This window comes from Chelativorans alearensis (assembly GCF_010993735.1).
GTDB classification, from domain to species: Bacteria; Pseudomonadota; Alphaproteobacteria; order Rhizobiales; family Rhizobiaceae; genus Chelativorans; species Chelativorans alearense.
This window is the reverse complement of the sequence record NZ_WQNI01000003.1, coordinates 284,823-396,218: the sequence shown is the minus strand read 5'-3', so window position 1 is coordinate 396,218 and position 111,396 is coordinate 284,823. Positions and strand designations below refer to the sequence as shown.

The 111,396-nt window shown below is 64.3% G+C and carries 116 protein-coding genes, 1 tRNA gene, 6 pseudogenes and 1 CRISPR repeat array (2 of these 124 running past the window's edge); of the genes and pseudogenes, 84 read left to right on the top strand and 39 right to left on the bottom strand.

The annotated features are described in order from the left end of the window. The 9 genes from GPJ75_RS07235 to GPJ75_RS07200 all read right to left on the bottom strand — a co-directional run. Positions 1-996, bottom strand: the 5' portion of a protein-coding gene (locus GPJ75_RS07235) for a TRAP transporter large permease (protein WP_163266565.1). Its footprint begins 564 nt before the window's first position; only the first 996 of its 1,560 coding nucleotides appear in the window; its start codon is at positions 994-996; its stop codon lies beyond the left edge, outside the window. Continuing rightward, positions 986-1,486, bottom strand: a complete 501-nt coding sequence (locus tag GPJ75_RS07230; protein ID WP_163266563.1) for a TRAP transporter small permease subunit — start codon at positions 1,484-1,486, stop codon at positions 986-988. The genes GPJ75_RS07235 and GPJ75_RS07230 overlap by 11 nt, the downstream gene beginning before the upstream one ends. 99 nt (positions 1,487-1,585) lie before the next feature. Then, positions 1,586-3,094 (bottom strand): gamma-glutamyltransferase family protein, encoded by a 1,509-nt coding sequence (locus GPJ75_RS07225; RefSeq protein WP_205602481.1) that lies wholly within the window; start codon positions 3,092-3,094, stop codon positions 1,586-1,588. Positions 3,095-3,175: 81 nt separating this feature from the next. After that, positions 3,176-3,994, bottom strand: coding sequence for a GntR family transcriptional regulator (locus GPJ75_RS07220; RefSeq protein ID WP_163266559.1), 819 nt, complete (start codon positions 3,992-3,994; stop codon positions 3,176-3,178). Between the two features lie 197 nt (positions 3,995-4,191). Beyond that, positions 4,192-4,359: a hypothetical protein gene (locus tag GPJ75_RS27165; protein ID WP_205602480.1), complete on the bottom strand. Its 168-nt coding sequence runs from the start codon at positions 4,357-4,359 to the stop codon at positions 4,192-4,194. Positions 4,360-4,615: 256 nt separating this feature from the next. Beyond that, on the bottom strand, positions 4,616-5,965 hold the full coding sequence (locus tag GPJ75_RS07215) for an aminotransferase class III-fold pyridoxal phosphate-dependent enzyme (RefSeq protein ID WP_163266557.1): 1,350 nt from the start codon (positions 5,963-5,965) through the stop codon (positions 4,616-4,618). Positions 5,966-5,980: 15 nt separating this feature from the next. Beyond that, on the bottom strand, positions 5,981-6,643 hold the full coding sequence (locus GPJ75_RS07210; protein ID WP_163266555.1) for an HAD family hydrolase: 663 nt from the start codon (positions 6,641-6,643) through the stop codon (positions 5,981-5,983). Further along, positions 6,640-7,896: a Tm-1-like ATP-binding domain-containing protein gene (locus GPJ75_RS07205; protein WP_246248948.1), complete on the bottom strand. Its 1,257-nt coding sequence runs from the start codon at positions 7,894-7,896 to the stop codon at positions 6,640-6,642. The genes GPJ75_RS07210 and GPJ75_RS07205 overlap by 4 nt, the downstream gene beginning before the upstream one ends. 17 nt (positions 7,897-7,913) lie before the next feature. After that, positions 7,914-8,690, bottom strand: coding sequence for an IclR family transcriptional regulator (locus GPJ75_RS07200; protein WP_163266551.1), 777 nt, complete (start codon positions 8,688-8,690; stop codon positions 7,914-7,916). 154 nt (positions 8,691-8,844) lie between these two features. Here GPJ75_RS07200 and GPJ75_RS07195 point away from each other — a divergent pair, with 154 nt between their 5' ends. From GPJ75_RS07195 to GPJ75_RS07160, 8 genes and pseudogenes are all read left to right on the top strand, one after another. After that, complete coding sequence (locus GPJ75_RS07195; protein WP_163266549.1) at positions 8,845-9,789, top strand: tripartite tricarboxylate transporter substrate binding protein; 945 nt, start codon at positions 8,845-8,847, stop codon at positions 9,787-9,789. A gap of 63 nt (positions 9,790-9,852) precedes the next feature. Continuing rightward, a complete protein-coding gene (locus GPJ75_RS07190; protein ID WP_163266547.1) occupies positions 9,853-10,410 on the top strand; it encodes a tripartite tricarboxylate transporter TctB family protein in 558 nt (185 codons plus the stop codon). A 12-nt stretch (positions 10,411-10,422) separates the two neighbouring features. Then, the gene (locus tag GPJ75_RS07185) at positions 10,423-11,922 is read left to right on the top strand and encodes a tripartite tricarboxylate transporter permease (protein WP_163266545.1); all 1,500 of its coding nucleotides are present in this window, start codon (positions 10,423-10,425) and stop codon (positions 11,920-11,922) included. After that, positions 11,915-13,405 (top strand): aldehyde dehydrogenase, encoded by a 1,491-nt coding sequence (locus tag GPJ75_RS07180; RefSeq protein WP_163266543.1) that lies wholly within the window; start codon positions 11,915-11,917, stop codon positions 13,403-13,405. Before GPJ75_RS07185 ends, GPJ75_RS07180 begins: the two co-directional genes overlap by 8 nt. Next, positions 13,402-14,790, top strand: a complete 1,389-nt coding sequence (locus GPJ75_RS07175; protein WP_163266541.1) for a transaminase — start codon at positions 13,402-13,404, stop codon at positions 14,788-14,790. The genes GPJ75_RS07180 and GPJ75_RS07175 overlap by 4 nt, the downstream gene beginning before the upstream one ends. 4 nt (positions 14,791-14,794) lie before the next feature. Further along, positions 14,795-15,586: an SDR family oxidoreductase gene (locus GPJ75_RS07170; protein ID WP_163266539.1), complete on the top strand. Its 792-nt coding sequence runs from the start codon at positions 14,795-14,797 to the stop codon at positions 15,584-15,586. Next, complete coding sequence (locus GPJ75_RS07165; protein WP_163266537.1) at positions 15,583-16,356, top strand: SDR family NAD(P)-dependent oxidoreductase; 774 nt, start codon at positions 15,583-15,585, stop codon at positions 16,354-16,356. The genes GPJ75_RS07170 and GPJ75_RS07165 overlap by 4 nt, the downstream gene beginning before the upstream one ends. 20 nt (positions 16,357-16,376) lie before the next feature. Next, positions 16,377-16,515, top strand: a pseudogene (locus tag GPJ75_RS07160) (DUF736 family protein); the annotation flags it as partial. Here the strand turns inward: GPJ75_RS07160 and GPJ75_RS07155 are convergent. Further along, a pseudogene (locus GPJ75_RS07155) lies at positions 16,508-16,930 on the bottom strand (tyrosine-type recombinase/integrase); the annotation flags it as partial. The pseudogenes GPJ75_RS07160 and GPJ75_RS07155 sit on opposite strands and share 8 nt — an antisense overlap. Here GPJ75_RS07155 and GPJ75_RS07150 point away from each other — a divergent pair. From GPJ75_RS07150 to GPJ75_RS07125, 7 genes and pseudogenes are all read left to right on the top strand, one after another. Next, positions 16,926-17,315 (top strand): annotated as a pseudogene (locus GPJ75_RS07150) (transposase); the annotation flags it as partial. The pseudogenes GPJ75_RS07155 and GPJ75_RS07150 overlap by 5 nt on opposite strands. Before the next feature lie 272 nt (positions 17,316-17,587). Next, positions 17,588-17,830: a type II toxin-antitoxin system Phd/YefM family antitoxin gene (locus GPJ75_RS07145; protein ID WP_163266535.1), complete on the top strand. Its 243-nt coding sequence runs from the start codon at positions 17,588-17,590 to the stop codon at positions 17,828-17,830. Further along, entirely contained in the window at positions 17,830-18,255 is a 426-nt protein-coding gene (locus tag GPJ75_RS07140; protein ID WP_163266533.1) for a type II toxin-antitoxin system VapC family toxin, read from the top strand. Before GPJ75_RS07145 ends, GPJ75_RS07140 begins: the two co-directional genes overlap by 1 nt. Positions 18,256-18,297: 42 nt before the next feature. Further along, positions 18,298-18,708, top strand: a complete 411-nt coding sequence (locus GPJ75_RS27320) for a hypothetical protein (protein ID WP_246248947.1) — start codon at positions 18,298-18,300, stop codon at positions 18,706-18,708. Further along, on the top strand, positions 18,705-19,133 hold the full coding sequence (locus GPJ75_RS27315; RefSeq protein ID WP_246248946.1) for a protein NO VEIN domain-containing protein: 429 nt from the start codon (positions 18,705-18,707) through the stop codon (positions 19,131-19,133). The genes GPJ75_RS27320 and GPJ75_RS27315 overlap by 4 nt, the downstream gene beginning before the upstream one ends. Before the next feature lie 338 nt (positions 19,134-19,471). Next, positions 19,472-20,866: a selenium-binding family protein gene (locus GPJ75_RS07130; protein ID WP_163266531.1), complete on the top strand. Its 1,395-nt coding sequence runs from the start codon at positions 19,472-19,474 to the stop codon at positions 20,864-20,866. 42 nt (positions 20,867-20,908) lie between these two features. Next, entirely contained in the window at positions 20,909-21,526 is a 618-nt protein-coding gene (locus GPJ75_RS07125) for a hypothetical protein (RefSeq protein ID WP_163266529.1), read from the top strand. 197 nt (positions 21,527-21,723) lie between these two features. On the opposite strand, the gene GPJ75_RS07120 is transcribed toward GPJ75_RS07125, so the two are convergent. The 5 genes and pseudogenes from GPJ75_RS07120 to GPJ75_RS07100 all read right to left on the bottom strand — a co-directional run bounded on the left by GPJ75_RS07120 (position 21,724) and on the right by GPJ75_RS07100 (position 29,053). Further along, positions 21,724-21,882, bottom strand: coding sequence for a hypothetical protein (locus GPJ75_RS07120; RefSeq protein ID WP_163266527.1), 159 nt, complete (start codon positions 21,880-21,882; stop codon positions 21,724-21,726). Between the two features lie 123 nt (positions 21,883-22,005). Next, positions 22,006-22,230 (bottom strand): annotated as a pseudogene (locus tag GPJ75_RS07115) (transposase); the annotation flags it as partial. A gap of 447 nt (positions 22,231-22,677) precedes the next feature. Next, positions 22,678-24,252, bottom strand: a complete 1,575-nt coding sequence (guaA, locus tag GPJ75_RS07110; RefSeq protein WP_163266525.1) for a glutamine-hydrolyzing GMP synthase — start codon at positions 24,250-24,252, stop codon at positions 22,678-22,680. 1,113 nt (positions 24,253-25,365) lie between these two features. Further along, positions 25,366-27,942, bottom strand: a complete 2,577-nt coding sequence (locus GPJ75_RS07105; protein ID WP_163266523.1) for a P-loop NTPase — start codon at positions 27,940-27,942, stop codon at positions 25,366-25,368. Between the two features lie 481 nt (positions 27,943-28,423). Next, entirely contained in the window at positions 28,424-29,053 is a 630-nt protein-coding gene (locus tag GPJ75_RS07100) for a helix-turn-helix domain-containing protein (protein WP_163266521.1), read from the bottom strand. Between the two features lie 128 nt (positions 29,054-29,181). Between GPJ75_RS07100 and GPJ75_RS07095 the strand changes: the two genes are divergently transcribed. The 13 genes from GPJ75_RS07095 (at position 29,182) to GPJ75_RS07035 (ending at position 37,396) form a co-directional block, all read left to right on the top strand. After that, complete coding sequence (locus GPJ75_RS07095) at positions 29,182-29,487, top strand: helix-turn-helix domain-containing protein (protein ID WP_163266519.1); 306 nt, start codon at positions 29,182-29,184, stop codon at positions 29,485-29,487. Then, on the top strand, positions 29,484-29,789 hold the full coding sequence (locus GPJ75_RS07090; protein WP_163266517.1) for a hypothetical protein: 306 nt from the start codon (positions 29,484-29,486) through the stop codon (positions 29,787-29,789). Before GPJ75_RS07095 ends, GPJ75_RS07090 begins: the two co-directional genes overlap by 4 nt. Positions 29,790-29,904: 115 nt before the next feature. Next, a complete protein-coding gene (locus GPJ75_RS07085) occupies positions 29,905-30,144 on the top strand; it encodes a hypothetical protein (RefSeq protein WP_163266515.1) in 240 nt (79 codons plus the stop codon). Then, positions 30,141-30,992 (top strand): ParB/RepB/Spo0J family partition protein, encoded by an 852-nt coding sequence (locus GPJ75_RS07080; RefSeq protein ID WP_163266513.1) that lies wholly within the window; start codon positions 30,141-30,143, stop codon positions 30,990-30,992. Before GPJ75_RS07085 ends, GPJ75_RS07080 begins: the two co-directional genes overlap by 4 nt. After that, positions 30,989-31,444 carry a hypothetical protein gene (locus tag GPJ75_RS07075; RefSeq protein WP_163266511.1) on the top strand — a complete coding sequence of 152 codons (456 nt, stop codon included), beginning with the start codon at positions 30,989-30,991 and terminating at the stop codon, positions 31,442-31,444. The genes GPJ75_RS07080 and GPJ75_RS07075 overlap by 4 nt, the downstream gene beginning before the upstream one ends. Positions 31,445-31,463: 19 nt before the next feature. Further along, entirely contained in the window at positions 31,464-33,620 is a 2,157-nt protein-coding gene (locus GPJ75_RS07070; protein WP_205602479.1) for a DDE-type integrase/transposase/recombinase, read from the top strand. 49 nt (positions 33,621-33,669) lie between these two features. After that, on the top strand, positions 33,670-34,422 hold the full coding sequence (locus tag GPJ75_RS07065; RefSeq protein ID WP_163266509.1) for an AAA family ATPase: 753 nt from the start codon (positions 33,670-33,672) through the stop codon (positions 34,420-34,422). Beyond that, entirely contained in the window at positions 34,419-35,060 is a 642-nt protein-coding gene (locus GPJ75_RS07060; protein WP_163266507.1) for a hypothetical protein, read from the top strand. The genes GPJ75_RS07065 and GPJ75_RS07060 overlap by 4 nt, the downstream gene beginning before the upstream one ends. Continuing rightward, the gene (locus GPJ75_RS07055; RefSeq protein WP_246248945.1) at positions 35,057-35,479 is read left to right on the top strand and encodes a transcriptional regulator; all 423 of its coding nucleotides are present in this window, start codon (positions 35,057-35,059) and stop codon (positions 35,477-35,479) included. Before GPJ75_RS07060 ends, GPJ75_RS07055 begins: the two co-directional genes overlap by 4 nt. After that, entirely contained in the window at positions 35,476-35,817 is a 342-nt protein-coding gene (locus GPJ75_RS07050) for a hypothetical protein (protein WP_163266505.1), read from the top strand. The genes GPJ75_RS07055 and GPJ75_RS07050 overlap by 4 nt, the downstream gene beginning before the upstream one ends. Continuing rightward, positions 35,798-36,457 carry a DUF3164 family protein gene (locus GPJ75_RS07045; protein WP_163266503.1) on the top strand — a complete coding sequence of 220 codons (660 nt, stop codon included), beginning with the start codon at positions 35,798-35,800 and terminating at the stop codon, positions 36,455-36,457. Before GPJ75_RS07050 ends, GPJ75_RS07045 begins: the two co-directional genes overlap by 20 nt. Before the next feature lie 4 nt (positions 36,458-36,461). Next, on the top strand, positions 36,462-36,740 hold the full coding sequence (locus tag GPJ75_RS07040; protein ID WP_163266501.1) for a hypothetical protein: 279 nt from the start codon (positions 36,462-36,464) through the stop codon (positions 36,738-36,740). Next, a complete protein-coding gene (locus tag GPJ75_RS07035) occupies positions 36,737-37,396 on the top strand; it encodes a gp16 family protein (RefSeq protein WP_163266499.1) in 660 nt (219 codons plus the stop codon). Before GPJ75_RS07040 ends, GPJ75_RS07035 begins: the two co-directional genes overlap by 4 nt. A gap of 236 nt (positions 37,397-37,632) precedes the next feature. Here GPJ75_RS07035 and GPJ75_RS07030 read toward each other — a convergent pair whose 3' ends face one another. Beyond that, the gene (locus GPJ75_RS07030; protein WP_163266497.1) at positions 37,633-37,968 is read right to left on the bottom strand and encodes a hypothetical protein; all 336 of its coding nucleotides are present in this window, start codon (positions 37,966-37,968) and stop codon (positions 37,633-37,635) included. A gap of 32 nt (positions 37,969-38,000) precedes the next feature. Between GPJ75_RS07030 and GPJ75_RS07025 the strand changes: the two genes are divergently transcribed. The 34 genes from GPJ75_RS07025 (at position 38,001) to GPJ75_RS06860 (ending at position 68,123) form a co-directional block, all read left to right on the top strand. Next, entirely contained in the window at positions 38,001-38,219 is a 219-nt protein-coding gene (locus GPJ75_RS07025; RefSeq protein WP_163266495.1) for a hypothetical protein, read from the top strand. Then, positions 38,216-38,605 (top strand): hypothetical protein, encoded by a 390-nt coding sequence (locus tag GPJ75_RS07020; protein ID WP_163266493.1) that lies wholly within the window; start codon positions 38,216-38,218, stop codon positions 38,603-38,605. The genes GPJ75_RS07025 and GPJ75_RS07020 overlap by 4 nt, the downstream gene beginning before the upstream one ends. A 165-nt stretch (positions 38,606-38,770) precedes the next feature. Continuing rightward, positions 38,771-39,847, top strand: a complete 1,077-nt coding sequence (locus GPJ75_RS27310) for an N-acetylmuramidase domain-containing protein (protein ID WP_163266491.1) — start codon at positions 38,771-38,773, stop codon at positions 39,845-39,847. After that, positions 39,844-40,122 (top strand): hypothetical protein, encoded by a 279-nt coding sequence (locus GPJ75_RS07010; RefSeq protein WP_163266489.1) that lies wholly within the window; start codon positions 39,844-39,846, stop codon positions 40,120-40,122. The genes GPJ75_RS27310 and GPJ75_RS07010 overlap by 4 nt, the downstream gene beginning before the upstream one ends. A 1-nt stretch (position 40,123) precedes the next feature. Beyond that, a complete protein-coding gene (locus GPJ75_RS07005; protein ID WP_205602478.1) occupies positions 40,124-40,309 on the top strand; it encodes a hypothetical protein in 186 nt (61 codons plus the stop codon). Further along, the gene (locus tag GPJ75_RS07000) at positions 40,306-40,533 is read left to right on the top strand and encodes a TraR/DksA C4-type zinc finger protein (protein WP_163266485.1); all 228 of its coding nucleotides are present in this window, start codon (positions 40,306-40,308) and stop codon (positions 40,531-40,533) included. The genes GPJ75_RS07005 and GPJ75_RS07000 overlap by 4 nt, the downstream gene beginning before the upstream one ends. Beyond that, positions 40,533-40,892, top strand: a complete 360-nt coding sequence (locus GPJ75_RS06995) for a DUF2730 family protein (RefSeq protein ID WP_163266483.1) — start codon at positions 40,533-40,535, stop codon at positions 40,890-40,892. The genes GPJ75_RS07000 and GPJ75_RS06995 overlap by 1 nt, the downstream gene beginning before the upstream one ends. Beyond that, a complete protein-coding gene (locus tag GPJ75_RS06990; protein WP_163266481.1) occupies positions 40,889-41,191 on the top strand; it encodes a VpaChn25_0724 family phage protein in 303 nt (100 codons plus the stop codon). The genes GPJ75_RS06995 and GPJ75_RS06990 overlap by 4 nt, the downstream gene beginning before the upstream one ends. 118 nt (positions 41,192-41,309) lie before the next feature. After that, positions 41,310-41,906: a DUF3486 family protein gene (locus GPJ75_RS06985; RefSeq protein WP_163266479.1), complete on the top strand. Its 597-nt coding sequence runs from the start codon at positions 41,310-41,312 to the stop codon at positions 41,904-41,906. After that, positions 41,903-43,609 (top strand): hypothetical protein, encoded by a 1,707-nt coding sequence (locus tag GPJ75_RS06980; RefSeq protein WP_163266477.1) that lies wholly within the window; start codon positions 41,903-41,905, stop codon positions 43,607-43,609. Before GPJ75_RS06985 ends, GPJ75_RS06980 begins: the two co-directional genes overlap by 4 nt. Next, a complete protein-coding gene (locus GPJ75_RS06975) occupies positions 43,609-45,195 on the top strand; it encodes a DUF935 domain-containing protein (RefSeq protein ID WP_163266475.1) in 1,587 nt (528 codons plus the stop codon). Before GPJ75_RS06980 ends, GPJ75_RS06975 begins: the two co-directional genes overlap by 1 nt. Next, entirely contained in the window at positions 45,188-45,895 is a 708-nt protein-coding gene (locus GPJ75_RS06970) for a phage head morphogenesis protein (RefSeq protein ID WP_163266473.1), read from the top strand. Before GPJ75_RS06975 ends, GPJ75_RS06970 begins: the two co-directional genes overlap by 8 nt. Before the next feature lie 176 nt (positions 45,896-46,071). Beyond that, positions 46,072-46,626, top strand: coding sequence for a hypothetical protein (locus GPJ75_RS06965; RefSeq protein ID WP_163266471.1), 555 nt, complete (start codon positions 46,072-46,074; stop codon positions 46,624-46,626). A gap of 18 nt (positions 46,627-46,644) precedes the next feature. Then, entirely contained in the window at positions 46,645-47,085 is a 441-nt protein-coding gene (locus GPJ75_RS06960) for a hypothetical protein (RefSeq protein ID WP_163266469.1), read from the top strand. Positions 47,086-47,244: 159 nt separating this feature from the next. Beyond that, entirely contained in the window at positions 47,245-50,922 is a 3,678-nt protein-coding gene (gene cas13a, locus GPJ75_RS06955; RefSeq protein WP_163266467.1) for a type VI-A CRISPR-associated RNA-guided ribonuclease Cas13a, read from the top strand. 36 nt (positions 50,923-50,958) lie between these two features. Next, positions 50,959-51,323: direct repeats of the CRISPR family, unit length 36 nt; unit sequence GTTGGAGATCACCCCTGGATGACGGGGGACTGCACC. Between the two features lie 213 nt (positions 51,324-51,536). Further along, positions 51,537-52,718, top strand: coding sequence for a phage protease (locus tag GPJ75_RS06950; RefSeq protein ID WP_246248944.1), 1,182 nt, complete (start codon positions 51,537-51,539; stop codon positions 52,716-52,718). After that, positions 52,718-53,149 (top strand): hypothetical protein, encoded by a 432-nt coding sequence (locus GPJ75_RS06945; RefSeq protein ID WP_163266465.1) that lies wholly within the window; start codon positions 52,718-52,720, stop codon positions 53,147-53,149. The genes GPJ75_RS06950 and GPJ75_RS06945 overlap by 1 nt, the downstream gene beginning before the upstream one ends. 42 nt (positions 53,150-53,191) lie before the next feature. Continuing rightward, positions 53,192-54,085, top strand: coding sequence for a Mu-like prophage major head subunit gpT family protein (locus tag GPJ75_RS06940; RefSeq protein WP_163266463.1), 894 nt, complete (start codon positions 53,192-53,194; stop codon positions 54,083-54,085). Between the two features lie 126 nt (positions 54,086-54,211). Then, the gene (locus GPJ75_RS06935) at positions 54,212-54,745 is read left to right on the top strand and encodes an HI1506-related protein (protein ID WP_163266461.1); all 534 of its coding nucleotides are present in this window, start codon (positions 54,212-54,214) and stop codon (positions 54,743-54,745) included. A 7-nt stretch (positions 54,746-54,752) separates the two neighbouring features. After that, positions 54,753-55,181: a gp436 family protein gene (locus tag GPJ75_RS06930; protein WP_163266459.1), complete on the top strand. Its 429-nt coding sequence runs from the start codon at positions 54,753-54,755 to the stop codon at positions 55,179-55,181. After that, the gene (locus GPJ75_RS06925) at positions 55,136-55,726 is read left to right on the top strand and encodes a phage virion morphogenesis protein (protein ID WP_163266457.1); all 591 of its coding nucleotides are present in this window, start codon (positions 55,136-55,138) and stop codon (positions 55,724-55,726) included. The genes GPJ75_RS06930 and GPJ75_RS06925 overlap by 46 nt, the downstream gene beginning before the upstream one ends. Further along, on the top strand, positions 55,713-56,168 hold the full coding sequence (locus tag GPJ75_RS06920; protein WP_163266455.1) for a phage tail terminator protein: 456 nt from the start codon (positions 55,713-55,715) through the stop codon (positions 56,166-56,168). Before GPJ75_RS06925 ends, GPJ75_RS06920 begins: the two co-directional genes overlap by 14 nt. After that, complete coding sequence (locus GPJ75_RS06915; RefSeq protein WP_163266453.1) at positions 56,165-56,350, top strand: hypothetical protein; 186 nt, start codon at positions 56,165-56,167, stop codon at positions 56,348-56,350. The genes GPJ75_RS06920 and GPJ75_RS06915 overlap by 4 nt, the downstream gene beginning before the upstream one ends. A 1-nt stretch (position 56,351) precedes the next feature. Beyond that, positions 56,352-57,284 carry a phage tail tube protein gene (locus GPJ75_RS06910; RefSeq protein ID WP_163266451.1) on the top strand — a complete coding sequence of 311 codons (933 nt, stop codon included), beginning with the start codon at positions 56,352-56,354 and terminating at the stop codon, positions 57,282-57,284. A gap of 105 nt (positions 57,285-57,389) precedes the next feature. Further along, entirely contained in the window at positions 57,390-57,716 is a 327-nt protein-coding gene (locus GPJ75_RS06905; protein WP_163266449.1) for a hypothetical protein, read from the top strand. 107 nt (positions 57,717-57,823) lie between these two features. Continuing rightward, positions 57,824-58,159: a DUF1799 domain-containing protein gene (locus GPJ75_RS06900; protein WP_163266447.1), complete on the top strand. Its 336-nt coding sequence runs from the start codon at positions 57,824-57,826 to the stop codon at positions 58,157-58,159. Next, positions 58,160-59,968 carry a hypothetical protein gene (locus GPJ75_RS06895; RefSeq protein WP_163265888.1) on the top strand — a complete coding sequence of 603 codons (1,809 nt, stop codon included), beginning with the start codon at positions 58,160-58,162 and terminating at the stop codon, positions 59,966-59,968. Next, on the top strand, positions 59,968-60,597 hold the full coding sequence (locus tag GPJ75_RS06890) for a DUF2460 domain-containing protein (RefSeq protein ID WP_163266445.1): 630 nt from the start codon (positions 59,968-59,970) through the stop codon (positions 60,595-60,597). The genes GPJ75_RS06895 and GPJ75_RS06890 overlap by 1 nt, the downstream gene beginning before the upstream one ends. Further along, complete coding sequence (locus tag GPJ75_RS06885; protein ID WP_163266443.1) at positions 60,594-61,487, top strand: DUF2163 domain-containing protein; 894 nt, start codon at positions 60,594-60,596, stop codon at positions 61,485-61,487. The genes GPJ75_RS06890 and GPJ75_RS06885 overlap by 4 nt, the downstream gene beginning before the upstream one ends. Positions 61,488-61,598: 111 nt before the next feature. Further along, positions 61,599-62,249 carry an NlpC/P60 family protein gene (locus tag GPJ75_RS06880; RefSeq protein WP_163266441.1) on the top strand — a complete coding sequence of 217 codons (651 nt, stop codon included), beginning with the start codon at positions 61,599-61,601 and terminating at the stop codon, positions 62,247-62,249. Then, positions 62,249-66,145 (top strand): baseplate multidomain protein megatron, encoded by a 3,897-nt coding sequence (locus tag GPJ75_RS06875; RefSeq protein ID WP_163266439.1) that lies wholly within the window; start codon positions 62,249-62,251, stop codon positions 66,143-66,145. The genes GPJ75_RS06880 and GPJ75_RS06875 overlap by 1 nt, the downstream gene beginning before the upstream one ends. Next, positions 66,138-66,881 (top strand): DUF2793 domain-containing protein, encoded by a 744-nt coding sequence (locus GPJ75_RS06870; RefSeq protein ID WP_163266437.1) that lies wholly within the window; start codon positions 66,138-66,140, stop codon positions 66,879-66,881. The genes GPJ75_RS06875 and GPJ75_RS06870 overlap by 8 nt, the downstream gene beginning before the upstream one ends. A gap of 170 nt (positions 66,882-67,051) precedes the next feature. Continuing rightward, the gene (locus GPJ75_RS27725) at positions 67,052-67,243 is read left to right on the top strand and encodes a Com family DNA-binding transcriptional regulator (RefSeq protein WP_163266435.1); all 192 of its coding nucleotides are present in this window, start codon (positions 67,052-67,054) and stop codon (positions 67,241-67,243) included. After that, a complete protein-coding gene (locus GPJ75_RS06860; protein WP_163266433.1) occupies positions 67,215-68,123 on the top strand; it encodes a DNA cytosine methyltransferase in 909 nt (302 codons plus the stop codon). The genes GPJ75_RS27725 and GPJ75_RS06860 overlap by 29 nt, the downstream gene beginning before the upstream one ends. Positions 68,124-68,179: 56 nt before the next feature. Here the strand turns inward: GPJ75_RS06860 and GPJ75_RS06855 are convergent, their stop codons facing one another. From GPJ75_RS06855 to GPJ75_RS06845, 3 genes are all read right to left on the bottom strand, one after another. Further along, positions 68,180-69,775 carry a hypothetical protein gene (locus GPJ75_RS06855; protein ID WP_163266431.1) on the bottom strand — a complete coding sequence of 532 codons (1,596 nt, stop codon included), beginning with the start codon at positions 69,773-69,775 and terminating at the stop codon, positions 68,180-68,182. Beyond that, positions 69,775-70,512: an AbiU2 domain-containing protein gene (locus GPJ75_RS06850; RefSeq protein WP_163266429.1), complete on the bottom strand. Its 738-nt coding sequence runs from the start codon at positions 70,510-70,512 to the stop codon at positions 69,775-69,777. Before GPJ75_RS06850 ends, GPJ75_RS06855 begins: the two co-directional genes overlap by 1 nt. Positions 70,513-71,147: 635 nt before the next feature. Further along, the gene (locus GPJ75_RS06845) at positions 71,148-71,621 is read right to left on the bottom strand and encodes a MarR family winged helix-turn-helix transcriptional regulator (protein ID WP_163266427.1); all 474 of its coding nucleotides are present in this window, start codon (positions 71,619-71,621) and stop codon (positions 71,148-71,150) included. Positions 71,622-71,704: 83 nt separating this feature from the next. On the opposite strand from GPJ75_RS06845, the gene GPJ75_RS06840 reads away from it, so the two are divergent. After that, on the top strand, positions 71,705-72,025 hold the full coding sequence (locus GPJ75_RS06840) for a hypothetical protein (RefSeq protein WP_163266425.1): 321 nt from the start codon (positions 71,705-71,707) through the stop codon (positions 72,023-72,025). A gap of 40 nt (positions 72,026-72,065) precedes the next feature. Here GPJ75_RS06840 and GPJ75_RS06835 read toward each other — a convergent pair whose 3' ends face one another. After that, positions 72,066-72,617 carry a MarR family winged helix-turn-helix transcriptional regulator gene (locus tag GPJ75_RS06835; RefSeq protein ID WP_163266423.1) on the bottom strand — a complete coding sequence of 184 codons (552 nt, stop codon included), beginning with the start codon at positions 72,615-72,617 and terminating at the stop codon, positions 72,066-72,068. Positions 72,618-72,883: 266 nt separating this feature from the next. Here GPJ75_RS06835 and GPJ75_RS06830 point away from each other — a divergent pair, with 266 nt between their 5' ends. After that, positions 72,884-73,219 (top strand): cupin domain-containing protein, encoded by a 336-nt coding sequence (locus GPJ75_RS06830; RefSeq protein WP_163266421.1) that lies wholly within the window; start codon positions 72,884-72,886, stop codon positions 73,217-73,219. 395 nt (positions 73,220-73,614) lie between these two features. Here the strand turns inward: GPJ75_RS06830 and GPJ75_RS06825 are convergent, their stop codons facing one another. Both GPJ75_RS06825 and GPJ75_RS06820 read right to left on the bottom strand, forming a co-directional pair. Then, positions 73,615-74,067 (bottom strand): PaaI family thioesterase, encoded by a 453-nt coding sequence (locus tag GPJ75_RS06825; protein ID WP_163266419.1) that lies wholly within the window; start codon positions 74,065-74,067, stop codon positions 73,615-73,617. A gap of 243 nt (positions 74,068-74,310) precedes the next feature. Next, entirely contained in the window at positions 74,311-75,597 is a 1,287-nt protein-coding gene (locus GPJ75_RS06820) for an RsmB/NOP family class I SAM-dependent RNA methyltransferase (RefSeq protein ID WP_163266652.1), read from the bottom strand. A gap of 146 nt (positions 75,598-75,743) precedes the next feature. On the opposite strand from GPJ75_RS06820, the gene GPJ75_RS06815 reads away from it, so the two are divergent. The 3 genes from GPJ75_RS06815 to GPJ75_RS06805 all read left to right on the top strand — a co-directional run bounded on the left by GPJ75_RS06815 (position 75,744) and on the right by GPJ75_RS06805 (position 78,761). Beyond that, entirely contained in the window at positions 75,744-76,640 is an 897-nt protein-coding gene (locus tag GPJ75_RS06815; protein WP_163266417.1) for a hydrogen peroxide-inducible genes activator, read from the top strand. Positions 76,641-76,739: 99 nt separating this feature from the next. Continuing rightward, positions 76,740-78,377 (top strand): hypothetical protein, encoded by a 1,638-nt coding sequence (locus GPJ75_RS06810; RefSeq protein WP_163266415.1) that lies wholly within the window; start codon positions 76,740-76,742, stop codon positions 78,375-78,377. Between the two features lie 9 nt (positions 78,378-78,386). Then, positions 78,387-78,761, top strand: a complete 375-nt coding sequence (locus GPJ75_RS06805; protein WP_163266413.1) for a hypothetical protein — start codon at positions 78,387-78,389, stop codon at positions 78,759-78,761. Positions 78,762-78,818: 57 nt separating this feature from the next. Here the strand turns inward: GPJ75_RS06805 and GPJ75_RS06800 are convergent, their stop codons facing one another. Continuing rightward, on the bottom strand, positions 78,819-79,214 hold the full coding sequence (locus GPJ75_RS06800) for a DUF2314 domain-containing protein (protein ID WP_163266411.1): 396 nt from the start codon (positions 79,212-79,214) through the stop codon (positions 78,819-78,821). 169 nt (positions 79,215-79,383) lie between these two features. On the opposite strand from GPJ75_RS06800, the gene GPJ75_RS06795 reads away from it, so the two are divergent. Next, positions 79,384-80,091: an MIP family channel protein gene (locus tag GPJ75_RS06795; RefSeq protein ID WP_163266409.1), complete on the top strand. Its 708-nt coding sequence runs from the start codon at positions 79,384-79,386 to the stop codon at positions 80,089-80,091. Between the two features lie 113 nt (positions 80,092-80,204). Here the strand turns inward: GPJ75_RS06795 and guaB are convergent, their stop codons facing one another. Beyond that, positions 80,205-81,707 (bottom strand): IMP dehydrogenase, encoded by a 1,503-nt coding sequence (guaB, locus tag GPJ75_RS06790; RefSeq protein WP_163266407.1) that lies wholly within the window; start codon positions 81,705-81,707, stop codon positions 80,205-80,207. 207 nt (positions 81,708-81,914) lie between these two features. On the opposite strand from guaB, the gene GPJ75_RS06785 reads away from it, so the two are divergent. Then, positions 81,915-83,021, top strand: a complete 1,107-nt coding sequence (locus GPJ75_RS06785; protein WP_163266405.1) for a YjgN family protein — start codon at positions 81,915-81,917, stop codon at positions 83,019-83,021. Further along, a complete protein-coding gene (locus tag GPJ75_RS06780; protein WP_163266403.1) occupies positions 83,011-84,069 on the top strand; it encodes a M48 family metallopeptidase in 1,059 nt (352 codons plus the stop codon). Before GPJ75_RS06785 ends, GPJ75_RS06780 begins: the two co-directional genes overlap by 11 nt. A 15-nt stretch (positions 84,070-84,084) precedes the next feature. On the opposite strand, the gene GPJ75_RS06775 is transcribed toward GPJ75_RS06780, so the two are convergent. Continuing rightward, the gene (locus GPJ75_RS06775) at positions 84,085-84,594 is read right to left on the bottom strand and encodes a GNAT family N-acetyltransferase (RefSeq protein WP_163266401.1); all 510 of its coding nucleotides are present in this window, start codon (positions 84,592-84,594) and stop codon (positions 84,085-84,087) included. 77 nt (positions 84,595-84,671) lie between these two features. On the opposite strand from GPJ75_RS06775, the gene GPJ75_RS06770 reads away from it, so the two are divergent. Together GPJ75_RS06770 and GPJ75_RS06765 are read left to right on the top strand one after the other, a co-directional pair. Continuing rightward, positions 84,672-85,034 (top strand): hypothetical protein, encoded by a 363-nt coding sequence (locus GPJ75_RS06770; RefSeq protein ID WP_163266398.1) that lies wholly within the window; start codon positions 84,672-84,674, stop codon positions 85,032-85,034. Positions 85,035-85,200: 166 nt separating this feature from the next. Continuing rightward, positions 85,201-86,616 (top strand): MFS transporter, encoded by a 1,416-nt coding sequence (locus tag GPJ75_RS06765; RefSeq protein ID WP_163266396.1) that lies wholly within the window; start codon positions 85,201-85,203, stop codon positions 86,614-86,616. A gap of 6 nt (positions 86,617-86,622) precedes the next feature. On the opposite strand, the gene GPJ75_RS06760 is transcribed toward GPJ75_RS06765, so the two are convergent. Both GPJ75_RS06760 and GPJ75_RS06755 read right to left on the bottom strand, forming a co-directional pair. Beyond that, positions 86,623-87,333, bottom strand: coding sequence for an RlmE family RNA methyltransferase (locus GPJ75_RS06760; RefSeq protein WP_163266394.1), 711 nt, complete (start codon positions 87,331-87,333; stop codon positions 86,623-86,625). After that, positions 87,321-88,658, bottom strand: coding sequence for a Ppx/GppA phosphatase family protein (locus GPJ75_RS06755; protein ID WP_163266392.1), 1,338 nt, complete (start codon positions 88,656-88,658; stop codon positions 87,321-87,323). Before GPJ75_RS06755 ends, GPJ75_RS06760 begins: the two co-directional genes overlap by 13 nt. A 266-nt stretch (positions 88,659-88,924) precedes the next feature. Between GPJ75_RS06755 and GPJ75_RS06750 the strand changes: the two genes are divergently transcribed. Continuing rightward, a tRNA-Gln gene (locus GPJ75_RS06750) sits at positions 88,925-88,998 on the top strand. Between the two features lie 282 nt (positions 88,999-89,280). Next, positions 89,281-89,829 (top strand): SH3 domain-containing protein, encoded by a 549-nt coding sequence (locus GPJ75_RS06745; protein WP_163266390.1) that lies wholly within the window; start codon positions 89,281-89,283, stop codon positions 89,827-89,829. Positions 89,830-90,695: 866 nt separating this feature from the next. Here the strand turns inward: GPJ75_RS06745 and GPJ75_RS06740 are convergent. Further along, a complete protein-coding gene (locus tag GPJ75_RS06740; protein ID WP_163266650.1) occupies positions 90,696-91,595 on the bottom strand; it encodes a LysR family transcriptional regulator in 900 nt (299 codons plus the stop codon). Between the two features lie 105 nt (positions 91,596-91,700). On the opposite strand from GPJ75_RS06740, the gene GPJ75_RS06735 reads away from it, so the two are divergent. Continuing rightward, positions 91,701-92,690, top strand: a complete 990-nt coding sequence (locus tag GPJ75_RS06735; protein ID WP_163266388.1) for a zinc-dependent alcohol dehydrogenase family protein — start codon at positions 91,701-91,703, stop codon at positions 92,688-92,690. Positions 92,691-93,022: 332 nt separating this feature from the next. Here the strand turns inward: GPJ75_RS06735 and GPJ75_RS06730 are convergent, their stop codons facing one another. The 6 genes from GPJ75_RS06730 to GPJ75_RS06705 all read right to left on the bottom strand — a co-directional run bounded on the left by GPJ75_RS06730 (position 93,023) and on the right by GPJ75_RS06705 (position 98,842). Continuing rightward, positions 93,023-93,160, bottom strand: coding sequence for a hypothetical protein (locus GPJ75_RS06730; RefSeq protein WP_163266386.1), 138 nt, complete (start codon positions 93,158-93,160; stop codon positions 93,023-93,025). Positions 93,161-93,702: 542 nt separating this feature from the next. Continuing rightward, positions 93,703-95,151: a sulfatase family protein gene (locus GPJ75_RS06725; protein WP_163266384.1), complete on the bottom strand. Its 1,449-nt coding sequence runs from the start codon at positions 95,149-95,151 to the stop codon at positions 93,703-93,705. 46 nt (positions 95,152-95,197) lie between these two features. After that, on the bottom strand, positions 95,198-95,902 hold the full coding sequence (locus GPJ75_RS06720) for a FadR/GntR family transcriptional regulator (RefSeq protein WP_163266382.1): 705 nt from the start codon (positions 95,900-95,902) through the stop codon (positions 95,198-95,200). After that, entirely contained in the window at positions 95,889-97,379 is a 1,491-nt protein-coding gene (locus GPJ75_RS06715) for a tripartite tricarboxylate transporter permease (RefSeq protein WP_163266648.1), read from the bottom strand. The genes GPJ75_RS06720 and GPJ75_RS06715 overlap by 14 nt, the downstream gene beginning before the upstream one ends. A gap of 1 nt (position 97,380) precedes the next feature. Further along, a complete protein-coding gene (locus tag GPJ75_RS06710; protein ID WP_163266380.1) occupies positions 97,381-97,884 on the bottom strand; it encodes a tripartite tricarboxylate transporter TctB family protein in 504 nt (167 codons plus the stop codon). A 64-nt stretch (positions 97,885-97,948) separates the two neighbouring features. Next, a complete protein-coding gene (locus GPJ75_RS06705; RefSeq protein WP_163266379.1) occupies positions 97,949-98,842 on the bottom strand; it encodes a tripartite tricarboxylate transporter substrate binding protein in 894 nt (297 codons plus the stop codon). Here GPJ75_RS06705 and GPJ75_RS06700 point away from each other — a divergent pair. Beyond that, positions 98,822-100,519 (top strand): sulfatase-like hydrolase/transferase, encoded by a 1,698-nt coding sequence (locus GPJ75_RS06700; RefSeq protein ID WP_163266377.1) that lies wholly within the window; start codon positions 98,822-98,824, stop codon positions 100,517-100,519. The genes GPJ75_RS06705 and GPJ75_RS06700 overlap by 21 nt on opposite strands. Next, complete coding sequence (locus GPJ75_RS06695) at positions 100,512-101,459, top strand: formylglycine-generating enzyme family protein (protein WP_163266375.1); 948 nt, start codon at positions 100,512-100,514, stop codon at positions 101,457-101,459. The genes GPJ75_RS06700 and GPJ75_RS06695 overlap by 8 nt, the downstream gene beginning before the upstream one ends. A gap of 816 nt (positions 101,460-102,275) precedes the next feature. On the opposite strand, the gene GPJ75_RS06690 is transcribed toward GPJ75_RS06695, so the two are convergent. Both GPJ75_RS06690 and GPJ75_RS06685 read right to left on the bottom strand, forming a co-directional pair. Further along, positions 102,276-102,644, bottom strand: a complete 369-nt coding sequence (locus GPJ75_RS06690) for a hypothetical protein (protein ID WP_163266373.1) — start codon at positions 102,642-102,644, stop codon at positions 102,276-102,278. A 5-nt stretch (positions 102,645-102,649) separates the two neighbouring features. After that, on the bottom strand, positions 102,650-103,399 hold the full coding sequence (locus GPJ75_RS06685; protein WP_163266371.1) for a hypothetical protein: 750 nt from the start codon (positions 103,397-103,399) through the stop codon (positions 102,650-102,652). A 163-nt stretch (positions 103,400-103,562) separates the two neighbouring features. Between GPJ75_RS06685 and GPJ75_RS06680 the strand changes: the two genes are divergently transcribed. Next, positions 103,563-103,778 carry a helix-turn-helix domain-containing protein gene (locus GPJ75_RS06680; protein ID WP_246248943.1) on the top strand — a complete coding sequence of 72 codons (216 nt, stop codon included), beginning with the start codon at positions 103,563-103,565 and terminating at the stop codon, positions 103,776-103,778. 137 nt (positions 103,779-103,915) lie between these two features. On the opposite strand, the gene GPJ75_RS06675 is transcribed toward GPJ75_RS06680, so the two are convergent. Beyond that, positions 103,916-104,815 carry a LysR family transcriptional regulator gene (locus GPJ75_RS06675; RefSeq protein ID WP_163266367.1) on the bottom strand — a complete coding sequence of 300 codons (900 nt, stop codon included), beginning with the start codon at positions 104,813-104,815 and terminating at the stop codon, positions 103,916-103,918. A gap of 91 nt (positions 104,816-104,906) precedes the next feature. On the opposite strand from GPJ75_RS06675, the gene GPJ75_RS06670 reads away from it, so the two are divergent. The 6 genes and pseudogenes from GPJ75_RS06670 to GPJ75_RS06645 form a co-directional block, all read left to right on the top strand. Then, a complete protein-coding gene (locus GPJ75_RS06670; protein WP_163266365.1) occupies positions 104,907-105,884 on the top strand; it encodes an NAD-dependent epimerase/dehydratase family protein in 978 nt (325 codons plus the stop codon). 555 nt (positions 105,885-106,439) lie between these two features. Beyond that, a complete protein-coding gene (locus GPJ75_RS06665; RefSeq protein ID WP_246248942.1) occupies positions 106,440-107,228 on the top strand; it encodes an ABC transporter permease in 789 nt (262 codons plus the stop codon). Continuing rightward, on the top strand, positions 107,228-107,965 hold the full coding sequence (locus GPJ75_RS06660) for an ABC transporter ATP-binding protein (protein ID WP_163266363.1): 738 nt from the start codon (positions 107,228-107,230) through the stop codon (positions 107,963-107,965). Before GPJ75_RS06665 ends, GPJ75_RS06660 begins: the two co-directional genes overlap by 1 nt. Beyond that, positions 107,962-108,876: an NAD-dependent epimerase/dehydratase family protein gene (locus GPJ75_RS06655; RefSeq protein WP_163266361.1), complete on the top strand. Its 915-nt coding sequence runs from the start codon at positions 107,962-107,964 to the stop codon at positions 108,874-108,876. Before GPJ75_RS06660 ends, GPJ75_RS06655 begins: the two co-directional genes overlap by 4 nt. 195 nt (positions 108,877-109,071) lie before the next feature. Further along, positions 109,072-109,956 carry a hypothetical protein gene (locus tag GPJ75_RS06650; protein ID WP_163266359.1) on the top strand — a complete coding sequence of 295 codons (885 nt, stop codon included), beginning with the start codon at positions 109,072-109,074 and terminating at the stop codon, positions 109,954-109,956. 313 nt (positions 109,957-110,269) lie between these two features. Further along, a pseudogene (locus tag GPJ75_RS06645) lies at positions 110,270-110,371 on the top strand (IS5/IS1182 family transposase); the annotation flags it as partial. 23 nt (positions 110,372-110,394) lie between these two features. Here GPJ75_RS06645 and GPJ75_RS06640 read toward each other — a convergent pair. Both GPJ75_RS06640 and GPJ75_RS06635 read right to left on the bottom strand, forming a co-directional pair. Further along, positions 110,395-111,120, bottom strand: a pseudogene (locus GPJ75_RS06640) (IS110 family RNA-guided transposase); the annotation flags it as partial. A 115-nt stretch (positions 111,121-111,235) separates the two neighbouring features. Next, positions 111,236-111,396 carry the 3' portion of a glycosyltransferase family 2 protein gene (locus GPJ75_RS06635; protein WP_246248954.1) on the bottom strand. It continues 859 nt past the right edge of the window, so 161 of the gene's 1,020 nt are visible here — the last part of the coding sequence; the start codon falls outside the window, past its right edge — the gene reads right to left on this strand; it ends in the stop codon at positions 111,236-111,238.

Below are 111,396 nucleotides of genomic sequence, written 5' to 3'. Positions count from 1 at the left end.
CAGCCCAACCGACATCAGGAGTGGCGACGTGTTTGCGCCCCCGAATACCTTCACCACCACCAGCAGGAAGGCGGCTGGTAGCACCGCCAGAATGATGCGCCGGCGCCAGGTCGGAACCGGCTCGCGCTCCATCGCCACCAGAACCAGCGCGCCGGCAGCGCCGAGCGCAGCACTTTCCGTCGGCGTGGCAACACCGCCGAGGATCGAGCCGAGGACGAGGAGTATCAGCGCAAGCGGCAGCACCAATGCCTTAACGACCCCTTCGGGGCCAGGCTTACGCTGCTCGCCCGTCGATGAGAACTGGCGGATCGGAGGGCAGGTCTCGGGACGAAGACGGGAAAGGATGAATGTGTAGAGGAGGTAGAGACCGACGAGCACCAAGCCCGGCAGCAGCGCCGCAGCAAACAGGTCGCCGACGGAAACTGGTTCAGGAGCGAAATCGCCGGCGGAACGCCGCCCGCTCTGATAGGCGGCCGATATCTGATCCGATAAGAGGATCAGCAGGATCGATGGCGGGATGATCTGGCCCAGAGAACCTGATGCGCAGATCACGCCCGAAGCCAGGCGCGGCGAGTAGTTGGCGCTCAGCATGGCCGGAAGCGCGATCAGCCCGAGCATGAAGATCGTCGCGCCGATCACCCCGGTCGAAGCCGCAAGCAACGCTCCCACGATGATGACGGCATAGGAAAGTCCGCCCCTTTGCTCGCCGAAGAGCGCACCGGCCGTGAGCATCATTCGCTTGGCGATGTCAGCCTTCTCGAGAAGGCTCCCCATAAGCACGAAAAGCGGCACGGCAACGAAGACGGGGTTTGTCAGCAGGCCGAAGGCGCGCGACGGGAACGCGTTGATGAAGGCGAGATCGAACGTTCCCGTCAAGGTGCCCAGGACGGCGACCAGGAACGGTACGCCGAGCAGAACGAAGCTGACCGGCACACCGCTGAGTATCCCCCCGAACAGAAGCAGGCCCAGAAGAATGAGCAGGAGTTCATGACTCATCGTGCCGCCCCATCGAATAGGGAGCGCGACGCAGCGCCATGAAGAAGGCCACAGCCGCGAGCACGAAGAACACCAGGGTAAGCAGCGTTTTCAGGATGAAATAGCCTGGCAATCCGCCGTAGGTCGGAGAGGATTCGAGTACCGCCCAGGATCTGACGGTGGTGGCCAAAGATGCCCATCCGGCATAGGCCATCGACGGGAACAGGATGACCAGAAGCGCAAGCCGGTTGATGCGATGCCGATTCTCATCCGCCCACTGGCTGTAAAACACATCGACCCTCACGCTGACGTCTCGTATCAAGACGAACAGTGCCGGCAGCAGAGCCGAGACGAAGAAGCAGTAGACCAGGAAATCGAGCGCCCAGGGCCATCCGAGCGAAAAGACGTAGCGCAGGGCAACAACGATGATCTGTGCGAACATAAGCAGCAGAACCACGAAGCCTGCAGCCCTTCTCGTCGCCGCAGCGGATCTGGAGAGCAGCTCGATCACGGCGCACCACCCTGAGTGAGGGTTCCCGACCATAAACCCGACCTTGCATCCCTGAAGGGGACAGTTGCTGAAAAGGCTGCCGCTCCTTCGAACACAGGTCTAGAACCCCAGCGCGATGCCGTCCTTGCGGGGGTCGCTCCCTCCCTCCAGAACGTTTCTCATCAGGTCGATCCGGATTGCCTGCGCGCCGCCCATTCCGATGGGCGCGCGGGCTACCTCATGCCCCATCTCAGCGAGCTTGGCGGTGACACCGTCGGAGAATCCCCGTTCCAGCGACAGTATTCCCGTCATTGGATCGAGGAAGCTGCGCGGGCTGTCGATCGCCTGCTGAATATCCATCCCGAAATCGACGAGGTTCGACAGGAGGTGGGCGTGTCCGGTCGCCTGAAACGGTCCGCCCATCACGCCAAACGGCATGGTGTAGGCCCCCGCCTTCTCGGCAAATCCGGGAATAAGCGTGTGGAGCGGCCGCCGACCGCCCTTCAATTCGTTCACATGGCCGGATGCCAAGGAAAATCCAGCGCCGCGGTTTTGAAAGCTTATCCCGAAGCGCTGCGAGGCCATTCCCGAGCCGAACGGCCAGAAGGTTGAATATATGAGTGAGGCCGCGAGGCGGTTTTCGTCCACCACACAGATGTAGACGGTATCGCGATGGAGCGCCTCCGCCCGTTGATCGACATTGTGCCCAGCACGCCGCAAGTCGATCAGGTCCGCCAGCGCATCTGCGGTTTCATCGCTCAGCATGTGGCGCACACGATCCTTGGACCCGGCGGAGTCGCCAATGAACCGGTCGCGCAAGCCATAGGCCAATCGCGTCGCCTCGGCCTCGATGTGCACCCGTTCGGCACCGTTGGGATCGAGTCCGGAGATGTCGAAACGCTTCAGGATATTCGCCAGTAGCAGTGCGGTTGCCCCCTGCCCGTTCGGCGGCAATTCGACCAGATCATGGCCACGATAGTTGACACGCAGTGGCTCCACCTCGGTTGCGGCTGTATTCGCAAAGTCGTCGACCGTGTGACAGCCTCCTGCGGCGAGCAGGGTGTCCACCATGTCCTGCATGATTTCGCCGGTGTAAAAAGCGTCACGGCCATTTCGGGCGATCAGGCGCAGAGCCTCGGCCTGGGCCGGCGAAGCGAAGATGCTGCCGGCGGTATAGGGTTCGCCCCCGCGGAGGTAATGCTCGCGCCCCGCTCCATGGAGACGCGACCCAAATTCCGCCCAGTCGATCGCTGACCGATGACATACCGGCACACCGGCCTCGGCATGGTGAATGGCCGGCTGGAGGACCGCACCAAGATCCAGAAGGCCAAACTGGCGTATGAGCGTGTCGAACGCGTCGATGGCACCTGGCACGGTAACCGAATGGACGGAATCGAGCGGGATGGCGGTCAGCCCCTGTTCGCGCAGCATCGCGGCTTCGAGGGCCATCGGCGCGCGTCCGGAACCGTTCAGACCTGAAATCACACCCGTATCGGGATCGCGAACCATCGCGAAGACGTCACCGCCAAGCCCGCACATCATGGGCTCGCAGAAGCCCAGCACTACCGCCCCGGCGACTGCCGCGTCGACAGCGTTTCCGCCCTGCTTCAGCATGTCGAGGGCGGTCATCGCAGCCAGCGGGTGGGAGGTTGCGCACATAGCTCCGGCAGCAAATGCAATCGACCTTCCGGGACCGCTGTAGTGGTGCATTCAAGCGCTCCCTTGCCCTGAACTGCCCGCGGCCGGGCCTGACGGGTCGAACGGTCGGGCAATTGTCTGGCCGGTCAAGCCGGACCGTGCCTTCGCCGCCGTGTCACCAAAAAAACGGCCGACATAACCATAGGAATGCCGCTCCACCGGCTCGTCACCGCCAGCCGTGGCCAGCGCGCTGCCTTGCTCGAGAATGCCCTTCACGACCAGAAAGCTCCCGCCAATATGGTCGATCATGAGACGGTGCGCCGCTTCCGGATCCCTGTTTAGAACGGCTTCCACGATCTGTTCGTGCTGGCTGTGCGGGACGTGCAGCTGGGTATCGAAGTTCGGCAGCGTGTAGGGCGCCGAGCTGTACAGTTCGACGCGCATCCGCATTTCATTGGCGATGGAACACAGAGCTTCGTTGTGCGCGCCGGTGTGCAGAAGCGCGTGAATCCTCGCGTCCAGGTCGCGACTGGTAACGCGGTCTCCCTGCTCACTCGCTATGCGGGACTGATCGATAAGCAGCTTGAGGGAAATGCGCTCGGCCTGGGTCATTCGTTCAGCCGCATAGCGAGCGCAAATTGCCTCTATTTCGCCCATTGCCTCGAAGGAGCTTTCGAGTTCCGGCATGCTCAGCGCCCTGACGCGGGCCGAGCGCCTCGGCCGCATCTCGACCAGACCAGCGGCGCCCAACTGTTGAAGCGCTTCGCGAACGGGGGTCCGCGAGACCCCGAAGCGCGACGCAAGCGACTGTTCGTCGAGCCGCTCGCCCGGCCACATGCGGCCCGACAGAATCAGGTCCGCGATCTCGTTTTTCAGCCGGTTTCCAAGCATACTCTTTCCCCTGTCCGCATACCTTCTCACACCTTTGTACACGGAACAAGTATTTTGCATGCAGGATCTATTTTACTAATATATATCAATATCTAAAATTCTGGCGTTAGAGGGGTTTATAGGGTGCGTGGCGGAGATCTGGCCAGCCGCTACGGGTCGAGAGAGGTTGTCGCGCTATGCGGTTGTCACGGGGCCAATCAATCCCAATGGATCGCACCGAATTCCGATGTTTTCGTCTTGACGACGACGCCGCCGCGTACGTCCAGCTTTGCACCAACGTCCGAGCGCTGCGGAATGCAATCGACCAAACCCTTCGTGCCCATGATCATGCGGCCACCGGCAACCTCCGTCCGCTCCGACATCATCGGTGGAGGCGGCCTCGACACTTCCGCCGGGGAAATTTCCTCTTCTTCAGAAGGTCTGACGACCTCATGTGCCTCGCATGCGCAAATCTCCGGTCCGATAAAATCTGGCTGAAGCATTCTATGATCTCAAATTAGCTCCGGCTGACCTGTGGCGGCTTATCTATCGGGCAGCACCGGAGCCGTTGGATACCGGATCCTGCCGCCGTGAGCGGAGTCAACGCAGTTTCCCGGGTGGATTATGTCCCGCGCGGTTCGCTCAAGCTGCGGCAAGCCCTCCGTCAAGCGCCGCACCGATCGTCTGCACTTCATCGGCGGTCAGGATCAGTGGCGGGGAGAGAATGACGTTCGATCCGGAAACCCGCAGCATGACACCCGCCTCGTATGCGGCATCCGACACGCGCTTCATCACGCCTTTGTCGGCCGGCTTTTTGGTATCCCGGTCCGAGACCAGCTCGATGGCGGCCATCAGCCCCTTGTAGCGCACGTCGCCGACCAGCGCGTGTTTGGCCTTGAGATCTTCGAGCACCGCAGCAAGTTCCAGCCCGCGCACCGCTGCATTCTCATTGACCTTCAGCCGCCGTGTTTCGGCAAGCGCGACGATGCCCGCCGCGCAGCCGACAGGGTGTCCAGAATAAGTGTAGCCGTGGCCGATCGAGCCGAAGCTCGTCTTGTCTGCCTCGAACACCTCGGCCACCGCACCGCTGATCAAGGTAGCGCCAAGCGGGAAATAGCCCGACGTGATGGCCTTCGCGATGGTCATCATGTCCGGCCTGACGTTGCTCAGCCGCGAGCCCGACCAGGCGCCAGTACGCCCGAAGCCGGTCACTACCTCGTCGGCAATCAGAAGGATCTCGTGACGGTCGCAGATTTTGCGCACCAGCGGCATGAAGCTTTCATGCGGCACGATCACGCCTCCCGCACCCAGCACGGGCTCCATGATGAAGGCGGCGATGGTGTCGGCACCCTGAAAGGCGATCTCCTCTTCAAGCGCCCGCGCGCACAGCCGCGCCAGCTTCACCGGATCGTTCTCATCGAACGGGTTGCGGTAGGTGTACGGCGCCGGAATGTGAAAGACGCCCGGCAGCAATGGCTCGTAGTTGCGGCGGAAATTGGCGTTGCCGTTGACCGAGGCGCCGCCGAAATGCGTGCCGTGATAGCCGTTCTTCAGCGCCAGGAACTTGGTGCGGTCCCCCTGCCCTCGGATTTTCCAGTACTGCCGCGCAAGGCGCAGCGCCGACTCCACCGAATCGGAGCCGCCTGAGGTGAAGAAGGCGCGCGCCATGCCTTCCGGCTCGAACCATTGGGTGAGTTCCCACGCGAGTTCGATGGAAGGCCCCGTCGATGTGCCGCGAAAGCCGGAATAGTAGGGCAGCGCATCGAGCTGCGCGGCAATCGCTTCTTTCACCGGGGCGCAACTATAACCGAGATTGACGTTCCAAAGGCCGCCTACCGCATCGAGCACAGTGCGGCCTTCAAGATCGGTCACGTGTGCGCCCTGCCCCTTCATGACCACGCGTGGCGGGTTGGCCCGCATGTCGGCTGGGTGCGCCATGGGATGCCATATCTGCTTGGCATTGTTCTCGGCGAGGAAATTGGCGTCGCGCATGTTCGCTCCTGTATGTTATGGCTCGAAGGCAAGGTCGAAATGGCCGAGCGCTTCGGAATATGATTCTCGCGGATCGCCGACATCGAAATGGACCGTGCGCATCCCGGCGGCCGTCGCTCCCTCGATGTTGCGTTGCTGGTCGTCGACGAAGACGCAGGCGGCGGCCGGCAGACCGAGGGTCGTGATCACGGAGGCGTAGGCGCGCGGGTCCGGCTTCAGGATGCCGGTGTAGGTGGCGTCGACAATGGTATCGAACAGCGAGAGCAGCGGGAGCCGACGGCGGAATTCCGCGCCGTAGAAGAGGTCCAGTTCATTCGACAGAATGGCCAGACGCACGCCCGCCTCATGGGCAACACGGATAGTGCGCTCGGCCTCCGGCCGTATCACGGCCTCCGGGTCGGCACCCCGTGCACGCTGGACGAAGGTCTCCATCCGCTCCCAGTCTTCCCCAACGAGATCTCCAACCTCGCGCGTGCGCGCCAGCCAATAATCGCGTTCGCTGATCTCATCCGCCTGCATGGCCCGCCAGAGCGAATCCGTCTCGGGCGCGAAGGGCCCGCGCCACGCCAGCGTGCCGGCGGGCAGCTCGAGCGCTTCCTCCGTCAGGTCATGCGTCTCGAACAGGGTCCGCGTGATCACACCGCCGAAATCCAGGACAAGGGCCTGCGGATGGGTCATGTCGTTGCGTCCTCTGCAACCACGCCGGGCGGGACGACGCCTTCCGCCACCCAAGCATCGAAGATCGAAAGCGCCTTGTCGACGAAGGCCCGACTATTGATGTGTTCCGGGATCTCGTGCAGTTTGACATTCTCGGGCACGCTACGGCGCATCTCGTCAGCAAAAGCAGCCAGCGCCTCCGGCTCATGGAGCGGCTCACCCTCCTGATCCCATTCCTGGATACCGCCCGCCGGCAGGATAAAGGCCGCCGCCCCCTTGGCGGAGGCCAGCTTTGCGCCGATCTCCCGTGCGATGCCGCGCCGTGCTTCTCCGTCGCTGGTAGCGGAGGCGAGCAGGCGATTGTGCGCGTGATACGGCCGGTTGGCAAAGCGCTCCGGCACGGGCTGCCATGTGGGAAAATCGACCATATCGATGGCGCCCGGGGCAACGATCATTGGGATTCCGGTACGACCGGCATTTTCCAGCCGGTCTGCTCCCGAGGTGACGACTGAATCGGCCAGATGGTTCGCCAGCTCCTGCAGGCTGAAATCCATGACGGCGGCAAAGTCGCGCTGCGCGGCAATCGCCTCCAGCGCCCGGCCGCCCATGCCCGTCGTGTGAAAGATGACGACCTCGTAGCCGCGTTTTTCCAGCTCGGGCTTCAGGGTCGTCATATAGCTCAAGCAACTCTTACCCAGCGAACTGATGGCGACGACCGGCCGTTCCCGACTCGGCTGCTCGCCCACGCGCGCGGCGCCCACCACCGCGCCGCAGGCCTGCGACAGCACAGCCTTGCAAGTAGAGTTCAGCCCGTAAAGCCCGCCGGCCCACAGGATCATCATTAGGTCCGCGGCGATACGCTCTGGCGGAATGAGGTGCGAATAGGCGATGGTGGAGACCACGAATTTGGGCACGCCGAGCGGCAGCGCCAGGGCGACATCCAGTGCCAGGTCGGTGCCCATACTGCCGCCGAGCGCAATGACACCGTCGATCTCGCCGTGGCGATGGATTTCTTTCGCCAGGCGCGAAGCACCGGCCGCCATCAGTGTCATGGCGCTGTTTTCGTCGCCCGAATCGATGATTGCCTGGATTGTGGTATCGGCAGCGGCAGCGACCGCATGTTTGTCGTATTCCGGCGCATAGGGCGGGTCGCCAAGTACGCTGACGTCCAGCATCACGGGCACACCGCCCGCCTCACGCACCTTCGCCCGCATGAAATCCAGCTCATCAGCCTTGGTGTCACCGGTCCCGACGATCAGGATCCGTGGCTGCATGTCTGCCACCTCCCTCTTCATGCAAAAGCCCTGCTCTTGAGAACATTGAAGCCTTCGCCGTTGAGCCGTTCGCTGATTTCGCGGGCGACAGCGGCAACGGCCTTGCCGCGTTCGGCGGCCGCGGCCCTGGAAGTGCGAACAACGGGCGCCGCGATCGCCAATGTGCCGATCGCATAGCCGTCGGCCCCCAGAATCGCTCCTGCGACGCTATGGACGCCCTCCTCATAGCCTTGGTCCATGATGGAGTATCCGCGCTTGCGGGCGGCCTCTATCGCGTCCAGGACTGCGGTCGGATCGGTAACCGTGTGCGCGGTAAAGGGAGCCAGCGGCCCAGCTAGCGCGGCCTTCAGCACCGCTTCGCGCACATGCGCCAGATAGGCGATGCCCGAAGCCGTGGAGTGCAGCGGCAGATATTCCCCGACATTGACATTGACGCGGTTGGCACGCGCCGGATGCTCCACATGCACGGTCAGCAGCGAACCGTTGCTGGCTTCCGACAGATGCAAGGTTTCAGCCGTCACGGCCGCCAGTTCGCGGATGAAGGGCAACGCGGTCTGGAGGATCGGAAACCGTGCCTCGCGTATGCGCGCCAGACGAGTCAAGCCCGCGCCCAGCCGGTAGAGGCGGGTCTCGGCGTCCTGCTCCACGAAGCCGTGCCGCGCCAGCGACACCAGAAGCCGCCGCGTGGTTGCCTTATCGAACCCCGACCGGCGCGCGATCTCCGTGAGGCCCAGTTCCGGCTCGTCGATGGTGAAGAGTTCCAGCAGCGAAATCGCCTTGCCGACGGTGCTCAAGCACCCCTCCTCGTCACATTTAAAGCTGCGATGATAGATTAAAGTTGACAGGAAGCCAGCTCGTTTGCAAGTCTATATTTGAAATAAGAGTTCAAATAATGAACCATTAGAATGGGGAAGGCGGGCTCCTCGCCTGCACAACAGGAGATACATTATGCGAAAACTGATAGGCGCTTTTCTGACGAGCGCAGCATTAGCTCTCGCAGTCCTCGGCGTAGCAAAGGCCGATTATCCGGAGAAGCCGGTAAGCTTTGTCGTGCCGTTCCCGCCCGGGGACTTGGAAGATGTCCTGACACGCATGATCGCCGAGGACTTTCAGGTCAAGTACGGCCAACCGGCAGCCGTCGTGAACAAACCAGGCGGCGGGGGCGGTCCCTTCCCCGGTGCGGTGGAGGTCGCAACCGCGCCCGCCGACGGTTACACGGTTGGGTCCTTTGTCGTCGGCGTGCCGGTGGTCGGTCCCGATCTTGGCATTCCCGAGTTGAATCCAAATCCCTTCGAGCCAGTCGGCATCTTTCTGACCTACCCCTTCGTCATCGTAACCTCGAAGGATGCTCCTTATCAGTCGATGGAAGAACTCGCTGATTACGCCAAGTCGAACGACGTGGTGCTGGGCCATTTCGGCGGACCGCTGCTGCCGACCCAAGCGACATTGGCGCTGGCCAAGACGATGGGCTTCTCCTACGCCTCGGACGCTGCCTTCGATGCGCTCGACTGCAACACGCTCGCCTCCGGCGATGTCGACGTCATGAACACGACGATGCAGCTCGTCTTACCGTGCCTCGATGAGGTCACCGTACTCGCCTCGGTGACGGAGGAGCGCATCGCGACTGCGCCCGACGCGCCAACCGTCAGCGAGCTCGAACCTTCGCTCGATATCTCTTTGTGGAATGGCTTATTCGTGCACAAGGACACGCCTACCGAAGCGCGCGAGAAGATCGCTGCAGTGGCGAAGGAGACGATTGCCAGCGAGCGGGCGCAGAAATTCGCCGAGGAGACCGGCGCCCAGATCTATTGGAAGGACGCCGAGGAATCCGCCGCGCAGATCGGATCAGACCTCGAAACCGTGCAGACAATCAACTCGATCCTGGAGAACTGACGGCGTGCGGCGGCCCGATTAATGGGCCAATTCGACCGCTTCGACGTCTCAAGGGGATTCACGATGACGGGCGAGCCTGAACATCATCACATCTCCGCGTTGGCCGCACCGCATCACCATCGCGCGGAAATCGTCTTCGGCCTTGCCGCTTTCATCTTGGCCCTGTTCCTTGCGACCAATATCCCGGCTCAGACCGAATGGGCGAAGGGGGTACCCTTCGTCAAGCAACCGGCCTTCTGGCCGGTCGTAGCCATCACCACCATGACCATTTTCGGCGCGCTGGAACTGTGGTTCTCCTGGCGGCGCAACCGTCAGGCAAGCAGCGACGGTACATTTGCCGAGATTGCAGTTTGGCTGCGCGCTATGGAATATGTCGTGTGGTTCATGGCCTATGTCTGGCTCGTGCCCCTGACGGGCTATCTTCCTACCACGCTCGTATTCACCGCAGCGCTGACGTTGCGGCTGGGCTACCGCTCGGCGAAGATTTTCCTCGCCGCGCTGTTGACCGGGGCGGTCACCGTTATCGTCTTCAAGTCACTTCTTGGCGTGCGCATACCGGGCGGGGCTGTCTACGAGTACCTGCCGCCGGCGCTGCGTAATTTCATGATCCTTTATCTGTGAGAGACACGGAAAATGGACGTGCTTCTCGCCAGCGTTGATATCCTCCTGCGTCTCGACGTCATCGCCGCGCTTGTCATCGGTTCGCTGGGCGGTGTCCTCATCGGGGCGATTCCAGGTGTTGGTCCGGCCATAGCGATTGCCATCTTGTTGCCCGTAACCTTCGCGCTGGAGCCGATCGTCGGACTGACGCTGCTTCTCGGCATCTATGGCTCGGCCATGTTCGGCGGTGCAATTCCCGCCGTGCTGATCAACACGCCCGGCACGCCAGTCAACGCGCTGACGACATATGACGGCTATCCGCTGACATGCAAGGGCGAGGGAGCGCGCGCGCTTTCGCTAGCCTACGGAGCCTCCTTTTGTGGCGGCGTCTTCTCAGTCATTTGCCTCATGGCTCTGGCGCCGTTTCTTGCCAAGGTCGCGCCGCTCTTCGGCTCGCGCGAGATTTTCCTTGCTTGCCTGCTCGGCATGATCCTCGTCGTTATCGCGCACCGGGGGCAGAACATGGCCGCCGGCGCGCTGTTGTCCTTCGGCATCTTCCTGCAAACGATAGGTCTGGAACCGGTGCGCTATTCGTCGCGCTTCACCTTCGGCCAGACCTGGCTCACCTCCGGCATCGACCTAATCGTGGTAGTGCTCGGCCTGTTCGCCATCTCGCAGGCGTTTGTGTTGTTGTCGGGCCGCGATTCCGACGGTGCCACGCCAAAGATCAGCGGCGGACTGTTTCGCGGCCTGCGTGAGGTCTTCCGCTTTCCGCGTGTGGTACTATCCGCGGCGGGCTTCGGCACAATCATGGGCATCATTCCGGGTGTCGGCGAGTTCACCGCCCAGTTCCTCTCCTACACGCTCGCACAGAAGATTTCCCCCACTCCCGAACGCTTCGGCCATGGTGCTCCCGAGGGTGTGATCGCCTCGGAGGGGGCCAACAACGCCGTGCCGGCGGCTGCCATGATCCCGCTTCTGGCGCTTGGCATTCCGGGCGAGGCGCTGACGGCGATGATGCTGTCGGTCTTCTACGTCCACAACGTCATTCCCGGGCCGACGCTGTTCCGCGATTCGATGGATTTCGTGCTCGCGCTCTATCTGTGCCTGCTGATCCTAAACTTCCTTGCGCTCGCCTTCCTCATGATCGCGACGAAGCCTCTGCTGAAGGTGATCGCCATCCCGAACCGTTTTCTGGGCATGGCGATCCTGACGCTGTCCTTCGTCGGGGTCTATTCGCTGCGCAATTCAGCGACAGACTGCGTCGTCGCCGCTGTCTTCGGTATGCTGGGCCTGGTGTTGAAACGTCTCAATCTGCCCATCGTGCCGATCATTCTTGGCATGGTGCTGGGCCGCATCATGGAGGAGCGCTTCCGTACGTCGCTGCCGCGTATTCAATCACCGTTCGACTGGATCGATCGGCCGATCGCGGGCGCCATATTCGCCGTGATCGTGTTCGTTCTCCTAATCCATGTCTGGACACTTCTTCGAGAGCGCGGAGCAATGAAACGAACGGAGACCGCATATGACTGACCAAGCAACAATTGACCGGCTTCGCACGGAGGAAATTGCATCGCAGGGCCTCTTCATCGGTGGCAAGCAGCAAGCAGCGGAAGCCGGTGGAACATTCGACGTCATCTCTCCTATCGACGGCAGCCGACTCACCACCGTCGCAGATGCCGGCGCTTCAGATGTGGATCGTGCCGTCCGCTCGGCGCGGAAGGCCTTCGACAAGGGCGCCTGGTCGCGTGCGGCACCCACCGAGCGCAAGAAGGTGATGCACCGCATCGCCAATCTGATCGAGAAGCATGCGCTCGAACTCGCTGTTCTAGGCGTGCGCGACAACGGCACCGAGATCGCCATGGCGCTGAAGGCGGAGCCGGGAAGTTGCGCCGACACCTTCCGCTACTACGCGGAGGCGATCGACAAGGTCTGTGGCGAGATCGCGCCGACGGTGGAGAATGTGCTCGGCCTCGTCCACCGCGAGCCTGTTGGCGTCGTGGGCGCCATCGTACCGTGGAACTTCCCGCTGATGATCGGCGCCTGGAAGGTCGCTCCGGCGCTCGCCGCCGGGAACTCGGTCGTTCTGAAGCCGGCGGAAACCGCCTCCCTCACGCTTCTGCGTCTCGCTGAGCTTTGCGCCGAGGCAGGACTACCGGAAGGAGTCTTCAACGTCGTCACCGGCCGCGGCGCGGTCGCCGGCGAAGCGCTGGGGCTGCATATGGATGTCGACGTGCTGGCCTTTACCGGCTCGGGTGGCGTCGGGCGCCGGCTGCTTGAGTATTCCGCCCGTTCGAACCTGAAGCGCGTCTATCTGGAGCTTGGCGGAAAATCGCCCAATATCGTCTTTGCGGACGCGCCGGATTTGGATCGGGCGGCAAGGGTTGCCGCCTTCGGCATCTTCCGAAATTCCGGCCAGGTCTGCGTGGCAGGTTCGCGGCTGCTGGTCGAACACTCGATTCATGAGGCATTCGCCGAACGGGTCGCCGCGATCGCCACCAAGATAAAGGTCGGCGATCCACTCGACATGGCCACCGAGGCGGGAGCGATCAACAGCGCCGAACAGTTGACCAAGACCTTGTCTCATGTGGACAGGGCCGTTTCGGAAGGCGCCAGGCTGAAAACCGGCGGCGAGCGCATCCTTGAAGAGACCGGCGGCTTCTATATGACACCGACCGTCTTCGATGCCGTGAGCCCTGACATGACGCTGGCGTGCGAGGAGGTGTTCGGGCCGGTGCTTGCGGTCATGCCTTTCAACGACGAGGCGGAGGCGATCCGCATCGCCAATGCGACGACCTACGGGCTCGCCTCCGCCGTCTGGACCGCGAACCTTTCCCGCGCTCACCGCATGGTCCGGGAAATCCGGGCGGGCGTGGTGCACGTCAACACCTATGGCGGCGCCGACGTCACCGTGCCGCTCGGCGGTGTTAAGCAATCCGGCAACGGTCACGACAAGTCGCTGCATGCCCTCGACAAGTACACCGACCTCAAGACCGCATGGATTTCGCTCTCATGAACGCGACCGACGGCACCGTTTCGCAGACTATCGACAAGTTGATCGACGTGGAGCAGGCGCGATTTGCCGAAACGCATCCGCGCTCGGCCAAGGCCTGGGCGCGCGGGCGCAAGCATTTCCTCTATGGCGGGCCGTCGCACTGGATGCGGCGCTGGGCCGGCGGCTTCCCGATCTATGTCGAGGAGGCGCGGGGCTGCCATGCGCGCGACATCGACGGGAACGACTATGTCGATTTCTGCCTTGGCGACACCGGCGGCATGTGCGGCCATGCACCGGAAGCCATAACCCGCGCCGCCACACGACAGCTGCAACGCGGCACCACCCACATGATGCCGACGCAGGACAGCCTCTGGGTCGGCGAGGAACTTGCGCGGCGCTTCGGCCTGCCCTACTGGACGCTGACCACCTCCGCCACCGACGCCAATCGCGGCGCCATCCGCATCGCGCGCATGATCACCGGGCGCGACAAGGTGCTGGTGTTTTCCGGCTGCTATCACGGCGGCGTCGACGAGGCGCATGTCGAACTGCGCAACGGCCGGATGCAGATGCGCAACATGATCCATCCCAATGGCGTCGACCACGAGCGCGTGTCGAAGGTCGTCGAGTTCAACGATGTGGACGCGCTGGAAGAGGCGCTGGCGGCAGAGGACGTGGCCTGCGTCCTGATGGAACCGCTGATGACCAATTTCGGCATGATCCCGGTCGCCGAGGGTTTCCACGATGCCGTGCGCGAGGCGACGCGGCGCACCGGCACTGTGCTCATCATCGACGAAACGCACACGCTTTCCTGCGGGCCGGGCGGCTATACGAGGCTGTATGGGTTGGAGCCCGACATCTTCGTCGCCGGCAAGGCTATCGCGGGCGGTATTCCAGCCGGTATCTTCGGCGTCAGCGAGAAGACCGCCGGTCGGCTCTGGAAAGAGGTGCCGCACGTCAATCCGCGCCAACGGCAGTCGGCCCATTTCGGCATCGGCGGTACGCTGGCGGGCAACGCCCTGACCGTCGCCACCATGCGCGCGGTGATGGAGGAAATTCTGACGCCGGAGAACTATGCGAAAATGATCGGGCGCGCCGATCGGCTGGCGAAAGCGGCCCGCTTGGTCATCTCACATCACGCCCTGGCCTGGCATGTCACGCAGATCGGCGCCCGGGTGGAGATCATGTTCTCCCCTCGCCCACCGCTGAACGGCGCGGAGGTGATCGCCACGCGGCGCGGCGATCTGGAGACGCTTCTTCACGCGTTCTACATGAACGAAGGCATTCTCGTTACACCCTTCCACACCATGTTCCTGATGTGCCCGGCCACCGAGGATGCCGACGTGGACAAGCACCGAGCCGTCTTCGAGCGCTTCGCCGAGACGGTGATCGAAGCGGGAGTGAACTGAGGCGATGGCCTTCGACCTTGCAGGCAAAATTGCCCTCATCACGGGCGGCGGCCGGGGTATCGGCGCTGCCATCGCCACGCGTTTCGCCGAGACCGGCGCTCGGGTTGTCATCGCCAACCGCACGCCGGAACCAGCAGAGGAATTGGCGGCTGCGTTGAGTGGTCGCGGTCTGGCCGCAGACACCACCGCCTGGCCCGGCACGGGACGTACCGAGATCCGCGAGATGGTCGACCGCGTTGCCGGCGAAAAAGGACGGCTCGATATCCTCGTCCACAATGCTGGCCGCTGCCCCTGGGCGGGCATCGAGGAACTCGACGAAACGAAGCTCACCGAGGCGCTGGACATCAATCTCCAGGCCTTCGTCTGGCTGACGCAGGCGGCGATACCGCACATGAAGCGCAACGGTTTCGGACGGCTGCTCGTCACCTCCTCCGTCTCGTCGCGGGTGGCGATGGGGGGCGGCGCTCACTATTCGGCTGCCAAAGCCGGCGTGAACGCCTTCGTGCGCGGCGCCGCCTTCGAGCTCGCGCGCACGGGCATCACGGTCAACGGCGTGGAGCCGGGCTTCATCGCCAAGCCCGGGCGCGGCACGCTTTCGACGCCCGAGAAACAGGAGGCCATCGGCCGCTATATTCCCATGGGCCACATGGGCGAGGCCGACGATATCGCCCACGCCATGCTCTATCTGGCTTCCGCGGAAGCCAGATATACGACCGGCCAGACCGTCGTGGTCGACGGCGGCTCTACTCTGCCCGAGACCGGCTATGCCATCGAAGATATGTGGGGGCTTTCATGAGCGGACAACTTGCTGGACGGACAGCGTTGATCACGGGGGCTGCCACCGGCATGGGCCGGGCAACGGCAGAGCGCTTCGCCAGGGAAGGAGCCCGCCTGGTGCTCTTCGGGCTGGGCGGTGATGCGCTTGAGAACGTTGCTGCCGCAACCGGCGGTGCCGCCATCCACGGCGACGTTACCGCGAAGGACGATATTGGGCGCACCATCGATGCCTGCGGCGGGCGGCTCGATATCGTCGTCAACGCCGCCGGCGTGATGCTTCTTGACGAGCCCGAGATGCTTTCCGACGAGACCTGGGAGAAGAGCTTCGCGGTCAACGTCACCGGGGCAATGAAGGTCTGCCGTTCCAGCCTGCCGCTCTTGAAGCTTCATGGCGGCGCTGTCGTCAACATCGCCTCGGTCGGTGCCTTCAACGCCAGCGCCGTTAACGCCGCTTATTCGGCCAGCAAAGCGGCATTGGTCTCCTACACGCGCTCTCTCGCCTATGCTCACGGAGCCGACGGCATCAGGGCGAACGCGGTTGCGCCCGGCTGGGTGCACACGCCGATGAGCGAGTATGAGATGGAAGTGGCCGCGCGTGAGAACGGCACCACGCCCGAAGAGGAATTCACCGCGCTGACGAAGCGGATCGCGCTGCGCCGGGTTGCGACACCGGACGAGATCGCCTCTTGCTGCCTCTTCCTCGCCTCCGACGAGGCCTCCTTTGTTACGGGCGCCGTCCTCGTGGCCGATGGCGGTGGCCGTCCGCCGACGCAAAACAGGGCGGTATAGAGTCTATTTCGGAAGGGCGCCGCGCAGAGATCGGCGCCCGCCTGGTCCAAGTGCTCGAATGAGGGCAGGGACTATCTGGACCTCAAGCTCGATGATCCGAGCTTCACCACCCCAAAAGGGGCCAGTGTCATTTCGCTGACCGGCAGCAGGCCAGCATGACCCGGATCTCCGCCGGCGGCAGTGCCCGGTCCTTCGGTGCGAACGTTGCGATCGATGATGGTCCGACCTCGTCGGCAGGATTGGCGACTTTCTCGCCATGAAGGATGGCGAACGCGTAGATCTGCTTGACGATGTCGCGGACATGAATCGCAGTAGCGGGAGCGCCCCGGTTCTTCACCTTGGCGCACAGTGCCCGAAGGTCATCGGGCTCGATCTCGGTGAGCAGCCTCTTACGGAACTTCGGTAAGATATCACGTTCATAGATTGTCCGCCGCATGGCTCGCGTGCTGTCGGCCATCGGCGCCTCCTGAAAATAACGCTCGCCGAATTCATCGAAGCTCTTCGCCTCCCTGAGGCGCCGTTTCTGCTGCTGCTTCTCCCGTGCCGGTGATCGCCCCTCCTGCACCGCTCGCTTCATCCTCACCGATCTCGCCGGCGGCAGGGCCAAGGCGCTCTACGCGGACCTCTACTGCCGGCGTGGCGCGGCCGAGAACCACATCAAGTCCTGGAAGACGCATCTGGCCGCCAACCGAACATCTTGCACCAAGGCGACAGCCAACCAGTTCCGACTGTTCCTGCATGCCGGCGCCTACTGGATAATGTGGGGGCTGAGGGCCGCGATGCCGAAGTGCTCCAGCTTTGCCGTCGCCCAATTCGACACGCTGCGCTTGCGTCCCCTCAAGATCGCCGCGAGGGTGGTCGAAATGAAGACTCAGATCCGCCTGCACCTGCCGACATCCTGCCTCGACCAAGCCATCCTGCGGCTCGTGCTCGAGCGCATCCCGCGGCTCGTGACGTAGCCGACGGGGCGCACACGCACCCAACCGAACCCGCCGACCGCAACGCGCAAACCCTGCCTGCCATCACGACGGATCAATCCCGGCGCTGGCGAAAACGAGCCAAGAAGCACCGCGGCGGCAGCCAAATCGCCGCTTCACGTCGCCAAACGCTCACCGGTATGCATCAAGCAGGTTAGCAGCTTGGCCACTAGCCTTGGCAGGCAAAATGCTTTCCGCTGGAATTTTTGAGCTCACTACGCTATATGACTATCTACATGGTCAGGAACGCAAACATGAACGCGATCAATCTGGCGGACGCCAAGGCACATCTGAGCGAACTCGTCGACCGGGTCGAAGCTGGGGATTCGATCGACATTACCCGGCGCGGCAAGCCGGTCGCGCGCCTCACAGCTGTGGCCAGGCCGCGCAAGCGGATCGATGCCGCTCTGCTCCAGGCCCTGACGGCGACCATGCCGCCGCAGGCCCAGAGCGCTGCCGATCTCGTGCGGTCGATGCGGGATGGCGATCGCCACTGATGCTCTACCTAGACACATCGCTGATCGTCGCGGCGCTCTCCAACGAGGCCATGACCCCGCGTATTCAGAACTGGCTGGCGGAGCAGGATCCGGCGCAGCTGCTGATCAGCGACTGGACCATCACCGAAATGTCTTCAGCCATGGCGATCAAGCTGCGGACCGGCCAGATCAGCCTGGAGCAGCGCGCGGCGGCGCTCGCCATGTTCAACAAGCTAATCGCCGAGAGCTTCATCGTACTGCCGGTGACGGGCGGGCATTTCCGGTCGGCGGCGAGGTTCGCCGACCAGCACACGCTGGGGCTTCGTGCCGGCGATGCGCTGCACCTCGCGACCGGGTCGGAGCATGGCGCCACGGTGCACACACTCGACCAACGGCTTGCCGAGGCCGGTCCGGTGCTCGGTGTCTCGACGCAACTGCTGGCATGAACAAGGCCCTGTCCTGTCCCGTCGATCGTGCGTGGGACGCCGATGGCCGGTGATTGGACTGACGAACAGAACGACGCGATCGTCGCGGACTATTTCGCGATGCTTGCCAACGACATCGCCGGGCGCTCCTATAGCAAGGCCAAGCACAATGGGTTGCTACAAGCAGTGATCGGTCGATCGCGCGGTTCGATCGAATACAAGCATCAGAACATCAGCGCAGTGCTCAAAGGCGTCGGGGAAGAATCCCTGGCTACAAGCCGGCCTTTAATTTTCAGGCGTCGCTCGTGGATGCTGTGGTGTGCTGGCTCGATCACCATCCGGATTGACTCGCGCCGGCCGCGCGGATGGGAATGGGCCTGTCACAATCAGCGCTCCGCGAGGAAGCGATGCTTTGGATCGGTCCGCCGCCGACGCATAGCAACGCACCTCCGCCTGATGAGCTCGAGCAGATGACCGCCATCACCCGGAAATACGACGTCGCCGAGCGTGATGCCCGCAATCGTGCGCTCGGTCGAGCAGGTGAGGAGCGCGTCCTTGCCCATGAGCGCGCCGGTCTGCTCGCCGCCGGCCGAACCGAACTTGCCGAGCGCATCCGCTGGGTATCGCATGTCAATGGTGACGGTGCCGGTTATGACATCCAAAGCTTCGACACCGACGGCAGCGATCGGCTGATCGAAGTGAAGACGACCAATGGCTGGGAGCGAACGCCGTTTCACATCACGCGTAGTAAGTTGGCGGTCGCAGAGGCGCGCCACAACGACTGGCGGCTGGTGCGGTTATGGAATTTCGCGCGGGAGCCGCGAGCCTTTGAACTACGGCTGCCCTTGGAAGCACATGTGTCGTTGATGGCGACCAGCTATCAGGCGAGCTTCTTATAATGGGGCCGGGGAACGAACATGACGTAATCGCGGGAGCGGTGGCCACCTAAGGTGGCCACCTAAGATGTGGCGGCGATGTTCGTGCATGGTGGCGCAAGGCGATCGAAAGTCTGGCCCGCCAAATTCCTCATCGAGCCCCTCTTGCGATCTCGCGGCTCGTGAAAATCCAACTCGAAGCAGGCGCTGGAGAGCAGGTACCCCGTCGGTGTCGTGGGCCGAAAACGGACCTTTGCAGGCGCTCCTCTACGCCGCAGAGGGTATGCAAATGCAGACGACATTTCTGGCGCGAGGTAGTACATTGGGCCGAGGAGGGGGCGCATCATCCGGGAGGAGTTATGATGGCTACTTGGCAACCTGATCCCTCGTTCTATCCCTCGCCCCGCATGGCCGCCAAGGCGCCGGCCGAGAGCCTCGCCTATGTCGCCTCCTTCGACCCCGACCGCCAGAAGCCGGACGCCATCGCCGTCATCGATGTCGATGCGAAATCGCCGACCTACAGCCAGATCGTCGGCCGGGTCGACATGCCCAATGCGGGCGACGAACTGCATCATTTCGGCTGGAACGCCTGTTCGTCCTGCCTGTGTCCCAACGCGCCGCATCCGCACATGGAGCGGCGTTATCTCGTCGTGCCGGGGCTGCGCTCCTCGCGGCTTCACATCATCGACACCAAGCCCGATCCGAAGAACCCGAAGATCGTCAAGGTCATCGAGCCGGAAGAGATCGCCGAAAAGGCCGGCTATACACGCCTGCACACGATCCATTGCGGGCCGGAAGGCATTTACGTCAACGCGCTCGGCAATGCCGAAGGCAAGGCACCGGGCGGCATCTTCCTGCTCGATCCGGAAAGTTTCGACGTCATGGGCCAGTGGGAGATGGACCGCGGGCCGCAGCAGCTCGCCTATGATTTCTGGTGGCATCTCGGCCATGACACGATGGTGACCAGCGAATGGGGCACGCCGGACACGTTCGAAAACGGGCTGGTGCCGGAAATCCTGCTCAATTCCAAATATGGCCGCCGCCTGCATTTCTGGGACCTGCACAAGCGCAAGCATCTCCAGGAGATCGATTTCGGCGAGGAGCACCAGCTCGTCTTCGAGCTGCGCCCGGCGCACGACCCGACCAAAGCCTATGGCTTCGTCGGCTGCGTCATCAGCCTGAAGGACCTCTCCGCCTCGATCTGGACATGGTATCGCGACGGCGACAAATGGGCGGCCAAGAAGGTGATCGAAATTCCGGCGGAACCCGCCGATCCCGATGTCCTGCCGCCCGTGCTGCAGGGCTTCAAGGCGGTCGCGCCACTGGTCACCGACATCGATCTGTCCATGGATGACCGCTTCCTCTATATCTCGTGCTGGGGCACGGGCGACATGATCCAGTACGACGTGTCCGATCCCTTCAACCCAAAGGAGACCGGGCGCGTGCGCATCGGCGGCATCGTTTCGCGGGCGTCTCATCCGGGGGCGAAGAACGGCGCGCTGAACGGCGGGCCGCAGATGGTCGAGATCAGCCGCGACGGCAAGCGCGTCTACTTCACCAATTCGCTCTACGGATCGATCGATCCGCAATTCTATCCCGACGGCATCGACGGTTGGATGGTGAAGCTCGATGTGGGCGAGAACGGCGGCATCGCCTTCGACGAAAAGTTCTTCGTCGATTGGCCAAAGGGCCACCGCCCGCATCAGGTGCGCCTGCAGGGTGGCGACTGCTCGTCGGACTCCTATTGCTATCCGTGATGCGCGCGGTGCCCGGCATAGGCGCGCGGCCGGATCGCTGATATGTCGCCCTGGCTGGTGCTTGCCGGGCTCGGTGCCTTTCACGGGCTGAACCCTGCCATGGGCTGGCTGTTCGCGGTCGCCCTCGGCATGCACCGCAAGAGCCGGCGCGTCGTGTGGCTTTCGCTCGTTCCGATCGCGCTCGGCCATGCGGCCTCGATCGCAGCGGTCGTGTTCGCGGTGGTGGCCATCGGGACAGTCGTTGACCAACGCCTGCTGGAAGTGATGGCCGGCGCACTGCTTTTGAGCTGGGCCGCCTATCATGCCCTTTATGGTCACCGCCATCGGGTTCGCGTGGGCATGCAAACGGGGCTGGCAGGGCTCAGCCTGTGGTCATTCCTGATGGCGACGAGCCACGGGGCGGGCCTCATGCTGGTGCCGGTGATTATACCGCTCTGCCTTGCCTCGACCCCGGCGCGGGAATTGACGGCCGAAGGATCGCTGCCAGTGGCCCTGGCCGCCATCGGGGTGCATATGGTGGCGATGCTCGGCGTGACCGCGACGATCGCGACAATCGTCTTTGAATGGCTGGATCTCGGATTTCTGCGGCGCGGCTGGATCAACTTCGATACTCTGTGGACCGGTGCCTTGGCGATCACCGGTCTCATTCTCATTATCTAGCAGCCTTCAACCAACGGGCCGCCGCCTTATTCGCCGAGGCTGCATTGTCCGCGGCCACGACTCCCGCAGACACCGACGATGTCGGCTTTCAGAAAACGGGAGAGCTGATCGCTACGGCCGAGATGGTGAAGGGTTTCGGGTGCCGGCAGGCGTACGAAAGCCCCTCATGCAGGAACCCGCGGGCCACAGCCTGATGTCTATGGGGATTTCGATTTTCCGCTGATGTCGGCGAAGACTGAGGTTCCGCCAGGAAGCGCGCGCTGAAGTGCGGACAGGCAGCTTCGTTGCGCCTGCATGCGATCTTGCTGGCCCGGCTTGCGGCTGAATGTGCCGATATCAACAACGATGATCATCATAGGCGTGCGTGGATCCGTGGCAGAGGCGATAGCCTGCGGCTGACGTGTGGATCATGCCATGCCGGGTCATGGAGCGGTCTCCCGGTTCGTCGAGGTGGCTTGTGGTGGTCCGCGCGGTTGTCTTCAGCGTTCGAACACCTCGATGACGATCATGCGGCCGCCGCAGCAGAGGCATGGCGGGCGGAAGTCGCCCGGTTCATCCGGTGTGTCGTCATCGGGCGGCGCGGCGACGTCCAGCAGTTCGCGGGCGAGTGCGATGCTGGCCTTGCGGGCGGTGCCGGCGAGCAGGCCGTAGTGCCGGATGCGGTGGAAGCCACGCGGCAGGACATGGAGCAGGAAGCGGCGGACGTGGCGAACATAGTCCTGCTGTGTGTGTGGGAGCCCAAGCCCCGCATGAGCATGTCGTGCTGCATGCGCTGGCGAAGCGGCGAGATCGGTGTATCGGTCGACGGGGTAGCCATGGCGAGTTCCTCTCGTTGAAGGGAACTCATGATCGGCGTACCCGCCGCTACCCGCCCAAAGGCTATGCATACTAAGCCATCTCAGGCCGTGGCGCCCCTCCCGCGAAGCGGGTTCGTGCATGGTGGCGCATATAGGAGACCCGCCTATGTGCACGCTATTCTACGCTACAGTCCTCTCGCTCTTTGAAGCTGCTTTACATCGTCCGAGGATTGGACGCAGATCGAATCTGCAAATTTTGAGAGGCAGACTATGCCGCTCAGCGGGAGGCAGGAACGGCAGCAGCACGGCGGCGAAAATCGCCGCCGACCTACGCTATTGCCGCCGTTTGCCCCCTCACTCCCACTCGATCGTTCCCGGCGGCTTTGACGTCACGTCGTAGACGACGCGGTTGATGCCCTTTACCTCGTTGATGATGCGGGTTGCGGCGCTGCCCAGGAAATCCATGTCGTAGTGGTAGAAATCCGCGGTCATGCCGTCGACGGAGGTTACCGCGCGCAGCGCGCAGACGTATTCGTAGGTGCGGCCGTCGCCCATTACGCCGACAGTCTGCACCGGCAGGAGGACGGCGAAGGCTTGCCAGATGGCGTCGTAGAGGCCGGCCTTGCGGATCTCGTCGAGGTAGATCGCGTCCGCCGCGCGCAGGATGTCGAGTTTTTCGCGGGTCACGCCGCCGGGGCAGCGGATGGCAAGGCCCGGGCCCGGGAAGGGATGGCGGCCGATGAAGCGGTCGGGCAGGCCGAGTTCCTTGCCGAGCGCCCTCACCTCGTCCTTGAAGAGCTCGCGCAGCGGCTCGACCAGGCTCATCTTCATGCGCTCGGGCAGGCCGCCGACATTGTGGTGCGACTTGATGGTGACGGAGGGGCCGCCGGTGAAGGAGACGCTCTCGATGACATCGGGATAGAGCGTGCCCTGCACCAGGAAAGCGGCCGGTTCTGCGTCCTTGGCGAGCTTTTTCGCCTCGTCCTCGAAGACCTCTATGAAGAGGCGGCCGATGGTCTTGCGCTTCTTCTCCGGGTCGCTCTCGCCTTCGAGCGCGCCCAGGAAGCGGTCGGACGCATCGACGAGGATGAGCGGCACGTTGTAGTGGCCGCGGAACATCTCCACCACCTCGGCGGCCTCGTTCTTTCTCATCAGGCCGTGGTCGACGAGGATGCAGGTGAGCTGCTCGCCGACGGCCTCGTGGGTGAGAAGGGCGGCGACGGAGGAATCGACACCGCCCGAGAGGGCGCAGATCACCTTGCCCGAACCCACCTGCCTGCGGATGGCGTCGACCGCCTGCTCGCGGTAGGCGGCCATCGTCCAGTCGCCTTTAAGGCCGGCAATCTTGTGCACGAAGTTGGAAAGCAGCTTGGCCCCGTCGGGCGTGTGCACGACCTCGGGGTGGAACTGAACGCCATAATATTTGCGGGTTTCGTCGGCGATCGCCGCGAAGGGCGCGCCGGAGGAGGTTCCCACCACCTTGAAGCCGGGCGGGATGGCGGTCACGCGGTCGCCATGGCTCATCCACACCTGGTGGCGGGTGGCAGGCGCCCACACGCCTTCGAAAAGCGCGCAATCCTCCTCGACCTCCAGGAAGGCGCGGCCGAACTCGCGGTGGTCCGAGCCTTCCACCTTGCCGCCGAGCTGGGCGCACATGGTCTGCTCGCCATAGCAGATGCCGAGTACCGGCACACCGGACTTGAAAACGATGTCGGGCGCGCGCGGGCTGCCGATTTCGACGGTCGAGGCGGGGCTGCCGGACAGGATCACCGCCTTGGGCTTGAGGCGCTGGTAAGCCTCGTCGGCGGACTGGAAGGGGGTGATCTCGGAGTAGACGCCGGCCTCGCGCACGCGGCGCGCGATGAGCTGCGTGACCTGGCTGCCGAAGTCGACGATGAGGACGGTGTCGGGATGGGTCGTGATACTCATGGCGAGCCTTTAGGGAAGGAATCGATTCCGTGCAAGGGGCGTGTTTCATCGTTGCCACGCCCGCTTTCGCGTCTGGCCATTGAGTAGGTGGGAAGCGGGGCGCGTCTTCGGCACCCACGAGGCGCTTTGGGGGCGCCTCAAATAAGGCGCGTCCGACGCGCCCCACCGGAGGCTGTCCCGACGGTCGGCCGGTCACTTGGGTTCCATCTTTCCCGGCTGCACCCAATTACGGGGTGGTCTTAGCCGGGCCATGCGAAACCCTAGCGGCTTCTCCGCGGCCTCCGTGGCGCTGTCTGAAACCCAGCACCCCGGCACCGCCGGCCTGTCGCGGGCCCTCACGCCTGCGGGCACCGGCAGCCCGCAGGAAGAGGTCTCCGCCGCCCTCCCCGTGTCCCCGGTCCGGACCAAGGTTCCCGTGAGGGCGATGGGGAGGATTTTAAGGGTGGGCTGGGCAGGGGGGCGTATTTTCCCGCGAAAAAAGTTTGCAGGTTGTGGGAGATCAATGGGTTGGCAGATTCCGACCGCCGATTTTATCCCCGCGGTGAGGGGTAACCGGCGCCTGCAGTGATGACGGCGCTACGTGTAACGCGCAAGTTCACTTGGCAGAACGAGACTTTTGCCGGGAATAGGTGGGAACAGTCGGGAACAGGCGAAAAAGCGCGGGGTCGCAAGCCTTTACGGTGATGCGGACGGGATCACTGGCAGACGGGTGACCCGACCGGCGCGCAACTTCAGTTGGCAGGACGACCAGCGCGGGAGTGGGCAGCGCGAGCCGGAGAATGCGGGAATTCGGGGGGGCGGCGCAGCCAGGTGGGAACCGGAAGGCCAGCCGCCCGCATTTGGTTACACCTCGTGAAAACCCTTTGACGATAAGCCCCCCGCCTTTCTATGCCGCAGGTGCCGCCGGCCGAGGTGTAAACTCGCGTACCGACCTCGTGGTGAAGAATTAACCCATGGAACCCGATGTGCGTAGGACCGGTCGCGACCCCCATTCCTGCCATGCAAGTCAGAACAACCATTTCCCGTAAGCCGAACTCCTAAAAAGAGCTTTTTGGGCGTTCATTGGGATAGTTCCTTCTGTGGCTCCATTGCAGGCAAAGCTGGAACAGCAAGCTAAAGGGCATCCCGATCTACTTCACTTTGCCGCTTAGAATCTCCCCACACTCCGGTTGTGGCATAGGTAGTCAACTGATTGGCTGCCTCTTCCAATCGTTCATTGCTTATCTTGCGGCGAAGTCGTTGCAACTCGTTTGCATAGGTTCGCGCCATCTCTCTAGCTTCCTCGTCAGAGCGGAATTTTCTAAGAACCCTCACGTGTCCTTCTGCGAGAGAAACTATAGGATAGCTGTCAGTCTCAAAGGTCTCCTGTTTTTGTGCTCGCAGGTTATTGACTGCTTCTTGTAACAGAGGCTCTGCCACTGACCAAATCGATGCATCCTCTGCAAGAATCAATAGTTGCTGAGCATATGCATGTTCAATTTGCGGAGATGTGTAGGCGTCACGAGCAGTTCTGAACATGTTCAGGGCGTCTGAATGCCGGCTGAAACCTCTAAGTGCAAGCCCGTATTGGAGCCAATACAACCCGTCCACGTGGAAGGTAGTCTCGAAATTCTGGTAAACTTCTAGCACACGATGTTCGCTATCGCGTAGAATTTGCCGCAGGAAGCGGTGGTTCATTATCGACTTAAAAACAACGCCTTCTGACTTGGGCGCGTTCTGAATGACTGGAGCAGTGTAGTCTGCGAATGCGTCTAGAAGAGCGATTAAACACTCCTTGATTAGTTCTGGATCAACAATCCGTTCAAAAAGTTCCCGTATGTACACTGGATGCCGAGCGATAAGAACTCCAGACGTATAATCAACGATACCCTGAACCTCTTCGGCGATTTTATTTATGTCAGACTTTACTCCGCACTTAGATAATGCCCTGCCAACTAAATTTCTTGTAATCCCCGATTGATGAATAGTGGCCAGCCCTACTAAAACAACTAGTTTCTGGTGGTCATCGTCACCAATCTCAGCGTAATCTCTTCGAATAATTTCAGTGAAACCCAAACCATTAGTTGCCTCTAACAAGCCAATAAGGAGCTGACGAGATGATCTATTATATATTTCTTTACGTTGATCGCGTGGGCTAAGTTGTGCAAGTCTAGTCCAAGGCCCGTACTTCTGGACCTTGCCCAAAATCACATCTACATCCACTTTATCGATGCGATCTGTGCTAAACTTGCTATGGACAAATTCCGATACGTTGTCTGCAATTCGCCGCTTCCATATATTTTGACGCTCTGCAAAGACAATTGTTCCTCTCTGCACCTTTTTGCTGCTAAAAACATCAGCAATCTGTCTAACCATTGCGTCTATTCTGTCAATGAAGAGATAGTACGGCGACGAAGAAATTTCCTCGATAGTCAAAATGACTTCGTCTATATCTGAAACTGATTCTCTCAGCCAGTACACGGGTTCAGTAACTGCCTCGCTTAAGCTAAGTGCAGTTGCCATAAGCAAGGTGGTTTTGCCGCTACCTGCTGGGCCTAAAAGGGGTATGATCTTGCCTTGGGCACTTGAAGATCGAAGTTGGGCGAGAAAGTCGGAGTGCGACTTTAATGGTGCATGTACGCCATCCATGATGTCCATCCAGGACGGCTTAAAGCCTCTATAGAAGTTGCGTATCGCGCCCGGCGCCACTGCGCCTTTCGGCATTGTGTTTCTTCCGACTACAAGGATTGAGTTTAGCGCGCGTTGCTGCTGAGCGGGAAGGCCAGTATTTAGCCTCTTTAGCTCTGGTCGTTTCGCGGTGGCCAACTCCCATCCTGTGGGGGCGTCACCCAACTCAGCTTTAAGGTAGTCTGCCAAGTCGGCCAAAGTGCCTGGAACGTGGACAATGTTAGACGCTTCAAGGTGACGCTGTTGGATTGGAGAAACCTTGGGGCTAATCAAGTAGCCACGTTGCGGCTTCCTATTTGAGCCCCTACGAGCATCCGCCATAACATGTTGTAGTAGCGGCTCATTCAGGCTACTTCCAATAAAGATAAAGTTGTGACTGCTATAATCCTGCCCAAGTTCCCGGTACCATGGCGGCACATTGGATGAACCTGCTCCGTACTCCTCGGGAGAGAATATGAGACCCTCATCGAGGTGGTCAGCAGAGCCATTTAGCTTGATTAGTTGAACCTCATCGAACACCGGGTCGGCGGGAGCTAGGCTGCTATTTCGTAGATGCACCTTCAACTTCTGTGTGCGCGCCCTACGAACTGCGGCTTCAGTAGCGTCGTCAATGTTGAGAGTATAAATTCTTGACCAGCGGTAGCTGACTAGCCTTATCAATTCAGGGCCGGGCTTCGTGCTAGTGAGCCTCCTGCGCAGCATATCGTGTAAGCCACTCTCATCTGTTTCTGCCGCAGCGGAATAGACTACTGAAAGTGGTTCCTCAGCGTATGATAGTTTAGCTACGGACGCGAGTTCTAACGCAAGGACTTTCCCTAGAGGAAGCGGTACGCCAGTGCTATCTGTACTAGTGGCGGAGGCACCTGCGCCTAGCATCAGCATCAAGCGCCCATCTCGGTACGCATTAACAATTTCTCTAAGCATTGCCGCCCCCACCCAGAAAGTTGATTTAGCGATATTTTCGTATGGGTAATTTGATGTATAGGAAAGCGATATTTCTCCATCCCCCAACGAGTTTGCCATTCTTTGCATCCGAGGCAAAGTTGCAGGCAAATTGACCAGCCATCAGCTGTTTCGAGACTAAGTGGTAGGGAGGGTACAGTTCCAATGCCGCTACTAGTCGCTATTCAGCCGATAAGAGCGGGCGCAGGTTCAAGGGTGTAGCGTGGACAAAAAATTGCGTGACTGGTGAGAAATATACCTCCCGTTCAACGCGAACTTATATTTTGATGGTAGCAGGTTTCGTTCGATCATTCCAGGCCGTACGAACGGCAACGTTCTATTAATCGCAACTCAAAGGCTGCCGGTCTATTTACGGCCTCGAACGGGCCGATTGGGTGACGTCTGCTTTCTATTAGGTTCGTCCGAAAAGCAGACATTCCGCAATCCACCTGCGAATGGTCATCCGCGCCGGGGACCAAGCTTCAGCTTTCATCTCTAATCAGTACCGCCGCGAAAGCGTGGGAGCTGCCAAACACCCCGACGATGTGGAGGGTCGGTGCGGTCAAGCGGCGGGATCGCCGCCGGCCAGGCGCCAGAGCCGAACGAAGGCGCCCATGACTTTGACGCGCAGCTCCGGCGGATCAAGGTCCAGAGGACGCGGATCGATGCCCGGATCGGAGGACCGGACCATCAGATAGGGCGGATAGAAGAGGCGCAGCACCGTCGTGGCGCTGCCTTCATCGTCATAGACCTGGGCCACGACCGGCTGACCGACCTGCGGCTCCCGGCCCATCTCGAATTCCATCACGTCGCCGGGAAGGATGCCGGCGAGGTCGAGGGCGCGGGTCTTCACCGTCCACCGCCCCCTGTTCGCCGGAACCCTGTTCTGGAAGGCGATTGACGGCCCCTCGTAAGGAATGACCTCCGGCTCGTCCAAGCCCACCGTCGCCTCGGCGGCCTGATCCGCGCTCGCCTTGAGCCAGGTCATTTCCACGGCGCAGGCAGCGGCGATGCGATGGAGATAGTCGAGATTCGGCTTCTTCGTACGGCCGGACAAATAGTTGTCGAGCGTCTGCTTGGGCACCTCTGCCAACCGCGCAACGGCCGTCACGCCACCATGCGAGCCCACGACGCTGCGCAGCCAGACCCGCCAGGGCTCTTGCCCGGCGTCGTCCTGACCGGTTTCCCCCAACTTATCCATATCCAAAACTGGAGCACTCCGTTGACAATCGCTCCAAATCTGGAGCAGTCTGACTAATCAGAACTGATTTGCGACCGAACCGGCCGGCGGGCCGGGTCGATCATCGCGGGGAGCAGCCGGTGCAGAAGCACACGACCAACTGGGACCGTCACGCCATCCTGGCCGAGATCAGGCGGCGCTTCGGCTCGTCGCGAGCGCTCGCCCGCCACGTAAGTCTCACCGCCGGCGAAATCTCAGCCGCGCTCGGCTCCCCCTATCCGAAGGCGGAGAAGGCGATCGCGGTCGCGCTGGGCATTCCGGTACAAACATTGTGGCCCGACCGGTATTGGCCGAATGGGCGACGGCGCTCCGGTTCTACCAGACCGCAAGTATCGGGGGCGAGTCAAAACAGCCGCCCATCCACGGACAGCGAGGTGGCCCGATGAAGCTCCGCCGGTCCGCGAATCCGTTTTCCGCTGACAGCCGCCCCAACGGTCCGGAAGCCCGCAACCCGTTCCTGCCGCCCGAGCGCCGCGCCGGCGGCGCCCCCTACGCGGCGCTCCTCTCGGCCACGCTGATCGTCTCGATCCTCCTCCTCGGAGCTGTCTGCCTCGACATGATGTTGCCCGGCGGCGTCCTGCCCTGGGCTGTACCGACCCTTGAAGCGATCGTCCGCTGGCCGGCGCTCTTCGCGCTGCCGGCCACCATCGCCGTCGTCGGCTTCTCCGCCTGGAGGAACCGGCCATGACGGCGACAGCCGAAACCGTGGCCCACCGCCCCCCTGGCGCCACGGCCAGCGCGCCCGCCGCACCCTCCCGCCTGGCGGCGGGCGCGCACGTTTTCATCGTTCCGGAGGTCGTGTGATGGGAAAGGCAAAAGCCCCTATCGCTTCGCAGGTGGCCGAGGTCCGGCGCGAACTGGCGCTGCGGGCGAACACCTATCCCCGTCTGATCGCGGCAGGAAAGATGCGCCAAGCCGAGGCGGACCTCTGCAAGGCGCGGATGGAAGCGGTCCTCGCGACCCTGATGTTCTGCCAGGAGCACGAGGCAGCGATCCGGGCCTACATGGCCGAGCGCCGGGACAGCGCCGGGAGCGCGGCATGATGGAGGCGGTCGCGTTCAAGCGCGTCGCGATCGCGCTGATCGACGTTCCGGCGAACCGGCTCCGGCAGGTCAAGCCGTGGCGCGTCGAGACGCTACGCAAGGAGATCGGCGACGGCGGCCAGCCACAGCATCCGATCAATGTCGCGGCCGAGGAGAACGGCCGCTTCACACTGATCTCCGGCGCGACGCGCCTGGCCGCGGTCGACCTCGGCGGTTCGGCCGAGATCGATGCGCGCGTGATCCCGGCATCCGTGCTTACTCCGGAACGGCGCCGTCTTCTGGAGATCACGGAGAACCTCAACCGCGAGGAACTGACGAAGCTCGAAAGGGCGGAGAACCTCGTCGAGCTGAAGCGGGTTCACGAGGCGCTCTACCCGCAAAGCCGCAGGGGCGGCGACCGGCGCAGCGCCAAGGCCAAGGCGGCGCGCGCCGACCAAAGCGAAATCTTTTCGTTTAGTTCCGAGGCGGCGGAGAGGACCGGGCTCTCGCGCCGCGCCGTCGAGGTGGCGGTGGGGATCGTCCGCGGGCTGTCCGAAGCGACCAAGGCGCGCGTCAGGGAAACCTGGCTGGAAGACCATCAGGCCGGCTTGAAATTGCTATCGCAACAGGCGCCGGAGTGCCAGGAACGCATCTGCGACGTCCTCTTTGCCACGCCGCCGGAGGCGTCCACCGTCGCCGACGCACTGGCGATCACCGAGGGTCGGCGTCTGTTGTCGACCGGCGAGAAGCTCTTCGCCTCGACCGTTGGAAATTGGGCGAGGCTGACGGCGCGCCAGCGCGCCGACTTCCTCGACGCGCAAGAAACCGCGATCCGCGAGCACGCGAAGAAGCGGGGATGGTTTCGATGAGCCGGCGCCGCGACACCCTCACGCTCGAACTCTTCGACTGGCAGCCACCGCAGGTCGCCGTCGGCTTCGCCAAGGATCAGCTACCGGGCAATCGGCTCGCCTCGCGCATCAGCCGGGCGGTGGCGCTGGCGCTGAAGGATTGCAGCCTCTCCCGTGCCGAGGTCGCTGCACGCATGAGCGACGAGCTCGGCTATCCGGTCTCCGAATCGATGCTCGACGCCTATGCGTCGGAAGCGAAGGAAGGTCATAAGATCACGCTGGAGCGCTTCATCGCCCTGGTGGAGGCGACCGGCTGCCACGACCTGCTCGGCTTCGTGGCCGAGCTCTACGGCTACGTGGTTGTGCCCGAGCGCTATGCGTCCCTGATCGAGCTGCACCTGCTCGATGAGCACGAGCGCGAGGTGCAGCGGCGCAAGCAAGCGGCCGAGGCCCGATGGAGGGCGGGCCGATGACCATTCGACGGGGCTCACGATGAAGGTCTGGCTGACGGCGCAGGAATTTGCGGACCTGGCCGCGGCAGGCGCGTTGTCCGACCTGCCCGCCACCAAGGCCGGCATGCTGAAGCTCATCCGCCGCGAGGGCTGGGACGACCACCGTGGCCTTGCGCGGCCGCGGGCCGGCCGTAAGGGCGGCGGTGGCATGGAGTACCACATCGACAACATTTCGTTGTCGAGCCGGATCGCTCTTGCGGCGAGACACTTCCACGTCGAGGCCGAGGACCTGCGGCCGGCGGTCACCGAGGCCGACGGACTGACGGGCCGCGCGCGTGAGACACGCGATGCCCGCCTGGTGCTTCTGCGCCTGGCCGACCGCTTCCGGCGCGACCAGGCGCTGTCGGTCGCCGCCGCCGACAGCCTGTTTTCAGACCTCTTCAACACGGCTTCAATCGAGCTTCCGGCCTGGGTGACGGCGCGCGTGAAGAACGTCAGCGCCCGATCGCTGGCACGCTGGCGGAGCCGGCGGAACGAAGACCCGGAGAGGCTCGGCCACGACCACGGCGAGGCGCGGCGCGGGACCGGGCAGCTCGACCGGGCACTCGACGGCCGCGTGAAGGCGTTCATCCTGGCGGCGATCGCCAAGAAGCCATTCCTCTCGGCAAAGCACGTGCGGGCGATGGTGGCCGATACCTTCGGCGGCGAGATGGCCGTGCCGCCGCTGCGCACTTTTCAAGCGACGCTCAAGGCCTGGCGCGAGGCCTACCGCAACGAGCTGCAGTATCTCACGGACCCCGACGGCTATCGGTCCAAGACCGAATACGCGCTGGTGAACGCGGCTCGCGCCGAGCGGCTGAACGAGTGCTGGCAGATCGATGCGTCGCCCGCCGACGTGATGCTGATGGAGGGGCGCCATTCGATCTATCTGGCCATCGACGTCCACTCACGGCGCACGAAGGTGCTGGCGACGAAGACGCCGCGGGCGGCGGGTGTCGGGATGTTGACGCGCAAGTGCCTGATCGCCTGGGGCGTGCCCGAGCGCATCAAGATCGACAACGGCAGCGATTTCGCCGCCCACGCGACCCAGCGCCTGCTCGCGGCGCTGGCGATCGAGGTCGACTTCTCGCACCCCTACAGCCCGAAGGAGAAGGGCATGGTGGAACGGGCGATCGGCACGTTTCAGCGCGACCTTTCGGGCCTCCCCGGCTTCATCGGACACTCGGTTGCCGACCGCAAGAGGATCGAAGGGCGCAAGAGTTTCGCGCAGCGCATGGGCGCCGACGAGAGGGAACTGTTCGAGGTGGAGATGAGCCTCGCCGAGTTCCAGGCCTGGTGCGACGACTGGTGCGACAAGATTTATGCCCACACGCCGCATGCGGGTATCGCCCGGCGGACACCGTTCGATGTAGCCGCGGCCTATCCGGGCCAGGTGCGGCGCGTCGAAAACGTCGCCGCACTCGACATCCTGCTGGCGCCGGTTGCCGGCCGCAACGGCATCCGCACAGTGACGAAAACGGGCGTGCGCATCGACAGCGCTCACTACCTGCCGGACGCGGTGATGCCCGGCACTATGGTTTTCTGCCGCATGGACCCCGCCGACCTTGGCCGAGCCCTCCTGTTCGAGCCGGACGGCGAAACCTTCCTGGGCGAGGCCGTGTGTCCGGAACTCGCCGGCCTCGACCCGGTGGAGACGATCAGCCGTGTGAAGGCCGCGCAGAAAGCGCATGTGGACGGCCGCATCAAGGACATCCGGCGCGAGATGAGGAAGATCGGACCGCGCGCCGTGGCGGATGCGATGCGCAACCAGGCGGACCGCCGCGCGGGCACCCTCGTCGCCTTCCCCGGACGGTCGGAGGGCCACGATACGCCTGCACTCTCAGCGGCAGCGGATGCCGCGCGGCCTACCGCTCCAGGCGAGCTCGGAGAGCGAGCCGCGCAAGTGCATCGGGAGTTGCAGGCAGAGGCATTACCGGCAGCGCCGGAAGCCGAGGCGAGCGCGCCAGTGGTCGCGCGGCTGCCGGAGACGCGCGAGCAGCGCTTCCGCCGGGCGCTGAAGCTCGAAGACCGGCGGGCTATGGGCGAGCGGCTGGCGGACGAGGAACTCCTTTGGCTGGGCGGCTACCAGGCCGGCTCTGAATATCGCGCCATGAAGGCGATGCTGGAGGAGTTCGGCCGTGAGGCCATGCGCCTCTAGGCAAAAAGGTGACCATTGATCCGGGTGCGGCGAAATTAGGAGGTAGGTAATGTCAGGCAACACTCAACCGGTCGGGGCGGGCTCGGTTGCGCCACTCAAGAACGTGGCGTCCTGCCTAGCCCTCGTCGACACGCTCATCCACCGGCCGGCGCATCTGCCGAACATCGGTGTCTTCTCGGGCTTCTCCGGCTACGGAAAGACGATGGCCGCGCAGTATGTCTGGAACCGGACGGGCGCGTACTTCGTCGAGATTTTCGACTATTGGACGCGCAAGAGCTTCTGCAAGGCGATGCTGGCCGAGCTCGGGGTGGCCAGGCCGCGCGGCACCATCGGCGACATGATGGACGAGATCATCGTCCGGCTGGGCGACGATCCGGCGCGCCCGGTCATCATCGACGAGGCCGACAAGCTGGTCGACAAGGGGATGATCGAGCTCGTCCGCGACATCAACAAGGCCGCCCAGGTGCCGGTGCTGCTCGTTGGCGAGGAGTTGCTGCCGCAGAAACTTGAAGCCCACGAACGGGTGCATAACCGCGTCCTCGATTGGGAACTGGCGCAACCCTGCGACCTTGAAGACGCGCGCACGCTGGCGGACTTCATCTACCCCAAGCTCGACATCTCGAACGATCTGCTTGAGCGGATCGTGCGCGAGACCGGGGGCAAGGCCAGGCGCATCGTAACGACGCTGAACGCGGCCTCGCAATTCGCGGGCAACCATGGGCTGACGAGGCTTGACGCCGCCAACTACGCCGGCCGCATCTTCACGGGCGAGACGCCGAAGCGCTTCCGGAAGGCTGCATGATGGCGGGGGCGCTCAAGCTGAAACTCGCCGCCGCCGTTCCCCTCCTGCGCGGCAACGACCATTACTGGAAGCTGATGCGGGAGGCGCACCGCCGTGGCGAATCCTTCACGATCAGCGCGATCCACGGCCAGTCCAACGGGGCGCGGCGATCGACGGTGCAGAATTTCGTTCTGCGGCTGGAGAGCGCCGGGATCGCAGAGAAGACCGGCGAGACCGCACCGGGCAAGCACCGTGGCCGGGTGCCGCTCTATCGGCTGACTGCGGCGCCTTCGGCAACGCCGATCGTCACCCAGGACGGCCGGATCGTCGCCGGATTGGCGCAGCAGCAGATGTGGAACGTCATGCGGGGTCCACTCTCGCGCGGTGGTTTCACGGCGCAGGACCTGGTCACCTACGGGTCGACGGAAGAGGTGCCGGTGCGTCTTTCGACCGCCAGGAACTTCGTACACCGGCTTTCGGCCGCGGGCTACCTGAAGCAGCTCGACCGTGGCGGCCCCGGCCGGTTAGCGCTGTGGCGGTTGAAGCCGTCGATGAACACCGGGCCGCGCTCGCCCTCCATGATGACGGCCCCTCTCGTCTTCGACCGTAACCGTGAAGAGATCGTGGGCGACGTGATCGCCGAGGAGGAGCACGCATGAACCGCGGGCCGGCGCCAGGCGCCCCCTTGGGACGCACGGAGAAGACCATGAGCGAGAAGGCGCTTGAGGCTTGGGGCGCCGGCCTGCCCGACTGGGTGGCGGAGCTGGCCGCCCTTGCCGACCGCGAGGGTCTGCGTGGGGCGGAAAAGCGTGTCAACTACTCGGCCAGCGCCATCTCCACCGTCATCAACAACCGCTACCGCGGCGACATGGGCCGCGTGGAGGAGAGCGTGCGCGGGGCTCTGATGGGGCGTGTCGTGCCATGTCCGGTCCTGGGTGAGATCGGCCGCGACCAGTGCCTGGTCTGGCAGAAGAAGCCGTTCGCGGCGACGTCGTCGATCCGTGTCGCCGTCTACCGCGCCTGCCGCGCGGGCTGTCCGCACTCCAAGCTCAAATCCCTGGAGGGACCGGCGACATGACCAAGGTGCACAAGGTCTCGGACGGGCTCGCGGCGGTGAGGCGCGCCTTCAAGGCGTTCGAGGAGCGCGGCGCCAGGATTTCCGGCAAGGGCGTGCGCCGCCTGCGTGAGCAGCTCCTGCTTCTGACGCTCCGCGCGCGAGCGCTGGAATACGAGGTGGCGCGCCTGCGCCGGCGCGACGCGATCCGCGGCGCCATGCAGGCAGGCCCCGCACGCGGCAGCGCTACCGACCTTGCGGCCGAGATCATGCGGCCTGGTTCGAACGTTCGACTGTTGCCGCTCGTCCCGCGCCGGGGAACGAACCGAAAAGGAGAAGGACATGCAGGCAGTGATTCTTGAGGAGAAGCCGGGCACCAGCACCGAGGTCGTCAACGGCCGGACTTGCTGGATCGACGGCAAGGGCAACTACATCCGCGAGGAATTGGTGAAGCCCCAGGATAAGCTCGTCGACGAGACGGTGCGCAAGATTATTCGGTTCGCGCTGGAGCTTTCAGCGCAGATCGAGCGCTTCAAGGCGCATACGATGGCCGACCTGGAGGCGCTCGACGGTCTGCTTGAGCAGGAATACGGCTTCGTGAAGACGGGCCGGAAGGGCAAGGGCAACCGCACCTACATGACCTTCAACGGGCTGATGAAGGTCACGGTGCAGGTGGCCGACTTCATCGACTTCGGTCCGGAATTACAGGTGGCAAAGGGCCTGATCGACGAGTGCCTGAACGAGTGGTCGGCCGAAAGCGGGCCGGAAATACAGACCATCGTCACCCGCGCCTTCAATACCGACAAGGAAGGCCGCATCAACCGGTCGGAGATCTTCATGCTTCTGCGGCTGGAGATCGCGGACGCGCGTTGGCGGCGGGCGATGGCGGCGATCCGCGACGCTATGCGGATCACCGGGCGCAAGGAGTATGTGCGCTTCGCCATGCGCGAGCGGCCGGACGCCGAATGGCGCGCCGTCACGATCGACCTGGCGAAGGCGTGAAGCGATGGCACATGACCTTGAAGAACTGATCGAGTTCATCGACGGCATGTTGGAGATGCCGCTCGACGCCGGCGAAGACGAGGCGGAGGCGGCCGACCACCTGGCACTCAACGTGCTCCATATGCTGGCTGCGGAACACGGGGCTGTGTGGCGGGAGGGCGACCCCATCTCGCCCTGGAAGCTGGACCTCGCGGGGCTCGTCGGCCTGTCGCGGAAAGGTCCTGTACAGGCGCTGCGCAGTTGGCAGACGGCGGCGCGGCGCCATTTGGGCGGCGGGTCGTGAACGCGCTCGCCACCATCCATGTCGCCAAGAAGCAGCTCGGGCTCGACGACGACACTTACCGGGCGCTCTTGAAGCGCGTCACCGGCAAGACCTCTGCCGGCGTCATGAGCGACAGCGAGCGGGTGCGCGTGGTCGAGGCGCTCCGGCAGCGCGGCTTCAACCCCGCAAAAAGGGGCCTTGAAGGGCCGTTCGCGAGAAAGATCGTCGCGCTCTGGATCGCGGCCTGGAACCTGGGCGTCGTGCCCGACCGAGCCGATGCGGCGCTCGCCGGCTTCGTACGGCGCCAGACGGACATCGACCACACGCGCTGGCTTGTCGAGGCGGCGCAGGCCGACAAGGTGATCCAGGCGTTGAAGGCGCGCATGGCACGGGACGCGGGCGTCGACTGGCATGTGGGCCCTGATACGCCGGGCTGGGCGCGCAATCCTAAGGCCAAGGTGGCAGTGGCGCAGTGGCGCATCGTTCACCCTTCGACAGGCTCCGGAGGCATCGACTTCGCCGCCTTCAAGGCTTTCGTGGAGGGCCACGCCTTCAACCCGCTTCCCCGGATCAAGCCGCGTGAATGGGACGGGATCACGAAGCGTCTCGGCGTCGAGGTGCGGAGGGTGAAGGCGCTCGGAAATGCCGCGGCTGTCCATAGGGCGGCGCGTGGATGATGGCCCGCATCCGCGTCACCGACCACGCCGTGTTGCGCTACCTGGAGCGCGCGCACGGGCTCGACGTCAAGGCGGTGCGGCGGCACCTGGCCGGTCGTGTGGCGAACGGCGCGCGGCTGGGCGCCGTCGCGGTGACGATCGAGAACGTGAAACTGGTCCTGCGACGCCGCGCTCGTGAGGTGGCTCTTACGACCGCTATGAAGCCGGGTTGGCCGTCGGGCCGTTCCCGCGACGACTCACCGGCCGAGGCCGGCGGCGGCGATGCCCCGCTCCATGGCGGCGCAGTCGGCGGCCTTGTCGACCGGGGTGGCGGTGCGGAAGCGCAGGATGGCGCCTTCCAGGAGACCGCCAGTGGCGCGGGCCTCGAAGCCGGGAGCGGCGGCCTCCTCGCGGGCGATGAAACGGGCCACCGCGTCGAGGTCGAGCGCGATACCGTCGCACTCGCCGGCGGCGGCGATCGCCATGGCGACGCCCAGCGCACGGTCGTCGGCACGGGCTCCGGACGATGCGACGAGCGCGGCGAAGGCGGCGGTGAGAAGCAAGCGGCGCATGGCAATGAGGATAGGCGCCACCGCCGCCCTCGGCAAGAACGGCGGGACGGCTGATGGCGCGCCGGGGACCGGCCGCGAGGACGGCAGCGCCGCTCTTCGTTTGGCGCGAGGTCTCCGAGCTTGAGCGGCTGGAGCACGAGGCGCACACGCTCGCCGTGCGGATTTCGAGGCTCAAGCCTCACGCGCATTACCGCGTGGAGCTCCAGGCGCGCCTCAAGGCGCTGCGCGCGCGTCAGCTCCGCCTCGAATGCGCCGTGATGGACCGTCGATGAACGACGCGAAGGAAAAGCGGTTGTCGGCGGTCCTCCTAGACCTGCTCGGGCCGGACGGCCTGGTGCGGCTTGCCGAATGGAAGGGCGGCACGAGGCTCTATGTGTGCCACCCTGCCGGCGCCGATGGCTCGGAGCTCGCCCGCCAGGTCGGCGCCGAGGCGGCGCGCAAGCTCGGCCGCCGCTATGGCGGCGACTATATCCGTGTGCCCCTTGCGCGCGAACTGCGCGCCCGGCACTATCGCGCGGCCAACCACTCCAACGCGGAGATCGCGAAGAGGCTCGGCATGAGCGAGAGCGGCGTCGACAGACTCTTCAACGCCATGCCGAACAAGCCCGTGAAGGGCAGCCGCGATCCGCGGCAGGGCGAGCTCTTCCCCACCACGTGATGTGTTGCCCGCGCCGGCGGGCATGGCCTAACGCCCGCCCTCCGCCCATCCTCCCACCTGATCCGCCCTGGCAGCCCTTCGACGGGCTCGGGAGGCGGAAAACACGGCTGGCGCTCCCCACCGCCCCGGAGAGCGCCGGCCGCTCCATCAGGAACGGAGGCCGTCATGTTCACGCAAGAGACCCTCGCCGCGATCAAGCACCACGCCGGGCGCCTCGGCGTGGAGGCGGCCGCGCTCGCGGCGGTGGTGGAGGTTGAGAGCGGCGGCCGCGTGTACGCGATCGTCGGCGACCGGCGGCAGCCCCTCATCCGGTTCGAGGGGCACTATTTCTATCGGCGACTGACGGGCGAGGCCCGCGCGCGGGCGGTGACCGAGGGGCTTGCCGATCCCAACGCCGGCGTTGTCAAGAACCCGCCCAGCCAGGCCGCGCGTTGGCGCGTGCTCGAACGGGCGATCCTGATCGACGCCGCGGCCGCGCTGGAATCGACATCCTGGGGCGTCGGCCAGGTGATGGGCGCCCACTGGTCTTGGCTCGGCTTCGATAGCGTCGACGAACTCGTCAATACTGCACGCCGCAGCGTGTTCGGCCAGATCACGCTGATGTGCCGCTATATCGACAAGGCCGGGCTTGCCGACGCGCTGAAGCGCCGCGACTGGGCGTCGTTCGCGCGCGGCTACAACGGGCCTGCCTTTCAGAAGCTGGGCTATCACACGAAGCTCGCAGCAAGCTATCGGCGCTACCCCGGAAAGTCCCCCGCCGTCCTCTCGGCCGAAGGCATGTTGCGGCTGGGCTCGAAGGGCGCGCGCGTGCGCGAGCTCCAGGCGCTGCTCGTGCGCGCCGGGCAGTCGCTCAAGGTGGACGGCGACTTCGGGCCGGCGACGCACCAGACCGTGCGCGCCTTTCAGCAGGTGGCGGGATTGACCGTCGACGGCGTGGCTGGGCCCGAGACGCTGGCCGCGCTCGACCGCTTCCGCCAGGGCGCCGGCGACCGGCCGGGCGATGTCGGCCCGATGGAGCTGCCCGAGGCGAAGACCGGCGTCGGCGGCCTCGCCGGCGGCGCGGTGCTGGAGGCGGCGCGGCTGCAGCTCGACCAGGCGGCCGACCGGCTGGCCTTCGTGCCGGGGCTCGAATGGCTGTCGGCGGGGCTTGCCGTGGTTTCGGTCTTGCTGGTGCTGGGCGGGCTGGCCCTGTGGGCACGCGGCTGGCTGAAGAGCCGGCAGACCGTGGAGGCGCCGGCGTGAGCGCGCTCCTCGTCGGCCTCCTCATGCGTGTGCTGGGCCTGGACGAGGCCGCGGCGCGCAGCCTCGGGACGGCACTCCTCGTCGGCGTGGCCGTCGCCGGGCTTGCGGGCGGCATCACCTGGCTGAAGCGGCAGGGCGCCGACGAGGCCCTCAACAAGATCGAAAGGCAGGACCATGAGGCAGGCAGGACGGCCGCTGAGGCTCGCGACGGCTTGCGCCGCTGCTTTGAGCGCGGCGGCGTGCAGCGGCCACGCTCCGGGCAGTGCGACCGGTAGCGTGCGGGCCATCGTCGGCACGGACATCATCGGCGCCCAGGGCGCGGCGATCGGAGACCAGGACGCCATCGACCTGACCGTCGCCGGGCCGTGCGCCGTCGGCGTCTATCGCGTTGAGGAATGCCGGCGCCACCGCGCGGCGAGCGCCGCGCGCCGGCGCGAACTCGGGGGGACGGTCGTTCGATGAAGGCAGGGAATGCAGCGATCGAGCTGTCGGAGCGGCGGGTGGCGCAAGAGGTGGAGGCCGGTGTGGCACGGGTACGCGCAGCACTCGCCGGCACGTCCGGCGTGCTGCGCACCGTCTGCGACTGCGGGGAGCCGATCTCCGAGGCGCGGCGGCGCGCCGTCCCAAACACCGACAAGTGCGTGGATTGCGCGATGGGAATCGAGAAGGGGCGGAGACGGGCCTGATGGAAGTCGCAACCATGCTGCCGTGGCTGATCGCCGTAAACACGCTCATCTCGATCGGCACCGCCGTTTACGCGGTCCTCACCTCCCGCTCTGACGCCAATGCCAAGGGGCTCGCGGAAGTCGACGGCACGTTGAAGGAGCAGGACCGGCGCATCCAGGCCCTTGAGAACGAGGTGGCGCACCTGCCCGACCGGGAGCAGTGGCATCGGCTGGAGCTGGCGATGGAGAAGCTCTCCGGCCGCATGGGCACGCTGGACGAGCGTCTGTCCGGCCGGATCGAGACGCTCAACGAGAGGCTCCAGCCCGTCCAGGCGATCGCCACGCGGCTTCAGGAACTGGAATTCGAGAGGGATAAATGAGCCTCGACCGCATCATCCGAGAAGAAGCGCGCCTCATCATCCTGCGTTCGCTCGCCGAGCAGCCGAACGAATCGGCGACCTCCAGCGCGCTGCGCGAGCTTCTGGCCGAGATGTTCGCCATCGTGCGCGAACGCGAGTGGGTGGAACAGGAACTCGACTGGCTGAAGGAGATGGGCGCCGTGCGCCTCACGCCGGCCGGCTCCGTGAAGATCGCCACGCTCCAGCCGCGTGGCAAGGAGCACCTTGCCCACCAGCGCTTTCTCGCCGGCGTCAAGCGCACCGGCCAGCCGGTGGCCTGATGGAGCTTCTTTCGCTCACGGGCCGCACCGCGCCTTCGGCGCTGGCTCTCCGCGGGGGCGGCCGAACGCGGCCGGCGCGCGGTCGCGCGCTCGCACTTTGGGCGTATTGGAGGCGGGCGTGAGCGGAAAGCGCGCGGGACGCGGCCGAAAGTCGGGCATCCAGCTCCTGCCCGAACCCTGTGCGCCGATCGTTGCCTGGGCCGCGCAGGAGCTGTTGCGCGACGACCGGACCCAGACGGACATTTACGAGGAGTTCTACGCGCGACTGGAAGCGCTTCAGCGTGAGCACCGTGGCGAGCTGGATTTCACGATCCCGAGCTTCTCCGCCTTCAACCGGCACTCACTCAAGCTCGCCGCGATGACCCAGCGCATCAAGGATACCCGCGAGATCGCCGGGGCGATTGCCGAGCGCTTCGACGCCGAGGCTTCCGACGAGCTCACCCTGATCGCGGCCGAGGCGATCAAGACGCTGGTCTTCGAGCTTCTGACGGCCGGCGGAGAGGCCGGCATCGACCCCAAGGGGGCCATGAACCTTGCCAACGCGCTGCGCGCGGCGACGCAGGCGCAGGGCGTGTCGACAGCACGGCGCCAGAAGGTGGAGGCGGCGTTCGCGGACCAGGTCGACGAGGCCGTCGACAAGGTGGCAAAGGTGAAGGGGCTGACGGCCGAGACGGTCGAGGCGATCAAGGCGCAGATCCTCGGGGTGGCCCCATGACGGCGCCGATCGGCCAGGAGGACTGGGCGAAGCTCCGCCGGAAGAGCCAGGCGAACCTCGACCGCGTCATCGCCTCTGTCGGGCTGCCCAACGTGTTGCTTCCCTACCAGGGGCGCGCAGTGGGGCTGCTCGATTCCAGCGCTTGCCGAGTGCTCTTCATCGAGAAGAGCCGCCGCATCGGGCTTACCTGGGGACTGGCGTCAGCGGCCGTGCTGCGTGCCGGCCGTGCGCGCGAGGCGCGTGGCATGGACGTGCTCTACATCTCCTACGACCGCGAGATGACGCGCGAGTTCATCGACGCCTGTGCCATGTGGGCGCGCGCCTTCGCCGTCGCCGCCTTCGACGCGGAGGAATACCTCTTCGACGATGTGAACCCGGCCGACCCGGCCGACACCCGGAAGATACAGGCCTTCCGGATCAAGTTCGCCTCCGGCTTCGAGATCATGGCTCTCTCCTCCGCGCCCAGGACGCTGCGCGGCAAGCAGGGGCTCGTGATTATCGACGAGGCGGCTTTCGTCGACAATCTGGCGGAGCTCTTGAAGGCCGCACTCGCCTTCCTGATGTGGGCCGGCCAGGTGTGCGTGTGCTCGACCCACAACGGCGCGGAGAACGAGTTCAACGTCCAGGTCCAGGACATCCTCGGCGAGCGGTCGAGCTACGCGCATTTCCGGTGCGACTTCGACCAGGCGCTTCAAGAGGGGCTTTACGAGCGCATCTGCCTGGTCACCGGCGAGGAGTGGACGCCGGAGGGCGAGGCCGAGTGGCGCCAGGGCATCATCGACGACTACCGCGACGCGGCCGACGAGGAGCTGTTCTGCGTTCCCGCCCAGGGCTCGGGCACCTGGCTGCCGGCGCCGCTGATCGAGGCGCGCATGACGCTCTCGGAGGAAGAGGCGCCGATCATCCGCATCGAGCTGCCGACGGACTTCCTGCACCGTGACAAGCTCGAACAGCGCAGCCTCATGGCGCCGCACTTCGAGGCCATCGAGGAGGCGCTCGGCCGGCTCGACCCGGAGCTCCTGCATGCGCTCGGCTACGACCCGGCGCGCAAGGCCGACCCGGCGGTGGCCGAGCTGCTCTCCATCGCAAAGCGGCTGAAGCGGCGCTCGGCGCTGACCGTCGAGATGCGCCAGGTGCCCTTCGCCGAGCAGAAGGACGTGCTGCGGCTCCTGATGCGCGCGCCGCGGCTGATCGGGGCGGCGCTCGATGCCACGGGCATGGGCATGAACCTTGCGGAAGACCTCGGCCGTGAGTTCGGCCTGCGGGAAGAGGAGAACGGCCCTGGCCTCGTCTGGATGATCAGCCTCACGCAAAGCTGGTACAACGAGAACTTCCCGCCCTTGAAGGCCGCCTTCGAGGACGATGCCATCGCGCTCGCCAAGGACGCCGACCACCTTGCCGACCTGCGCCTGGTGAAGATCATCCGCGGCATCCCGTCGATCCCGGCCGAGCGCGAGGGCGTGGTGGCGAAGAAGCGGCACGGCGACTTCGCCGTGGCGCTGGGGCTCGCCCATTTCGCAAGCCGCATGCAGTGGCACGAGTTCGGCTACACACCCGTTTCAACGCCCCTTCAATCGCTCGACAAGCTCGGGATGAGGGGTGGCTCAGACCGCGATTTCTGGCTGCCGCCCGACGATGGCGACCATGACGGCCGCGATTCCTACCGGCCGCCGCTCGGCGCCCGCATCCGTGGAGGCTTCTGATGCCGGAGTTCTATCGTGGCCTGACCGACGCCAACGGGCGGCCGATCGAGAAGAGGACGCTGACCGAGGAGATCGCCGCCCCCACGACCACCGGCGTGCGTTCGCCCATCACCGGCTATCCGGGAGACGGGCTGACACCCGACCGGCTGGCGCGCATCCTGCGCGAGGCCGACCAGGGCGGCCCGCTGCGCTATCTGGAGCTCGCCGAGACGATCGAGGAGCGCGACCTGCACTATGTCGGTGTGCTCGGCACGCGCCGCCGCTCGGTCTCGCAGATCGATATCACCGTGGACGCGGCATCCGACGACAAGGAGGACGTTGCCAAGGCGGATATGGTGCGCGACTGGCTGACGCGCGACGAACTCTCCGACGAGCTGTTCGACATCCTCGACGCCGTCGGCAAGGGCTATTCCTTCACTGAGATCATCTGGGACACCTCCGAGGGCCAGTGGCGGCCGGCGCGGCTGGAATGGCGCGATCCGCGCTGGTTCCGCCCGGCGCGAAAGGACCTGACGACGCCGCTGCTTCTGGACGATCATGGCCAGGAGACGCCGCTGCCGGGCGGCAAGTTCATCACGGCGGTGATCCGCGCCAAGTCCGGCCTGCCGATCCGCTCGGGCCTGGCGCGCGTGGTGATGTGGGCCTGGATGTTCAAGGCGTTCACCCAGCGCGACTGGGCGATCTTCACGCAGACCTACGGCCAGCCGATCCGCATCGGCAAGTACGGCCCCGGCGCCACCCAGGAGGACCGCGACAAGCTCTACCGCGCCGTGGCGGACATTGCCGGCGACTGCGCGGCGATCATGCCGGAAAGCATGTCGATCGAGTTCCAGGAGGCCAAGAACCTCGGCACCGGGCACTCCAACTACAAGGAGCGCGCGGACTGGCTGGATCAGCAGGTGTCCAAGGGCGTGCTCGGGCAGACGACCACAACGGACGCGGTGTCGGGCGGCCACGCGGTCTCGCGCGAGCACCGGCAGGTGCAGGAGGATATCGAGCGTGCCGATTCGAAGGCGCTTTCGGCCATCATCAACCGCGACCTCATCCGCGTGTGGATGGACCTCGAATACGGGCCCCCTTCGACAGGCTCAGGAGGGCTCTATCCACGCGTGCGCATCGCCCGGCCGGACGAGGAGGACCTGGACCTATTGTCCAATGCGCTGGCGCGGCTGGTGCCGGTGGGCCTGCGCGTGCAGGCGAGCGAGGTGCGCGACAAATTCGGGTTCTCCGACCCGGAGAAAGGGGCGGAGGTGCTGGCGCCCGCTTCGCCCGCGCCCGCCGCGGAGCCGCCGACACGTGCTCCGGAACCGGCCCTTCAACAGCGGCTGGAACCGCCGCCGCAGGTGAGCGAAGACATGATCGCTGATGCCGCGCTCGGCGCGGCCGGCCCGGCGATCGCGGCGCTCGTGGAGAGGGTGCGCGGCATCGTGGAACGCGCCGGCGGCCTGGACGAGGCGGCGGCCGCCCTTGAGCGGGCGGCGGCGGAAAAGGAGGCCTCGCCGGGTTTGGTCGCGGCCATGCGCCAGGCCATCATGCTCGCCTGGCTTTCGGGTGAGGCCGTCGAGGCCGACCGCGGCGATGCCTAGCGCCGAGGTCCAGTCCGTGCGCAACGAGGAGGCCATCGGCTTCCTGCGCCGACGGCTGGAAATCCCGCCCGGCCGCTTCGAGGAGCTGGCACGCGAAGTGGACGCGGCCGCGCGCGAGCGTGCCGCCGGCATGTCCGCGGCATTGGCGACGGACATCCTGCGCGAGGTTTTGAAGTCCGTAGAAGAAGGAACCGGCTTCGCGCCGTTCCTCGAGGCATGGGACGAACTGGTCGAGCGCCACGGCTGGTCCTCTTCGACGGGCTCGGGAGACGATCCCCATGGCCGGCGCGCCGCGCTCACGTTCCGCGTGCTCACTGCACAGGCCTACGCCGCCGGCCGCTGGCGGCAAATCCAGCGGTTGAAGCGGGTCCGCCCCTATCTGCGCTACGTCCATGTCGACCCGAACCTCATGCAACCGGGCTCCCGCCACGAGCACGCCGAATGGAACGGCGTCATCCTGCCGGTCGATCACGAGTGGTGGCTGACGCATTACCCGCCCAACGGATTCAACTGCCGCTGCTACGTGCAGTCGCTGTCGGAGCGCGACGTGGCGCGCTACCGCTGGGCGGTGTCGGCAGAAGCGCCTCCCTCGCGCACGGTGATCCGGTTCGTGCGCGGCCGGCCCGTGGAGACGCCGGCCGGGATCGATCCGGGCTTTGGTTACAATGTGGGCATAGTCGGCCTTCGCTTTGCCGCTTGATTGGCCATCCACCAGAGATCGTTGTGTTTCGCCGGCAACGAGAGGCGACCACTATCGGTATACAATTCTGCGCGATGTATAGACAATTCTTGGTAGAGGCGGTTTCATTGACTGCACGCGCGCCCCATCGTACCATTTTCCCGTTCAGTGTGTGTGCACGAAACAGGGAGGGGGGGATGCGAGCCACCATGTTGGCTGCGGCAGTGCTCGTTGTTCTGAGTGCCGAAGCTTCGGCACAGACGGAACGCGCAACGCCGACGCAGGAATTCACACCCATTATCATTTCAGAACGCGTTCAGGAGATTGCCGCAGAATACCCTCTTGCTGGGCGCCTCGGGATCGAATGGCCGGATGCCACCCAGGAAGATATGGGTAGATACATCGGTTTACTGGCCGCCGCGCAGACCATCGCATCCGAGATCGCTCGCAGAAGCGATCGAGCGGCGCTCCAGGACTCCGACTATCGCGCGGCTTTCATCACTTTGTGTTTCTGGCCAAACAAGCCTCCACTTGTGGAGTTTAGCTGGGATGCTCAGATGTCCGCATTCTATGACGTGAAAGAGCGCACTCTCATCAAAGAGGCCCTCGGGGATGATGCTATAGCGTTGTCGGCATACGTCGAGGCAGGCGATGTCGATAAGCTGAGAGCGGCGGTCGACGCGTTGCCACAGGATCCTGAAGACTATTTCTCAACAGTGTTCGACGCTCCCCTCGTTTCGGAAGGCCGATAAAGTGAGAGGACGTCGCACATGCTGACCGAGTGGCCGGTTGTCGAGCTCCTCCTCCTCGCAATATGGATCGCCATCAGCATCGGATTTTGGCGTGGTCGGCCTAGCGAAGGGGGAAACGAGCCGGACGCCAACGAACGTCAGCTTGGAGCGACAGTGATCATCTCACAGATGACCGGCATCCTCACCGCCTCCTCCATTATAATTGCTGGCACGGCCGCGTTTGCAGCGATCCTTGGCACGCAGCCTCCCGCAAATACGGCTGCCCACCTTCGTTGGGCGGCCGCCCATGCAGTAGCCGCGCTCGTCGTGGCAATTTGGGTCATGTCGGCGCTTCCTACGCGGGTGCCGACGAAGAATGTCCTCAGGTCGAAATGGGTGGCAATTTTCTGTGCCGTTTCCCTCTTCTTCGCGCTAGTCGCCGGTGTTCGATTCGTTCTGGGAATCTGGTCCTTTGTGTAGCGGGCCTGCTGGGGAACGCGCGCAAAGAGGGTTGGAGGCCTGAGACGCGCTCGCCGCATTCCACGCCGTTCAAAACCCGTTTAACGGCTCAATTCTCCAGTGACCGGCCTCCGTCTGTGCTAGGCTTCTCAAGCTTGGGTAAAATGGGGGAGCTTAGCTATGCGCATCATCAAGCCTTACGGCCGGACCCTTGTCGAACACGACGGGGCCGGCGAACGGAAACGCGTCCTCACGCTGCGTCCGGACCATGATAGCAAGCTCGATATCGAGGCGTTTGCCAGAGATCACGACGAGCTCGTCGTTGCGCAGTGGGTATCGACCATCGACAAGATCGCCGCCAAGCCTGGCCCGCGCAAAGGCGCGACTGAAGAACAGCGCGCCTTCAGGGATCGTATCGGCAAGGCCGCCTGGGCGCTTCTGGTGCGCAACGCACTGTTGCCGGGGCTGGCGGACGCAGACCGTGCGGACAGGCTGGCCAAGATATGGAGGAGGAAGATCGCGCCCTATGGCGATCTTAGACCCAATGAGAGACCCGCGAGCGCAAAGGGTCGATGGTATGGCGCCTTCGCCGGCGAGGCCGATGTCGCCGATGTCGACGCGGGCGAAATCGCCGCGAAGATACATGAGCATCTTTACGACGCCGAATACCGGATCAGCGGCGACGGGAGGAAGCCGGACGGATGCATCGCCGCGCGCGCCAGGAGCATCGCCGTCAACGTATTGCGGCCGGCCGATTCCTCCGCCTGCGGCCAGCCTGAATGGAGCGACCGGGATCTCCAGGCCTATCGCGTCGCCGACGTTGCCAAACAGATATGGGACGCCGCGCTGAGCCGCGAAAACGGCAGGGATGGCGCCGGTACCAAGCGCGTGACGAATAGCGTCGCCGGCGGCGTTCTCTTCGAGCATTGGGCGAGAATCTTCCCCGGTCCCGACGGCAAGGCACTTTCTATCCGGGAAGCGATTGAGAAGGAACCCGGCCTTTTCGCCCTGCACATGGCCGTGAAGGATTGCTATGCGCGCATCCTGAAGCACCACAAAAAGAAGGCACCGGGCCGCCGTGAGCGGGAAAACGGCGACGTGAGCCCGATCCGCAAGGTGCTGCCGCGCGATATGGACGAACTGTTCGCACGGATCATATCCGGCCGCGGCAATCGCGACCTCAATGCCCTGGTGCGGCTGGGCAAGGTCATCCACTATACCGCGTCCGACCCGAACGCAGACCATCCGGAAAGCATCACCGAGAACTGGCCGGGCGATCTGGCGGGCAGCCACTATTGGACCAGCGCCGGCCAGGCGGAGATCAAGCGCAACGAAGCCTTTGTGCGTGTCTGGCGCCATGTGGTGGTGCTCGCTGCCCGGACGCTGACGGATTGGGGCGACCCGCACGGTGAGATCGGAAGCGATATTCTGGGCAAGGCAAACGACGCAACGGGCGCCAAGTTCGACGAAGCCGCCTTCAACCGGAAATGCGCGCTATTGTTCGGAAAGCGCGCTTCTCATTTCACCGCTGCGCCCGACCTGGCATTCAAGAAGGCGGTGCTGAAGACGGCTATTAAGGGCATGGCGGCGTTGCGCCATAAGTCATTTCACTTCGCCGGCCGGGGCGGGTTCGTCAAGGCGCTTGAGGGCATCGGCGGGCTCAATGAGATCGATCGCTTCCCGGACGTGACGCGGGCCTTGCGGACCCTCCTCGTCGAAGACATCGAAGACCAATCGCGGCAGGTGCGCGCCACGATGGTCGGTGCGCATTTCGGTGTCTATCTCTCCAAGGGGCAGGTCGAGGCGATCTATCGTGCGGTGACCGGGGCCGAGCCCGGTAGCCTGCCGCTGCCGCGCTTCTCGCGCGTGCTGCGGCGCGCCAAGGGTGCGTGGGAAGCCGAGGACGTGTTGCCCCCGCCGGTCAATCGCCTCGATCTGGAGCAACGTGGCCGACTTTGCCAGTATACCGGGCTGAAGCTTCTCTACGAGCGCCCGTTCCGGCGCTGGCTGGAGGGCCGCAGCGCCGCGAAACTCAACGGATTTATCTACCGTGCGGTAACAAGGGCGAGCGATGCGGCGAGAACCCTCAACACGAAGGAAAGCGACGATTGGCGCGACATCATCGTCGCGCGCGCCGAAAAGCTTGGGAAGGTTCCCGACGGCGGCGACATTCACGGCTTCTTCTTCGAGCTGTCGGCCGAGACGGCAAGCGAGATGCGTGTTCAGCAAGCCTATGAGAGCGACGGTGAAAGGGCGCGCCAACAGGCGGAATATATCGAAGACCTCAAATGCGATGTGGTCGGGCTCGCCTATCGCAGCTTTCTCGAGACAGAGGGTTTCGATTTTCTGCGCACGCTCGATCCGGAAGCGGCAATAGCTGAAGCGCACCGGTTCGATCCCGCGGAGCTCCCCGATCCCGCGGTCGACACCGACGCCGAGGATTGGGAGGCCGTGCTTTATTTCCTGGTGCACCTGGTGCCCGTCGACGAGATCGGCAGGCTGCTGCACCAGATGCGGAAGTGGGACCTGCTCGCCCATGACCGCACTGCGCCCGTTGCCGATGGGGGCCAGGCAAGACTCGTCGATAAGGTACAGCGCGTCTTCACCCTCTATCTCGACCTCCACGACGCCAAATTCGAGGGTGGCGAAGCGCTCACCGGCATCGAGCCGTTCCGAAAGCTGTTCGAGGAAAGCGACGGCTTCGACACGATCTTTCCACCGCAACAGGGGTATGAGGAGGACCGCCGCGTTCCCTTGAGGGGTTTGCGCGAAATCATGCGGTTCGGCGACTTGCCGCCGCTGCTTTCGATCTATGGCCGCCGCCCGGCAACGAAATCGAATATCGAGCGGTACCGGCGTGCCGAAGTAGCCGACGCGGGCGGCAGATCGGAGATCGCGCGGCTGCAGGCAAGGCGCGAGGAACTGCACGCGAAATGGGTGGAGGCCAAGAAGGAAGGACTTGGCCCGGAAGATCGGCGGGCCTATGTCGAAGCGCTGGCCGAAATTGTCCGCCACCGCCATCTCGCCGCTCACGTGACGCTGACCAATCATGTGCGCCTGCACCGTCTGATGATGGCGGTGCTTGGCCGGCTCGCGGATTTCTCCGGTCTATGGGAGCGGGACTTGTATTTCGCGACACTCGCGCTGCTTCACCGCGCCGGGAAGACGCCACGGGAGGTGTTCGAGAATGAAGGTATTGATCTGTTGCGTAACGGACAGATCGTCTATGCTCTTCGGAAGCTCAACGGTTCCTCTAACGCGTCCGCTCTCCGCTCGGGCCTATTCCCCCATTTCGGCAGCGCCTTCAAGAGGGGCGACCCGATCGGCGGTATCCGCAACGCCTTCGCGCATTTCAACATGCTTCGAGCCGCCCAGCCGCCGAACCTAACCGAATGCATCAACCGGGCGCGACAGCTGATGAAGCACGACCGCAAGCTGAAGAACGCCGTATCGAAATCCGTTATCGATCTCCTGGCGCGCGAGGGTCTCAATATTGCGTGGGCCGTGCACACGCGCGCGGGAGCGCACGATCTGGCCGAAGCCGTCTTGTCTTCGCGCCAGGCGCAACATCTTGGCAAGTTGCGGCTATTTCCCGTGAGCGGGGACGGGCGTGACGGCAAGGGTTTCTTCATCATGGAGGACCTGCATGGAGCGGATTTTGTCGAGATGGCGGCGGAGCTCTTCGGCGGCCGCGTCTCGGATAGATGGCGGGGGAAAGGATGCGTCAGCGAACTCCGCCTCGATTCCATCGATTGGAGCAGGCAACGGGAACAGAAGAAGCACGGGGGTGGAAAAAAACCGACGGGACGCGCGCGAAAGGCCAATCGTGGGCACAAGAATCGGCACCGGCGAGCGTGAATTCGTTGCTCGAAACAAGGGGTTCTGCGATATGCGGTTGGAGATCACCCCTGGATGACGGGGGACTGCACCCACGGCGAACCCGAAGAACAGCCACAGCACGTTGGAGATCACCCCTGGATGACGGGGGACTGCACCTCGTGTTTGCAAACAGCGCCATGATTTCGGGTTGGAGATCACCCCTGGATGACGGGGGACTGCACCGATTTTCATTCTTCGGTCTCCTTGTAGACTGTTGGAGATCACCCCTGGATGATGGGGGACTGCACCACTTGCCATCTTCGGTCTCCTTGAGAGCGGTTGGAGATCACCCCTGGATGACGGGGGACTGCACCCCTCCTTCCCTTGTGCAGAGAGGGCGCGGCGTTGGAGATCACCCCTGGATGACAGGGGACTGCACCACCCATCCCGCTCTCCCTTCAGGGCGCGGAGCTGGAGAACACCCCTGGATGACGGGTACTTCACCTCCTGATAGGAGGTGTTGACGAGGCCGCAAGGAAGAGTAAGTGCTTGCCGGGCTTGAATGGTTGACCACCCCGGCGGCGGCGTGACAGCCTTGGCGTCCGCCGGTCGCGGCGGTCTCTTCTAGAGGGCCCCCGTCTGAAACCCGACACATGCCCGCGTCCACGGGCATGGTTCCGCGCCCGCATCGCGGCGAAGCTGCCGCCATGTTTCGCCGCCTGCGCACCTTCCTTGCCATGCACGCCGCCGCCCCGGCCGGGGACGTGGCGCTGTGTGCCGACCTGGCCCTCCCGCAGGCAAGCTCGGGCGCGCCTGACTGGGTCCACCTGCTGCCCGCGGGAGAGATCGCGACGGGCGACGGCCGCGGGCCGTACCGGGTGCGCGACGCCGCCGCTGTGATCGCAGCCGCGAACGGTGGACGACTGCCGATCGACGAGAACCATTCGACCGACCTTGCCGCCCCCAACGGGCTGCCGGCACCGGCGCGCGGCTGGATCGTCGAACTCCAGGCGCGTGGCGACGGCGTCTGGGGCCGCGTCGAATGGACCGAGGAGGGCCAGCGCCTCGTCGAGGGCCGCGCCTATCGCGGCATTTCCCCCGTCATCCAGCACACCAAGAACGGCGAGGTGCTTGCCATCCTGCGCGCCTCGCTGGTCAACCGTCCCAACCTGCGCGGGCTCACCGCGCTTCATCAGGAGACCGACATGGACGAACTGCTCGAACAGCTCGTGAAATCGCTCGGCCTGCCGGCCGAGACCACCGCCGACAAGCTCGTGGAGACGGTGACGGCGCTTAACGCGCGCCAGGCGAAGGAGGCCACCGCGCTGCAAGCCGCACTGGCGCCGATCGCCAAAGCGGCGGGGCTGAAAGAGGACGCGGGCGCCGCTGCCGTGCTCGCCGGCGTGGAGACCCTTCGACAGGCTCAGGAGGCCGGCGGCGGGAGCGAGACGGGCGGCGACACGGTGAAGGCGCTCCAGGCCGAACTCACGACCGTGGCCGGCGAGTTGAAGACGCTGAAGGAATCGAGCGCGAGGAAGGCGGCCGAGGCCTTCGTGGACGGGGCGATCAAATCGGGCCGCGTCGGCGTGAAGCCGATGCGCGACCATTACGTCGCCCGCCACATGCAGAATCCGGCCGATGTCGAGAAGGAGATCGGCGCGTTGCCGACGCTCGGCGCGAACAACGTGCTGGTGCCGACCGAGCCGCCCGCGAAGGAGGGCGAGATTGCACTCCAGGCTGAGGAACTCGCCGTCTGCCGCATGCTCGGCCAAGACCCGAAGGACTACGCCGAGACGCTCAAGGCCGAGCGCGAGGCCAACCAGGAGGCGCTCTGATGACTGCTCTGACCCAAGACAGGAACACCGCCGCCGCCCTTGGCGACATGCGCGAAGGCGGCGTCGCCGCTTCGACGCTGATCTATGCCGGCGCGATCGTCATGCGCGACGCCGCCGGCTTTCTGGTCGAGGGCCAGACGGCCGCCGGCCTTTACGGCGTCGGCCGGGCCGAGAAGCGCGCCGACAATGCGGCCGGGGCCGACGGCGACATTTCGGTCAAGTACCGGGCCGGCACCTTCCGCTTCGCCAACTCGGCCGCCGCCGACGAGATCACGATCGCCGACATCGGCGCGCCCTGCTTTGCTGTCGACGACCAGACGGTAGCCAAGACCGACGGCACCGGCACGCGCTCTCCCGCCGGCTTCGTCGACCACCTCGACGATCTCGGCGTCTGGGTGCGCTTCGACGAGGCGATGGCCCGGCTCGCCTGACCCTTCGACAAGCTCAGGACAGTTTTCACCGAGGACGCATTCATGATCATCAACACCGCCAATCTCGATGCCATCAGGGTGGGCTTCTCCACCGCCTTCCGGCGCGGCCTCGGCCAGGCCGAGAGCGAATACGGACAGATCGCCACCACCGTCCCCTCGACCACCAGGGAGAACAAGTACGGCTGGCTCGGCAAGCTGCCGAACCTGCGACAGTGGGTCGGCCCGCGCGCCGTGCACGGCATTGCCGAGCACGACTACGCGATCAAGAACATCTCCTGGGAGCTGACCTACGGGGTCGACCGCGACGAGATCGAGGACGACAATCTCGGCGTCTACGAGCCGATGTTCGTCGAGGCGGGCGAGTCGGTCGCAGCCCAACCCGATCTGCTCGTGTGGGACGCCGCCAAGGAAGGCTGGTCGCGCGAGTGCTACGACGGCCAGAACTTCTACGACGGCGATCATCCGGTGCTCGATGCCGACGGCACGCCCTATTCGGTGTCGAATACGGACGAGGGCGGCGCGGCACCGTGGTTCCTGATGGCGACCGGGCGCTCACTGAAGCCCTACATCTTCCAGGAACGCAAGAAACCGATGTTCGTCGCCAAGGACAACCCGCGCGACTCCAACGTGTTCACGAACAAGGAGTTCATGTACGGCGTCGATTGCCGCCGCAACGTGGGCTATGGCTTCTGGCAGATGGTCTTCGCCTCGTCGCAGCCGCTCACCAAGGAGCGGTATATCGCGGCGCGCGTGGCCATCATGGAAATGAAGGGCGACTACGGCCGGCCGCTCGGCCTGCGCCCCAATCTCCTGGTCGTCTCGCCGTCGAACGAGGGGCCGGCCTTCGACGTGCTGAAGGCCGAGCGCGACGCGGCCGGCGCGACCAACACCTACCGCAACACGGCCGAGCTGCTCGTGTCACCCTGGCTGGCTTGATTTCGCTCACGGGCCGTATCGCCGCCTGATGGCGGCGGGCCCTGCGCGGGCGCGGCGAACGATCGCCGGGCCGCAGTCGCGGCCTCGGCCTTCAGGCCGGGGCGGAAACTCGCGGAAGGAAACGAAATGGCGAAGCGTGCAAGCAAAGCGAAAACTGCGGGGGCCGCCAGGCCGGCCGCGGCGCCGCAAACGGACTCCATCGAGAAGGAGGGGCCTGGTGCGGCTCGCAAGGCCCCCAGCACCGACAGTGGGGCGGCGTCCCTGGAAAGGTCGCGCGTAGGAGTTCATCCCGCCGCTCCGCAAGTGGAAGGGACCGGCGCCAACCTGGAAGGGAAAAATGCCGGTCCCGAACCGGATGGGGACGAGGCCGGCCCCACGACAGACACGGACGGAGGCGGCCTCGTCCTTCCCGAGGCGATGACACGCGAAGAGTTCTTCGAACGCTATCCCCGGCTGGCGGCTGCCTTGGAGGCGTGGGGCCGGGCCGAGAAACCCGAGGCCCTGAACCCGACGATCCGCATCGCCGCCCGGCGCGACGGCTTCCGCCGCTGTGGTATGCGTCACCCGAAGGCGGCCACGGACCATCCGGCCGGCCGCTTCACGGTGGATGAGCTGGAGCGGCTCCTCGCCGAGCCGAAGCTCAAGGTGGAGCTCGTCTGAGGCGCCGATGGCCTACTGCACGCTTCAAGAGCTGATCGAGCGCTATTCGGAGCGGATGCTGATCGACATCTCCGACCGCGGCGACGCGCCTACGGGCACGATCGACGGGGACTTGATTACCCGCGCGATCGCCGACGCCGATGCGCTGATCGATGGGTATCTCGCCGCCCGCTACCGGCTGCCGCTTGCAAGCGTGCCGCACCTCGTGCGCGATCTCTCCTTGCGTGTCTCCATCTACTACGCCCATGCCCATGTGGCGGAGGAGAAGATCAAGCGCGACTACGAGGAGGCGCTGGCCACCCTCAAGCGCATCGCCCAGGGCCTCATCAAGCTCGATATCGACGGCGTCGAGCCGCCAGGCTCGGGCGCCGCCGAGGTGCGCGTCGGCGAGTGCGAGCGGCCGATGACGGTCAAGAGCATGAAGGGTTTCATCTGATGGCCGGCGCGCGCTTCGAAGTGACGCTGGACGGCGCCGAGGAGGCGCTCGCCGTGCTGGCGCGGACGATCGACAGGACCGAGGACAAGCGCGGCCTGTTCGACGCGGTCGGCGCCTCGCTCGTCGTCTCGACGCAAGCCCGCTTCGAACGCGAGGAAGATCCCGAGGGCAACCCCTGGCCGGCGTCTCTGCGCGCGCTGCTGGAAGGCGGCCGCACGCTGACCATGACGGCCCGGCTCGTCTCCTCCATCACGCACGAGGCGACGGAGAGCTCCGTCGCGGTCGGCACGAATGTCATCTACGCCGGCATCCATCAGACCGGCGGCACGATCCGCGCGAAGACGCCCAAGGGCCTGCGTTTCCGATCGGCCGGCAACGGCCAGTGGGTCACCAAGCAGGAGGTGACGATGCCGCGGCGCGCCTTCCTCGGTCTCGACGCCGACGACGAGGCGGAAATCATCCAGCTCTCGGCCGACTGGCTGGGCGTGGAGAACGACGATGGTTCGACAAGCTCACCACCGGGAGGCGGCGTTGCTGGTAGCTGACCTCCAGGCCCGCATCGAGGCTGAGGTGCCGCAGCTTTCCGGGCGCGTCCAGACGGCGGCCGAGCTGTCGGAGCTCGTCCGCCGCAAGGCGCTGCCGCAGGCTTCTCCCTTCGCCTTCGTGCTGCCGCTCGGCCTGCGCCCGCAGAGCTCCGGAGACGCAGCCGCCGGCGCCTTCACGCAAGCTGTGGAGGAGGCCTACGCCGTCGTCATCTTCGCGCGGGCGGCCGGCGACGTGACGGGCGGCAAGGCCCTGCCTACGATCGATGAGGTGTTGTGGGCCGTCGTCAACGGCGTGTGCGGCTGGGGCCCGGACTCCTCGACAGGCTCGGAGGCCATCGGCGTCTTCCACCTGTCGCGCGGGCAGCTCCTGTCGGCCGAGGCCGGCGCCGTCATCTACCAGCTCGATTTCGGGCTGCTTAGCCAGGTGAGGATCATCGCATGACGAAATCGCCGAAATCGACGCCCGGACGGAAGCTGCCCCTGCCGGCGGGCGGCGGAAGCTTCACGCGGGAGAAGGACGGAAGCCTGCGCCAGGTCGCCGGCACCAGGCCGCCTGGCGCCGCGCCCGATCTATCCGCCGCAGCCCCTGAAGCGAAGGCGGAAGACGCGATAAAGGAGCAATAATATGCCCATCAAATGGCGTTCGAAAATCCTGCTGGCGAAGCCCGAGGCGACCTACGGCACCGATGCCGCGCCGACCGGCGGCGACAACGCCATCCTCGCCACCAACATCGTGCTCACCCCGATGGAAGGCCAGGATGTCTCGCGCGAGCTGGAGCTGCCGTGGCTTGCCGCCCAGGCGACCATTCCGTCGGGCCTCCACATCCGCCTCCAGTTTCGCGTCGAACTCGTGCCGTCTGGGGCGGCCGGCACGGTGCCCGCCTGGGGACCGCTCCTGCGCGCCTGCGCGGTGGCCGAGACCGTCTCGGCCGGCGTCGACGTCGTCTACAACCCGATCACCGACGACCACGAGAGCGTCACCATCCATTTCTGGGTCGGCGGGACGCGCTTCGTGGCGCGCGGCAGCCGCGGCACATGCGTCATCCGTGCAGACGCACAGGGCATCCCCTATCTGGAGTTCGACTTCAGCGGTCTCTTCGCGCAGCCCGCCGAACAGGCGCGGCCGGTGCCCGACCTCTCCGCCTTCCTGAAGCCCGACCTGGTGACCAACGCCAACACGCCGACCTTCCAGATCGACGCGCAGGACTTCGTCATGCGCAACTTCTCGCTCAACCTCGGCAATCAGGTGGAGCCGCGCTTCCTGGTCGGCTCGGAGAGTATCCTGATCACCGACAAGTCGGAGCTGGCGACCGTCCAGGTGGAAGCGGTGCCGCTTTCGACATTCGATCCCTTCCAGGCCGCGATCGACCAGGACGAGGTGCCGCTGACGCTCGTCCACGGCACGGCCGCCGGCCGCACCGCCACGCTTTCTTTTGCCCAGGCGCAGCTCCAGCGGCCGCAGGGGCTGGAAAACGCGCAGAACATCATGGAATGGCCGCTGCGCCTGGTGCCGCTCCCCGCTGAGGGCAACGACCAATGGACGCTGACATTGACATAACCTCGCTCACGGGCCGCACCGCGCCTTCGGCGCTGTCCCTGCGCGGGCGCGTTCGAAACGTCGAACGGGCGGCAGTCGCCGCCTCAAGAGGAAAAAGGAGAAGACATGTACCGGCTCGACCCTGCACCCGAGTTCTGGACCCCCGTCAACGTCCGCAGTCCGGGCGAAGGTGGAGAGACCGAGACCTTCCGCGCCAAGTTCAGGGCGCTGACGGTGGACGCGTTCAACGCGCACGATCTTTCCACCCCCGAGGGCACCAAGGTGCTGCTCGACGAGGTGCTAAAGGACATCGACGAGGTGGAGGCGAAGGATGGCTCGCCGCTGCGCTACACAAAGGCGGTGCACGATCATCTGTGCAATGTCCCCCACGTCCGCACCGCGTTGATCGCCGCCTACCACCGCGCCTTTTCCGAGGCGCTTGCGGGAAACTGAGGGCCGCCGCGCGGGCCTGGGCGGCAGGGACGCTTCTTGATCCCTCGAAAAGCTCGGGACTGACCGCGGCGGGGGCCCATCGACAAGCTGACGAAGAGGAAGAAGCGGTGCGCGACGCGCGGCGCTGGGGCCTTCCGGAGACCGAGATCGAGGCGTTGAGGGTGGTGCTTGGCGGCTCTAGATCGGAGGCCGGCTTTTCCGGCGTGTGGCCGCAGAACCGCGAAACCGTCGATGCCTTTGTGGGCGGCGCCTCGCAGTGGCGCACTGCACTTGCCTTCGAGGCCGGCCGGCCGCGCACGCTCTGGATCGGATTGGACTACGCCGGCATGGCCGTCGCCCTTTCCGCCCGCGGGCTCGCGCTGTCAGCCGGGCTGCTTTCGGGCATCCAGGTGATGGAGATGGGCGCCCGCGACGCACTGAACGCAAGCCACAGAGGGGCTTAGATGGCGCTACGGACCCGGCTTGTCATCGAGGGCGATGCCGAAGGCGCCAAGAAGGCGCTCGAGGAAACCGGCAGCGGCATCGAGACGCTCGGTAAAAAGGCCGAGCGCTCGGCCGAGCCCGTGCGCGACGTCAGCGAAGGCTTGAGCGAGGCGGCGCGCGAGGCGCCGCAAGCGGCGAAGGGGATCGACCAGGCCGGCAACGCCGCCGCCACGGCCAGCGGCAAGTTCGGCGGCTTCCGCAGCGCGATCCTCGCCCTCGGCGGGGGCCTGGCCGCCGGCATCGGCATCGGGCTCGTTACCGCGGGCTTCACCGCGGCGGCGGGCGCGGCGGGCGAATTCTTCACGGAAATCCTGTCGAACACGCCGCGGATCGAGCGCGACCTGAAAAGCCACGAGGCGCTGGTCGCCCGCATCAAGGGTGCTTACGACGAGGCGCGCGGCGCGGCCTCGCAATACGGCAACGAGAGCCGCGCGCTGCTGACCTTCCAGACCCAGCAGGACGTCGGCCGCTTGACGCGCGACCTCACGGACGAGCTGGCGCTCTTCGGCCGCGACGAGCTCGACGTCGGCCGCGGCGGCACCTTCAACGAGGCGCTCCAGCGCGCCGGCGGCGCTTCCCTCGGGCCCTTCCGGGAGGAGGTCGAGACCCTCAGGCGGGAAATCCGCGAGGGCGGCGGCGACATCATCGCCTTCCGCGACAGGATATCGGAGATCGCTTCCGGGCTGCCGGAGGATTCGGGCTTCCGCAGGATCGCCGAGGACATCCTGGCGACCACGGAGCGGGCGGCCGGGCTGGCGGAGGAGCTCAACCGCTCGGTCGATCTTTTCCGGGGCCTCACCGGCGACGCCGAGGCCGCCGCGCGGGCGCTCGGCGGCTCGGCCGACAAATTCGAGCTGGGCGGCGAAGCGGCCGCCGGCGCACTGCCGTTCCTGGAGCGCTACGACGCGCTGCTCGCGTCGATCGGCAGCCGCGGAGAGGTTGCGGGCGTCGGCGTGCCGGCGGGCGTCGGGCCCGGCCAGGGCGGCTCCTTCGCCGCCGGCGGCTTCACCGGCCACGTGCCGGAAAGCCAGATCGCCGGCGTCGTGCACGGTCAGGAGTTCGTCTTTGACGCCGCGTCGACGGCGCGCATCGGCGTCGCCAACCTGGAGGCGATCCGCCGCGGCGTGGGCGGCTTTCAAGGTGGCGGCTTCGTTGGCCCGTCGACAGGCTCGGGGGCGGCGGGGGGCGCGGGTACCTTCGCGGCGCTTTCCAGCGAGCTCCGCGTCCTCCAGGGCTCCATGCACCAGTTCGGTTCGACGCTCATCAGGTCCGGCAATGCGGCCTCGTCCTTCGAGCAGGTCATGCTCTCGGTATCGGACCGGCTGCTCGATGCGTCGCTGCGCCTCGTCGACCAGTTCCTGTTCGGGTCGGGCGGCAACGACCTCGGCGCGCTCGGCGGTTTCGTGCAAAGCCTGTTCGCCCCCGCCGATCCGTGGGCCGGCCTGCGCTCCGTCACCGTGCCGATCGGCCATACCGGCGCGATGATCGGTGCCGCGGGCACGGCGACGCAGACGGTCGATCCTGCCGTCTTCATCGGCGCCCCGCGCCTTCACGGCGGCGGCTCGCTCCAATCCGGCGAGGTGCCTTTCATCGGCATGGCGGGCGAAGAGGTGGGCTGGCCGGACGACCTGCGCCGCAAATATGGCGGCGCTGCCACCGTCAACCAGTTCTACATCGAGACGCCCAGCCCGCGCGCCTTCGCCGAGAGCGCGATTTCGGTCTCGCGGTCGGGCGCCCGCCTCGTCAACCGCGCGGCGAGGTACGGCTGATGACGCCCTTCATGGACGATATCGTCTTTCCGATCCACGTCAGCCGGGGCTCGCCCGGCGGCCCCGACTGGCCGGCCGAGGTCGTCGAAAAGTCGTCGGGCTACGAGGAGCGCAACACACGCTGGTCGGCACCGCTGCGCAGCTACGACGCGAAATACGGCGTGCGCACGCCGGATGAGCTCTACGAGGTGCTTTCCCTCTATCATGTCGCCCGCGGCCGGCTTCGCGGCTTCCGCTTCCTCGACTGGACCGACTACCGATCGGGCCCGCCCGGCAAGGCGCCCACCCCCCTCGACCAAGGGCTGGGAACGGGCGACGGCGAGACGACGGCCTTCCAGCTCGTGAAGACCTATACCGTCATGGGCGAGACCTTCGAGCGCGTCGTCACGCGGCCCTACGGCACGATCCTGGTGGCGATCGACGGCGTCGCGCAGGCGTCCGGCTACACCATCGACCGGGCCACCGGCATCGTCACCTTCGACGCCGCACCGGCCGAGGGCGCGGACCTGACCTGGGGCGGCCAGTTCCACGTGCCGGTCAGGTTCGATTGCAAGCTCGACCAGATCTCGCTGCGCACGGCGGCGATCGGCGACATCCCTTCAATCTTCCTCCAGGAGCTACGCGAATGAAGACCTTTCCACCGGGCCTAACAGTGCTCCTGCAATCGGGCGTAACCACGCTCTGCACCTGCTGGAAGCTGACCCGACGCGACGGCGCGGTGCTGGGCTTCACCGACCATAACCGGCAACTCTCCTTCGACGGCGTCGACTTCGAGGCCGAGAGCGGGCTGAAGGCGTCGGAATGGGCGCACAATCTTGGGCTGGCGATCGACACGGTGGAGGCCGACGGGGCGCTGACATCCGAGGCGCTGACCGAGGAGGACCTGGAAAAGGGCCTGTGGGATGACGCGGCGGTGGAGATCTACCTCGTCGACTGGTCGGACACGGAAAACCGGGCGCTGATGGGCAAGGCCTCCATCGGCGAGGTGAGCCGCGGCCGCTTCGCCTTCCGCGCCGAGCTGCGCGGGCTGGCGCATGTGCTCAACCAGGAGGTCGGCCGTATCTACGGTCATCCCTGCGACGCTGTTCTGGGCGACGGCCGCTGCCAGGTCGACCTCGACGACCCCTCCTTCAAGGGCACCGGCACGGTGACGGCCGTCTCGGACAACCGCCTGTTGACGGCATCCGGCCTCGACGCGTTCGACGACGGCTGGTTCGCCGGCGGCGTGCTGAGCTGGGAGACCGGCGCCAACCAGGGGCTGAGGACGGAGGTACTCGTCCACACGAAGGCCGATGGAACGGTGAACCTGGCGCTGGTCGAGAAGGCGCCGCAGGACATCGTCGCGGCCGACACCTTCACCGTCACGGCCGGCTGCGACAAGAGCTTTCCCACCTGCAAGGCGAAGTTCGACAATGTCGTCAACCACCGCGGCTTTCCGCACATGCCGGGCAACGACAGCGTTTTCACCTACGCGGTTCCCGGCGAAGGAGACCACGATGGCGGCAGCTTTTTTAACTGATTTCGCTCACGGGCCGCGCCGCCGCTTTCGCGGCTGGCCCTCCGCGGGGGCGCGCAAAAGTGCGCGACGGCCGGTCGGCCTGGCGGGCTTCGCCCGGTTCGGAGGAGCACGATGACGCAAGACGAGTGGAGAAAGACAATTGTCGCCGAGGCACGGAGCTGGATCGGCACGGCCTATCACGGCCAGGCGAGCGCCAAGGGCGCCGGCTGCGACTGTGTCGGCCTGGTGCGTGGCGTGCTGCGCGGGATCGGCGGCGTCGAACCGGAAAAGGTGCCGCCCTACACCGGCGACTGGGGCGACGTGACGGGGACCGAGACGGTGCTGGAGGCTGCCCGTCGGCATCTTGTCGAAATCCCGCCCGCACAGGCGCAAGCCGGCGACGTGGTGGCATTTCGCGTCCGCCGCGGCCGCATCGCCCGGCATTGCGGCATCCTCACCGGCGACGGCCGCTTCATCCACGCATGGGAGGCGTCGCCCGTCTGCGAGGTTGCCCTTGGCGACTGGTGGCGCCGGCGCATCGTCGCCGCCTTCGCCTTTCCGTTTGAATTGCCTCGCGGCCGCACCGCCGCTTCGCGGCTGGCCTCCGACAGGGCGCCCGAAACGTCGGGCGGGCAGCGGTCGCTGCCTCGGCCTGCGGCCGAAGGGCAGGCACCATCGGGCGGAGCCCGCAAGGCCGACCGGCCGTCGCGCACTTTTGCGCGCCCCGCCGGAGGCCAGCCGCCGGCAGGCGGTGGTGCGGCCGTGAGGCAGGAGGGTTCCTGATGGCCTCGCTGCTCCTCGGCGTCGCGGGCAAGGCGATCGGCGCCGCGCTCTTCCCCGGCTCCTTCGGCCTGTTCGGCGCCACCATCTCGGGTGCCGCCATCGGCGGTGCCATCGGGTCGGCGGCCGGCTACTTCATCGACCAGACGCTGTTCGCCCAGAACGTCAGGGCCGAGCAGAAGGGCGCAAGGCTCAACACGGCCACCATCACCTCGTCCGCCGAGGGGACCGCGATCACGCGCCTTCAGGGGCGCCGGCGGCTGGGCGGCCAGATCATTTGGGCCACGCGCTTCGAGGAGGAGATTTCCAAGGAGACCCAGACATCGGGCGGCAAGGGCGGCGGCAAGGTCTCCGTCACCACCACGACCTATCTCTACTACGCCAATCTTGCGGTGGGCCTGTGTGAGGGGAAGGTCTCGCGCATTGGCCGCATTTGGGCCGACGGCAAGGAGGTCGACCAGACCGAGATCACCGTGCGGAAGTATCTGGGCGACGAGGAGCAGATGCCCGACTCGCTGATCGAGGCCAAGGAGGGCGCCGGCAACGCGCCGGCCTATCGCGGGCTCGCCTACGTCGTCTTCGAGCGGCTGCCCTTGAACGAGTACGGACGGCGCATCCCGCAGATCACCGTCGAGGTATTTCGTTCGGTGGGCGACCTGGAGCCGCTGGTCAAAGGCGTCTGCCTGATTCCGGGCGCAACCGAGTTCGGCTACGAGCCGGAGGCCGTGGTGCGGGAGGTGGGTGAAGGCGACACCGAAAGCGAGAACCGCCACGCGCTCACCGGGCCGTCCGACTGGCACGATTCGCTCGACACGCTGGAAGCTCTGGCGCCGGCCTGCCAGGCCGTCCTCTTCGTCGTCGCCTGGTTCGGCAACGACTTGCGCTGCGCCGCCTGCGAGATCAAGCCGAAGGTGGAGAGCGCCGACCGCGTCACGCTCAAGGGTTCAGAACCCTTCGACTGGGAGGTGGCGGGCCTGACGCGGGCCGAGGTCGACGTGATGAGCCAGGTCGACGGCGCACCAGCCTTCGGCGGCACCCCGAACGATGCCAGCGTCATCGCCGCCATAAAGGACCTGAAGGACCGCGGCTTTGCCGTGATCTTCTATCCCTTCGTGATGATGGACATCGAACAAGGCAACACGCTGCCCGACCCCTATTCGAACAATGCCGGCACCGTGGGCCAGCCGGCCTATCCCTGGCGCGGTCGCATCACCTGTTCGCCCGCACCCGGCTTCACTGGCACGCCCGACAAGACGGCTTCCGCTGGCGGCCAGGTGGACGATTTCTTCAACGGCACATGGGGCTACCGCAATTTTGTCCTGCACTATGCGCAGCTTTGCGCAGGCGCCGGCGGTGTCGACGGCTTCGTCGTCGGCTCGGAGATGGTGGGGCTCACCACCGTGCGCGACACGGCGTCGACCTATCCCTTCGTCGCCCATCTTCAGGCGCTGGCCGGAGACGTGCGCGCGATCGTCGGCGGGGCGACGAAGATCGGCTATGCGGCCGACTGGAGCGAGTATCACAGCCATCGGCCGGCCGATGGCTCGGGCGATGTGTTCTTCCATCTCGACCCACTTTGGGCGGACCCGGAGATCGACTTCATCGGCATCGACAACTACCTGCCGATCGCCGACTGGCGCGACGGCACCGAGCACGCCGACTACGACCCGGACGGGCCGACCACCACCTACGACCAGGACTATCTGAGAGGCAACATCGAGGGCGGGGAATATTTCGACTGGTATTATGCCTCCGACGCCGATCGGGACGCGCAGGCCCGGACGGCGATCACGGACGGCGCCTATGGGGAGCCGTGGGCCTTTCGCCAGAAGGACATGAAGAGCTGGTGGAGCGGTGCGCACCACAACCGGCCGGACGGCGTGCGCGATCCCGCGGCAACGGCCTTCGTGCCCGAGGGAAAGCCGATCTGGTTCACCGAATTGGGGTGCCCGGCCGTCGACAAGGGCGCCAACCAGCCCAACGTTTTCGCCGACCCGAAATCGAGCGAGAGCGCGGTCCCGTATTTCTCCTCCGGCGTGCGCGACGATGCCATCCAGCGCGCCTTCCTGGAGGCCGTCATCACCTATTGGGAAGACCTCTCCAACAACCCTTCAAGCGGCGTTTACGCCGGCCGCATGATCGAAACGAACCGGCTTTTCCTGTGGTCGTGGGACGCGCGGCCGGCGCCGAGCTTCCCGCAGGACGGGCGCACGTGGGGCGATGCCGACAATTGGGAGCTGGGCCACTGGCTTTCCGGACGCCTGGGCGCGGCGCCGGCGCGCGAGACGGTGATCGACATCTTCGAGCGCGCGGGCTTTTCCGACTACGACGTCAGGCCGATCGGCAGCGTGGTGGACGCGGTGGCGGCCGAGCAGGTGATGTCGCCGCGCGCGTTGATCGAGGCGCTCGCCTCCGTCCACGCCCTCCAGGCCGTCGAGAGCGGCGACGTGATCCGCGTCGAATCGCGCCTTGGCCTGCCGACGCGGGCGACGCTCGCCCTCGACGACATCGTGCGCCCCGAGGAGGGCGAGGAGCTGACGCGCACGCGCATGCAGGAGACGGACCTGCCGGCGGAGGTGAGCCTGACCTATTCCGAGCCGGTCTCAGACGACCAGCCGGGTGCCGTGCGCGCCATCCGACAGACGACGACATCGCGCCGCACCGCGCCCCTGCAGGCGCCCGTCACCATGCCGGCGTCGAAGGCGCAGGGCGCCGTCGAGCGTATCCTGCGCGACCAATGGTGGGGCCGCGAGACTATCGATTGCGGGCTGCCGCCCTCCATGAAGGCGCTGGAGCCGGGCGACATGATCCGCTTTGCGGCGGACGGCGAGACCTACCGCATTGCCGAGTTGACCGACGCCGAATACCGCCGCATGCGCGCGGGTCGGTCGGAAAGCGACATGTTCGCGCCGGGAAGCGGGCCGAAGCGCGAGCGCGGAACCTCGCCCAACCTTGCCACGGGCGCCGCCGCCTACGCCTTCATCGACGGGCCGCTGCTTAATGACGACGACAGCCCCTGGGGCGCCTATGTGGCAGCCCGCGCGAGGCCCTGGCGCGGCGGGGTGGCGTTCTACCGCTCGCCGGAGGAAACCGGCTTCACCCTCGACACGCTGGTGAGCGAACCCGCCGGCATGGGGCGGCTCGCCTTCGACTTCTATGCCGGCCCCGTATCGCGCTGGGACAACGGCAACGAGCTGTGGGTGGACATTGCCGGCCGGCAGCTCGCCTCGGCCGATGCGCTTTCCGTCTTCGCCGGCAGCAACGCACTGGCCGTTGAGAATGCGGACGGCGAATGGGAGATCGTCCAATTTGCCGATGCCGAGCTGATGCAGCCCGGCCGCTACAGGCTGACACGCCTCTTGCGCGGCCAGAAGGGGAGCGAGCATGCCATGCGCGCTCCCGTCGCCGCCGGCGCCCGCGTCGTCGTGCTGGACACGGCACTCAGGCAAACCGGCCTGACACGGGATGACAAGGACACGGTGCTGAACTGGCGCATCGGCCCGGCCAACCGCGATGTTGCGGACAACACCTACAAGGCCCAATCGCTGGCGATCGCCGCCCGCGCCGCCCGGCCGCTCTCGCCGGTGCATGTGCGCGGTGCGATCGAGGCAGCCACCGGCGATGCGGAACTGACGTGGGTGCGCCGCACCCGCATTGGAGGCGATAGCTGGGCGCAGGTCGAGGTGCCCCTGGGCGAGGAGACGGAAGCCTACGAGGTGGACGTGCTGAACGGCGCCGAAGATGTCGTGCGCACCATCGCCGTCGCCGCCCCCGCCGCCACCTACGCCCAAGCCGACCAGACCGCCGACGGCATCGCGCCACCCTTCGACGTGATCGTCTACCAGCTCTCGGAGAGCTTTGGCCGCGGCATAGGAGAGAGGATCACCGTCTATGGCTGACACCACCCACCTGGGATTGCCCCTGATCGCCGCGAGCCAGGCACAGAAGCACGTTACCCACAACGAGGCGCTCACCATCCTCGACCAGCTCGTGCAGCTCTCCGTCATCAGCCGGCAACTCACCGCGGCGCCCGGCGCACCGGACGACGGCGACCGCTATATTCCGGCCGCGGGCAGCACCGGCGCCTGGGCGGGCTGGGACTTCAACGTCGCCGTCTATACCGGCGGCGCCTGGGTGAAGCTGGTGCCGCGCGCGGGCTGGCGCGCCTTCGTAGCCGACGAGGCGGACCTGGTGATTTACGTCGGCGGCGCCTGGGCGCCGCTCGCCAGCACGCTGGGGCTGATCCAGCTCGGCCCCTCCACTGTGGTCTCGCAAGACGCCGCCGGCAGCCGCAATTCGATGGTCATTGAGGAGGAGCTGCTGTCGGGTCTTTCCGGCGCCACCGTCGACTCCTCCATCGTCATCCCCAACCGCGGCATCGTCTTCGGCGTATCGACACGCACGGTGACGGCGGTCACCGGCGCCACCTCCTACGACTGCGGGATTGCCGGTGAGCCGTCGAAGTTCGGCGGTTCGCTCTCGATCTCGGCCGGCGGCACGAACGCCGGCGTCATCGGCCCGCAGGCCTTCTATGCGGATACGCCCATCCGCCTGACGGCGAACGGCGGCAACTTCACCGGCGGCGCCGTCCGCATCGCCATCCACTACTTCATGCCCACGGTGCCGCAGGAATGACGATGACGCCCATGCCGCCCTGACCACGGATGGCCGGCGCTGTTTAAGCGCCGGCGGCGGGTCGATCGCCAAACCAAGCCCGCCCGACGGCCACCGAAGATCACCGCCGCACCCGCTGCCCGGCTCAAGGCCGGGCGGGCGGAAGGTGGCCGAAACGCGGTTAAGCCCGAATGAAGGATTTCCGATGCGGCAGATGCCGCGCCTTGCTCTTCAGAGCGAACAACGATAGGAGCGAAATCGAGATCAAGTGCCGCCGCTGCGGCGCGATCAATCATTTGAGGCCCGCCGAGCCCGAACCCGAACGCCAGGAGCGTCGGACAAGGGAAAGCTCGTGTGGCTCTATCTGCCCCCCGAAACGATGAACTTGCTGGCATCGCACTGTGCGCCGGCGTTGGCGGACTGGAGCTCGGTCTCCATATCGCGGAACCCGGATATCGAACTGTATGTTTCGTCGAACGGGAAGCCTTCGCCGCGGCCGCCCTCGTGGCCAGGATGGAAGACCAGGCCCTGGATCGCGCGCCTTTATGGGACGACCTTGCTACCTTCGACGGCCGCCCGTGGCGCGGCAAGGTTCATCTCGTCTCTGGCGGATATCCCTGCCAGCCCTTCTCCTATGCCGGCCGCAAGCGCGGCGCGCGCGACCCGCGGCATCTGTGGCCGCAAATCCGCCGCGTCGTCTCGGAGATCGGGCCGGAATGGTGCTTCTTCGAGAATGTCGAGGGCCATCTCGATCTGGGCGCCGCCAAGGTCGTCGGCGACCTTCAGGACCTGGGCTATAGCGTCAAAGCGGGCCTGTTCTCGGCGCACGAAGTCGGCGCGGCGCACTTCCGCCGGCGCTTCTTCATTGTGGCCCACGCCGACGAGAAGCCTTTACTGCAACCGCATCGAGATGGAGCTGTCGGCCGAGGGGATGAAGCTGCGCGACGATCCCGGCCAGACGGGCAGCCAGGTGGCGATCGGCAAGGCGGCGAAGCTGTGGACGATGATCTGGCTGATCGTGACGAGCTGCGCGGACAGGCCGAAGGCTTTCAGCTTCCGCTCTTCGCACCCGCTCCATTTGAGTTTGACCGCTGGGGCGAGATACTCGGCCGGCGACCTGACCTTCAACCCGAACTTCTCGGACTGGCTGATGGGATGGCCGATCGGATGGACCGCGCCCAGGCTGCCGGTAACGGGGTGGTCAGCCTGGCTGCGGCATATGCGTGGCGAACTCTCAAGGCTGCCCATTTTGGGGGCGGATGAGTGAAGGAACCTTGGGCGCAGAAATTCTCTCTTGGACGGGACTGCTAGGCAATTTGTCATGAATCACGACTTCCCGGCTTGGCGAATTTGGGGCGAATGTCTCTCAGCCAATCCTCCCACCACGACATCACCTCGGGCCATTCAGCCTGGAACGGGAAGGGTTTTTCCACTGCGCTGCGGCCTGGTACTTGATCGTGCAGGCTGGAAAGGTGCCAGTCCGCAAGATCGTCAGCGGCGCCCTTATCGAGTGCGGACAGAAAACTATCGTCCGTGCAGGTATCAAGAACGATCTCTAGGTCGTCGACATACTTGATCAGCACCGCCCGAAAGTCTTCGTCGATCGCGTGGGGAAGTTTTTCGGCGGCCCGCACCCGCGCGCGCCTCATGATTTCTTCCCGCATCTCGCGCGACATGTCGGCCCAGCTGTCCAGTGTCAGGACCATCCCCAGCGCATTCTCATGAGTGGGCCCAGCATCTTGGATGTCACCGCACCGCGCATCGGCGAAATACCGCCAAATCTGCATCACGCCGTTTGCCAGCTCGTCTAGACCGGCGGATTTCAACACCGCGTCCATCTCCCCGAATTTGGCCAGGAAGGGTGCCTTCTTGGCCTTGCACTCGATGACCACGCGCACCTCTTCGCCGCACATCAACCGGATGTCGGGCGTCCGCTGCTGTCCCTTCTTGTAAATGGTCTCAGGATGGACAGTGATGCGCTCCAGGCTCCCGCGCAAAAGGGTGACGCAATAGTTCTCGAAATTCTTGCCGAGCTTGTCGTTCAAACGTCCGCCACCATCAACCAGATCGTAGTACAGGCCCCGCGTGTAGCGCTCCATCACGAGCTCGGGAATCGGCGCAAAGATGCGCCGCCCGTCTTTGGAGATCAGGCAAGGCTTCTCGCGCAACCTGCTGGGCTTGTACGCCACATAGGGATGTGCCGCCCTCATCGAAGTTGCTTCTTTTCGGGCCGAGAGCACCGTTTCCGACAGGATCGTGAATGCGGCATCGCGCGTTTCGTCGGATAGCCCAACTGGCTTGGCGTCGACGTTCAAAGCGATGGCTGGATATGCCTTGAGGTGGCTATAGGCAAGGAGGCCAACCCTTGAAAAGTCGCCCATGGATATCCCGTGCTTGGCGCGAAAATGCTCCTCCGCCTCCGGGAAATGAAACAGCATCGTTGACCTGAACAGCGACGTTCGGTTCCAGTTGTCGCGCTGCCAGGAGAACTGGCGCTGCGCGATGCGGGCCATCCCCGACAGCACATGGTTCTGGCTGAGGAAAATGCTATCGTCTGCGTTTTCGAGTTCCATTATTCTGTTATGCAATCCCCCTAGATTGTTCAAGTCCTTGCAATTGAGGACGTGGACACGCTGACTGTTCAGGCGCGTTGGCGTCGTCAGATACTCGTTGACGAGCGTCTCGAGTGTCCAGAAGTTCAATGCCGCCGGCTTCTTCAGGCCTTCGATGAGTTCTGGTGGTGCGATTTGAAACTGTGCAAGCCCCTTGTCGACATGCCCGTACTTGATTGCGGCGCCGGCCCAGATCATTGTCAGAAATTCGTCTGGAAAGGCCATCGACAGCATTTTTGCGAGCTTCTTCCGCGCGCGATCGCGCCGCATAGCGAGAGCAGCCGCTGAGCGATCCGCGCTCATCAACCGTCGCCTGACCGTTGGCGCGGGCGCGTCGGAATGTCGAACCGGCAGTTGCTCCACAATTGTTCCGAGCAGCGCCTGGCAATATCGCGCGAACCTTCCCAATCGAAGCTCGAACCGTTGAGCGCAAGATGCAGGTTGTCGGCGATCTCGACCGTCTTTTCGAGCACCCAGGTCTCGTCGCCGTATTTCGCGGCGCGTCGGACCTCGGCTTGTTCGCCGAGCTTGGCATCGGGCAGATCCAGATTGTGGGCGATGTGGCGATCCCGGTACGAACGAATCGCCCCGAGCTGTTCCGAGCGCACGACGGCGGTGCACCCATCGATGGCCGCGCGAAAGCGTTCTCCCGTCCTGCCAACCTCCATTTGCGCCCGCTCACCCCGATAGGATTGCAGCCAGTGCTGCTTTGCCTCGATGAGTAGTGGGTCTTCGACGGGATTGAGATCGGCCATCAGCATGTCGTTGAGGTAATAGGCCCGCGTGTTGTCGATCACAGCGTCGAAGATCTCGGCCTTGTCGATCAGTTTGATGATGGTCGGAATGCTTTCGCGATCAACTCGCGGGGCGTCCCACAGGGCGGTGAGGCGAATGACCTCGAAGAGGTGCATGCTGGCCTGGAACTGGTTGAAGGCATGCCCCGCGTAGGAGCGCGGAATCTGACGTGCGAGGCTCCCGCTATAGACGGCATAGACGTTCGCTTCATGCATCTGAAACAACCCGCAAATGTGGTCGATCAAGCGCGCCGTCCTGAACTTTGCCAGTTTCAGCCGCTCGTGATCCGACAGCGGTTCTGGAAATCTAGGCACTAGTTGATCGCCTTTTCGGCGTCGCGGATCAGCCCGATGAACTGCCGCATCGCCTTACGTGTGGTCGTGACGTTGTAGAGATTGCACACGTTTCCGTCCTTGCCCCTTTTGCGATGACCTTAAATATTAGCTTTGGCGAGATGGGAATGGTCAAGTGGGGCTGAAGCCGGCTGGCGTCCGCTCCCGATGAGAAAATCCGCTTGGCCGATCTCCACGCATCCCAAACCGAGGGCCAATGCGCGGATGAATGCATCGCAGCCACGCGGGCATCGGGGCGCTTGACCGAACGCTCGCCGTCATTCTTGTCGACAGAACCAGCGTGGGTTCAATCTTGATTGGTGAAGGCCTGGCGCACCCTTGGAGAAGGTGGGGCGCAATCTGGTGCGATTGGTGTTGAAGAGGCCTTCAACGGATCAAATGGTCACATCAAATCGATGCCAACTAAACTTGCGCGACCGTGCCAACTGAAATTGCGCGCTACACTACGCCTGTCCAGTGAGATGCGGGGACATGTATCATGTCATTGAGACCGCCACCCTCAAACCCTCCCCTCCGGATGCGATGGCCTAGGCGGAGGTTTTGTCTGGATCTTTCTCTGTGGCCGGCAGCAAATGTTTCAGCGCATCGCTGAGCGCTTTAAAGCGTTCCTCACCGAGCAGGCGCCGATAGCGCTCTTCGATCTTCTTCTTAACGTCGTTGGAATCGCGAAGGGCCGAGAGGCCCTTTTCTGTGTGGACGACGATGCGCCCACGCCGGTCCCGGGGATCGGGCATCCGGGCGAGAACGCCTTCGGCCTCCAGCCCGTCAATAAGCTGCTGCACCGCCTGCTTCGTGATGCCCATGCGCTCGATCAGATCGGCCTGGCGCGTGCCCCGGCGGGCGATGTGCCCCATCAGCGTGGCGCGCGCGTCGGTGAACCAGGGATGGCCGGCTTTTCGCATTTCGGCAACGAATTCGCGCTGCCAGGTGCGGCTCGCCTCCCAAAGGCGCCAGCCGATGTGATCCGGCCATGCTGATCTTTCATCAAGTCTCTTGACCATTTTTATCGCCTCACCTATAAGTCAAGTATCTTGACTATCAATCGTGACGCAAGATCGTTCTCATCGTCCAGGAGTTAAAGCACATGCCCGTTCTGGAAAACACTGCCCTCGCCCTCCTCCTGGTGGGCACCACGCACGTCCTTTCCGTCGGCGGCAAGGAGGCCGTCATCTATTACGAAGACGAAGACACCGCCCATATGCTCTTGCCTGACGGCACGGCCTATACGGGCTCATGGCGCATGGAAGCGAAGAGCTATGCGGTCGACTGGCACGATGGGCCGAGCGCCCGCTGGATGCTCGACCGCTATGCGCCGGGGAGGATCGCCTATGTCGAGGCAGACGGGGAGCGCCGGGCGGAATTGAAGCGTATCGTCTTTGGAAATTCGGAAAGCCTGCCGAAATAGCGCGGCTGCGGAGGGAATTCGCGCTGGCTCCAATCTCCCTTCAGCCTGGGCCCGGCGCTCCGCTTTGCGCCAGGTCATTCTCGATCCCGACAATCAGCTTTCGCAGCAGGCCCGCGAGCGCCTCGCGCTCTTTCGCGTCCAGAGCCTGCAGAAACGGGGTTTCGTTCGCCATGTCCGTGCGGAAGGCTTCTTCGGCGCGTGCCACGCCGGCCTCGGTCAAGGCCACCTGGACGCTGCGCCCGTCGTGCGGCGATTTTTCGCGCCGGATCAGCCCCGCCTTCTCCAGCCGGTCGAGCCTGTGGGTAAGGCCGCCCGAGGAGATCATGAGGGAGGAATACATCTGCGTCGGCGTCAGCCGGTAGGGCGGGCCGGAACGGCGCAAGGTTGCGATCACGTCGAATTCGCCACGGTCGAGACCGAAACCGGCGAAGGTTGCCTCGATGCTGGGGCGCACGAGGTTCGACAGCCGGAAGGCCCTCCCCAGGATCGCCATCGGCTCGGTGTCGAGATCGGGCAATTCCCGCGCCCACTGCCAGCGCAGCCGGTCGACGTGATCCTCCGCCCAATCTTCGTTTCCTTCGGTTTCGTCCATCACCCTGCCTTAGACCAGTTCATCGTTTCACGGAATCGATGAACTGGTCCAACTCCTTGTCTTGTCGCAATTCCGGACGGAAAACCGGTTTCCACTTTTCCTGGAATTGCTCCAGTTGCCGCAGGCAAAGCATACACTTTGCGGGACTGCCAGCAAGATATCTCGACAGGAAGAAATATTATCTTGACAGGAAGACAATTCCCATGGATATATCTTCCCGAGAAGATAATTTTGACCCGCGACAGCGCGAGAAGGAGGTACACGGCATGTTCAGGATCCTTCGTCACCGGGAGCCACAGCCCGGCCAGAGCCGCACGGTTCGCTTCGAGGGGCGCGACCTTGGCGGGCCGGTGTCTTTCTTCCTGGTCGATGCCGAGCCTGGCCGGGGATCGGGCTTGCATGTCCATCCCTATTCGGAGACCTGGGTGGTCAGGAAAGGCGAGGCCGAGTTCACCGTGGGCGACGACAAGACACGGGGCTATCCGGGAGACATCGTCGTCGCGGCCGCCAATGTTCCGCACCGCTTCGAGAATGTCGGCGCGGAACGGCTCGAGCTCGTCTGCATCCATCCCAGCGACGCGATCGTGCAGGAGAACCTGTGAGGCGGATTTGCTCCTCGCGCGAATGGCAGGGCAGCGACCGCATCGACGCCGACATTCACGCCGGGGCGCCCGGCGCGCCAGGCAATCGCAAATGGCGGTTCGGCCCCCGCTCGTCCCGCTTCGCGGGCTGCCTCTTCCTATGGATTTTGAGTCCTTGATCGGACCCCCACCCCTCACCCCTCCCCTCAAGGGGGAGGGGGGCGCCGACGCCTCAGAATCCCCCTCCCCCTTGTGGGGAGGGGTGGGGGTGGGGGTCCCGGCGAAGCCGGCAAGAGTGACTCATATACAATTGCCCTGCCCGAAATGGGGGAGAGGAAACGCCGGCCGTGGCGAAAGGCACCCTTCCTCTCCAGCGCTGCTTCCATCCGCGGGAGCCCCGTCCGGCGCACGGGCTCTCAGCCCTCGATGCCCCGCCGGCCGACCACGCTCATCATGGTGCCGGTCATGGTGGCGATCAGCTTGGCTTCTCCGTCGTAGGCATAGGCCTGGCCGTCGGCGACGATGATGGTGCGGCCGGGCTTGGTGACCGTGCCGCGGAAGAGGAAGCGCTCTCCCCTGCCCGGCGCCAGAAGGTTGACCTTGAACTCGATGGTCAAGACGCCGGCATCGGCCGGCATCAGCGAATAGGCCGCGTAGCCGCAGGCCGAATCGAGCGCCATGGAGATGACGCCGGCATGCAGGAAACCGTGCTGCTGGGTGAAGCGCTCCGCATGGGGCATCTCGATCTCGACGACGCCGGGCGTGACCACGGTGAGCTTCGCTCCGATGGTCTCCATCGCCTTCTGGCGGGCGAAGCTGGCGCGCACCCGCGCCTCGAAATCCCCCTCGGCAAACCGTCGTTCCGCCATCTTCTTCTTCCTCGTGGGCCGGCATGTTTATGGCAAAGCGGGCGGTGATGGGCAATGCAGGGGGTGCCACATATGGGTGGAGTCCTTGTTCGGCTTCGCCGGACCCCCACCCTCAATCCCTCCCCTCAAGGGGGAGGGAGGTGCGGCCGAGCACGCCATCGTCCCCCTCCCCCTTGGGAGGAGGGGTTAGGGGTGGGGGTCCCGGCGAAGCCTAATAAAGTTCATATGCGATAGCCGGGGCTGCTACCGGCGCTCGAGGGCGGCGAAGTAGAAGCCGTCGGTGCCGGTGGCTGCCGGCGTGAGCGTGATGCCGTCATTCTCTTCGATGTGCGCGGCCTGCGGGTGGGCGGGAAAGCGCTCTTGCCAGACGGCGCGATGGTCGAGGGCGTGGAAGGCGGGCGCGCGGTCGAGGAAGGCGCGCACCTGGTCGGCGTTCTCCTCCCGGAAAATGGAGCAGGTGATGTAGACGAGCCGCCCGCCCGGCTTCACATAACGGCTCGCCGTATCGAGGATCGCCGCCTGCTCCATCCGGCGCGCATCGAGCTGCTGCGGCGTCAGGCGCCATTTCGCGTCCGGCCGGCGGCGCCAGGTGCCGGAGCCGGTGCAGGGAGCGTCGACGATCACGAGATCCATCTGCCCTTCGAGCCGGGCAAGCGCCGCGTCCTCGGCGATCACCTGGACGTTGTGGCAGCCTGCCCGCCTCAGGCGGTCGAAGATCGGTGCGAGGCGCTGCCGGTCCGCATCGTAGGCGTGGATCTGGCCGCGATTTTCCATCATCGCCGCCATCGCCAGCGTCTTGCCGCCGGCGCCGGCGCAGAAGTCGAGCACCTGGCGGCCGGGGGCCGCTCCGGCAAGCTCGGCAACGATTTGCGAGCCCTCGTCCTGCACCTCGAACCAGCCCTTGCGGAAGGCCGGCTCGGCCTGCACGTTGGGGTGCCGCCCGTCGCCTTCGACGGGGGGGACGCGCATGCCGTTGGTGGCGATGCGGGAGGCCTTGGCGCCTGCCCGGGCAAGGGCGGCGAGGACCTTCCGCCTCTCCCCCTTCAGCGTGTTGGCGCGCATATCGAGCGGCGGCCGGCCGGCGAGAGCGGCGCACTCCTCCACCCATGCCTCGCCGAAGGCACGTGCGGCCAGCGGCGCGCACCACTCCGGCACATTGGCGCGCGCGGCGTCGGGAAGGGGTTTTCCGAGGCGCGCGCGAAGGGCGGCAAGCTCCGCCTCGTCGAGCGGCGGCGGGGCGAAACGGTCCTCGGTGAAGGCGCCGTCGAGGGCTTCCGGCCCGGCCCCGTTTTCCAGGAGGTAGCCGCCGAAGACGAGGGAACGCGGCGTGTCGGCATCGAAAATCCAGCTTGCGGCGCGGCGGCGGCGCAGCCCGTCATAGACGAAGTTGCCGATGGCCGCGCGGTCGCCGGCGCCGGCGAAGCGGTGCGACAGGCCCCAGTCCCGCATGGCATCCGCGGCGGGGCGATGACGTTTTTCGATGTCCTGGAGAATGTCGATGGCTGCCGCCAGCCTGCCGCCGAGGCGCATGATCATTGCCTTTTCGGTTTACCCGTCTCGCAGTGTTGCTAGGGCCTGTGGGCGCGGGAGGCAAGGTTTAGATTCGCGAGGGCGCGCGGCCGTACATTACCATAATCTCTGATTGCCATTTATGCCCTGCATGATAGGTTTCTCTTATGCTACGGGTAACCCTTCGTCAGATGCAGTATTTCGAGCGGCTGGCAGAGCAGCTGCATTTCGGGCGCGCGGCCGAGACGGCCGGCGTCACCCAGCCGGCCCTTTCCGCGCAGATCGCCGAGATGGAGGCGCAGCTTGGCTACAAGCTGTTCGAGCGCGGCGGCGGCGTGCGGCTGACGGCGGAGGCACAGGCGCTGCGCCCGCGCATCGCCCGCATCCTGGCCGAGGTCGAGGACCTGGAGAGCGTGGCGCGCCGGGGACGCGATGTCCTCGACGGCCGCTTCCGGCTGGGCGTCATCCCGACGGTGGCGCCCTATCTGCTGCCGCAGCTGCTCCCTCTCCTCAAAAGGCGTTTTCCGGCGCTACGGCTGGAGGTGCGCGAGGCCGTCACCGCCACGCTGCTGGAGGAGACCAGCAACGGGCGCCTCGACGCCGCGATCGCCGCGGAGCCGCTGGACGAGCCGCGGCTTCAGAGCACGGCACTTTTCGAGGACCGCTTCTTCCTTGCCGTGCCGGAGGAGGAGGCCGAGCGCATCGCTCCGCCGGTGGCCCAGGAAAGCATGGCGCTGGAGCGGCTGATGCTTCTGGAAGACGGGCACTGCATGCGTGCCCAGGCGCTTGCCGTCTGCGGCATGGTCAAGCCCGTCACCATGGCAAGCTTCGGCGCCACGAGCCTCGCCACCCTTCTCTACATGGTCTCGCACGGCCTCGGGGTGACGCTGATACCGGAGATGGCGCGGAAGGCGGCGGAGCTTCTGCCCGGCGTGCGCGTTCTGCCCTTCACCGAACCCGAACCTTCGCGCACCGTCTGCCTTGCCTGGCGCAAGACCAACCCGCGGCAGGCGGACTTTGCCGCGCTCGGCGAGGCAATCGAGGACGCCCGCCGCGGCTCTTAGATCGTGATGGCGCTTCCTTGCGCAATAGCCTTGACCGGGGGGCGCCCTTTGCGGCATTGATGGTTGTGCGCGTGGGGGCGCGCACGCGGAGGGTGCAGCATGGTCGGCGCGGTGTCCGGATCGGCAGGCACGAACGGCTTCTCGCCGTCGGAAAGTTCCGGCCGGAGTTCCAGCACAGGCTCGGTCGGCGGCTTCAACAGCTTCAGCGGCTCGAACAGCTTCAGCGGGTCCTCCAGTACCGCATCGAGCTACAGCACCAGCAGCTATTCCCCCTCGGCGCGGTCTGCCGAAAACGCCAGCATGGCCTCCTACGACAGCTATAGCCGCTCCTCCAGCACCCGATCTTCATCGAGCTACAGCGCCAGCAGTCCAAGCCATCGTTCGGCGGAGGACGCCAGCATGGCCTCCTATAACAGCTCCCGTAGCACGAGCAGGTCCAGCCGGTCCTCGTTCTCGCCCAGCGCGAGCCCGTCTTCGGCGTCTCGCACGGCCTATAGCGGCATGCCCAGCCATCGCGATGCCGAACGCACTAGCATGGCCTCCTATCGCAACGCCCAGACGGCGCAATCCGAGGCGCAAGCGCGGGCGGACTTTGCCGCCAGCCTGGAGGCGGCCAGGGCGTCGCTTTCCGGCGACGCGCCGAAGGACTATAGCCATGTCGCGCCGCCGGACGGACAGCCCAGCGCCCGCGAAGCGGAGGTGGCCAGCATGGCCGCCTACACCCGCTCGCAGATCATGGCGAACCTGCCGACGACGCCAAGCGCCCGCCAGGCGGAGACGGCCAGCATGCGGGCGCTGGAGGCACAGCACATAGCGGAACGGGCGCGTACCGCACGCGAGGTCAACCTGGCCGCCACCCAGCGCCAGGCCGAGATCGACAGCATTGAGGCGCTGAGCCGCTATCGCGCCGATGAGGCGGTGGCCGAGGAAAGGGGCGTCGTCGGGCAAGCCATCGAAACGCTGGGCGGCCTGCCCTCGGTGACCGGGGCGTTTGCGGTCGGTGCTGGCAATGCTATCGACCAGCAGGCGGCCTGGAGTATTCGCACCGACGCCGCGGGAATTCTGACGCGTGGCAATGCCGGGAACCTGCCGGCCAATGCGGCCAAGGCCGATGCACTCATCGGCAAAACGCCTGCGGGCCATCCCGCCAACTGGGCCAGCCATATGGAGGCCTACCAGAAATACGGCACGGTGGAGGCGCTGGAGCGGGCGGCCAGAACCAGCAACCTGCCGGCCGGCCCGGACGCGGCCTCCTCGAAAGCGATTGCGGAGGCGCTGGAGAACAACAAGCTTGCCGCCAGCATCGGCAAGGCCGCCAGGATCGGCGGTTGGGCCATCGGCCCGGCCATCGGCGCGGCAGGGGGCTACCTGTCGATCGAAGAGGACGATACCACCGGCATGCAGATCGCCAGGACCATCACGGGCGCGGCGAAGCAGATCGATAACACCACGGCGGCAGCAATTGGTGCTTTTGGAGGAGCTGTAGTAGCTTCGCCTACCGCACCGGTGACATTTGGAACCGGGCCCGCAGTTGCTGGAACGGCGATGGCAGTTACGACCGAACGACTTTATGACAGCTGGGAAGTCAACAAGAAGCTCGACCAGCACATCGATAGTTGGACACCGACAATTGCCAGAGGCGTTGACAAAGGGCTTGAACTTGCCGGTAGAGCTATTGAGAGAACCAACGATGCCCTGTCCCGGCTCAGCACCACCATCGTCGGGGTGTTCAAGTAGGCCACCCCGATGGCACTTTATGCAAAGCTCCGAGCTTGGGTCATCTGGCTCTTCTGGTTCTACATCCGATACGGAAAGGAGATGCCGAGGAAGAAGGCGTTAATGGCGTTCTTTGCCAGTTGCTTGTGGGCAGCGTTTGCCTATGAAGCGGTTTTTGGGCAATTCTCTCGAGAGCCGGGATGGTCATTCAACAAGGTTGCCGGATATTTCTTTCTACTCACACTACCTGCGCTCATCCTTACTCTCTATGGCTATCTATTCGGTTATCGACATAGGCTTGAAGCCCTTGACCCAGTCTATACGCGGCCAAACCCGTTGGAGCCGATTGGCTTCGCCGTCGCAATGTTGATCATCGGTCTCGCCCGTGTGAATGGATGGTGGTGAGATGAATGCGTTCGACAGCGCCACTGGCGAAGCCGTCAAATCATCGATATTCGTCCCTCAAGATTTAGGCCAGTGACGCTTGGGCTCTTGAGCCGCGAGTGCGATAGTGTTCTCGTTCCGCTCATTGATGTTGACGACGTGATGGGCCGCGAATGGCAATTCGATGCCGCTCCAGAACTCCTCGTTTTCCTCTATGGCGACTGGATCGTTGTCCAAGATGCCGAGATAGCCGCCGGGGATACGCTCGCGAACAAGCACCCACATGCGTTCCACCGCAACAGGCGCTTCCGGATCACCGACGCTGATGCGGAAGATCAGCTTGGCCAAGTCGCCCGGCTGTAATCCTTCCCTAGCCACGCGATCAGGAATCCAAAATGTGTCTGGTGCCGCACGATGGTATTCCTCCCCATCATCTAAGCACCAGCCATCCAAGTCGAAATCAGGTTCACGCATGCAGAAGTGTTATCGCATCGGTCGAAGGTCCGCAAACCACGCTCCTTGGGATTTCGCCGCGTGTAATCATTGGGTCTTAGCCACTGCAGGACCCGCATAAGTTATTTGCCTTCAATGACAAGTTGTAGGAAACTCGATAGATAAATCCAATTGCGGGGTGATTCGCATTATGAAAGCTTATATTGCAGAACTGTTCGGCACCTTTTGCCTTGTCTTCATCGGCTGTTCGAGCGTCGTTCTCGGCGGCTTCGGGGATCTTATCCCGACGGGCGGCGCCGTGGGTATCGCGCTGGCCTTCGGTATCGCCGTGGTGGCGATGGCCTATGCGGTCGGTCCCGTCTCGGGCGCGCATCTCAACCCGGCGGTCACGCTCGGCGTCTATCTTGCCGGCCGGCTGCCGGCGAAGGAGGTCGTGCCCTACATGGCCGCCCAGGTGATCGGCGGCATCATCGGCGCCGTCGTATTGTGGCTCATCGCTTCCGGCTCTGCCGCGGGCGCGCCCGCCAACCTGGCGGCGAACGGGTGGAGCGACTATTCCACCGGCGCCGCATTCATCGCAGAGGCGGTGGCGACGTTCGTCTTCGTCATGGTCATCCTCGGCGTGACGTCGGAGAAGCACGGCACTGTCATGGCGGGGCTTGTCATCGGCCTGACGCTGACGGCGATCCACATATGTCTCATCGCCGTCACCGGAACCTCGGTAAACCCGGCGCGCTCCATCGGGCCGGCGCTGTTTTCCGGCGGCGCGGCGATCGGCCAGTTGTGGCTCTTCATCGTCGCCCCACTCATCGGCGGCGCCATCGCCGGCCTTCTCTACAAGGCGGGTGTGTTCGAGGAGATGGGCAGTACCGGGACGGTGAAAAAGGCGAAGGCCTGAACAAACGAAGAGGCCCTGGATTTTCCGGGGCCTCTTGCTTTTTGGCACTTAGATCCTTTTGATTTCACGCAATTCCGGACGGAAAACCGGTTTCCACTTTTCCTGGAATTGCTCTAGCTCGCGCCCGGATAGTTCGGGCTTTCGCGCGTAATCGTCACGTCGTGCGGGTGGCTCTCGCGCAGGCCGGCGCCGGAGATGCGCACGAAGGTGGCCTTCTCCTGGAACTCGGTGAGGTTGGCCGCGCCGACGTAGCCCATGGCCGCCTTCAAGCCGCCGGTGAGCTGGTGCAGCACGCCCGCGGCCGCCCCCTTGTAGGCCACCTGGCCCTCGATGCCTTCCGGCACCAGCTTCAGCGTATCCCGCACCTCGGCCTGGAAGTAGCGGTCGGCGGAGCCGCGCGCCATGGCGCCGACGGAGCCCATGCCGCGATAGGCTTTGAACGAGCGGCCCTGGTACAGATAGACCTCGCCGGGGCTCTCCTCCGTGCCGGCCAGAAGCGAGCCGATCATGGCGGCGCTGGCGCCGGCGGCGATCGCCTTGGCCAGATCGCCGGAATACTTGATGCCGCCGTCGGCGATGACGGAGGCGCCTGCCTTATGCGCGGCCTCGACCGCCGCCATGATGGCTGTGAGCTGCGGCACGCCGACGCCGGCCACCACGCGCGTGGTGCAGATGGAGCCGGGGCCGATGCCCACCTTCACTGCGTCCGCGCCGGCGTCGAGCAGGGCCTTGGTGCCGTCGGCCGTCGCCACGTTGCCGGCGACGATGCGCACGGCGTTGGAGAGCGTCTTGGCGCGGGCCACCGCGTCGAGCACGCGCTGCGAGTGGCCGTGCGCGGTGTCGATGACGAGCAGATCGACGCCGGCGTCGATCAGCCGCTCGGCGCGCTCGAAACCGTCGTCGCCGACGCTGGTCGCGGCCGCCGCGCGCAACCGGCCTTGCGCATCCTTGCAGGCGTTGGGGTTGAGCTGCGACTTCTCGATGTCCTTGACGGTGATGAGGCCGACGCAGTTGCCGGCGCCGTCCACCACCAGAAGCTTTTCGATGCGGTTCTGGTGCAAAAGCCGCTTGGCCTCGTCCTGGCTGACCCCTTCCTTCACGGTGATGAGGTTGTCGTGCGTCATCAACTCGCGCACGGGCTGGGCGGGGTTGGAGGCAAAGCGCACGTCGCGGTTGGTGAGGATGCCGACGAGCCTGCCCGTCGTCTGCCCGCCGAGGCCGCCGTTCTCCACCACCGGAATGCCGGAGATGCGGTGGGTGTTCATCAGCGCATGGGCATCGGCCAGCGTTGCCTCCGGGCCGATGGTGATCGGGTTCACCACCATGCCGGACTCGAACTTCTTGACCTGCCGCACCTCCTCGGCCTGCTCGGCCGGCGAAAGATTGCGGTGGATGACGCCGATGCCGCCGGCCTGCGCCACGGCGATGGCCAGCGCGGATTCGGTGACGGTGTCCATCGCGGCCGAAAGGATCGGGATATTCAGCTCTATATCGCCGGCGATGCGGGTGCGCACGTCGGTCTGGCCGGGCATCACCTCGGAATGGCCGGGCTGCAGAAGCACGTCGTCGAAGGTGAGCGCCTCGGCGCCGGTTGCGGTTTCGATGATTTTTGCCATGGCCGACCCTTGAGATATGAGAGGAATGGACAGGCCGCTTCCCCTTGGGAGAACGGGCTGCCTCAATGTGATTCCCTTTCAGGATTGGCGCTGGCTCGTACCACGTCCGTCAAGAATTGAAAAGATGGCTGATTGCGGCGATGCTCGCCGCCCATTGATTGACATTGATTCCATTAGGCTGGGATTCCTTAGGCTGGGGGTATTGCAATGAACGATGCTGCACAAATTCGTCAGAGGGGCGAGGAGCCGGAGGGACGGCACGTCGAGCCGTTCTCCTTTACGGGCACCGGCCGCGAGTATTTCGGGATCTGGATCGTCAACATCCTTTTGACGATCATCACGCTCGGCATCTACTCGGCCTGGGCGAAGGTGCGCCGGCAGCGCTATTTCTACGGCAACACGCGGCTTGCCGGGCACAGCTTCGACTATCATGCCCGGGGGCTGCAGATCCTCATCGGACGGATCGTCGTTCTCGTGGCGCTGATCGCCTACACCGCTCTGCCGTCCGTACTCGCTCTCATGGAGATGCTGGCCTTGTTCGTGGTGGCGAACCTGGTCCTGCCCATTTTGCTGCTCATCGCGATGCCGTGGCTCTTCAAACGGGGCCTGCGGTTCAACGCGCGGGTGACCAGCTACCGCAATGTGCGCCTCGACTTCCACGGCGGCTATTGGGGCGCCGCGGTGGCCTATCTGATCGGCCCGGCCCTTGCCGCACTCACGCTCGGCATTCTCGCGCCGCTGGCCTCGCGCTGGATGTGGCGCTACACGCTGGGCAATGTCAGCTATGGCGGGCGCAAGGTCGCCTGCGAGCCGCAACTGAAGGCGCTCTACAGCCAGTGGTGGATGCCGGCGCTGGTGGTGCTGATCGGCGCGGCGCCGCTCACCGTGCTCGGGATCGCCATGTTCGGCGTGGCGAGCAGCGGTTTGGCGGGCAGCGAGGAGAACGCCGCCGCTGCGATCTATCTCGTCGTCATCGGTCTGATGGCCATCTATGGCTTCGCCGGGCTGTTCTACCGGGCGGGCGTGCGCAACGTCGCCTTCAATGCCTCCGTGCTCGACGGCCGCCACGAATTCGCCTCGCGCCTCGGGCGGCGGCGCTATGCCTGGATCGCCATCTCGAACTTCGTGGCGACGATCCTCACGCTCGGCTTCGCCCGGCCTTGGGCGGCGGTGCGCATGGCGCGTTACGTCGCCTCGGCCACGGCGCTCACTGTCAGCGGCACGCTCGACGACTATCTGAACCAGGTCGAGGAGACGGGACCGGCGATCGGCGCCGAATACATGGATATGGAAGGCTTCGATTTTGGGTTCTGACACGCCTCATCCCGCCATTTCCGGCGTCTGGCACCCGCCGCGCTCAAGCCGGACGGAGGCGGCCAGCCTCACGTTCGCTGGCGGCACGGCGACGGTGAAGGGCGCGGAGGGCGGGGAGAGGCTTGCCGAGGGCGCCATTGCCGGCCTGTCGGTCTCCAATCGCGTCGGCCGGATCCCGCGCCGGGTCACCTTTGCGGATGGAAGCGTCTTCGAGACGGAGGAGAACGACGCCGTCGACCGCTGGCTCAAGGCGCATCGCGGATGGCGGGTGGGGCTCGTGCACGGGCTGGAACGCTTCCATCCGCGGCTTATCCTGCTGGTGGCTGTGGTGGCCGTTTTGTGCGTGGGGCTTTATCGCTACGCCCTGCCGATCGCGGTGGAGGTGGCGGTGGCAGTGACGCCGCCCGCCGCGCCGCGCCTGATAAGCCAGAGCGCGCTTGCTTCCCTCGACCAGACGATCCTCGATCCCTCGGGCCTGGAAGCTGGACGGCGCCAGGCGATCACGGCGGATTTCCGCTCCCTTGCCGCGCACACGCCCGAGGGCGCCGACGCCTTCGACCTGCAATTCCGCCGCGGCGGACCCATCGGGCCCAATGCCTTCGCCCTGCCCGACGGGACAATCATCCTCACCGACGAATTGGTGCGGCTGACGGGCGACGAGGATGCGGTGCTGGGCGTTCTGGCACACGAGATCGGCCATGTGGTCCACCAGCACAGCCTGCGCCGCCTCTACCGGGCGGCCGGCGTCACGGCGCTGATCATGTTCATCGGCGGCGATGTCGGATCGGGTGTGGAGGACGTTCTCATCCAGGGTTCGGGCCTGATGACGCTTTCCTATTCGCGCGGCCAGGAGAGCGAGGCCGACCGCTACAGCGTCGAACTGATGGCGAAGGCGGGACGGGAGCCGGCCGGCCTGGCGCGCCTCTTTAAGGTGCTGCGCGACGACCACGGTGACGACGACCGCAACGATTTCTTCTCCACGCATCCGGCAACGCCCGACCGCATCGAAGACATCGAGCGCCACGCGGCGGAGGTCGATGCGCGATAGGCACGCTCACCTGAGCTAGCCGGCATGGCCCTCGGCTTCAAATGCCGGCGCAAATTTCAGCTCGCCTTGCGGCGCGGGGCCGGCGAGGACTAATCTCTGGACGTAGCTGCTGTCCAGGTTCCCATACGATAGCCGGCCGTCGCTTTCGAAACCCACGCGGCTGTAGATTTCGGGGTTGCCGATCAACGCACAACCATGAGCACCGCGCTCCTTGAGCATTTCCAACCCGGTTAGGATCAGGGCTTTTCCGATACCCTGCCGCTGCATTTCCGGCTGTACCGACACAGGGCCGAGGCCGAACCAATTGAAGTGGGTGCCGTCGATCGTGACCGGAGAGAATGCGATATGCCCTATGATTGCCCCGCCCTCTTCGGCGACCAAGGATAACGTCAGGTCGCCGGACTTCCTTAGAGATCTGATTATCGGAGCTTCCGATCCGTCGCTGAACGCCATCGGTTCGAAGGCCACCACCGTAAGGCTGTGGATGGCGTCTTCATCACCGGGACGTTCGTTTCGGATCAGCAATCTCGGCCTCCTCGGCTCGATTGAGCCTTTTTGAACATTGCATTGCCTTGAAAAGAAAACCAACGAAAATACCCTGCATGTATGAGCGACGCAGTGAGCCGCTGATTCCCTTTAGCCGATTTCGGCGACGTGTGTTCCTTCACGTTCTGGCTGCGCTTTGCCTGCTGGTGGGATCGATCCTGATTGGGGCGATCGGTTTCGTTGTGCTTGAGAGGATGGATTGGGACCTTGCGGCCCTGCATGCGACAACATTGGTCAGCGGCCTGGGCTTGGCGGAAATACCCAAAACACCCGGAGCGAAACTCTTCGCCAGCCTTTTCGCGCTTTATTCCGGCTTTGTCTTCGTGGCCATGTCCGGGATCATCATCGCCCCGGTCGCGCATAGAATGCTGCATTACTTTCATTGGGAAGGAGGAGGTAATCCAAAATCCGACAAATGACCGGAGGTCCGCCTCTTGCCGGCGAGATCGACGGCATCTTTCCGGCCACATGCGCGAACGCTTCTCCCCTCCCCGCCTTTGACATTGCGGCCCTTTCGGCCGATATGGTGCGTGCCGGCTTTTCTCCTGCGCTGACCGATCCTCCGAAGCCAACCCGACGTCGCCCGTGAACCGCTCGCTCCCGCTGATCCTTGCCGTCGCGCTCTTTATGGAGCAGATGGATTCGACCGTTATCGCCACCTCGCTGCCGGCGATCGCCGAGGATATCGGGGCGGGCCCTGTGACGCTGAAGCTGGCGCTGACGACGTATCTGGTGGCGCTTGCCATCTTCATTCCGGTCAGCGGCTGGATGGCGGACCGGTTCGGCGCCAAGCGCGTGTTCGGCCTCGCCATCGGCGTGTTCGTGGTCGGCTCGGTCGCCTGCGCGCTTTCGGATTCGCTCTTCGCCTTCGTCATGGCGCGCTTCGTGCAGGGCATGGGCGGAGCGATGATGACGCCGGTGGGGCGGCTCGTGCTGGTGCGGGCGACGCCGAAGAACCAGCTCGTCTCCGCCATGGCCTGGCTCACCGTGCCGGCGCTTGTCGGCCCTCTCGTCGGGCCGCCGGTCGGCGGCTTCATCACGACCTATTTCTCGTGGCACTGGATCTTTCTCATCAACGTGCCGATCGGGCTTTTGGGGATCTATTTCTCCGGGCGTGTGCTGCCGGAGTTCGAGCCCCAGGAGAACGAGAGGCTGGACGGCAGGGGCTTCGTGCTCTCCGGGCTTGCGGCCTCCGGCGTGGTGTTCGGCCTGTCGGTCATCAGCCTGCCGGCGCTGCCGCCGGCGGTGGGCCTGGCGACGGTGGCGGCGGGCGGGGCGATGGCGTGGCTTTATGCACGCCACGCGCGGCGCGCCGAGCGGCCCATCCTCGACCTAAGGCTGTTTTCCAACCGCGCCTTCCGCGCGGCGATCATCGGCGGCTCGCTGTTTCGCATCGGCGCGGGGGCGGTGCCTTTCCTTTTACCGCTGATGTTCCAGATCGGCTTCGGGCTCACGCCGTTCCAATCGGGCATGCTCACCTTCTCTTCGGCGCTCGGCGCCATCGCCATGAAGTTCATCGCCAGCGCCACGCTGCGCGTCGGCGGCTTCCGGCTGATCCTGGTGCTTGCAGCCGTTCTCGGCGGCGCGCTGATCGCCGTAAACGCGCTGTTCACGCCGACAACGCCGCCCGGCGCCATCATCGCCGTGCTGGTGGTGGCAGGCTTCTTCCGCTCGCTCTTCTTCACCTCGGCCAATGCGCTGGTCTTCGCCGAGATCGCAGAGCGGCAGGCGAGCCAGGCGACGGCGATCGCGGCGGCCAGCCAGCAGATCAGCATCGCGCTCGGCGTGGCGGTGGGCGCCGGCATCCTTGAGGCGACGACCTATGTGACCGGAGCGCCGCTCGGCCTCGACGCCTTCGCCAACGCTTTCGTGGTCGTCGCCATGTTGACCATGCTCGCCGCCCTGCCCTTCATCCGGCTGCCGGCCGATACGGGCAACGCGGTGTCGGGGCACCGGCGCGGGCGCATGAAGGACGAGGAGCAGGCGCTGGCGGCGGAGTGAACCGCTTCAGCCCTCGTCCGCGCCCTTGAAGCCCTTGGCGAGCAGATAGAGCTCCACGGATTCGCCGCGCGAGGCCGGCGGCTTGACGTGGTGGACGGAGCGGAAGTTGCGCTTCAGCATGGTGAGAAGATCGGCCTCGGCGCCGCCCTGGAAGGTCTTGGCCAGGAAGTGGCCGCCGGGCCGCAAAACATTCACCGCGAAATCCGCCGCCGCCTCGCACAGGTGCATGGTGCGCAGATGGTCTGTGCGGCGGTGGCCGGTGGTGGGGGCGGCCATATCGGACAGCACCACGTCGGGCGGGCCGCCCAGCACGTCGATGAGGCGGTCCGGCGCATCGTCGTCGAGGAAATCGGTCATAAGGATCGCCGCGCCCGGCACCGGGTCCATCTCCAGATAGTCGATGCCGACGACGCTGGGGTGCTCGGGGTCCGACTTCACGCGGCTTGCCGCCACCTGGCACCAGCCGCCGGGGGCGGCGCCGAGGTCGATGACCTTCATCCCCGGCGCCAGGATGTGGTGCTTGTCATCGATCTCCGTGAGCTTGTAGGCGGCGCGCGAGCGCATGCCTTCCTGCGTGGCGCGCTGCACGTAGGGGTCGTTCAGATGACGCTCCAGCCAGCGGCGCGAGGAGTTCTTCAGGCCGCGCTTCTTCTTCACGCGCGTCTTCAGCGCGCGGGCGCCGCTGCCGGGCTTGCCGTCCTTCTTCACGCGGGCCATGCCCCGGCGCGCTTGCGGCGGCGCCACACCCCGTCGCGCGCCATCATCTCGCTCAGCATGCCTTCGCGCAGGCCCCGGTCGGCGACGCGCAAGCGCTCCGCCGGCCAGTGGCGGCGGATCGCCTCGAGGATGGCGCAGCCGGCCAGCACGAGGTCCGCCCGCTCGGAGCCGATGCAGGGGTTGGCCTTGCGCTCGTCGAAACTCCAGCCGAGGATGGTGCCGATCATGCGGTCGACGCTGTCGCGCTCCATCCACAGCCCGTCGACGCGGCGGCGGTCGTAGCGCTTCAGCCCGAGATGGACGCCGGCGAGCGTTGTGACCGTGCCGGAGGTGCCGAGCAAATGGAAACGGGCGGTCGAGGCGACATGGGCCAGCCGGCCGCCGCCATCAAAGCGCGACAGCATGACGGCCACCTCCTCCACCATGGCCTCGAAGATTTCGGGCGTAACGACGCGGCCGCCGAAGCGCTCGGCCAATGAGACGACGCCGACGGGCAGCGACGTCCAGGAGACGATGTGATCGGCGAGCCGCGGCGTGCGGTGGCGCGACAGATCGATGAGGGCGATTTCGGAGGAGCCGCCGCCGATGTCGAACAGCACGAGGCCGTCGGTCTCGCGCGTGATCAGCGAGCTGCAGCCGGAGACGGCGAGCCTTGCTTCCGTGCGGCGGTCGATCACCTCCAGGGCAAGCCCCGTCTCGCGCTGCACGCGGTCGAGGAAATGTCCGCCGTTCTCGGCCGAGCGGCAGGCCTCGGTGGCGATCATGCGCACGCCACTGAGCCGCCAGCCGGCGAGCTTTTCCGCGCACACGGCGAGCGCGTCGACGGCGCGGTCCATGGCCTGTTGGCTCAACCGCCCGCTCGCCGTCAGCCCCTCGCCCAGCCGGACGATGCGCGAGAAGGCATCGACGACGCGGAAGCGGCCGGGCCGGCCGGGCGTCGCCACCAGGAGGCGGCAATTGTTGGTGCCGAGATCGAGCGCGGCGTAGAGCGTCTGCGAAGCGCCATTGACGCCGTTCGAGGGGGTATAGACGCTGCCGCCTGTCTGCCGCGGCGCTTCGAGGGCTCCGACCGGCGCCTTGGCGCCCGGTTCCGGAACGATCGGGATTTGCTGGGCGGGGCGTGCTTCGCCGTCGCGCACGAAAACGCGGCGCCCACGCTTTCTCCTGCGCTTGCGCTTCGGCTTCCTCGGCCCGTCGCCCGCGAAGCCCGCGGCAGGAACCAACGCCGGCTCCCGCCCGTTCACAGCCACGCCGTCCCCCACCGAGACGTGATCGCCAACACACTCCGCGACCGGTGGCGCGTCACCTTCCTCGTGGTCGTCCACCGCATTTCCTTCCGCGCCGCGCGCACCGAAAAGGCGCACCAGCAGGCGCTCGATACTTATGTTGGCGACAGACTAGCAGCGGCGCGACCATTGACCAAGAGCCGGCAGCGAAGAAATGCCGGGCGTGCTTCCGGTGCAACTGTGGCAGGGCGCAGGCGCGAAAAGGGAAACAATCGCAATTTGAAAACGCCGGCGGGGTTGACTATTAAAGGGGCATGGCTAAATAGCGTTGGCCCGCGCAACCGCCACGCGGCGGAGCGGCATGCTGGGGAATAGTTTAACGGTAGAACAGCGGACTCTGACTCCGTCAGTCCTGGTTCGAATCCAGGTTCCCCAGCCAAGCCTTTTCAAACACTTAGCCCGACATCGCCCGGATTTCATGTCGCGCATGTTGCAAACTGCTGCCGTTGATTTCCAACGGTTTCCTGCGACACTCGGCAGGGCCGCAGCGACATGCGTGCGACATGGGACAGTTGCGGAAAGGGATGGGTTGCGTACCGCCGAGCCGCGAACACAAAATGCGAAAATCTGAGACGAAGAGTTTCGTCTGGACGCCATTAGACCGCCGGGTTGCCGCCGTAGAGCCGCGACTGAGTTGAAAAATGGCGTTGGGAGACAGGTAATGAAGGCAACTTGGCTATTTGCTGCATTGGCGTTCTCAGGCCTGGCGGGCGGACCGCAAGCGGCGAGCGCGGCCGATGCCTATACCACCACCAACGTCAATATGCGTGCAGGACCAAGCACCCATTTCCCGCGCATCACCACACTTCCTGCTGGCGCGGCCGTCACGATCTATGGCTGCACCCGGTCCTGGGACTGGTGCGACACGAGCTGGCGCGGGTTGCGCGGTTGGGTCAGTGCACATTACCTAGAGTCTCTCTATGACGATCGAAGGGTCATTGTACCCGACTACGGACCTTCCATAGGTGTGCCGATCATCACCTTTGAGTTCGGAACATACTGGGATCGCTGGTATCAAGACCTCCCATGGTACTCCGAGCGTGATCGGTGGCGCCGTGAATGGAGAAGCGGCTGGACCGTCGAGATCGAACCCAGACGCACTTACCGAGCTATAGAGCCCGAGCTGCGCCGGAGGGACGTGCCACCCGGCATTCGTAAGAAGGGTCCCGGCTTTTGTCCGCCCGGCTTGCGCAAGCAGGGTCGGTGCTAAGGCATTGCGAGAGATTGCCAGAACACAGATGCCCGCCACCGTGAGGCAGCGGGCTTCTATTGTCGGACACTTTGGCCAACAATCCTTTGGTGGGTTTTCAGGCACCCACGTGCGCGGTGGATAGGCGAATGATCGAAGTAGCCAGATTCGCCCCCAGTCGCTGTTGCTGTACTTGCTGCCGTGCACGTACCGAGCAAGCCGCGCGATCCGATCAACCTTCAACGGGCCGTGGTGCATAACATTCGAATTTGACGACAGCGGGAATGCCGTCAGGCTTATCCAGCACCATTCCCAAATGTCGGTGATGCTGGTTGCGATGCCAAAGGCAGAGGTGGGTTCACGCCGGAAACGACATCGCCTGAATAGACGGGGCGGTGGGATTCCGAAATGCGAAGAGGGCGCCGGATTACTCCGCGCCCTCTTTTGGCAAGTTGTCAGGAATATAGTCTCCTCGTGCGTACGTTTCAGTGCGCTCGTGTACAGATCATGCGCGCCTTCGTCAGTTCGTGCACACAAGGCGCCAGGGGCGCTTGCTCGTTTCGTCAATGCTGTGGAACTGGACATCGCCTTTGGCGGTTCAGTGTGCTCAGGAGGCAGCATCATGGCCTTTCCGCCAAATCCGAAGCCTGAGCCAGGGCCACCGGGCCCGCAGCCCGATCCGCCGAAGCCGATTCCGCCTGATGTTCCACCGGACGTGCCGCCACGGCCCCGCCCGCCTCCCAGAGGCGCAGTGTTGGATACTTAACGGGACGCCAGGCGCCACATAGCAGCCAGGTCATCCAGGCTGGCCCGAAGGTTATTGGCCGCCGTGTCCCGCTCCCGGCGCGCGTGTGCCGCGATATCCTTGGATGAAAGGCCGCCCTCTTTCATGTCATGTACTTGGGCAATGCCGTGACTAGCGCGTCGATGGAGACACGGGCCTTCAACGGCAGGTGAGGTGCCTCCAGCCAAAGCGCATAGGCGTTGTAAAGAAATCCTGGCTCATTGGGCAGGAGCTCCACCAGCACGCCGGCCAGAATGCGTTCGCGAACCAACCAATAAGGCAGCCAAGCCAGCCCCATGTCGGCGGCTGCGGCATCTGCGATCGCGTCGAGGTCGTCAAGCCACAACCGGCTGGGCGGCGTGATCGCCACCTCAGACTGGCCGTTTCGCGGAAACAGCCACGGCGGAACAGGACCCGACCGACGGTAGACGACGGCATGATGCCTGCTCAAATCCTCGATGTGCCGGGGCCGGCCGTGGCTCTCGATATATGCAGGCGATGCGCAGACCACCATGCGCTGGCGGGCGATGCGGCGCGCAATCACCCCGCCTTTGTCCTCCAGACTGCCGGTTCGAATGGCGAGATCGTAGCCACCGTCCGCAAGGTCGATGATACGATCGTTGAATGACAGGTCGAGCTCCAGTGCAGGATATTGCTGCGCGAGGTCCAACAGCACGGGGGCCACGCAGCGCCTGCCGAAATGCACGGGCATGGTGATACGCAGCTTCCCGCGCGGCTCGGCAAGCTGGTCGGCCGCAAGTGCATCGGCTGCTTCGGCTTCGGCCAGCACCACTCGGCAGCGTTCATAGTAGGCACGCCCGAACTCCGTCAGGCTCTGGCGGCGCGTGGTGCGATTGATGAGGCGCATGCCCAACCGCTCTTCGAGAAACCTAACATGCTTGCCGACCATCGGTCCGGACAGATCGAGCGCTGCCCCGGCTGCCGCGAACGACCCCAGGTCGGCGGCCTTGACGAACACGGCCATGCTGGTCAGGCGATCCATGATTAAAAACCTTTGGTTCCGACTGAGCTGCTCATACGGCTCTTTATCCACATTTCGCGCGCTGGCATAGCTCATTCAGTTCAACCATTTTGGAGTTGCAGCCGGATGGCGCGCGTCGTTCGCATTCATGAGCATGGCGGTCCCGAAGTTCTTCGCATCGAGCATGTTGATGTTCCGGGGCCCGGTCGGGGCGAGGTCCAAATCCGCGTCAAGGCGCTGGGCCTCAACCGGGCGGAGGCCCTTCTGCGCAAGGGCACCTATATCGAGACAGCGGCACTGCCGTCCGGTCTTGGCCTTGAGGCCGCTGGCCTCGTCGAAACCGTCGGCGAGGGCGTGGACGCTTTTGCGCGGGGCGATGCCGTCAGCGTTGTTCCGCCGATATCGATGGTCCGCTGGCCGGCCTACGGCGAACTGGCAACGTTTCCCGCCGGACTGGTCGTCAAGCACCCACCGTCACTCGGCTGGGAAGCGGCCGCGGCTGTTTGGATGCAGTATCTTACTGCTTACGGTGCACTGATCGACATCGCCAAGCTCTGCAGCGAGGATTTCGTTGTCATCACGGCGGCATCAAGCAGTGTCGGTCTCGCTGCAATCCAGATCGCCAACATGCTTGGCGCGACGCCCATCGCGGTCACGCGGACGTCCGCCAAGAAAGAGGCATTACTTCGCGCCGGCGCGGCCCATGTCATCGCCTCCGACGAGGAGAATCTGGAATCCCGGCTGAAGGATATCGCCGGCCCGGAGGGCGTACGAGTCGTATTCGATCCTATAGGTGGCCCGATCATCAAGCCGTTGACGGCCGCGATGTCGCGAGGCGGCATACTCATCGAATATGGCGGGCTGAGCCCCGAGGAAACTCCCTTCCCGCTATTCACGGTCTTGAGCAAAACTCTCACGCTCCGGGGCTATCTCGTCCATGAGATCATCGGCGATCCGGAGCGGCTGGAGGCAGCCAAGGCATTCATCCTCGAAGGCCTGGAGTTGGGCGCTCTTAAGCCCACCATCGCCAAGACATTCAAGTTTGACCGGATCGTCGAAGCGCATCGCTTTTTGGAGTCGAACGAACAGTTCGGCAAAATCGTCGTGACGGTTTGACCGACCATGTGCATTTTGGTTCGAGTGAATCGATGCTTCGCCTACGATGGCTTTAGTCGTAAGGGCGGTTTGGAGCCTAGCAGAGCATCTCATCGGTCCGGGATCGTTCGCCCAGGTTTTCAGGGTCTGTTCGACCTCCGCGCCCAGCAATAGATCTGCAACCGGGTTCAAGTTGCGATCTTCGGCAGCGTGCGTGACGATGACCACCTCGATCGCTGCGACGATATCTGGCGAGCTATCTCCGCAAAGTGAGCACCTGCACCGCCTTCGGGACGGACAAGGCCATCGGCGATGATGTCGATGTCGCACACGAGATAGTTCTTACGGGCCTTTTAGTCCGCCGGCTCCGGTTCGGCTGGTTCCTCTGCCGCTGGTTCTTCTTGAACCTCGCCTGCGGGCCAGAAGCTGATTGCGGCAAGCACAATAACAAGTGCCGCGATGGCCGCAATGATCCAGTTTCGCGTGTCCATGGCTAGCCTCCCTCACAAAGGCCCCGCCTTGAGAGAGGATGACACGCCGATACGCAAAGAGAAAGCCCACCACCGAAGCAGTGGGCTAAGTCCCTCTGGTCGCCTAACGTCTTCGCGTTAGATGTCCTGGACATAGCGTGATGACAATGCTTGGCAATACGGCATCTGCCCAAAAAAGCCCATCACCGTTGGGCAGCGAGCAATGATTGCGGGCCTCCCACGCATCCCGTGCTACCCTCCGAATCGCGGCGGACCTCAGGGCCGCCCTGGGGGCCGATGCCCCGCATCTCCTCCCGCGAGGGGGTCGGCCCCCTTCTCCGTCTGATCCTCGGGCGTTGACATTGCGCTCCTTCCTGCGTCCGACCTTGTCGATGGCGGTCTTCATGTTGTCGTAGATACCGGGCTATCGCGTGATCAAGAAGCAGCGACTAGCCGGCGCCGGTGGCGGCGCCGGCCTCCATCTCCACAAGCCGCTCGACGGCAAAGCCGATCATGTCGCGCAAGAGACTGGCGTCAGGAGTCTTCTCCACGAGCGCACGCATTCACGCAGGTTCGCCGATCGGGTTAATTGCTCGCCCACGGATATTTCGGGTTTGCACAGTGCTCTCGACGTGCCACTCCATAAGTGCGTTCAAAAGCGACTGCTTGACCGCCCCTGCCTCCGGTTGATCCCAGAGGTTGTGCCGTTCGTGTGGGTCATTCTGAAGATCGAACAACTGCCCGTACTGCTGCCCGGCAAAGTGAACCAGCTTATGGGTACGCGAACGGACCATCGTCAAGTAATCGGCGCCGGTAAAGTTCACGTCCCCGCCCTGTTCGCAGAAGACGTATTTGCGGCCAGCAAAATCCGCTCCCTCCAAGACCGGGTTGAGCGAACTTGCCTCGTAGGACTCTTCTAGCGGTGCCCCCGCCCATTCCAAGATTGTCGGCCCCAAGTCGAAGAGCTGCACCATTTCATCGACCGTCCGGCCGCATTGGAAACGCGAGGGTGCGCTGATGATCAGCGGCACGCGCGTCACCTCTTCGTAAGGCGCCCATTTCTGGCTCAGCCCGTGGTCGCCCAGACAGTCGCCGTGGTCGGAGGTGAAGACGATGATGGCGTTGTCGAGCCGCCCCGCTTCTTCCAGCGCGTCGAGGATCTCGCCCACCTCACGGTCGATCATCTCAACATTGGCATAGTAGTAGGCACGCAGGCGATGTAGCTGCTCGCGCGACGGGTTCAGGTCCCAGGCCACCGAGTCGTGGTCGACTTCCACGTCGTGATGGCGCTTCTCGACGAAGGGCGGCGGCAACTGCCGAAGCTCATCATCGTCGACCTGCGGCAACGGTACCTCGCGCTTCATGTATTTGTCGGCGTAGTCCGGGGTCGGATCATAGGGCGGATGTGGGCCTGGAAAGCCGACAACGAGAAACAGCGGCTTTTCGAGAGGCTTGGTCTTGAGCCACCATTTGGTCATCCCGCCCACGAAATTGTCGGACTGCAGATGCGGCGGCAGATCCCAGGTGAAGGCACCCAGCCGCGCCGTGTAATCGGGACGCTTGCGGTATTCCTCGCGCTGTTGCTTCTTCAGCCCGTGCGCTGCGAGCGCCTTGTCCCACTCATCGAAGAACCAGCGGCCCTCGTAATAGCGGTCCTTGTTCTCCACCACGTAACGCTCGTCGAAACCGGCCGGCGCATCGTAGGGGATGGTGTGCATCTTGCCGATACTCACCGTGTGATAGCCCGCTTCGCGCAGCTTGGAGACCCATGTTCGGCTCCAAGCCTGTCCATTGGCCAGAACACCCGTCGTATGCGGGTAGTAGCCCGAAAACAGGCTGGCGCGGCACGGCACGCAGCTCGGCGCAGTGACATGGCAATTGCTGAAGCTCACGCCACGCGCGACCAAACGGTCGATGTTCGGAGTGTCCATGTGCTGCGCGCCGAGGGCGCGGATCGTGTCGTATCGCTGCTGATCGGTGACGATCATCACGATATCGGGCTTCTGGGACATTTCTTCTCCTTCTTGTGCCGCCTTCCCTCTACGGGCGTGCGTGAGGCTAAAGGCTCAGGTCGAAAAAGCGCTCGGCAAGCACGTCGATGTGGGCGCACATGGCGGTGCGGGCGACTTCCGGCAGGCGTCGCCGAAGCGCCTTGTAAATCGCCTTGTGGTCCTCGATGGAACGACGCCGGTTCGCCGGATGCCTGGTCTTGTCGTACCAGCGCTCCCAGAGCGGGCTTTCGCGCATCCTCCACAGATGCGCGACATAGCTCTCGATCACGCTGTTTCCCGCCGCTCGCGCGATCAGCATGTGGAACTCTGCGTCCGCCCTGTCGAAGTGCGGTATGTCGTTGAGGCGTGCTTCCATCCGTTCGATGGATCCGAGCATTGCCGCGAGTTGGTCTTCCGTCGCCCGCTGCGCGGCGCGGAAGGCCGACTCCGCCTCCACCATGCGGCGCGCTTCCAAGACCTCCCACGGTCCCACCTCTTCCACCGCCAGGAGGTCACCACGATCTCTTTCGCGCATGTTCTCGGGAAGCACGAAAACCCCAGCCCCGAGGCGGATTTCCACGAATCGCATGATCTCCAGCGCAAGCAGTGCCTCGCGAACGGTCGTCCGGCTGACTTCAAGCGTCGCCGCCAGTTCGCGCTCGGGCGGAAGACGGTCTCCTGTCTTGAAGACACCGGAGTTGATGCTGTCGGCCAGATGCTGGGCGATCTGCAGATAGCGGCGACCGCCGGATGGAAGTTCAAGCACGCTCATTTTTCAACGCTCCCTGCCGATCCCGGATACGCGCCAGAAAAGCCGGCCAGAACAGGGTTAGCACGGCCAGGGCGAGAAAAAGCAGCGCGTATGGCCGCTGGAGGATTTCCCAGAAATTTCCATCGGACATCATCAACGAAGCGCGCAGTTGCTCCTCGGCGATGGGGCTCAGGACAAAACCAATAACGAATGGGCCCAGGGGTACGCGCGCGGCCTCAAGTCCAAGTCCGATGATGCCGAAGGCGATCATCACCCACACGTCGACAAAGCTGCCGTTGATGGCATAGGAGCCAACGACGCAGAAAATCAGGATCGGCCCCAGGAGCCCCGCACGCGGGATCTGCGCCACCCGGGCAATATATTTCACCGCCCCCCACATCAGCACGAGCATGATGATGTTGGCCACGAGATAGGCAGCGATGATGCCGTAGGCGATCTCTGGCGCATTCTGGAACAGCAAGGGGCCGGGCTGCAGATTGTGGATGGTCAGCGCGCCGATCAGGATCGCTTCGGTGACGCTGCCCGGAATACCCATGGTGATCAGTGGTATGAGAGCCCCACCGATGGAAGCGTTATTGGCGCACTCACCGGCCACTACGCCCGGCTCATAGCCCGTGCCGAAGCGTTCCGGCTCGCGCGAAACCTGCTTGGCCGTGGTATAGGCCATTAGGGCGGCGATGTTGGCCCCGATGCCCGGCAGAAGACCGATCCACGTGCCGATGACCGACGAGCGCAGCATGTTGAGACCGTGCACCTTCGCGTCCGACCAATAGACAGGCAGGCGCGACTTCGGCAGCGCCGGTCTTTCTTTCGAAACCGGCGCGGCAGCGTCACGCAGGATCTGACTGATCGCGAAGGCGCCGATCAGCACCGGCAAGAGCCCGAATCCGGACAGTAGAACATCCTGGTCGAACGTGAGCCTGTCGCTGCCTGTCGAACTGTCTATGCCGGGCAGCGCGAAGGCCATTCCTAGAACGGCGGCCAGCAGACCCTTTACCATCGAACTGTGCGCAAGGGCTGCGAGCATGACCAGCGCCATAAGCACGAGGGTGAAATACTCCCAAGGCCCGAATTGCAGCGCGAAGCGGGCGAGCGCGGGCGACATGCCCGCCAAGAACACCCAGGAGATGATGCCACCCACGACTGACGCGAGTATCCCAAGAGCCAGGGCGCGTTCGGCCCTGTTATCGCGGGCCATCGGGTAGCCGTCGAAAGTTGTGACGATCGACGCCGGCGTGCCCGGCATCCTCAACAGGATGGCCGTGATCAGGCCGCCGGAAATGCCGCCGACATACTCACCGATCAGCAGCGTCACCGCACCCACCGGCTCCATATGGAAGGTCAGGGGCAATGTCAGTGCGATCAGCATGGAGGCCGTCAGGCCGGGTATGGCACCGACGACGATACCGAGGCTGGTGCCGACGAACAGGAGTGCCAGATTCTGCCATGTGAAAAGAAGCGTGAATGCGTCGCCCATGTCAGCGGAGATCCACATAGAGAAAATGGGTAAAGACGTAGCTGAGCCCCAGCGCAAGCCCGAGCCCGATCGCACCAAACAGCAGGCCCGTGCGCCAGTCGACCCTGTGAAGGACGAGACCGCTCACTGCCATCATGACCGTCGTGGCTGGCACAAAGGGAGCGCGGGCAAAATCGAGCGCGGCAACGTAGGCGACGAGCGCGACGAAGATCAAAAGACCCCGCACCGGGCTTGCTGCCCTGGGCTCTTCTTCATTTGGCACGACCCAGCCTTCGTCGTCGTCAGGCAGCTTGCGGCGCGTCAAGGCGCGAACGGCAATGATGGCACTGAAGATCAGCATGAGAACCCCCAGCGCCCTGGGCAACGCCGCCGATCCCAGCGGGTCGAAGCGCGGCGGCGGCAGGGAGGCGGCGCCATACAGCAACACCGCCGCAGCGAATGCGACCAATCCCGATAAGATGAGATCCGCCGCCATCTCCCGATTCTGTCCGCGCAGGTTAGCCATTGCGCCACTCCCATCCGGCCCGATGCGGAGACAGTCCCTGCCCTGCCTCGACCCTGCCTCCGATTCACTGGATCGTTGCCGCTACATCCTCGAGTTGATCGAGCGTCTTGCGGGCGTCTTCCATGGCCGCCTCGCCGTCCATCCAGTATGGCTCGAGCGTGTTGTTGCGGAAGTATTCGACGATCTCGGGATCGGCGATCGCTTTGTCCAGCGCGCTGGAAAGGGCGTCCACGGCAGCGTCCGGCGTGCCGGCGGGCGCCAGCCACCAGTTCGGGTTGGCCCAGGTGACGTCATAGCCGAGCTCCGTGGCGGTCGGCACGTCAGGCAGATCGGGAAGGCGCTCGCGACCGAAATAGACCAGGGCCTTCAACTCCTGTCCCTGCGCAAGGAACTCGGACGCCGCGAACAAGGCGATATCGGCATTGCCACCAAGCAGCAGCCGTAGGCGGTCGGCACCGCTGTTGGCCGTCACATAGCGCGTTTCAAACCCTGCCTCATTCGCAAGCATGGCACCCACGAAATGGGGGATCGTGCCGATGCCGACTGCCTCGACCAGACTGCGCGGCTCTTCCTTCAGATGTGCGATGAGCTCTTCCAACGTGTCGAAAGGCGCATCCTCGCGCACCGCCCAGACCGGACTGCCGCCGCCGGTGTAGCCGATGGACTTGAAGTCATCCAAGCCGAAATTGCCCAGATCCATCGCCGCTGCGATCAGAAGCTGGTGATGCCAGTGAATGATCGTGTGACCGTCTGCCGCGTCGCGCTGCATCTGGTTGACGGCATTTGCGCCGGCACCGCCGTCGACATTGACGACTGCCATCGCCTCGTCGAGCCAGCCCTTCTCCTGGATCTTCTCCGATATCAGCCGCGCCACGACGTCGGTGCGCCCGCCCGGCTTGAAGGGCACGATGACTTTGATCGGCTTGGATGGAAACTCTTGCGCCGAGACTGCGCTCAAGGATATTGGACCAACCAATCCGAATGCACCCACTGCCATCGCAATAAGTGCCGATGCCCGCGCGGCTCTCCAAAATCCGCAGAAACAATACCTGATAAGCATGAAATCTCCTCCCTGTCGCATCCAGTGCAGCTTGCACGGAATGGCCCAACCACTATACTGATCATGACCATATTGTCTAGACCAGTCAGCCGCAAGGAATTGCTGGCCACCCATTTCAGGGAGGAGCAGGTGGAAAATCGCCCCGACATCATCATGGTCATGACCGACCAGCATGCCGCGCGCATTATGGGATGCGCAGGCGATCCCGTAGCCGAGACACCCAGTCTGGACCACTTGGCCAGTCAGGGTACCTTCTTCGAGAACTGCTATTGCCCTTCGCCGCTTTGCGTTCCTTCCCGCATGGCGTTCTTGAGCGGGCTCGAACCGCATCAGTCGGGAGTCCTGACCAACGATGACTATCTTGCCTCGGACATTCCGACCATTGCCCACGCCCTGAGCGCGGCAGGCTATGATTGCCGTCTGGTCGGGCGCATGCATTTTTATGGTCCCGATCAGATGCACGGCTTCAGCGCGCGCCCTATCGGCGACATAGGCCCAAGCTTTCCTGGCGCACCGCCGCCGGATATCGGTCCGCTGACCAAGGGTCGGGGCAACCGGGGGCCGGAACTGGAGCATTCCGGCGCCGGCGAGACGTCCTATCAGGCCTACGACCTGACGGTGGCCGAGCAGGCGCAAGAGACCCTGCGCGCGCTCGCCGGACAGCGCCGGCGATCCGGTAGGCCCTTTTTCCTGTTGGTGAGTTTCTTCTGCCCACATCCGCCCTACATCGCCCGGCGCGCCGATTACGATGTCTTTGACGGCCGCGTACCGCCGCCGTTACTGGGCGGCCCACCGGAAGCGGATCACCCGGCGATCACGGCGTGGCGGGAGGCTGGCGGCGTTGGCGCGGTTTCCGCATCGGCGACGCAAAGAAGCCGGACCGCCTATTATGGGCTTGTACACATGATCGATCGCCTGTGTGGGCAGCTTTTCGAGGCAATCGACGAGCTGGGGCTGGATGATGCCGTAACTGTCTACACCTCCGACCATGGAGAATGCCTGGGCGAGCGCGGACTTTGGTGGAAGAGCGTCATGTACGACCAAAGCGTGAAGGTGCCGTTGGTGATCCGCGCTCCCGAAATGATGCCCGGCGCGGTGGACCGGCGCGTAACCAACCTCACCGATCTTTCCGCAACGATCCTCGGCTGGGCCGAGGCCCCTGCCCTGCCGCAGCACAGCGGACGTGACCTGCGCGATGCCAGGGAATGGGAAGACGAGACCTACAGCGCCTATTATGGCGGCCTCATGAATATCAGCCTTCCGCCATTGCGCCATCGCATGGTGCGCACACACCGGCACAAGCTGATGTGGTTTGACGGGGACGAGCCGATGCTGTTCGACCTTGCCGCCGATCCGCTCGAGGAGAACGACCTCGCGGGTGATCCCTCCTGCGCTGCCATCTTGTCCGCGCTCGAACGTAAGGTGCTTGAGGGCTGGGAACCAGCGCAGATCGCGACGCACCAGGAGGTCAACCGGGCTCGCTCGCAGGTCGTCCGGCAATGGGTGCGTGCCACACAGCCGGAAGAGCCGGCACGCTGGATCGATCCGCGCCGGGAGCGCAACCGCTATGAGTGAGCATGCGGAAAAGGTAAGCCGCTGTTGCCCCTCCGCCTCGCGTTCGGGAACAGCGCCTGCCGCGCGACAGGCCGTCGCCGCCGGCGCCAGCAGAGAAGCACCCCCTGCCCGGCTGGTTCCCATCAAAGGCGGCGCGACGACAACGGGGACGAACACGCCCGTTCTTCGCCACGATGGCGAAAGCCCCATCAGGAGGCATCGTCTGCCCCCCTACCGGATTGATCCCTACGCGGTAACGAATGCCTGGTTCAAGCGCTTCGTTGAAACCACAGGCTACCGCACGGACGCGGAACGCTTTGGCTGGTCTCTGGTCTTCCACACGTTCGTGCCGGAGGGCATTCAGGTCCAGCGTGTCGTCGACACGCCCTGGTGGCTAAAGGTGTTTGGCGCTGATTGGGCACACCCTTTTGGCCCTCAATCATCGATCGAGGGGCTGGAGAACCATCCCGTCACTCACGTTTCCTGGGAGGATGCGGTCGCGTTCGCCGAATGGGCCGGCGGTCGCCTGCCCACGGAGGCTGAGTGGGAGCACGCGGCGCGCGGCGGCCTGCCGCGTGCGACGTTCCCCTGGGGCGAAACCGAACCGACGGACAAGACGCCGTTGTGCAATATCTGGCAGGGCCGTTTCCCCCACGATAACACGCTGGCCGACAGCTATTTCGGCACGGCGCCAGTCGACAGCTTCGCGCCGAATTCGTTTGGCCTTCACAATATGGCCGGCAATGTCTGGGAATGGTGCGCGGACCCCTTCCGCATCCGATCTGTAGGAGCCCGCGCCCGCCAGGCCAACCACGCGGCAGCGGTGGAGAACATGAAGCTACTCAAGGGGGGCTCCTATCTGTGCCACAAATCCTATTGCTACCGCTACCGCATCCAAGCGCGCACCGGCGCCAGCGCTGACAGCTCGACCGGCCATATGGGCTTCAGACTGGTCTTCTGAGCAGAGATCTCCTCACGGTGAACTGGTTGACGAGCGCTGCTTTTCGGTGAGCGCCAAGGCTGGAGGTAATGAGAGTTTTCGCGCATGCTGTGCACTGCAGTGGGTTCCATGTATGCTCCTGCAGCACACGAACCTGGGATCGAGTTTATGCGAAACCAACTATCGTTCGCCTGTGGCGCTGTTGGGTTGGCGGCAGTTGTTTCTGGTGCATTTCCGGCATTGGCAGATTCGCGGATGTGGGTCGCAGTTGAAGATCTGAGACGCTTCACATGCCCTTCAATGGAGTGCGGCGTCGTCGGCCGTTTCTTCTTTCGAGAGACCCTACCAGTTCTCGAAACATCCAACGGCTGGTCGCGGGTTTCACGCCAAAAGGCGGCAGGGTGCTTCGATGGAAAGTCTCTGTATGTCGAATCAGGCCCCAGTGACTGCACCGCCAAGAATGGCATCAAGCAGGGCAAGTTCTCGGAATGGGTAAGATCGAAGTTCCTCGTTGAGGATCGTCCGAGCGAGCCCATGGAGGGACCCCAGAAAGATCATCTCGGAGAAAGCTAACGAGCCAGATCGTTTGAAATGCGAAGAGGGTGCCGGATTTCTCCGCGCCCTTTTTTTTTGGCAAGCGACGCCCACCGGCTGGGCCGGCGGCGCCTGCTTGGCTCGAAGCCCTGCGGGCTGACGAGACACGTGCTTGCCGCCGACCATCTGTTCGCCGACGACACGCCGGTCCCGGTGCTAGATCCGAATCTCGGGCGAACGAAAGCCGCGCGCTCTGAGTTTATGCGCGCGACCAGAGCGGTGGGGCGGCGAGACGCCGCCACACTACAATGCGTTCCCGTCATCGGCAGGAATGCCACGCAACCTGATGAAGACGGCGAACCAGAAGCGAAAGTCGGCCTCGCGTCCGGCATAGCGCGCCGTGAAGGCAGCCTCGGCTGCCGCGGTCATGGCTGCGGAGGGTCCGAAGAGATCGAGCGCCGCCTTGGCTCCGGCGTCCGGATCGGCAACGTCCCACATCGAGAAATCGCCGTCACCTGCACATGCGCCGTCCGCGCCGGGGGCCAATCCATCCCGAGGCGAGACCGACAGCGACCGGCTGCCTTGGGTGTCATGGTCCGACGGTTCGCTGCGGCGTGGCGACCGTCCCATCTCCAGCGGCGTCGTTTCGCAGAGTGGTTTGTTGGTGGGCATGGTCGTCAGCTCCCGCTCACATCCAAGCCCCTGCAGACCTGGAAGCAGCACCCGTCCCGGTGCCGGCGCAGGTAGGGAGCGTTCCGGTCACTGCCGGGGATAAATGTGCCCGGCCGCATCGCTTGCCCGAGACGCGCAAGATCGACGAGGGCCGAACGGATCTGTGGCCAGGGAAAGTCCGAGCAATCCTCCCAGCTCTCACCTTCCCTCAGAACCGCATCCAGCTTGCCGGCCACGCCAGCAAGCGTAGCGGCCGGCGTATGCGTGAGGGTGTCGAACAAATCCTGCTCGTGATCGGCCGCGTCCTCTTCGGCCTGTTTGGCGGCAGAATAGCCGAGTTCCCTGTCGACGCTATCCCAGCGCACCTGATAGGCGGCCAGATCGGCATGGGCCTTGGCACGCGTGGCGGCCCAGGACGGATCGTCTCCGAAGAGTTCCTCGACCTGCTCGGGGCCGTGCATGGTGATGGTCACGTCCTCGTCCGGTAGAAAAACCTCCGCACAAGGAAAGCCGACCCTGTTGATCAGCCTGGCTTCCAGGCGCTGCTGTTTCCGGCATGCCGCCAAGGTTCTGTGATATGCTGCCCTCCACTCGTGCCACAGTGCGAGTGCCGGGTCGGTGGTGGTCGTAACCGACGCGTTGGCGGCCGCCGCACCATTCTGAAATGGCCACGTTACGGTCGCCGCCGTCGTTCCAGCCAGCAACCTCCGGCGGGTGACGGCAGACAGACTCGTGCTAATCTCAGAATCAGCCATGATCCGAGCTCCATGCAGCTTGGGTTGTGGTCAGGCTAGGCACGGTGCGCCAACACCGCGTCTAGCCACACCTCGGACCGCCGGTCCAAGGGTATCGCTGATACCTTTGGATCATAGACGAATGATCTAAAGGGATCAATAGGCTTTGGTGACATCAGGACAGATGCGGGCAGCCCGCGCGTTGATCGGTATCTCGCAAGCGGAGCTTGCCCGCCGGGCTGGCGTCTCTGTTCCAACAATCAAGCGCTGCGAAAGCGATGGTATGAATGTTCCCAGCGTGTCCGCCGAAACCCGGGAAAAGATTCGTGCCGTTCTTGAGGTCGAAGGCGTGGAGTTCACCAATGGCAATCACCCGGGCGTCAGATTGCGGCGACCGTGACTGGCGGTTGAACGATTGAGTGCCTGTTTGATCGGTGCGGCGATTGCCGCTTTTTCCTTGGGCAATGAAGACCGAATGGGCTATTCCGCACACCTCCGCGCCAAGGTGCCTAGCAATCCATGATGTAGGTGGCGCCCTTAAGTGGCTGCTGCATAGGCCGCGATTGCCTGGTGGAGATGGTCGAATGTCAGCCGCATGCGCTGGTCGCTGCGCAGGTCCTCGTGCATGGTGATCCAGGTCTCGAGCGGGACTCCCACCATGTCGGGCAGCAGCCGGACGAGTTTTGGGGTGCGGCTGGCCAGGCCCACCTGGCAGATGCCTATGCCGCATCCGGCGCGGATGGCGGCGAGTTGGGCGAGCTGGTTGTCCGTGCGGAAAGCGAACGTCTCGCGTGTCAGCGACAGGCCGCTTGCCGCGATGGCGCGGGCGGAAACGGCGTCCTGGTCGTAACCGACGATCGCGTGGCCGGCGAGTTCCTCGAGGCGCTTCGGTGTCCCGTGCACGGCCAGATAGTCGGGATGGGCGTGCAAACCGAGCATGACGTTCCCGGCGCGCCTTGCCACAAGCGCCTTCTGTGTTGGCCGGGTCATGCGCACGGCGATGTCGGCCTCGCGCCTCAGGAGGTTGCTCGTTGCATTGGACAGCACGATCTCGAACACAAGATCCGGATGCCGCGCGCGAAGGTCGCGAAGGATGGCCGGCAGCACTTCCCCGCCGACCACCTCGCTTGCGGTGACGCGCACGACACCCGAGAGCGCAGCCTCGTCGCCGGCGGCCGCCCGGACGAGCGCGTCGGCGGCTGATGCCATCACCTCCGCGTGGGGTAGGAGGCGCATTGCCGCGGTCGTGGGCACGAGCCCATGGGGCGAGCGCGTGAACAGGCTCACGCCGCCGAGCGCCGCCTCGAGCTGGCCGACATGGCGCGCCACCGTCGGCTGGGTGACGCTCAGCACCCGCGCCGCGCCCGACAGGCTTCCCTCGCGCAGCACGCTCAGAAAAGAGCGGTAGTGGTCCCACGTCGGCGTCGGTTTGTTCATCTATTTTCGTATAGCAGAGCCATGAAATATCGCAATTCCGTTAATGTTGGGCGGTGCCATATTGGTCTCACTTCACGCAAGGAGATCAGAAATGAACACCACCAAGATTGCCCTCATCCTCGGCGCGACCGGCGGCGTCGGACACGAGACTGCGCTGGCGTTTTCGAAGCGCGGCTGGCGCATCCGCGCCCTCCACCGCGATCCTGCCCGTGTGGCATCCTCGCTCCCCGAGGCCGAATGGGTCGCGGGCGACACCATGAATGCCCGGGATGTGCTCGCGGCCGCGGACGGCGCGGCGCTCATCGTCCACGGCGTCAACCCGCCCGGCTACCGCAACTGGGAGCGGCTCGCGCTACCGATGCTGGAAAACACGATCGCCGCGGCACGCTCTTCGGATGCGCGCATTATCTTTCCCGGCACCGTCTATAATTATGGCCCGGATGCATTCCCACTGCTTAGCGAAAGCATGCCGCAGAAACCGCGCACCCGGAAGGGCGCGATCCGCGTCGCCATGGAGCGCCGTCTGCAACGTGCTTCCGAGGAGGCGAATGTACGGGTTCTGATCCTTCGCGGCGGGGATTTCTTCGGGCCAAACATGGGCAATTCCTGGTTCTCGCAGGCTCTGGTGAAGCCGGGAGCCCCATTCAAGGCCATCACCTATCCCGGACGGCCGGAAGTCGGGCACGCCTGGGCGTATCTCCCCGATTTCGCCGAAACGATCGCCCGGCTGGTTGAGCGGGACGAGGCGCTCGGCACCTTCGAGACCTACCATTTCGGCGGTCACTGGTTTGAGCGCGGAATAGAGATCGCCGAGCGCGTGCGCACGGTTGCGCGGGCGCCCGGACTGCCGATCCGGCGCTTTCCCTGGGTGGCCGTCGTGGCGCTCTCGCCGTTCGTTCAGCTGTTCAGAGAGCTCGCGGAGATGCGCTACCTCTGGACGACGGCAGTGCGCCTCGATAACAGCAAGCTGCGCGTTGTTCTGGGCGGGGAGCCGCATACGGACATCGACCTCGCCCTGCACCGGACGCTCGCCGCGCTCGGATGCGCTGCGGCTCCTGTGCTTCCCTAGAGCGCGATCCATTTGGACGCACGAAGGACGCCCTCTGTTTTTGAATTTGCGCATCGTGCTTCCCGAAAAATCGACTCCGGTTTTCGGGCCGATGCTGTAGTCCGAGTGTTGTCATGAAGCAACGGGCAGCTTCGGCGTGCTCAACAAGTCGACCCCTTAAGGATCGACCGTTGGCTACCTGGGTCATTCCCAAAGAACTCGATACGGCGGCGGTGGGCGAGCAGAGAGCAAAGCCCGCCGCCAACCACCGCCTCTTCTGTCTTCCGCAGCTACCGGACCCGGTTCGTCGCCTATGGCATCACGTGCTTATATAAGCCCATGGAACAGGTGGACTGTTCCGTGAGGCAGCGCGGCATATCGCTTAGCCACTGCCGCTCATCTGCAGGCCATCGGCACAAGAGCGACAATGATTGCCTGCAATCGCCTACGGTGCGAAATTTGGCTGGCGCCCGAAAGGCGGAACCGCGCTGCTCCGTGATGCTGCGGTCACAAAGCTCAAGCTTGTTTGCATTCTGCTCCGCACGTGCTAACAGCCGGCAACTTTGAAGGTCGAGAATGTTTGCAACCATCAAGATCGCCTTGAAGGACATCCATGCAGGCCTGCGTATGCGGCGCGTGTGGATTGCGCTGGCGCACGAGGATATCGGCGACCAGCACCGGCGCACGGCGCTCGGGCCATTGTGGCTGCTCATCAATTACTTGGCGTTTGCTGGAACCTTCATCTTCGTCTTTCAGCGCGGCGCAAGCATACCCAATTACGAGGCCTATGTGGCAACCGGGCTGCTGGTCTGGTTCTACATCATGGAGACAATCTCCCAGAGCGTGTCCCTCTTCGTGCGCGAGGAGAGCTTCATCAAGGGTACGACGCTGCCGCTCTCGGTCTATGTCATGCGGCTTGCCACGCAGTCGGTCATCCGGGCCGGCTATGCATTTATCGGCTGTCTCGCAATTTTGGTAATAAGCGGCACATCGCTTACCGTGATGTGGGCGTGGTCGGCCCTGGCGATAGTGCTGATATTGGCGACGGCGCCCGCCGCCATCATCCTCTTTGCGTTTCTCGGCGCCTACTTCCCCGACAGCCAGTTCATCGTCTCCAACCTGACGCGCATCGGCATGTTTCTGACGCCTGTCTTCTGGGCATACACGGGCGGCGGCGGCGTGCGCAGTACCTTCTACTACTCGAATCCCTTCACCTATTTCCTGGAGATCGTGCGCATACCGATCCTCTCAGGAGACGTGCCTGTGCGCTCCTTCATCCTTTGTGGCGCGATCACCGCCAGCCTGTGGGCCGTCGCGCTCCTGCTGCTCGGCCGCTTGCGCAAACAGGTCGTGTTCGTTTTGTGATGGTTTCAATCCGCGCCGAAAATCTGAGCCTCACCTACCGCCTGCGCCAAAAACTGACTCTGGCGCCGCGCGACAAGCGCATGCCGACCGGCGGGCGCATCGTCGGCAAGGGCCGCACCCGCTTCGTCACCGCGCTTGACGGCGTCAGTTTCGAACTGAAGGCCGGCGACCGGCTGGGCCTCGTCGGCCCCAATGGAGCGGGCAAGACGACGCTTCTGAAGGTGCTTTACGGCGTCTTTGAGCCGACTTCGGGCAGCGTGGAAATCAACGGCCGCGTCGACGCGCTGTTTAATATCCGGCTCGGTTTCCGGCCGGAAGCGACTGGCCGGCGCAACATCGTGCTCAGGGGACTCATCAACGGCTGGAGCGAGCAGGAGATCGAGGCCCGCATGGAGGAGATAATCGAGTTCAGCGAGCTCGGCGATTTCATAGACCTGCCCTTCAAGAGCTACAGCCAGGGGATGGCCGCCCGCCTTGCTTTCTCGGTTGCGACCAGCCTGGAGCCGGAGATCCTGCTCATGGACGAATGGATCGGCGCCGGCGACCCCGCCTTCCAGGAAAAGGCGAAGAAGCGTATGGCGGAACGCGCCGAGAAGGCCGGCATCATCGTGCTTGCCAGCCATAACCATGCGCTGTTGAAGAAGACGTGCAACAAGATGCTGGAACTAGAGAAGGGCAGTGCAACCTTTTTCGGCATGTTGGGAGAGTTTTTTGACGGGAAGGGATGCAAGACATGATCGGTGTCTACGGTGCCAACGGCTTCATCGGACGACATCTCGTACGATGCCTCATTGCCGCCGAAGCTTCCGTTCGCGCCGTTTCCCGACGATATGATAAATCATTTGTTGAAGAGTTCGAAGGCAAAGTCGAGTTGGTCGAAGCCGATCTGCGTCAGCCGATAGCGATGGCCTCATCGCTGCAGGGCATAGACACGGTGGTGCAACTTGTCAGCACCTCCAGCCCGGGTCTCGGGAACGACCACGCAGTGGCGGACATCAAGGAGAACGTTCTCCCGCATGTCGAATTCCTGCAGAATTGCATCATTGCGCGCGTCAAGCGCTATTTGTTCCTCTCTTCGGGTGGGACGGTCTATGGTCCCGGTGCTCCCGTCCCCACACCCGAGAGCGCCCCGACCAACCCGATAAGCTCCCACGGGCTGACCAAGCTGATCGTCGAGAAATACATCCAGATGCATGGCCACGTGGATGGTCTCGAATATGTCATCTTGCGACTTGCCAATCCGTTTGGGCCGGGCCAGGAATTCCGCAAGGGTCAGGGCCTGATCCCCGCAATCCTCGACCAGTACAGGAAGCGACTTCCCATCCGCATACTGGGCGACGGCCTGGCGATGCGCGACTATATCTATGTCGAGGACGTCATCGAGGCGATTATGGCTGCAATCCATTTGAAGTATAGGCCGCAGCTTGTCCTCAACGTTGGAAGCGGTGAGATGAAGTCCGTGATTGACGTCATAGAGACTGTAGAGGAGGTTACGGGCTACCGCTTCGAGCGAAACTACACAAACGCGCGCAGGACCGACGTCGATGTGAGCGGCCTGGATATAGCACAGGCGCGCGAAGTTCTTGGCTGGACGCCACGAACTCCTTTCCGCGAGGGGATCGGAAGAGCTGTGCTCGGGGCGGCCTGATGAGCCGGATGGAACCGTTGGCGGGAAACGGCCGGAAGAGAGAGGCTAACATATAGAGGCTTGGCTTCACGGTCGCGGTCGGATAAAGGCAGGCTGGGCGCACTCAGGAGATAAGCAAAGTTGATCATACGACCAGGCCAGGATACCGCTCAGAAAACAGTCGTCATCGTTGGCGTTCAACGAGGAGGCACCTCGATGGTGGCCGGTGTCGTGCGTGAACTTGGCATCAACCTCGGCAACAACCTTGGCAACAACCACGAGGATCCGGAGTTTCTTCCACACGACATTGATGCTGTTCGATCTGTTGTTGCCAAGCGAAATGACATGCACGATGTTTGGGGGTGGAAGATGCCGCATTCATCAGTTTATCTGAAAGAGCTGCTTCCTGACTTAAGAAACCCCCGTGTCATCGTTGTCTTCCGCAACGTGATTGCGATTGCCGAAAGCCAGATGAAGCGCTCGGACGCACACTTTGACAGAGCTTTCATGTTTTCATTCAACCGCCTCATTCAAGTGGGGAAGATGCTACAGGAGCTGGATTGTCCTCTTGTGGTCGTAAATTATGAGAAGGCGACGCGGGAGCCACGGCGCTTTGTCGATGAACTCGCTAGCTTTCTACATATCGAGCCGGAAGAATCGGCTTCACAGCGCGCCGTGGAAATGATCAATCCTGAAGTGGGCTACCGGCGCGTCAGCCATGAGGATTGGCGGCATTCCGTTGCCAAGGCAGAGCAAGTTGATAAGGCTGCGCTTACAGAGCTTCGACCGAAGCGTCGCAACGTAAACATCTCTACCGTCGAAGGACGACTTGAGAAGACAAACGAAGGGGCGTTCGTGGAGTTCAGCGAAGTCGACGGGGCACGCTTTCACCTCGGCCTAGTCCGAGACAACGATCCGGATTTCGTGAGGATCTCTGTCGATGTCGGTGCGGGCTATTCCTCTAATATGACAGAGCGTGTTTCGCTATTCAGAGGTGGGAATATCATTACGGTCGAGGCTACGAGAATCAAGGGGATCAGAATATACCCCCAGTTTGATGGCCCCTGGAGCAACACGAAGTTATTTCGCGTGTATTCATAGAACAGAGAACTGCATATTCTCGCAGAGGACGCCTCGTGTCAACGAAGCGTGCAGGTCATTGGCTCTGGAGTGCCTGCCCATCCGTTCCGCCGGGCGGTGCCGGCGCGGCTCTTTCGCGCTTGTCGCCATGCGCCCTCATCATCCACCACGACAGGGACGAAACCGGCATCGTTGTTATCGAGTGGCATGGCCAGCCGGCTTTCCCGGGCAGCCCGGCGCCAGCTGATAACGTAGAGAATCTTTCGCACTTTCAGATTTGACGGCTCCTTCTACAATGACGGAAGGAGCGAAGGGATGGATGACGAGAAGGATGCGGGTCAAGGACTGGCGGCGCATCGCTACACGCTATGACCGATGCGCCCACACCTTCTTCTCAGCCATCTGCATCGCCGCGACGATCATCTTCTGGCTTTGATCAATGAGTCCTGAGCCTATACTGGACTTTTCGAACCGGGCTGGATCATCGACCGCGGAGCGGTAGGTCAGCGCAACCAAGGCACCGACACCCGGCGCACTCATCAGCCGTTGGCAAACTTTGTCGGCGCGGGCGATCCTGAGCATCTCGCGGTGCAGCTTCGTAAATTCGCTCCACAGCGCTGCTCGCGCCGTTAGCATCGCGTCAATCACCATCGACAATATCGCATGCCCTGCAATCAGTTCGCGGATGCGCGCTTCGAAACGCCCTCGGCTGACTTCGCCGACCTTTAATCCATAGCCGCGCAGGATACCCCGGATGCTGAGCTCGACGTCGAGCAGCTTGGATTGCAGAAGCTTGCGGCCAACCAATAGAGCCCGAGTGTCCTGGGCCGGCGACGATTTGGCGTGGACCGGACGATACCACCCCATGCGGAGCAGTTGCGCGATCCCCCGTGCATCCTTGCGGTCGGTCTTCACCGTCATCGCCGAAAGCGCCGCCTTCACATGCCGCGTTTCCAGCAAAACCACCTCATGACCCGCAGCAACGAGAGCCGCGTGTAGCCATTGGGACAACGGCCCCGCTTCAAGGCCGATGCGCTCTACCGGAAAGTCCAGTTGATCAAAATACCCGACCAGGCATTCAGGCTCGCTGCCTACCTTGACCTCGCGAACCAACTTGCCGGTCGCGTCGACCACGCACACGCTGCTCTCTTTTAGCGAGACGTCGATTCCTGCATAATACTCCATGGCTGTTCCTCTCATGATGCTTGAGGCCGATCGCTCGGACCTCGTTCCAAACATCATCATTCTGAGGGACAGCCACCCAACTGGCTACTCATGAGACGCCGGCCCATTACGGCATCTAGGTCTCTTGTTGGGCTGCTGCCTGACTCGGACGCAGGCCCGCCCGCAGCCGTTCATCGGATGACCGATCAACGGAAAAAAACAGCGGTCGTCCGTTGGACCGCATGACCACAATGGACATGTATTCCAGCAGGATGCCAAGCAGGAGAATACAGAAGC

Bases quoted from the DNA above. Each gene is read 5' to 3' on its own strand.
- GPJ75_RS07225 (WP_205602481.1), bottom strand. From the start codon at position 3,094: ATGACCGCCCTCGACATGCTGAAGCAGGGCGGAAACGCTGTCGACGCG.
- GPJ75_RS07220 (WP_163266559.1), bottom strand. From the start codon at position 3,994: ATGCTTGGAAACCGGCTGAAAAACGAGATCGCGGACCTGATTCTGTCG.
- GPJ75_RS27165 (WP_205602480.1), bottom strand. From the start codon at position 4,359: ATGATGTCGGAGCGGACGGAGGTTGCCGGTGGCCGCATGATCATGGGC.
- GPJ75_RS07215 (WP_163266557.1), bottom strand. From the start codon at position 5,965: ATGCGCGACGCCAATTTCCTCGCCGAGAACAATGCCAAGCAGATATGG.
- GPJ75_RS07210 (WP_163266555.1), bottom strand. From the start codon at position 6,643: ATGACCCATCCGCAGGCCCTTGTCCTGGATTTCGGCGGTGTGATCACG.
- GPJ75_RS07205 (WP_246248948.1), bottom strand. From the start codon at position 7,896: ATGCAGCCACGGATCCTGATCGTCGGGACCGGTGACACCAAGGCTGAT.
- GPJ75_RS07195 (WP_163266549.1), top strand. From the start codon at position 8,845: ATGCGAAAACTGATAGGCGCTTTTCTGACGAGCGCAGCATTAGCTCTC.
- GPJ75_RS07190 (WP_163266547.1), top strand. From the start codon at position 9,853: ATGACGGGCGAGCCTGAACATCATCACATCTCCGCGTTGGCCGCACCG.
- GPJ75_RS07185 (WP_163266545.1), top strand. From the start codon at position 10,423: ATGGACGTGCTTCTCGCCAGCGTTGATATCCTCCTGCGTCTCGACGTC.
- GPJ75_RS07180 (WP_163266543.1), top strand. From the start codon at position 11,915: ATGACTGACCAAGCAACAATTGACCGGCTTCGCACGGAGGAAATTGCA.
- GPJ75_RS07175 (WP_163266541.1), top strand. From the start codon at position 13,402: ATGAACGCGACCGACGGCACCGTTTCGCAGACTATCGACAAGTTGATC.
- GPJ75_RS07170 (WP_163266539.1), top strand. From the start codon at position 14,795: ATGGCCTTCGACCTTGCAGGCAAAATTGCCCTCATCACGGGCGGCGGC.
- GPJ75_RS07165 (WP_163266537.1), top strand. From the start codon at position 15,583: ATGAGCGGACAACTTGCTGGACGGACAGCGTTGATCACGGGGGCTGCC.
- GPJ75_RS07145 (WP_163266535.1), top strand. From the start codon at position 17,588: ATGAACGCGATCAATCTGGCGGACGCCAAGGCACATCTGAGCGAACTC.
- GPJ75_RS07140 (WP_163266533.1), top strand. From the start codon at position 17,830: ATGCTCTACCTAGACACATCGCTGATCGTCGCGGCGCTCTCCAACGAG.
- GPJ75_RS27320 (WP_246248947.1), top strand. From the start codon at position 18,298: ATGGCCGGTGATTGGACTGACGAACAGAACGACGCGATCGTCGCGGAC.
- GPJ75_RS27315 (WP_246248946.1), top strand. From the start codon at position 18,705: ATGACCGCCATCACCCGGAAATACGACGTCGCCGAGCGTGATGCCCGC.
- GPJ75_RS07130 (WP_163266531.1), top strand. From the start codon at position 19,472: ATGGCTACTTGGCAACCTGATCCCTCGTTCTATCCCTCGCCCCGCATG.
- GPJ75_RS07125 (WP_163266529.1), top strand. From the start codon at position 20,909: ATGTCGCCCTGGCTGGTGCTTGCCGGGCTCGGTGCCTTTCACGGGCTG.
- GPJ75_RS07120 (WP_163266527.1), bottom strand. From the start codon at position 21,882: ATGATGATCATCGTTGTTGATATCGGCACATTCAGCCGCAAGCCGGGC.
- guaA (WP_163266525.1), bottom strand. From the start codon at position 24,252: ATGAGTATCACGACCCATCCCGACACCGTCCTCATCGTCGACTTCGGC.
- GPJ75_RS07105 (WP_163266523.1), bottom strand. From the start codon at position 27,942: ATGGCAAACTCGTTGGGGGATGGAGAAATATCGCTTTCCTATACATCA.
- GPJ75_RS07090 (WP_163266517.1), top strand. From the start codon at position 29,484: ATGAAGCTCCGCCGGTCCGCGAATCCGTTTTCCGCTGACAGCCGCCCC.
- GPJ75_RS07085 (WP_163266515.1), top strand. From the start codon at position 29,905: ATGGGAAAGGCAAAAGCCCCTATCGCTTCGCAGGTGGCCGAGGTCCGG.
- GPJ75_RS07080 (WP_163266513.1), top strand. From the start codon at position 30,141: ATGATGGAGGCGGTCGCGTTCAAGCGCGTCGCGATCGCGCTGATCGAC.
- GPJ75_RS07075 (WP_163266511.1), top strand. From the start codon at position 30,989: ATGAGCCGGCGCCGCGACACCCTCACGCTCGAACTCTTCGACTGGCAG.
- GPJ75_RS07070 (WP_205602479.1), top strand. From the start codon at position 31,464: ATGAAGGTCTGGCTGACGGCGCAGGAATTTGCGGACCTGGCCGCGGCA.
- GPJ75_RS07065 (WP_163266509.1), top strand. From the start codon at position 33,670: ATGTCAGGCAACACTCAACCGGTCGGGGCGGGCTCGGTTGCGCCACTC.
- GPJ75_RS07060 (WP_163266507.1), top strand. From the start codon at position 34,419: ATGATGGCGGGGGCGCTCAAGCTGAAACTCGCCGCCGCCGTTCCCCTC.
- GPJ75_RS07055 (WP_246248945.1), top strand. From the start codon at position 35,057: ATGAACCGCGGGCCGGCGCCAGGCGCCCCCTTGGGACGCACGGAGAAG.
- GPJ75_RS07050 (WP_163266505.1), top strand. From the start codon at position 35,476: ATGACCAAGGTGCACAAGGTCTCGGACGGGCTCGCGGCGGTGAGGCGC.
- GPJ75_RS07045 (WP_163266503.1), top strand. From the start codon at position 35,798: ATGCAGGCAGTGATTCTTGAGGAGAAGCCGGGCACCAGCACCGAGGTC.
- GPJ75_RS07040 (WP_163266501.1), top strand. From the start codon at position 36,462: ATGGCACATGACCTTGAAGAACTGATCGAGTTCATCGACGGCATGTTG.
- GPJ75_RS07025 (WP_163266495.1), top strand. From the start codon at position 38,001: ATGGCGCGCCGGGGACCGGCCGCGAGGACGGCAGCGCCGCTCTTCGTT.
- GPJ75_RS07020 (WP_163266493.1), top strand. From the start codon at position 38,216: ATGAACGACGCGAAGGAAAAGCGGTTGTCGGCGGTCCTCCTAGACCTG.
- GPJ75_RS27310 (WP_163266491.1), top strand. From the start codon at position 38,771: ATGTTCACGCAAGAGACCCTCGCCGCGATCAAGCACCACGCCGGGCGC.
- GPJ75_RS07000 (WP_163266485.1), top strand. From the start codon at position 40,306: ATGAAGGCAGGGAATGCAGCGATCGAGCTGTCGGAGCGGCGGGTGGCG.
- GPJ75_RS06995 (WP_163266483.1), top strand. From the start codon at position 40,533: ATGGAAGTCGCAACCATGCTGCCGTGGCTGATCGCCGTAAACACGCTC.
- GPJ75_RS06990 (WP_163266481.1), top strand. From the start codon at position 40,889: ATGAGCCTCGACCGCATCATCCGAGAAGAAGCGCGCCTCATCATCCTG.
- GPJ75_RS06980 (WP_163266477.1), top strand. From the start codon at position 41,903: ATGACGGCGCCGATCGGCCAGGAGGACTGGGCGAAGCTCCGCCGGAAG.
- GPJ75_RS06975 (WP_163266475.1), top strand. From the start codon at position 43,609: ATGCCGGAGTTCTATCGTGGCCTGACCGACGCCAACGGGCGGCCGATC.
- GPJ75_RS06970 (WP_163266473.1), top strand. From the start codon at position 45,188: ATGCCTAGCGCCGAGGTCCAGTCCGTGCGCAACGAGGAGGCCATCGGC.
- GPJ75_RS06965 (WP_163266471.1), top strand. From the start codon at position 46,072: ATGCGAGCCACCATGTTGGCTGCGGCAGTGCTCGTTGTTCTGAGTGCC.
- GPJ75_RS06960 (WP_163266469.1), top strand. From the start codon at position 46,645: ATGCTGACCGAGTGGCCGGTTGTCGAGCTCCTCCTCCTCGCAATATGG.
- cas13a (WP_163266467.1), top strand. From the start codon at position 47,245: ATGCGCATCATCAAGCCTTACGGCCGGACCCTTGTCGAACACGACGGG.
- GPJ75_RS06950 (WP_246248944.1), top strand. From the start codon at position 51,537: ATGCCCGCGTCCACGGGCATGGTTCCGCGCCCGCATCGCGGCGAAGCT.
- GPJ75_RS06945 (WP_163266465.1), top strand. From the start codon at position 52,718: ATGACTGCTCTGACCCAAGACAGGAACACCGCCGCCGCCCTTGGCGAC.
- GPJ75_RS06940 (WP_163266463.1), top strand. From the start codon at position 53,192: ATGATCATCAACACCGCCAATCTCGATGCCATCAGGGTGGGCTTCTCC.
- GPJ75_RS06935 (WP_163266461.1), top strand. From the start codon at position 54,212: ATGGCGAAGCGTGCAAGCAAAGCGAAAACTGCGGGGGCCGCCAGGCCG.
- GPJ75_RS06930 (WP_163266459.1), top strand. From the start codon at position 54,753: ATGGCCTACTGCACGCTTCAAGAGCTGATCGAGCGCTATTCGGAGCGG.
- GPJ75_RS06915 (WP_163266453.1), top strand. From the start codon at position 56,165: ATGACGAAATCGCCGAAATCGACGCCCGGACGGAAGCTGCCCCTGCCG.
- GPJ75_RS06910 (WP_163266451.1), top strand. From the start codon at position 56,352: ATGCCCATCAAATGGCGTTCGAAAATCCTGCTGGCGAAGCCCGAGGCG.
- GPJ75_RS06905 (WP_163266449.1), top strand. From the start codon at position 57,390: ATGTACCGGCTCGACCCTGCACCCGAGTTCTGGACCCCCGTCAACGTC.
- GPJ75_RS06895 (WP_163265888.1), top strand. From the start codon at position 58,160: ATGGCGCTACGGACCCGGCTTGTCATCGAGGGCGATGCCGAAGGCGCC.
- GPJ75_RS06890 (WP_163266445.1), top strand. From the start codon at position 59,968: ATGACGCCCTTCATGGACGATATCGTCTTTCCGATCCACGTCAGCCGG.
- GPJ75_RS06885 (WP_163266443.1), top strand. From the start codon at position 60,594: ATGAAGACCTTTCCACCGGGCCTAACAGTGCTCCTGCAATCGGGCGTA.
- GPJ75_RS06880 (WP_163266441.1), top strand. From the start codon at position 61,599: ATGACGCAAGACGAGTGGAGAAAGACAATTGTCGCCGAGGCACGGAGC.
- GPJ75_RS06875 (WP_163266439.1), top strand. From the start codon at position 62,249: ATGGCCTCGCTGCTCCTCGGCGTCGCGGGCAAGGCGATCGGCGCCGCG.
- GPJ75_RS06870 (WP_163266437.1), top strand. From the start codon at position 66,138: ATGGCTGACACCACCCACCTGGGATTGCCCCTGATCGCCGCGAGCCAG.
- GPJ75_RS27725 (WP_163266435.1), top strand. From the start codon at position 67,052: ATGAAGGATTTCCGATGCGGCAGATGCCGCGCCTTGCTCTTCAGAGCG.
- GPJ75_RS06855 (WP_163266431.1), bottom strand. From the start codon at position 69,775: ATGAGCGCGGATCGCTCAGCGGCTGCTCTCGCTATGCGGCGCGATCGC.
- GPJ75_RS06845 (WP_163266427.1), bottom strand. From the start codon at position 71,621: ATGGTCAAGAGACTTGATGAAAGATCAGCATGGCCGGATCACATCGGC.
- GPJ75_RS06840 (WP_163266425.1), top strand. From the start codon at position 71,705: ATGCCCGTTCTGGAAAACACTGCCCTCGCCCTCCTCCTGGTGGGCACC.
- GPJ75_RS06835 (WP_163266423.1), bottom strand. From the start codon at position 72,617: ATGGACGAAACCGAAGGAAACGAAGATTGGGCGGAGGATCACGTCGAC.
- GPJ75_RS06830 (WP_163266421.1), top strand. From the start codon at position 72,884: ATGTTCAGGATCCTTCGTCACCGGGAGCCACAGCCCGGCCAGAGCCGC.
- GPJ75_RS06825 (WP_163266419.1), bottom strand. From the start codon at position 74,067: ATGGCGGAACGACGGTTTGCCGAGGGGGATTTCGAGGCGCGGGTGCGC.
- GPJ75_RS06820 (WP_163266652.1), bottom strand. From the start codon at position 75,597: ATGCGCCTCGGCGGCAGGCTGGCGGCAGCCATCGACATTCTCCAGGAC.
- GPJ75_RS06815 (WP_163266417.1), top strand. From the start codon at position 75,744: ATGCTACGGGTAACCCTTCGTCAGATGCAGTATTTCGAGCGGCTGGCA.
- GPJ75_RS06810 (WP_163266415.1), top strand. From the start codon at position 76,740: ATGGTCGGCGCGGTGTCCGGATCGGCAGGCACGAACGGCTTCTCGCCG.
- GPJ75_RS06805 (WP_163266413.1), top strand. From the start codon at position 78,387: ATGGCACTTTATGCAAAGCTCCGAGCTTGGGTCATCTGGCTCTTCTGG.
- GPJ75_RS06800 (WP_163266411.1), bottom strand. From the start codon at position 79,214: ATGCGTGAACCTGATTTCGACTTGGATGGCTGGTGCTTAGATGATGGG.
- GPJ75_RS06795 (WP_163266409.1), top strand. From the start codon at position 79,384: ATGAAAGCTTATATTGCAGAACTGTTCGGCACCTTTTGCCTTGTCTTC.
- guaB (WP_163266407.1), bottom strand. From the start codon at position 81,707: ATGGCAAAAATCATCGAAACCGCAACCGGCGCCGAGGCGCTCACCTTC.
- GPJ75_RS06785 (WP_163266405.1), top strand. From the start codon at position 81,915: ATGAACGATGCTGCACAAATTCGTCAGAGGGGCGAGGAGCCGGAGGGA.
- GPJ75_RS06770 (WP_163266398.1), top strand. From the start codon at position 84,672: ATGTATGAGCGACGCAGTGAGCCGCTGATTCCCTTTAGCCGATTTCGG.
- GPJ75_RS06760 (WP_163266394.1), bottom strand. From the start codon at position 87,333: ATGGCCCGCGTGAAGAAGGACGGCAAGCCCGGCAGCGGCGCCCGCGCG.
- GPJ75_RS06745 (WP_163266390.1), top strand. From the start codon at position 89,281: ATGAAGGCAACTTGGCTATTTGCTGCATTGGCGTTCTCAGGCCTGGCG.
- GPJ75_RS06740 (WP_163266650.1), bottom strand. From the start codon at position 91,595: ATGGATCGCCTGACCAGCATGGCCGTGTTCGTCAAGGCCGCCGACCTG.
- GPJ75_RS06735 (WP_163266388.1), top strand. From the start codon at position 91,701: ATGGCGCGCGTCGTTCGCATTCATGAGCATGGCGGTCCCGAAGTTCTT.
- GPJ75_RS06730 (WP_163266386.1), bottom strand. From the start codon at position 93,160: ATGGACACGCGAAACTGGATCATTGCGGCCATCGCGGCACTTGTTATT.
- GPJ75_RS06725 (WP_163266384.1), bottom strand. From the start codon at position 95,151: ATGTCCCAGAAGCCCGATATCGTGATGATCGTCACCGATCAGCAGCGA.
- GPJ75_RS06720 (WP_163266382.1), bottom strand. From the start codon at position 95,902: ATGAGCGTGCTTGAACTTCCATCCGGCGGTCGCCGCTATCTGCAGATC.
- GPJ75_RS06715 (WP_163266648.1), bottom strand. From the start codon at position 97,379: ATGGGCGACGCATTCACGCTTCTTTTCACATGGCAGAATCTGGCACTC.
- GPJ75_RS06710 (WP_163266380.1), bottom strand. From the start codon at position 97,884: ATGGCTAACCTGCGCGGACAGAATCGGGAGATGGCGGCGGATCTCATC.
- GPJ75_RS06695 (WP_163266375.1), top strand. From the start codon at position 100,512: ATGAGTGAGCATGCGGAAAAGGTAAGCCGCTGTTGCCCCTCCGCCTCG.
- GPJ75_RS06690 (WP_163266373.1), bottom strand. From the start codon at position 102,644: ATGCCCACCAACAAACCACTCTGCGAAACGACGCCGCTGGAGATGGGA.
- GPJ75_RS06685 (WP_163266371.1), bottom strand. From the start codon at position 103,399: ATGGCTGATTCTGAGATTAGCACGAGTCTGTCTGCCGTCACCCGCCGG.
- GPJ75_RS06680 (WP_246248943.1), top strand. From the start codon at position 103,563: ATGCGGGCAGCCCGCGCGTTGATCGGTATCTCGCAAGCGGAGCTTGCC.
- GPJ75_RS06675 (WP_163266367.1), bottom strand. From the start codon at position 104,815: ATGAACAAACCGACGCCGACGTGGGACCACTACCGCTCTTTTCTGAGC.
- GPJ75_RS06670 (WP_163266365.1), top strand. From the start codon at position 104,907: ATGAACACCACCAAGATTGCCCTCATCCTCGGCGCGACCGGCGGCGTC.
- GPJ75_RS06665 (WP_246248942.1), top strand. From the start codon at position 106,440: ATGTTTGCAACCATCAAGATCGCCTTGAAGGACATCCATGCAGGCCTG.
- GPJ75_RS06660 (WP_163266363.1), top strand. From the start codon at position 107,228: ATGGTTTCAATCCGCGCCGAAAATCTGAGCCTCACCTACCGCCTGCGC.
- GPJ75_RS06655 (WP_163266361.1), top strand. From the start codon at position 107,962: ATGATCGGTGTCTACGGTGCCAACGGCTTCATCGGACGACATCTCGTA.
- GPJ75_RS06650 (WP_163266359.1), top strand. From the start codon at position 109,072: ATGGTGGCCGGTGTCGTGCGTGAACTTGGCATCAACCTCGGCAACAAC.